General features: G+C 66.9%; 111 protein-coding genes, 1 tRNA gene and 1 pseudogene (1 of these 113 cut by a window edge). 53 read left to right on the top strand and 60 right to left on the bottom strand.

Annotated elements, in window-relative coordinates; all coding sequences use genetic code 11:
• The 5 genes in view from A5747_RS07870 to A5747_RS07850 are tightly spaced (at most 25 nt apart) and all read right to left on the bottom strand, a layout consistent with a single transcriptional unit that may run on beyond the window.
• Nucleotides 1-341: the start of an SDR family NAD(P)-dependent oxidoreductase gene (locus A5747_RS07870; protein WP_076123086.1), read on the bottom strand. Its footprint begins 424 nt before the window's first position; 341 of the gene's 765 nt are visible here — the first part of the coding sequence; its start codon is at nt 339-341; the stop codon falls past the left edge of the window.
• Nucleotides 338-2,701, bottom strand: a complete 2,364-nt coding sequence (locus A5747_RS07865; protein ID WP_076123085.1) for a CaiB/BaiF CoA-transferase family protein — start codon at nt 2,699-2,701, stop codon at nt 338-340. The genes A5747_RS07870 and A5747_RS07865 overlap by 4 nt, the downstream gene beginning before the upstream one ends.
• Before the next feature lie 19 nt (nt 2,702-2,720).
• Entirely contained in the window at nt 2,721-3,692 is a 972-nt protein-coding gene (locus A5747_RS07860; RefSeq protein ID WP_076117389.1) for an enoyl-CoA hydratase/isomerase family protein, read from the bottom strand.
• A 25-nt stretch (nt 3,693-3,717) separates the two neighbouring features.
• On the bottom strand, nt 3,718-4,923 hold the full coding sequence (locus A5747_RS07855; protein WP_076123084.1) for a cytochrome P450: 1,206 nt from the start codon (nt 4,921-4,923) through the stop codon (nt 3,718-3,720).
• Nucleotides 4,924-4,939: 16 nt separating this feature from the next.
• The gene (locus A5747_RS07850) at nt 4,940-5,626 is read right to left on the bottom strand and encodes a TetR/AcrR family transcriptional regulator (RefSeq protein ID WP_076123083.1); all 687 of its coding nucleotides are present in this window, start codon (nt 5,624-5,626) and stop codon (nt 4,940-4,942) included.
• 87 nt (nt 5,627-5,713) lie between these two features.
• Between A5747_RS07850 and A5747_RS07845 the strand changes: the two genes are divergently transcribed.
• Together A5747_RS07845 and A5747_RS07840 are read left to right on the top strand one after the other, a co-directional pair.
• The gene (locus A5747_RS07845) at nt 5,714-6,313 is read left to right on the top strand and encodes a preprotein translocase subunit SecD (protein WP_369805027.1); all 600 of its coding nucleotides are present in this window, start codon (nt 5,714-5,716) and stop codon (nt 6,311-6,313) included.
• Nucleotides 6,310-7,128 (top strand): sugar phosphate isomerase/epimerase, encoded by an 819-nt coding sequence (locus A5747_RS07840; RefSeq protein WP_076123082.1) that lies wholly within the window; start codon nt 6,310-6,312, stop codon nt 7,126-7,128. The genes A5747_RS07845 and A5747_RS07840 overlap by 4 nt, the downstream gene beginning before the upstream one ends.
• A gap of 5 nt (nt 7,129-7,133) precedes the next feature.
• Here the strand turns inward: A5747_RS07840 and A5747_RS07835 are convergent, their stop codons facing one another.
• The 3 genes from A5747_RS07835 to A5747_RS07825 all read right to left on the bottom strand — a co-directional run bounded on the left by A5747_RS07835 (nt 7,134) and on the right by A5747_RS07825 (nt 11,122).
• On the bottom strand, nt 7,134-8,129 hold the full coding sequence (locus A5747_RS07835) for a Gfo/Idh/MocA family protein (RefSeq protein ID WP_076123081.1): 996 nt from the start codon (nt 8,127-8,129) through the stop codon (nt 7,134-7,136).
• A gap of 122 nt (nt 8,130-8,251) precedes the next feature.
• The gene (locus A5747_RS07830; protein ID WP_076123080.1) at nt 8,252-9,475 is read right to left on the bottom strand and encodes an FAD-dependent oxidoreductase; all 1,224 of its coding nucleotides are present in this window, start codon (nt 9,473-9,475) and stop codon (nt 8,252-8,254) included.
• Between the two features lie 24 nt (nt 9,476-9,499).
• Nucleotides 9,500-11,122 (bottom strand): arylsulfatase, encoded by a 1,623-nt coding sequence (locus A5747_RS07825; RefSeq protein WP_076123079.1) that lies wholly within the window; start codon nt 11,120-11,122, stop codon nt 9,500-9,502.
• 73 nt (nt 11,123-11,195) lie between these two features.
• On the opposite strand from A5747_RS07825, the gene A5747_RS07820 reads away from it, so the two are divergent.
• Nucleotides 11,196-12,215 carry a nitronate monooxygenase family protein gene (locus tag A5747_RS07820; RefSeq protein WP_076123078.1) on the top strand — a complete coding sequence of 340 codons (1,020 nt, stop codon included), beginning with the start codon at nt 11,196-11,198 and terminating at the stop codon, nt 12,213-12,215.
• Between the two features lie 21 nt (nt 12,216-12,236).
• On the opposite strand, the gene A5747_RS07815 is transcribed toward A5747_RS07820, so the two are convergent.
• From A5747_RS07815 to A5747_RS07800, 4 genes are all read right to left on the bottom strand, one after another.
• Nucleotides 12,237-13,415, bottom strand: coding sequence for a serine/threonine-protein kinase (locus A5747_RS07815; RefSeq protein WP_076123077.1), 1,179 nt, complete (start codon nt 13,413-13,415; stop codon nt 12,237-12,239).
• Nucleotides 13,416-13,538: 123 nt separating this feature from the next.
• Nucleotides 13,539-14,807, bottom strand: a complete 1,269-nt coding sequence (locus A5747_RS07810; RefSeq protein ID WP_076123076.1) for an amidohydrolase family protein — start codon at nt 14,805-14,807, stop codon at nt 13,539-13,541.
• A gap of 109 nt (nt 14,808-14,916) precedes the next feature.
• Nucleotides 14,917-15,687: a class II aldolase/adducin family protein gene (locus tag A5747_RS07805; protein WP_076123075.1), complete on the bottom strand. Its 771-nt coding sequence runs from the start codon at nt 15,685-15,687 to the stop codon at nt 14,917-14,919.
• Nucleotides 15,674-17,284 carry a class I adenylate-forming enzyme family protein gene (locus A5747_RS07800; RefSeq protein WP_076123074.1) on the bottom strand — a complete coding sequence of 537 codons (1,611 nt, stop codon included), beginning with the start codon at nt 17,282-17,284 and terminating at the stop codon, nt 15,674-15,676. Before A5747_RS07800 ends, A5747_RS07805 begins: the two co-directional genes overlap by 14 nt.
• A 602-nt stretch (nt 17,285-17,886) precedes the next feature.
• Here A5747_RS07800 and A5747_RS25225 point away from each other — a divergent pair.
• The gene (locus tag A5747_RS25225; RefSeq protein ID WP_175611199.1) at nt 17,887-18,051 is read left to right on the top strand and encodes a hypothetical protein; all 165 of its coding nucleotides are present in this window, start codon (nt 17,887-17,889) and stop codon (nt 18,049-18,051) included.
• On the opposite strand, the gene A5747_RS07795 is transcribed toward A5747_RS25225, so the two are convergent.
• A complete protein-coding gene (locus A5747_RS07795; protein ID WP_083700224.1) occupies nt 18,048-20,711 on the bottom strand; it encodes an FHA domain-containing protein in 2,664 nt (887 codons plus the stop codon). The two genes, A5747_RS25225 and A5747_RS07795, sit on opposite strands and share 4 nt — an antisense overlap.
• A gap of 85 nt (nt 20,712-20,796) precedes the next feature.
• On the opposite strand from A5747_RS07795, the gene A5747_RS07790 reads away from it, so the two are divergent.
• Nucleotides 20,797-21,015, top strand: coding sequence for a hypothetical protein (locus A5747_RS07790; protein WP_076123073.1), 219 nt, complete (start codon nt 20,797-20,799; stop codon nt 21,013-21,015).
• A 39-nt stretch (nt 21,016-21,054) separates the two neighbouring features.
• Here A5747_RS07790 and A5747_RS07785 read toward each other — a convergent pair whose 3' ends face one another.
• On the bottom strand, nt 21,055-22,104 hold the full coding sequence (locus A5747_RS07785) for an alpha/beta hydrolase (protein ID WP_076123072.1): 1,050 nt from the start codon (nt 22,102-22,104) through the stop codon (nt 21,055-21,057).
• A gap of 159 nt (nt 22,105-22,263) precedes the next feature.
• Between A5747_RS07785 and A5747_RS07780 the strand changes: the two genes are divergently transcribed.
• Both A5747_RS07780 and A5747_RS07775 read left to right on the top strand, forming a co-directional pair.
• On the top strand, nt 22,264-23,109 hold the full coding sequence (locus A5747_RS07780; protein WP_233147980.1) for an SDR family NAD(P)-dependent oxidoreductase: 846 nt from the start codon (nt 22,264-22,266) through the stop codon (nt 23,107-23,109).
• Complete coding sequence (locus A5747_RS07775) at nt 23,082-23,306, top strand: hypothetical protein (RefSeq protein ID WP_076123071.1); 225 nt, start codon at nt 23,082-23,084, stop codon at nt 23,304-23,306. Before A5747_RS07780 ends, A5747_RS07775 begins: the two co-directional genes overlap by 28 nt.
• A gap of 177 nt (nt 23,307-23,483) precedes the next feature.
• On the opposite strand, the gene A5747_RS07770 is transcribed toward A5747_RS07775, so the two are convergent.
• Nucleotides 23,484-25,742 carry a molybdopterin-dependent oxidoreductase gene (locus A5747_RS07770; RefSeq protein ID WP_076123070.1) on the bottom strand — a complete coding sequence of 753 codons (2,259 nt, stop codon included), beginning with the start codon at nt 25,740-25,742 and terminating at the stop codon, nt 23,484-23,486.
• A gap of 148 nt (nt 25,743-25,890) precedes the next feature.
• Here A5747_RS07770 and A5747_RS25035 point away from each other — a divergent pair, with 148 nt between their 5' ends.
• The 3 genes from A5747_RS25035 to A5747_RS07760 all read left to right on the top strand — a co-directional run bounded on the left by A5747_RS25035 (nt 25,891) and on the right by A5747_RS07760 (nt 27,556).
• Nucleotides 25,891-26,064: a hypothetical protein gene (locus A5747_RS25035; RefSeq protein ID WP_158070259.1), complete on the top strand. Its 174-nt coding sequence runs from the start codon at nt 25,891-25,893 to the stop codon at nt 26,062-26,064.
• A gap of 39 nt (nt 26,065-26,103) precedes the next feature.
• Nucleotides 26,104-26,553 carry a nuclear transport factor 2 family protein gene (locus A5747_RS07765; RefSeq protein ID WP_076123069.1) on the top strand — a complete coding sequence of 150 codons (450 nt, stop codon included), beginning with the start codon at nt 26,104-26,106 and terminating at the stop codon, nt 26,551-26,553.
• Between the two features lie 124 nt (nt 26,554-26,677).
• A complete protein-coding gene (locus A5747_RS07760) occupies nt 26,678-27,556 on the top strand; it encodes an alpha/beta fold hydrolase (RefSeq protein ID WP_076123068.1) in 879 nt (292 codons plus the stop codon).
• Between the two features lie 15 nt (nt 27,557-27,571).
• Here the strand turns inward: A5747_RS07760 and A5747_RS07755 are convergent, their stop codons facing one another.
• The 3 genes from A5747_RS07755 to A5747_RS07745 are packed head-to-tail and all read right to left on the bottom strand — an operon-like array spanning nt 27,572 to nt 30,818.
• On the bottom strand, nt 27,572-28,405 hold the full coding sequence (locus A5747_RS07755; protein ID WP_076123067.1) for a mycofactocin-coupled SDR family oxidoreductase: 834 nt from the start codon (nt 28,403-28,405) through the stop codon (nt 27,572-27,574).
• Complete coding sequence (locus A5747_RS07750) at nt 28,402-29,205, bottom strand: mycofactocin-coupled SDR family oxidoreductase (protein WP_076123066.1); 804 nt, start codon at nt 29,203-29,205, stop codon at nt 28,402-28,404. Before A5747_RS07750 ends, A5747_RS07755 begins: the two co-directional genes overlap by 4 nt.
• Nucleotides 29,202-30,818 (bottom strand): NAD(P)/FAD-dependent oxidoreductase, encoded by a 1,617-nt coding sequence (locus A5747_RS07745; protein WP_076123065.1) that lies wholly within the window; start codon nt 30,816-30,818, stop codon nt 29,202-29,204. Before A5747_RS07745 ends, A5747_RS07750 begins: the two co-directional genes overlap by 4 nt.
• A gap of 130 nt (nt 30,819-30,948) precedes the next feature.
• Between A5747_RS07745 and A5747_RS07740 the strand changes: the two genes are divergently transcribed.
• From A5747_RS07740 to A5747_RS07705, 8 genes are all read left to right on the top strand, one after another.
• Nucleotides 30,949-31,227 (top strand): 2Fe-2S iron-sulfur cluster binding domain-containing protein, encoded by a 279-nt coding sequence (locus A5747_RS07740; protein ID WP_076123064.1) that lies wholly within the window; start codon nt 30,949-30,951, stop codon nt 31,225-31,227.
• 92 nt (nt 31,228-31,319) lie between these two features.
• Nucleotides 31,320-32,504 carry an acyl-CoA dehydrogenase family protein gene (locus tag A5747_RS07735; protein ID WP_076123063.1) on the top strand — a complete coding sequence of 395 codons (1,185 nt, stop codon included), beginning with the start codon at nt 31,320-31,322 and terminating at the stop codon, nt 32,502-32,504.
• Nucleotides 32,505-32,518: 14 nt separating this feature from the next.
• The gene (bphC, locus tag A5747_RS07730; protein ID WP_076123062.1) at nt 32,519-33,442 is read left to right on the top strand and encodes a biphenyl-2,3-diol 1,2-dioxygenase; all 924 of its coding nucleotides are present in this window, start codon (nt 32,519-32,521) and stop codon (nt 33,440-33,442) included.
• Nucleotides 33,439-34,905 (top strand): FAD-dependent oxidoreductase, encoded by a 1,467-nt coding sequence (locus tag A5747_RS07725; protein ID WP_076123061.1) that lies wholly within the window; start codon nt 33,439-33,441, stop codon nt 34,903-34,905. Before bphC ends, A5747_RS07725 begins: the two co-directional genes overlap by 4 nt.
• 135 nt (nt 34,906-35,040) lie before the next feature.
• Nucleotides 35,041-35,880 (top strand): IclR family transcriptional regulator, encoded by an 840-nt coding sequence (locus A5747_RS07720; protein WP_076123060.1) that lies wholly within the window; start codon nt 35,041-35,043, stop codon nt 35,878-35,880.
• Nucleotides 35,877-36,794 (top strand): alpha/beta hydrolase, encoded by a 918-nt coding sequence (locus tag A5747_RS07715; RefSeq protein WP_076123059.1) that lies wholly within the window; start codon nt 35,877-35,879, stop codon nt 36,792-36,794. Before A5747_RS07720 ends, A5747_RS07715 begins: the two co-directional genes overlap by 4 nt.
• 11 nt (nt 36,795-36,805) lie before the next feature.
• Nucleotides 36,806-37,153, top strand: coding sequence for a hypothetical protein (locus A5747_RS07710; protein WP_076123058.1), 348 nt, complete (start codon nt 36,806-36,808; stop codon nt 37,151-37,153).
• The gene (locus A5747_RS07705; protein WP_076123057.1) at nt 37,146-37,778 is read left to right on the top strand and encodes a Dabb family protein; all 633 of its coding nucleotides are present in this window, start codon (nt 37,146-37,148) and stop codon (nt 37,776-37,778) included. Before A5747_RS07710 ends, A5747_RS07705 begins: the two co-directional genes overlap by 8 nt.
• Here A5747_RS07705 and A5747_RS07700 read toward each other — a convergent pair.
• The 3 genes from A5747_RS07700 to A5747_RS07690 are packed head-to-tail and all read right to left on the bottom strand — an operon-like array spanning nt 37,768 to nt 41,042.
• Nucleotides 37,768-38,211, bottom strand: coding sequence for a nuclear transport factor 2 family protein (locus A5747_RS07700; protein ID WP_076123056.1), 444 nt, complete (start codon nt 38,209-38,211; stop codon nt 37,768-37,770). The two genes, A5747_RS07705 and A5747_RS07700, sit on opposite strands and share 11 nt — an antisense overlap.
• Before the next feature lie 18 nt (nt 38,212-38,229).
• Complete coding sequence (locus A5747_RS07695) at nt 38,230-39,117, bottom strand: SDR family NAD(P)-dependent oxidoreductase (protein ID WP_076123055.1); 888 nt, start codon at nt 39,115-39,117, stop codon at nt 38,230-38,232.
• Nucleotides 39,114-41,042: an NAD(P)/FAD-dependent oxidoreductase gene (locus A5747_RS07690; protein ID WP_076123054.1), complete on the bottom strand. Its 1,929-nt coding sequence runs from the start codon at nt 41,040-41,042 to the stop codon at nt 39,114-39,116. The genes A5747_RS07695 and A5747_RS07690 overlap by 4 nt, the downstream gene beginning before the upstream one ends.
• A 102-nt stretch (nt 41,043-41,144) precedes the next feature.
• On the opposite strand from A5747_RS07690, the gene A5747_RS07685 reads away from it, so the two are divergent.
• From A5747_RS07685 to A5747_RS07650, 8 genes are all read left to right on the top strand, one after another.
• On the top strand, nt 41,145-42,752 hold the full coding sequence (locus A5747_RS07685) for an acyl-CoA synthetase (RefSeq protein WP_076123053.1): 1,608 nt from the start codon (nt 41,145-41,147) through the stop codon (nt 42,750-42,752).
• A gap of 123 nt (nt 42,753-42,875) precedes the next feature.
• Nucleotides 42,876-43,355, top strand: coding sequence for a nuclear transport factor 2 family protein (locus tag A5747_RS07680; protein ID WP_076123052.1), 480 nt, complete (start codon nt 42,876-42,878; stop codon nt 43,353-43,355).
• Nucleotides 43,352-44,188 (top strand): SDR family oxidoreductase, encoded by an 837-nt coding sequence (locus tag A5747_RS07675; RefSeq protein WP_076123051.1) that lies wholly within the window; start codon nt 43,352-43,354, stop codon nt 44,186-44,188. The genes A5747_RS07680 and A5747_RS07675 overlap by 4 nt, the downstream gene beginning before the upstream one ends.
• A complete protein-coding gene (locus A5747_RS07670; protein WP_076123050.1) occupies nt 44,185-45,165 on the top strand; it encodes an alpha/beta hydrolase in 981 nt (326 codons plus the stop codon). Before A5747_RS07675 ends, A5747_RS07670 begins: the two co-directional genes overlap by 4 nt.
• 48 nt (nt 45,166-45,213) lie before the next feature.
• Nucleotides 45,214-46,290: a hypothetical protein gene (locus A5747_RS07665; RefSeq protein ID WP_076123049.1), complete on the top strand. Its 1,077-nt coding sequence runs from the start codon at nt 45,214-45,216 to the stop codon at nt 46,288-46,290.
• A gap of 18 nt (nt 46,291-46,308) precedes the next feature.
• Nucleotides 46,309-47,094 (top strand): SDR family NAD(P)-dependent oxidoreductase, encoded by a 786-nt coding sequence (locus tag A5747_RS07660; protein ID WP_076123048.1) that lies wholly within the window; start codon nt 46,309-46,311, stop codon nt 47,092-47,094.
• Between the two features lie 15 nt (nt 47,095-47,109).
• Nucleotides 47,110-47,682: a hypothetical protein gene (locus tag A5747_RS07655; RefSeq protein ID WP_076123047.1), complete on the top strand. Its 573-nt coding sequence runs from the start codon at nt 47,110-47,112 to the stop codon at nt 47,680-47,682.
• Entirely contained in the window at nt 47,679-48,287 is a 609-nt protein-coding gene (locus tag A5747_RS07650; protein ID WP_076123102.1) for a PaaI family thioesterase, read from the top strand. Before A5747_RS07655 ends, A5747_RS07650 begins: the two co-directional genes overlap by 4 nt.
• A 1-nt stretch (nt 48,288) precedes the next feature.
• Here A5747_RS07650 and A5747_RS25415 read toward each other — a convergent pair whose 3' ends face one another.
• Together A5747_RS25415 and A5747_RS07640 are read right to left on the bottom strand one after the other, a co-directional pair.
• On the bottom strand, nt 48,289-48,588 hold the full coding sequence (locus tag A5747_RS25415) for a ferredoxin (RefSeq protein WP_076123046.1): 300 nt from the start codon (nt 48,586-48,588) through the stop codon (nt 48,289-48,291).
• Nucleotides 48,588-49,724, bottom strand: a complete 1,137-nt coding sequence (locus A5747_RS07640; RefSeq protein WP_076123101.1) for a Rieske 2Fe-2S domain-containing protein — start codon at nt 49,722-49,724, stop codon at nt 48,588-48,590. The genes A5747_RS25415 and A5747_RS07640 overlap by 1 nt, the downstream gene beginning before the upstream one ends.
• 102 nt (nt 49,725-49,826) lie before the next feature.
• Between A5747_RS07640 and A5747_RS07635 the strand changes: the two genes are divergently transcribed.
• Complete coding sequence (locus A5747_RS07635) at nt 49,827-51,524, top strand: 3-ketosteroid-delta-1-dehydrogenase (RefSeq protein ID WP_076123045.1); 1,698 nt, start codon at nt 49,827-49,829, stop codon at nt 51,522-51,524.
• On the opposite strand, the gene A5747_RS07630 is transcribed toward A5747_RS07635, so the two are convergent.
• A complete protein-coding gene (locus A5747_RS07630) occupies nt 51,521-52,795 on the bottom strand; it encodes an amidohydrolase family protein (protein ID WP_076123044.1) in 1,275 nt (424 codons plus the stop codon). The genes A5747_RS07635 and A5747_RS07630 overlap by 4 nt on opposite strands.
• Nucleotides 52,796-52,889: 94 nt before the next feature.
• The gene (locus A5747_RS07625) at nt 52,890-53,579 is read right to left on the bottom strand and encodes a PadR family transcriptional regulator (RefSeq protein WP_076123043.1); all 690 of its coding nucleotides are present in this window, start codon (nt 53,577-53,579) and stop codon (nt 52,890-52,892) included.
• 111 nt (nt 53,580-53,690) lie between these two features.
• Between A5747_RS07625 and A5747_RS07620 the strand changes: the two genes are divergently transcribed.
• Both A5747_RS07620 and A5747_RS07615 read left to right on the top strand, forming a co-directional pair.
• Complete coding sequence (locus A5747_RS07620; protein WP_076123042.1) at nt 53,691-54,563, top strand: NYN domain-containing protein; 873 nt, start codon at nt 53,691-53,693, stop codon at nt 54,561-54,563.
• A complete protein-coding gene (locus tag A5747_RS07615) occupies nt 54,560-54,994 on the top strand; it encodes a hypothetical protein (RefSeq protein ID WP_142245484.1) in 435 nt (144 codons plus the stop codon). Before A5747_RS07620 ends, A5747_RS07615 begins: the two co-directional genes overlap by 4 nt.
• A gap of 1 nt (nt 54,995) precedes the next feature.
• On the opposite strand, the gene A5747_RS07610 is transcribed toward A5747_RS07615, so the two are convergent.
• A complete protein-coding gene (locus tag A5747_RS07610) occupies nt 54,996-55,841 on the bottom strand; it encodes a hypothetical protein (RefSeq protein WP_076123099.1) in 846 nt (281 codons plus the stop codon).
• Nucleotides 55,842-55,939: 98 nt separating this feature from the next.
• The gene (locus tag A5747_RS07605) at nt 55,940-56,752 is read right to left on the bottom strand and encodes a C39 family peptidase (protein ID WP_083700221.1); all 813 of its coding nucleotides are present in this window, start codon (nt 56,750-56,752) and stop codon (nt 55,940-55,942) included.
• Between the two features lie 98 nt (nt 56,753-56,850).
• Here A5747_RS07605 and A5747_RS07600 point away from each other — a divergent pair, with 98 nt between their 5' ends.
• The gene (locus tag A5747_RS07600) at nt 56,851-57,999 is read left to right on the top strand and encodes an FAD-dependent oxidoreductase (RefSeq protein WP_076123041.1); all 1,149 of its coding nucleotides are present in this window, start codon (nt 56,851-56,853) and stop codon (nt 57,997-57,999) included.
• Nucleotides 58,000-58,054: 55 nt separating this feature from the next.
• On the top strand, nt 58,055-58,495 hold the full coding sequence (locus tag A5747_RS07595) for a flavin reductase family protein (protein WP_369805030.1): 441 nt from the start codon (nt 58,055-58,057) through the stop codon (nt 58,493-58,495).
• Here the strand turns inward: A5747_RS07595 and A5747_RS07590 are convergent.
• Nucleotides 58,492-58,968, bottom strand: coding sequence for a polyketide cyclase (locus A5747_RS07590; protein WP_076123039.1), 477 nt, complete (start codon nt 58,966-58,968; stop codon nt 58,492-58,494). The genes A5747_RS07595 and A5747_RS07590 overlap by 4 nt on opposite strands.
• A 244-nt stretch (nt 58,969-59,212) precedes the next feature.
• Between A5747_RS07590 and A5747_RS07585 the strand changes: the two genes are divergently transcribed.
• The 6 genes from A5747_RS07585 to A5747_RS07560 all read left to right on the top strand — a co-directional run bounded on the left by A5747_RS07585 (nt 59,213) and on the right by A5747_RS07560 (nt 65,214).
• Nucleotides 59,213-60,526 carry a PPE domain-containing protein gene (locus A5747_RS07585; protein ID WP_076123038.1) on the top strand — a complete coding sequence of 438 codons (1,314 nt, stop codon included), beginning with the start codon at nt 59,213-59,215 and terminating at the stop codon, nt 60,524-60,526.
• A 192-nt stretch (nt 60,527-60,718) separates the two neighbouring features.
• The gene (locus tag A5747_RS07580) at nt 60,719-61,018 is read left to right on the top strand and encodes a hypothetical protein (RefSeq protein ID WP_369805029.1); all 300 of its coding nucleotides are present in this window, start codon (nt 60,719-60,721) and stop codon (nt 61,016-61,018) included.
• Nucleotides 61,019-61,114: 96 nt separating this feature from the next.
• Nucleotides 61,115-62,935 (top strand): serine/threonine protein kinase PknE, encoded by a 1,821-nt coding sequence (locus A5747_RS07575; RefSeq protein WP_076123037.1) that lies wholly within the window; start codon nt 61,115-61,117, stop codon nt 62,933-62,935.
• A 51-nt stretch (nt 62,936-62,986) separates the two neighbouring features.
• Nucleotides 62,987-63,661: a hypothetical protein gene (locus tag A5747_RS07570; protein WP_076123036.1), complete on the top strand. Its 675-nt coding sequence runs from the start codon at nt 62,987-62,989 to the stop codon at nt 63,659-63,661.
• Between the two features lie 39 nt (nt 63,662-63,700).
• The gene (locus tag A5747_RS07565) at nt 63,701-64,321 is read left to right on the top strand and encodes a TIGR03085 family metal-binding protein (RefSeq protein WP_076123035.1); all 621 of its coding nucleotides are present in this window, start codon (nt 63,701-63,703) and stop codon (nt 64,319-64,321) included.
• 5 nt (nt 64,322-64,326) lie between these two features.
• The gene (locus tag A5747_RS07560; RefSeq protein ID WP_076123034.1) at nt 64,327-65,214 is read left to right on the top strand and encodes a hypothetical protein; all 888 of its coding nucleotides are present in this window, start codon (nt 64,327-64,329) and stop codon (nt 65,212-65,214) included.
• Here the strand turns inward: A5747_RS07560 and A5747_RS07555 are convergent.
• Nucleotides 65,211-65,534 carry an STAS domain-containing protein gene (locus tag A5747_RS07555; protein WP_076123033.1) on the bottom strand — a complete coding sequence of 108 codons (324 nt, stop codon included), beginning with the start codon at nt 65,532-65,534 and terminating at the stop codon, nt 65,211-65,213. The genes A5747_RS07560 and A5747_RS07555 overlap by 4 nt on opposite strands.
• A 93-nt stretch (nt 65,535-65,627) precedes the next feature.
• Between A5747_RS07555 and A5747_RS07550 the strand changes: the two genes are divergently transcribed.
• The gene (locus A5747_RS07550; protein WP_076123032.1) at nt 65,628-66,647 is read left to right on the top strand and encodes a TIGR03617 family F420-dependent LLM class oxidoreductase; all 1,020 of its coding nucleotides are present in this window, start codon (nt 65,628-65,630) and stop codon (nt 66,645-66,647) included.
• A 215-nt stretch (nt 66,648-66,862) separates the two neighbouring features.
• Here A5747_RS07550 and A5747_RS07545 read toward each other — a convergent pair whose 3' ends face one another.
• A complete protein-coding gene (locus tag A5747_RS07545) occupies nt 66,863-67,342 on the bottom strand; it encodes a pyridoxamine 5'-phosphate oxidase family protein (protein ID WP_076123031.1) in 480 nt (159 codons plus the stop codon).
• Nucleotides 67,335-67,493 (bottom strand): hypothetical protein, encoded by a 159-nt coding sequence (locus A5747_RS25220; RefSeq protein ID WP_175611172.1) that lies wholly within the window; start codon nt 67,491-67,493, stop codon nt 67,335-67,337. The genes A5747_RS07545 and A5747_RS25220 overlap by 8 nt, the downstream gene beginning before the upstream one ends.
• A gap of 422 nt (nt 67,494-67,915) precedes the next feature.
• Here A5747_RS25220 and A5747_RS07540 point away from each other — a divergent pair, with 422 nt between their 5' ends.
• Nucleotides 67,916-68,728: a nickel-binding protein gene (locus tag A5747_RS07540; RefSeq protein WP_158070258.1), complete on the top strand. Its 813-nt coding sequence runs from the start codon at nt 67,916-67,918 to the stop codon at nt 68,726-68,728.
• A gap of 40 nt (nt 68,729-68,768) precedes the next feature.
• On the opposite strand, the gene A5747_RS07535 is transcribed toward A5747_RS07540, so the two are convergent.
• A tRNA-Pro gene (locus tag A5747_RS07535) sits at nt 68,769-68,842 on the bottom strand.
• A gap of 485 nt (nt 68,843-69,327) precedes the next feature.
• Here A5747_RS07535 and A5747_RS07530 point away from each other — a divergent pair.
• Nucleotides 69,328-69,969: a sensor domain-containing protein gene (locus tag A5747_RS07530; protein ID WP_158070257.1), complete on the top strand. Its 642-nt coding sequence runs from the start codon at nt 69,328-69,330 to the stop codon at nt 69,967-69,969.
• Between the two features lie 334 nt (nt 69,970-70,303).
• A complete protein-coding gene (locus A5747_RS07525; protein ID WP_076123028.1) occupies nt 70,304-70,933 on the top strand; it encodes a sensor domain-containing protein in 630 nt (209 codons plus the stop codon).
• Between the two features lie 142 nt (nt 70,934-71,075).
• Here the strand turns inward: A5747_RS07525 and der are convergent, their stop codons facing one another.
• The 6 genes from der to A5747_RS07495 are packed head-to-tail and all read right to left on the bottom strand — an operon-like array spanning nt 71,076 to nt 76,282.
• Nucleotides 71,076-72,467, bottom strand: a complete 1,392-nt coding sequence (gene der / locus A5747_RS07520; protein WP_076123027.1) for a ribosome biogenesis GTPase Der — start codon at nt 72,465-72,467, stop codon at nt 71,076-71,078.
• Nucleotides 72,464-73,150, bottom strand: coding sequence for a (d)CMP kinase (gene cmk, locus A5747_RS07515; protein ID WP_076123026.1), 687 nt, complete (start codon nt 73,148-73,150; stop codon nt 72,464-72,466). The genes der and cmk overlap by 4 nt, the downstream gene beginning before the upstream one ends.
• The gene (locus A5747_RS07510) at nt 73,147-73,899 is read right to left on the bottom strand and encodes a pseudouridine synthase (protein WP_076123025.1); all 753 of its coding nucleotides are present in this window, start codon (nt 73,897-73,899) and stop codon (nt 73,147-73,149) included. Before A5747_RS07510 ends, cmk begins: the two co-directional genes overlap by 4 nt.
• Nucleotides 73,899-74,594 carry an SMC-Scp complex subunit ScpB gene (gene scpB, locus A5747_RS07505; RefSeq protein ID WP_076123024.1) on the bottom strand — a complete coding sequence of 232 codons (696 nt, stop codon included), beginning with the start codon at nt 74,592-74,594 and terminating at the stop codon, nt 73,899-73,901. Before scpB ends, A5747_RS07510 begins: the two co-directional genes overlap by 1 nt.
• On the bottom strand, nt 74,595-75,422 hold the full coding sequence (locus A5747_RS07500; RefSeq protein ID WP_076123023.1) for a segregation/condensation protein A: 828 nt from the start codon (nt 75,420-75,422) through the stop codon (nt 74,595-74,597).
• A complete protein-coding gene (locus A5747_RS07495) occupies nt 75,419-76,282 on the bottom strand; it encodes a ParA family protein (RefSeq protein ID WP_076062162.1) in 864 nt (287 codons plus the stop codon). Before A5747_RS07495 ends, A5747_RS07500 begins: the two co-directional genes overlap by 4 nt.
• A gap of 201 nt (nt 76,283-76,483) precedes the next feature.
• Between A5747_RS07495 and A5747_RS07490 the strand changes: the two genes are divergently transcribed.
• A complete protein-coding gene (locus A5747_RS07490) occupies nt 76,484-77,236 on the top strand; it encodes an O-methyltransferase (protein ID WP_076123022.1) in 753 nt (250 codons plus the stop codon).
• Nucleotides 77,237-77,247: 11 nt separating this feature from the next.
• Here the strand turns inward: A5747_RS07490 and xerD are convergent, their stop codons facing one another.
• The 13 genes from xerD to tyrS form a co-directional block, all read right to left on the bottom strand.
• A complete protein-coding gene (gene xerD / locus A5747_RS07485; RefSeq protein WP_076123021.1) occupies nt 77,248-78,189 on the bottom strand; it encodes a site-specific tyrosine recombinase XerD in 942 nt (313 codons plus the stop codon).
• On the bottom strand, nt 78,186-78,809 hold the full coding sequence (locus tag A5747_RS07480; RefSeq protein WP_076123020.1) for an NUDIX hydrolase: 624 nt from the start codon (nt 78,807-78,809) through the stop codon (nt 78,186-78,188). Before A5747_RS07480 ends, xerD begins: the two co-directional genes overlap by 4 nt.
• Nucleotides 78,802-80,553, bottom strand: a complete 1,752-nt coding sequence (locus A5747_RS07475) for a CTP synthase (RefSeq protein WP_076123019.1) — start codon at nt 80,551-80,553, stop codon at nt 78,802-78,804. The genes A5747_RS07480 and A5747_RS07475 overlap by 8 nt, the downstream gene beginning before the upstream one ends.
• 143 nt (nt 80,554-80,696) lie before the next feature.
• A complete protein-coding gene (locus A5747_RS07470; RefSeq protein WP_076123018.1) occupies nt 80,697-81,641 on the bottom strand; it encodes a copper transporter in 945 nt (314 codons plus the stop codon).
• A gap of 12 nt (nt 81,642-81,653) precedes the next feature.
• Nucleotides 81,654-82,835, bottom strand: coding sequence for a putative cytokinetic ring protein SteA (steA, locus tag A5747_RS07465; RefSeq protein ID WP_076123017.1), 1,182 nt, complete (start codon nt 82,833-82,835; stop codon nt 81,654-81,656).
• A 125-nt stretch (nt 82,836-82,960) separates the two neighbouring features.
• Nucleotides 82,961-84,712: a DNA repair protein RecN gene (gene recN, locus A5747_RS07460; protein ID WP_076123016.1), complete on the bottom strand. Its 1,752-nt coding sequence runs from the start codon at nt 84,710-84,712 to the stop codon at nt 82,961-82,963.
• Between the two features lie 24 nt (nt 84,713-84,736).
• Nucleotides 84,737-85,660, bottom strand: coding sequence for an NAD kinase (locus tag A5747_RS07455; protein ID WP_076117267.1), 924 nt, complete (start codon nt 85,658-85,660; stop codon nt 84,737-84,739).
• Nucleotides 85,657-86,466, bottom strand: a complete 810-nt coding sequence (locus tag A5747_RS07450) for a TlyA family RNA methyltransferase (RefSeq protein ID WP_076123015.1) — start codon at nt 86,464-86,466, stop codon at nt 85,657-85,659. The genes A5747_RS07455 and A5747_RS07450 overlap by 4 nt, the downstream gene beginning before the upstream one ends.
• 8 nt (nt 86,467-86,474) lie before the next feature.
• A complete protein-coding gene (locus tag A5747_RS07445) occupies nt 86,475-86,660 on the bottom strand; it encodes a hypothetical protein (protein WP_076123014.1) in 186 nt (61 codons plus the stop codon).
• A 12-nt stretch (nt 86,661-86,672) separates the two neighbouring features.
• Nucleotides 86,673-87,671 (bottom strand): HAD-IIA family hydrolase, encoded by a 999-nt coding sequence (locus A5747_RS07440; protein WP_076123013.1) that lies wholly within the window; start codon nt 87,669-87,671, stop codon nt 86,673-86,675.
• A gap of 13 nt (nt 87,672-87,684) precedes the next feature.
• Nucleotides 87,685-88,482 (bottom strand): tetratricopeptide repeat protein, encoded by a 798-nt coding sequence (locus A5747_RS07435; protein WP_139333203.1) that lies wholly within the window; start codon nt 88,480-88,482, stop codon nt 87,685-87,687.
• A gap of 44 nt (nt 88,483-88,526) precedes the next feature.
• Nucleotides 88,527-88,841, bottom strand: a complete 315-nt coding sequence (locus A5747_RS07430) for a DUF732 domain-containing protein (protein ID WP_369805021.1) — start codon at nt 88,839-88,841, stop codon at nt 88,527-88,529.
• 134 nt (nt 88,842-88,975) lie between these two features.
• The gene (tyrS, locus tag A5747_RS07425; RefSeq protein WP_076123011.1) at nt 88,976-90,241 is read right to left on the bottom strand and encodes a tyrosine--tRNA ligase; all 1,266 of its coding nucleotides are present in this window, start codon (nt 90,239-90,241) and stop codon (nt 88,976-88,978) included.
• A 108-nt stretch (nt 90,242-90,349) separates the two neighbouring features.
• Here tyrS and A5747_RS07420 point away from each other — a divergent pair.
• Nucleotides 90,350-91,252 (top strand): annotated as a pseudogene (locus A5747_RS07420) (bile acid:sodium symporter family protein); the annotation flags it as partial.
• On the opposite strand, the gene A5747_RS07415 reads toward A5747_RS07420, so the two are convergent.
• A complete protein-coding gene (locus tag A5747_RS07415) occupies nt 91,249-91,872 on the bottom strand; it encodes a DNA-3-methyladenine glycosylase (protein ID WP_076123009.1) in 624 nt (207 codons plus the stop codon). The pseudogene A5747_RS07420 and the gene A5747_RS07415 overlap by 4 nt on opposite strands.
• Nucleotides 91,873-91,917: 45 nt before the next feature.
• On the opposite strand from A5747_RS07415, the gene A5747_RS07410 reads away from it, so the two are divergent.
• The 4 genes from A5747_RS07410 (at nt 91,918) to A5747_RS07395 (ending at nt 95,401) form a co-directional block, all read left to right on the top strand.
• On the top strand, nt 91,918-93,189 hold the full coding sequence (locus A5747_RS07410) for an ammonium transporter (RefSeq protein WP_076123008.1): 1,272 nt from the start codon (nt 91,918-91,920) through the stop codon (nt 93,187-93,189).
• A 70-nt stretch (nt 93,190-93,259) separates the two neighbouring features.
• Nucleotides 93,260-94,024 (top strand): ABC transporter ATP-binding protein, encoded by a 765-nt coding sequence (locus A5747_RS07405; RefSeq protein WP_076123007.1) that lies wholly within the window; start codon nt 93,260-93,262, stop codon nt 94,022-94,024.
• Complete coding sequence (locus tag A5747_RS07400; protein ID WP_198938146.1) at nt 93,958-94,776, top strand: ABC transporter permease; 819 nt, start codon at nt 93,958-93,960, stop codon at nt 94,774-94,776. Before A5747_RS07405 ends, A5747_RS07400 begins: the two co-directional genes overlap by 67 nt.
• Before the next feature lies 1 nt (nt 94,777).
• Nucleotides 94,778-95,401: a TetR family transcriptional regulator gene (locus A5747_RS07395; RefSeq protein ID WP_076123005.1), complete on the top strand. Its 624-nt coding sequence runs from the start codon at nt 94,778-94,780 to the stop codon at nt 95,399-95,401.
• Here A5747_RS07395 and A5747_RS07390 read toward each other — a convergent pair.
• From A5747_RS07390 to A5747_RS07380, 3 genes are all read right to left on the bottom strand, one after another.
• Nucleotides 95,367-95,594 (bottom strand): Trm112 family protein, encoded by a 228-nt coding sequence (locus A5747_RS07390; protein ID WP_076123004.1) that lies wholly within the window; start codon nt 95,592-95,594, stop codon nt 95,367-95,369. The genes A5747_RS07395 and A5747_RS07390 overlap by 35 nt on opposite strands.
• Before the next feature lies 1 nt (nt 95,595).
• Nucleotides 95,596-98,559 carry an acyl-CoA synthetase gene (locus A5747_RS07385; RefSeq protein WP_233147983.1) on the bottom strand — a complete coding sequence of 988 codons (2,964 nt, stop codon included), beginning with the start codon at nt 98,557-98,559 and terminating at the stop codon, nt 95,596-95,598.
• A gap of 117 nt (nt 98,560-98,676) precedes the next feature.
• Complete coding sequence (locus A5747_RS07380) at nt 98,677-100,146, bottom strand: HNH endonuclease signature motif containing protein (RefSeq protein ID WP_076123002.1); 1,470 nt, start codon at nt 100,144-100,146, stop codon at nt 98,677-98,679.
• A 122-nt stretch (nt 100,147-100,268) separates the two neighbouring features.
• On the opposite strand from A5747_RS07380, the gene A5747_RS07375 reads away from it, so the two are divergent.
• Nucleotides 100,269-100,562, top strand: coding sequence for a PepSY domain-containing protein (locus A5747_RS07375; RefSeq protein ID WP_076123001.1), 294 nt, complete (start codon nt 100,269-100,271; stop codon nt 100,560-100,562).
• A 5-nt stretch (nt 100,563-100,567) separates the two neighbouring features.
• Here the strand turns inward: A5747_RS07375 and A5747_RS07370 are convergent, their stop codons facing one another.
• On the bottom strand, nt 100,568-101,536 hold the full coding sequence (locus A5747_RS07370; RefSeq protein ID WP_076123000.1) for a DUF1259 domain-containing protein: 969 nt from the start codon (nt 101,534-101,536) through the stop codon (nt 100,568-100,570).
• 110 nt (nt 101,537-101,646) lie between these two features.
• Between A5747_RS07370 and A5747_RS07365 the strand changes: the two genes are divergently transcribed.
• The 3 genes from A5747_RS07365 (at nt 101,647) to A5747_RS07355 (ending at nt 104,300) form a co-directional block, all read left to right on the top strand.
• Nucleotides 101,647-102,390 carry a response regulator transcription factor gene (locus tag A5747_RS07365; protein ID WP_076123096.1) on the top strand — a complete coding sequence of 248 codons (744 nt, stop codon included), beginning with the start codon at nt 101,647-101,649 and terminating at the stop codon, nt 102,388-102,390.
• Entirely contained in the window at nt 102,390-103,739 is a 1,350-nt protein-coding gene (locus A5747_RS25665) for an ATP-binding protein (RefSeq protein ID WP_158070256.1), read from the top strand. Before A5747_RS07365 ends, A5747_RS25665 begins: the two co-directional genes overlap by 1 nt.
• Before the next feature lie 75 nt (nt 103,740-103,814).
• Nucleotides 103,815-104,300, top strand: coding sequence for a hypothetical protein (locus A5747_RS07355; RefSeq protein ID WP_139333389.1), 486 nt, complete (start codon nt 103,815-103,817; stop codon nt 104,298-104,300).
• Nucleotides 104,301-104,315: 15 nt separating this feature from the next.
• On the opposite strand, the gene A5747_RS07350 is transcribed toward A5747_RS07355, so the two are convergent.
• On the bottom strand, nt 104,316-104,678 hold the full coding sequence (locus A5747_RS07350) for a DUF732 domain-containing protein (RefSeq protein ID WP_076122997.1): 363 nt from the start codon (nt 104,676-104,678) through the stop codon (nt 104,316-104,318).
• Nucleotides 104,679-105,210: 532 nt separating this feature from the next.
• On the opposite strand from A5747_RS07350, the gene A5747_RS07340 reads away from it, so the two are divergent.
• Nucleotides 105,211-106,977, top strand: a complete 1,767-nt coding sequence (locus tag A5747_RS07340) for an ABC-F family ATP-binding cassette domain-containing protein (protein WP_076122995.1) — start codon at nt 105,211-105,213, stop codon at nt 106,975-106,977.
• A 14-nt stretch (nt 106,978-106,991) separates the two neighbouring features.
• Entirely contained in the window at nt 106,992-108,275 is a 1,284-nt protein-coding gene (locus A5747_RS07335) for a cytochrome P450 (protein ID WP_142245486.1), read from the top strand.
• On the opposite strand, the gene A5747_RS07330 is transcribed toward A5747_RS07335, so the two are convergent.
• The 3 genes from A5747_RS07330 to A5747_RS07320 all read right to left on the bottom strand — a co-directional run.
• Nucleotides 108,258-109,319, bottom strand: a complete 1,062-nt coding sequence (locus A5747_RS07330; RefSeq protein WP_076122993.1) for a type III polyketide synthase — start codon at nt 109,317-109,319, stop codon at nt 108,258-108,260. The two genes, A5747_RS07335 and A5747_RS07330, sit on opposite strands and share 18 nt — an antisense overlap.
• A 144-nt stretch (nt 109,320-109,463) precedes the next feature.
• Nucleotides 109,464-112,535: a type I polyketide synthase gene (locus A5747_RS07325; RefSeq protein ID WP_076122992.1), complete on the bottom strand. Its 3,072-nt coding sequence runs from the start codon at nt 112,533-112,535 to the stop codon at nt 109,464-109,466.
• On the bottom strand, nt 112,532-113,668 hold a 1,137-nt coding region (locus tag A5747_RS07320), incomplete at its 5' end, for a beta-ketoacyl reductase (protein WP_142245480.1). The genes A5747_RS07320 and A5747_RS07325, both read right to left, overlap by 4 nt.

Below are 113,668 nucleotides of genomic sequence, written 5' to 3'. Positions count from 1 at the left end.
ACGGCGACCATGTCGTCCCAGTCTCGCAATGGCGCCTCGGCCGCGGGCCCGGATTGCATCAGCCCGGCGTTGTTGACCAGGATGTCGAGGCGTCCCAATTCCGCGACGGTGCGCTGCACCGCGGAGGCGACCTGCTCGGCGTCGGTGACGTCGGCAGGCACGACAAGCGCTGCGCCACCGGCGGATTCGATCTGGGTTTTCAGCTCGGCCAGCCGGTCGGCCCGGCGGGCGAGGAGGGCCACCGCGGCACCCTGTGCCGCCAACGCTTTCGCCGTTGCCGCGCCGATACCGCTGCTGGCGCCAGTCACCAGCGCCGCGGTGCCCGCGAGTGCAGCCGTCATGCTTCGAGTATCTCGTGCAGCACGTAGTCGTTGTCCTCGCCCAGGTCCGGCGCGCCGCGCGCGATCCGCGCCGGGGCGCGCGCCAGCCGCCACGAGGGGCCCAGGACCGGGCGCTGGCCTTCGCGATGGTCGCTGACGAAGCGATACAGCCCGCGGTCCCACAAACGCTGATCGCCGATCACGTCGACGGCAGTGGCACTCTTGGTCGCCGCCACTCCAGCCGCGCGCAGGCGGTGGGCCAGCCGTTCGGCGTCGTGGTGCCGGGTGAGCACTGCGAGAGCGGCGTCGAGCGCGTCGGCGTGACCATGCCGGTCTGCCGCCGTGCGGTAGCGCGGATCAGCGGCCAGCCCCGCGGCATCGAGCACCTCGCACAGCCGCCGCCATTCGTCGTCGTCGGCCACCGCGACGGCGATCCACGAACCATTGGAGCAGGGATAGCAGCCGTGCGGGCACATGTCGGGGTGATTGTTGCCGTCGGGCCCGAGGCTCTTTCCGGTGAGGCTTTGTTCGAGGAGGCGATCCCCGATCATCGACGACAGGGTTTCCACGGCGGACACGTCGACGAATTGTCCGGCGCCGGTGAGATCGCGATGCAGCAACGCCACGACTGCGGCGTACGCGGCGGCCGCGCCGACGGTGGAATCCCCGTAGCGCATGCTTGTTCCGAGCGGCGGTCCGCCGGGGTAGCCGACCAGCGACGCGAGGCCGGCCAGCGCGGCGAAGCACGGCGCGTAGCCCGTTTGGTGGCCCAGCGGTCCGTCGTTGCCCCACATCTTGATCGACACCGAGATGATGTCCGGCTTGATCGCCGTGAGCTGCTCATGGCCCAGGCCCTGCCGCTCCATCGCGCCCGGGCGCAGGTTGTTGATGACGATGTCGCTGCGGGCGATCAGCTCGTGCAGCCGGGCCATGTCGTCCGGGGACTTGATGTCGAGGTCCACGCTGAGGATTTCGGGGTTGATGCTCAGAAAGTAGGGGGCGTGGTTGATGTCTGTGCCGCCGTAGGCCCGCATCTCCTCCGGGTGGGCGGCCGTTTCGACCTTGATCACTTCGGCGCCCAACAGGGCCAGCAGTTTGCCGGCGTACGGGCCGGCCCACACCTTGGTCAGCTCGACGACGCGCACGCCCTGCAGCGGACCGCCGCGCGGATTCCTGGGCGGCTTGAGTTGTGCCGGCTTGGGTTGTGCCGGCTTGAGTTGTGCCGGCTTGAGTTGTGCCGCCGCCGCCGGCGCCCGCGGCGAATCGAGGCGCTCCAAGACCGCGGCGGTGTGTTCGCCGAGAGTGGGTGCGGCGGTGGTGATTTCGGCGGGCGAGGCGCTGAGCGTGTACGGCACCGTGGGATATCCCGCCCGGCCCAGGACCGGATGCGTGACGTCCTGGAAGAAACCACGATGGCGGTACTGCGGCGCCCGGTGCAGATCCGCGGCGCCATTGACGGGGACCAACGGCACGCCGAGCCGCTGGGCCTGGTCGGCCGCGGTCTCCTTGGCAAGGCCCCGGGCCCATTCCGCGAAACCGCGCCGGAACGCGGCGACCTTTTCCGGAGTAACCGAGAATTCCAGCCAGTCGTCGTCGAACGCGTCGAGCCATTCGGGCTGACCCATCAGCGCCTTGATGCCCTGCCAGTGGGCGCGACTGGTCATGTACAGGTAGACGAAGCCGTCGGCGCACGGGAAGAACGCCGCCGGTCCCTGCTGGTCGTAATCCTCGCGGGTGCCCGCGGCCGCGACCTCGCCGGTGATGAATCGGCCCAGGATCGAGTCGGCCCGCGAGACCAGCACGGCATGCTCGGAAATGTCGATGGACTCACCCCGGCCGGTGTGCAGGCGCCCGAACAGCGATGCCGCGATGCACAACGCCGCCTCCAGTCCCGCTTCGTAGTCGGCGAGGAACCGGCCCGGTCCTTGCAGCGGAGGCCGACAGGTATCCGGATGGCTGGGCGTGTGGTATCCCCAGCCGCTGGCATGAAAGACATTGATGCTCTTGGCGTTGTCGAATTCGGCGGGCGCGCCTTGGCCGAAGGGCGTGATCGAGCAGAACACCACGCCCGGATGTCGTTCGGACCAGTCGGCCGCGCGTTCCTCGATGACCGCGTCGGCGGTGGCGATGAGCTTGTGTAAGCGCACGGTGTCGCCGACGTCAAGCTCGATGGATTGCTTATTGGTGTTGAGGTAGGCGAACAACGCACTGCCGTCAGGACCGTCGGCGACGACGGGCGCCATCGCCCGGGTGCGGCTGCCGCGTCCCGGCGTTTCGACCTTGATGATCTCGGCGCCGAAATCGGCCAGCAGCTTCCCGCAATACTCCCCCGCGACCGACTCCGCCAGTTCGATGACCCTGACACCGGTCAGCGCCGACATGCCCACCCTCGCAACGAGATCAGGGCTTCTTGCGCCCGGAGCGGCTCAGCCGCCATTCGGGCGGGAAGTTCATATCGTTGTCCTTCACCACATTGTTGAGCCCCTTGCCGAAGGTTCCCTCGGTGAGGTCGACCTCGTTGTCCCGGTCGTTCGCGATCAGCGGGAGCATGCCCTCGACCATGCCGGTGAGCAGGCTCCCGAAGTACTCGCCCTTGTGCTGCTTGTAGAGCTCCAGGAAGGTCTTCTGCACCGCGACGGTGTCCGTCGGACGGGAGCGCGAGCATGCCATCGCGTACTTCAGCGTCTCGTCTTCGAGTTTCTCGCGCGGGACCACGCTGTTGACGAAGCCGCACTCGTACATCTCCTTTGCGCTGAAAGGCCGCCCGGTGAACAGCATTTCGGAGAACTTCCGCAGACCCATCGTCTCGGCCCACCACCACAGCCGCGGACCCCACCCGACGTAGCGGAACGCCGGGTGGCCGAACAGGGCGTCGTCGGAGGAGATCACCAAATCGGCGTCGCCGGCCTGATAGAAATGCCATCCGTAGCAATAGCCCTTGGCCTCGATGATGCTGATCTTGCGCAGTTCCTGCAGCGGCCGGTTTCCCGCGGGGGCCTTGGCATAGAAATCGGTGACGGTGGACAGATAGCGGTACGAGCCGCCCGGCGGGTACTTGACGTCGTCGTCGTTGATCGCGAGCTCGTGCAGCAGCGGCATGCCGGGGTTCTCCAGCATGGGGCGCTGCTCGGGCAAATCGCCACCGCTACCGAAATCCTCACCCTCGCCGCGGATCACGACGACTTTGACGTCGTCGTCCACGTTGCACTTGTGGATCAGATCGGCATAGTTCTGCCGCATCCCCAGGGTGGTGGAGTTCTGCGCGTCGGGACGATCGAAGGTGATGTAGGCGATCCTGTTCTTCTTGTCCTTCTCGAATTTGATGTACTGCTCAGCTTCCTTCTTCAGCTTCACGTAGTCGTACTCAGGCATGGGTTCTCTCCACTTCTGTTATCGGTCATGTAGGCAGCAACGACGGCAGGGACTCCCAACCCCGCACCGTCGATGTCGGGCTGAGCTTGGCGTTGCTCATATCGATCTCCCACTCGGGGAAGCGCTTCAGGATTTCTTCGAGCGCGACGCGGCCTTCCAGACGCGCCAGCGCCGAACCGAGACAGAAGTGGGTGCCCACACTGAAGGTGAGGTGCGGCCGGGCCTCGCGATGGATGTCGAATTCACCTGCGTCCGGTCCGAACTGGCGCTCGTCGCGGCACGCCGCGCCGAGGAGCATCATCATCACGCTGCCCTCGGGCACCGTGCGGTCATACAGCGCGACGTCACGGGTCACATACCGTGCCATGTGCGGCGCCGGCGGCTCGAAGCGCAACAGCTCCTCGATGGCCTGCGGGATCAGCGCGGGGTTTTCGACGAGTTCGCGGCGCTGATCGGGATGTTCGGCGAGAACCTTCCCCGCCCAACCGATCAAGCGCGTCGTCGTTTCGTTTCCCGCCCCCGCGACCACGTTGAGGTACACGAGGATTTCCTCACGCGTCAGCCGCCGCGTGGTGCCGGTTTCGTCGACGAACTCGACGTTGAGCAGCTCGGTCATGATGTCGTCGGACGGATGCTCGGCGCGCCAGTCGATGTAAGCCTCGAACTGTTCGCCGACGGACAGGCCCTGCTCAGCGGCCTTCATGGGCTTGCCGGCTTCCGTGCGCAGCTGCGCGTTGCCCCGGTCGCGGATGTACTCCTGATCGTCCTCGGGGATGCCGAGCAGCATGCTGATGACCTTCATCGGCATGATCGCGCCGAGATCGGTGACGAAGTCGAACCGCCCCGAACCCACCAGCGGATCCAGCAACTGCGCGCAGAAATCCCGGATCAAAGGCTCCAGCGCGTTGATCTTGCGCGGGGTGAACATGCGCGACAGCAGCTTGCGGTGCACGTCGTGGATCGGGGGGTCTTCGAAAATGAGCATGCCCGAGGGGATTTCGAGGTTGGCCTTGATCAGCTCGAGGATCACGCCGCGGGCGGAGCTGTAGGTGCCGTGGTCGATGAGCGCCTTGTTGACATCGGCGTAGCGGCTCAACGCGTAGAAGTCGTATTCGGCGTTGTAATACAGCGGCGCCTCGTCGCGCAGGCGGGCAAACATCGGATACGGGTCAGCGATCAGATCGACGTCGTATGGGTCGAAACGAACCTGGCTGTCGGTGCTCGCCGTCACGAAATGCCTCCTACCATTAGCGTTTCCGTTGGCGCGGGCCGGCCGAACCGGTCAAGCGCCCCTTGTCCGGACTCTTCAGCACGCCCGTAGCGATCGCCGCCAAGATCCGGTCGAGTCGTTCCGGGCTGTCAATGATCCTGTCGCCGTGGGCGAATCGCAGTAGCAGCCCGTTGATGAACGTCAGCGTGATATTGCTCAAATCGTCGACGACCGCCGACTCCAATTCGGCGCCGTGCGGCATGAGCTGTACCAGAATTTCCCGGTGCAACTTGGTGAACCCATCGGTGGCCTGTTGCAGGATGGCGGCCATCGCCGGATCGCGCACGGCCTGCAATGTCAGCTCGTAGCGTGCCTTCGTTCGGGACAACTGCGGCTCGGCGCCGGCTTGGATCACCACCTGTGACAATCGCGACGGCGAGGGGTTGTCGCCCCGGCCATCGGCGGCGTCGGCGACGGACTGCAGGCTTGCGAGGTCCAGCTCGGCCAGTCGTTCCGCGACGGCACGCAGCAGCGCCGAACGGGTCCGGAAGTAGAAGGAAGTGGTGCCGTCGGGCACACGGGCCTTGCGGTCCACCTTCAAATGGCTCAGTCCCTTGGCCCCGTCGTCGGCCAGTAGTTGGATCGCCACATCGCAAAGCTCGCGGCGGCGCTCCACGGGATTGGGCTTTCGTCGTCTCGCCGCGGCCGGCGTGTATCTGGCCATGAGACGGCCGACATTACTCTATGTTCGTAGTGTCGGTAAAGAACCTGCCGCTACGATCGGCTTGATCCCGTGTGCGAAAGGAGTGCGGTGGGTCCGGCAAAGAAAGCCGCGAAGAAAGCGGCAAAGAAATCATTGACGACCGTCGTGCTGCTCGGCGCGGTGACGTGTGGGTGCCACGCGAATCAGCACCCGGCGTCGCCGACCGCCTCGACCACCAAGGCGCCGCCCGCAACGACCCAATCGGTGGCGGCACCCGTCAACATTCAGCCCTTGCCGGTTCGGAAGGTAGAGAAGTCGCAACCGGCCTCGCCCGACAAGTGCCCCGCCACGAATCCGAACGCCCCCGCCGCGCCCGACAAGGCTCTCACTGCCTGTGACCTCGCCCGGACGACTCTCTATACGTTGGGCCCCGAGGCGATGCGGCTCGGGCTGACTCAGGTGGACCCGCCCAAGTCGCTGACCGCTGGCTTCTACGAGGTGCTGCTGACGCTGGACCGACCGTCGGCGGCCGCCTGGGCGTCGTTCACCGCGGCGAATCTGCACGACCACGTTGCCTTCATCCGTGACGATCTCGTCCTCGAAGCCCCGTTGATCGAGTACCAGGTCGCCTCCGGGCAGATCGCGCTGACCACGCAGACCGTTCAGGCCGCGGATCAGTTGACGCAACTTGCGGGCCGCCCCGCGTGACCGAGCTCGCCGTCGGCTTCCTCAGCGTGTTCGCGCTTCCGCCGGTGGAGTTCGTCGGTGTCGCGGCGGACCTTGGCTGCCGGCACATCTCGACCGTCGTTCAGGGACAGCCGCTGGTGCCTCTCGGCTTTCGGCCATTCTCGCTGAAGGACCCCGCCGAGAGAAAGGCGCTGCGCGCGGCGATGAACGACAGGGGTGTGACGATCACGCTCGGCGACGGGTTTCTCGTGCTGCCCGGGGCCGATATGCGCGATTTCCGCTCGGATCTCGATGTCCTGGCCGAGCTCGGCGTTCCCCGGATCAACGTGGTCAGCCTCGATCCCGATCTCAGCCGCACGTTCGACCAATTCGCGGCGTTGACCGAACTCGGTGCGCAACGCGACATCGAAACCAACGTCGAACCGGTACCCGGGCTGACCGTCGGCGACCTGCCCACCGCGGTCGCCGCCCTGGAACACGTCGGGCGACATGATTTCCGGCTGTTGATCGACACCATGCATCTGGTGCGCTCGGGGTCCGGCGCCGCGGACCTTTCGGCCTTGGAACCCGAACACATCGGCTACGCCCAACTCAACGACACCACGCTGGCGCCGCGCCTGGACAACTACATGGAGGAAGCCATGTACGAGCGCATGGTTCCCGGTGAAGGCGAATTACCGCTGCGCGACATCCTGGCCGCACTGCCACCGGACGTCGTGATCGAACTCGAAGTACCCCAACGCTCGCTGGCGCTGGCGGGCGTCGGTCCTATCGACCGCCTGCGCCCGTGCGTGGCTGCGGCCCGCGTTTTGTTGGCCGAAATATCAACTGGGTGAACGGGTTACGATCGGGTCGGCTCGCGCAGCGGGAGGCCGGCGGCGCTATAGATGGCATCGATCACGCTCATGTTCTCGATCGCGTCCTCAGGTGTCGTCTTGATCGGCTCACCGCGCAGCACCGCCGCGGTGAAAGCGTCGAGCTGATACGCGTACGACGCGCGGCGCGGGAATCGCTCGGTGCGTTTGCCGGCCGGCGAACGAATGGAGAGCCGATGAAAATAAGCGGGCATCACCGGGTTGAGCACCCGTAGCTCGCCCCGGTCGCCAACGACCTTGGCGCTGATCTGCAGCAGGCGCGTCGACCACATCGAGCAGCGAATCTGGCCGGTGTGCCCATCGGCGAACCGCAACTCGGCGGTCATGGCCCGGTCGACGCGGGGATCGCGCAATTTCGCTTGTGCGGAAACGACTTCCGGGGTCGAACCGCCGAACGTACGCACCATGTGCACCGCGTAGCAGCCGGCGTCCATTGTCGCGCCGCCGGCGAGCGAATAGTTGTAGCGGATGTCGGAGAACTTCGGCAGCGGGAAACACAGCGCGGCCTCCACCCGCTGGAGCTTGCCCAGCTCCCCCGACGCGATGATCTGCTCGACCCGCAATGTCAGCGGGTGGTAGCGGTAGTGAAACGCCTCCATCGCCACCCGATCCGACTTCGCGGCCAGTTCGGCGATCTCGCGGGCCTCGGCGGCGTTGGCGGTGAACGGTTTTTCGCACAGCACGTGTTTGCCGGCCGCGAGCGCGGCGCGGGTCCACTTGCCGTGCAAGCCATTCGGCAGCGGGTTGTAGACGGCATCGATGCCCGGGTCGGCGATCAGCTTGTCGTAGTCGTCGTGCACCCGCGCGATGTGGTGCTTGGCGGCGAAGGCTTGGGCACGCGCCACGTCGCGCGCCGCGACGGCGGCCACGTCGACCTCGGCGTTGTCCTTGGCGGGGTTGGTGAGCGCCAACGGCGCGATGCGGGCCGCGCCGAGAATGCCGATCCGTAAGAGTTCAGACACGAACCGACGCTAGCAGCTGACGCGGCTCATTCCGCTGCGCCCGTCGAGTGTGCGTCCAGGGCTTCGAGTGTGCGTCCACGGCGCCCCACGCGCACACGCAAAATCCCTCAGTGCACACCCGGTCAGGCGGATCCGCGCCGCGCGAATGCGGGCGCGTGCTCGGGTCGAACCCCGACGCCGACGAAATATGCGGGCACCACCGACAGCCACGGCAGCCGCTGCACCAGGCCCAGCAGGGCGTCCGGTGGGGTGGGGTCCGCGCCGCGCAGCAGCGGGCCAAGCAGCCCCCTCTGCAACACCCGTTGCACCGCCTGGGTCACCACGGTGGGAACGACCCGGCGCCGCCGGACGGCGGCCAGGTCGCGATCCGTGACGCGGTGCCGCCGCAGCGGTTCGGCCAGGATCGTCGCCGCCGCGACGGCGTCTTGGACGGCCAGATTGATGCCGACCCCGCCCAGCGGAGACATCGCGTGCGCGGCGTCGCCGATGCACAGCAGCCCGTCGGTGTGCCAGCGGCGCAACCGATTCACGTGGACGTCGAGGTGCTTGATGTCGTCCATGGAGGTGAGCGCCGCTACCGACACGCCCGCATCGGGCAGTAGCGCGTCGACGTCGCGCCGGAAGGCCTCGATGCCGCGTGCGCGCAACTGCGCGTCGGCCCCCTTGGGCCCGAGGTAGGCGATCTGGTCGTAGCCTTTGCGCGGGATCACGACGAGGGCCTTGCCGGGGGCCAAGCGAGGCAAGAAGGTGAATTGCTCATCGCCGTCCCGCGGCAACCTGAACCACCACACGTCGAAGTTCACCGGGAATTCTTTGGTCTTGAGTCCGGCGTCACGCCGCGCGATCGACCACCGGCCGTCGCACGCCACCGTCAGCTCGGCCCGCAATTCACCCGGGCCCTCGGGCCCTTCGTAGCGCACGCCGGCGACCTTGCCGCCTTCCCACAGCAACCCGGTGACTTCGGTCTTCATCCGCAACGTGAAGGTCGGCTCGGCCTCGGCGGCCTCGGCCAGCAGGTTGAGGAGGTCCCACTGCGGCACCATGGCGATGAAGGGATGGGGTTGGCGCAGCCGCTCGAAGTCGACGTACGTCACCGAGCGGCCATTCGACTCGAACTTCGCCTTGCGGACCTCGCTGTAGTCCAGCTCCGAGAAGCGCTCCCACAAGCCCAGCTCGTCGAGCAGCCGCAGCGTGGTGGGATGCACGGTGTCGCCGCGGAAGTCGCGCAGGAAGTCGCCGTGCTTTTCCAGCAGGGTGACGTCCACACCCGCCCGAGCCAATAACAGCCCGAGGATCATCCCGGCCGGGCCGCCGCCGATAATCGCGCACGTAATTTCGTCGACCATCAGCGCTCAGCGTACGTGGTGATTTCAGCCGAGCAATTGGGTGTCGATTTCGAAAACCGAGACGGGATCGAGAATCACGCCGCTCTCCTTGACGTAGCGATCCCACAGCTCGAGCAGTTCGGCCAGCTTCTCGGGCCGGGCGGCGGCCAGGTCGTCGATTTCACCGGGATCGGCCGCGAGGTCGTAGAGCTGCCAGGTTCCCGGGCCGTACGGCGGTGGCAGCCACAGCGCCTTCCAGTCGCCCTGGCGAATGGCGCGGCGGCCGAACAACTCCCAACCGGTGCCGGTCTCGCCCTCGTGCACCGCATCGGTGTCACCCGAGAGATACGGCACCAGCGACCGGCCGCGCATGGGTGCTATTTCGCGGCCGCGGTAGCTGGTGCCCGGATGCGTGGCGCCGGCGAGTTCCAGGACGGTCGGGGCGATGTCCATCACCGTCGCGAATGCGGTGCCGATCTCGCGCTGCCGCTCGAAGCCGGGCCAGGTGACGAACCCGACCACCCGGATTCCGCCTTCGGTGGTGAACGCCTTGTGCAGCCGCGACGGCGCCGTGGCGGCCTGGGCCCAGCGCGGCCCGTACCAGACGTACGAGGTGGGCCGCCCGAGGTTGTCGAGGCTGTTGTCGTAGTACTTCTCGATCTGCGCGGCGATACGGGCGCCATGCAGCGGCATCGCCTCGACGATCGCGCCCTCGGCGCCGTTGTCGGACAAGAAGATCACGACCGTGTCGTCGAGTTCGCCGGTGCCGGCCAGGTAGTCGATCACCCGCCCGATATTCCAGTCCATCCGGTCGACCATCCCGGCGTAGACCTCCATGCTGCGGGCCGAGAGCGCGCGCTGCTCCGCGGTCATGTCGGCCCACTCCGGGGCGCCGTCGGCGACGACGGGGTGCGGGGTGACGTCGGGTGGGCACAGGCCGAGTCGCGTGAGCGCTGCCAAGCGAGCCTCGCGCAGCGCGTCCGGACCCGCGTCGTAGCGCCCGCGGTAGGTGGCGATGGATTCGTCGGGTGCTTGCAGGGGCCAGTGGGGCGCTTGGAAGGGCAGGTAGGCGAAGAACGGTCGGTCCCGATCGTCGGGGCGTTCCGCACGTTCGCGGAAGTAGCGCAGCAGGGTGTCGGTGTAGAAGTCCGATGAGTAGAAGTTCTCGTCGACCGTGACGAACTGGTCATCCTCGGTGTAAAGCCTTGGCACCGGCGCGAACCCCTCGGCCGCGGCACCGCCGTAATGGCTGGCGCCGGCCGGCAACAGCGCGAACGACCGCTCGAATCCGCGAGCCCACGGCGAGGTCTCGATCGTGTCGCCCAGGTGCCATTTGCCCGACATGAGCGTCAGGTATCCGGCGTCACGCAGCAGCTCCGGCAACGCGACGACGCGATCGTTCAGATAGCCCTCGTAGCCGGGCGCGCCCTGGAATTCGGGGATCGCGACCTCGAGCATCGTTCCGATGCCGGCGATGTGGTGATCGGTTCCGGTCAACAACATCGCGCGGGTTGGCGAGCAGGCCGGCGCCGAATGAAAATCGGTGAGCCGGATTCCGGCGTAGGCGAGCCGGTCCAGATTCGGCGTGTTGATCTCACCGCCGAAGGCACCGATATCGGAAAACCCCAAATCGTCTGCCACGATGACCAAGAAGTTGGGCCGCGTCACGGTCAAGCATCCTGTCAGGTCTGGCGGCCGAAGGGAACTTCTGCCACCCCGCCGTCGCAGATATGGTCATTGGATGCTGCAGCAGTTTGGGATGTCCATTCCGTTGGTCGCCGCCCCAATGTCGGGTGGCCCGACGACCCCGGCGATGGTGTCGGCGGCGACCCGCGCGGGTGGTCTGGGTTTCCTCGCGGCCGGCTACAAGCGGGTGGAGGCTGTCGAAGCCGAGATCAAGAGCGTTCGCACCGAGGGAATCCCGTTCGGTATCAACCTGTTTGCCCCCAATCCGCTACCGGTTGACCCCGACAGCTATCGGGTGTACGCCGCAACCATCCAGAGGGAGGCCGACCAGTTCGGCGTGACCGTGCCGTCCGAGCCGATCGAGGACGTCGACGCCTTCGACGAGAAGATCACGCTGTTGCTCGACGATCCGGTGCCGATGGTGTCGTTCACGTTCGGGATACCACCGCGCGGCGTGATCGCCGCGCTGCAACAGGCGAATAGCGTTGTCGTTCAAACGGTTACAACCGTCGAGGAGGCGACCCAAGCCCACGAGGCGGGCGTCGACATGCTTGCCGTGCAGGCGGCGGCCGCGGGCGGGCATTCGGCCACGCTTTCGCCGCGGACACCGTTGACGCCGGTCCCGATCGCCGACCTCGTCAAACAGATCACCGCGGCCGTGCCGTTGCCCGTGATCGCCACCGGTGGGCTCGCCACTCCGGCCGCGGTGGCCGACGTCATTCGCGCGGGCGCCGCGGCGGCAGCGGTCGGAACGGTCCTGCTTCGTGCCGCCGAAAGCGGCGCCTCGGCCACCCACCAGGCGGCCCTCACCGACCCCGCATACACCGAGACGGTGATCACTCGCGCCTTCACCGGCCGGCCGGCCCGCGGCCTGCGCAACGCGTTCATCGACGCGCACGAGGCGGAGGCGCCCCTGGGCTATCCGGCGATTCACTACCTCACCACCGCAATGCGCAAAGCCGCCGCGGCCGCAGGCAAACCCGACTACGTCCATCTGTGGGCGGGCACCGGGTACCGCCACGCGACCGCGGAGCCGACGGCCGACATTCTGCGACGATTGGCTTCCGAGCTCTGATCGGCGCCCCGCGCGCGGTCGCTAGTCTCCCCCGCCGCCGTGCCCCTTGCCGTGGCCTTTGCCGGGGCCGTGCCATGGCGGGGCCGGAGGCGGTGCCGTCGGCGTCGGCGGCGGCGCGGGATTGCTGACGGGAACGGGCACGGGCGTGCTGGTGGTCACGGGTTTGGTGGGCGCGTGCGAGGACGACGCATCGAGCGCGAACGCCAGCGGGATCAGGATCAGGACGGCCAAGACCGCCAGGGCACCCAGCACCTTCCTGCGGGTGACCGTCATCGGCGGGACTAGCGCAGGGAAAAACGTGTTCGTGACCAACCCGGGTGGCGGACCGTCCAGCACCTTGGTGGCTGGACGCCGCGGCGGGGCGACCCGCACGCCCGCCGCGGGCGCGATCGGACCGCCGTGCAGGGCGGCCCGCATCTCCTCGGCGCTGTCAAACCGCTGTCGCGGGTCACGGGCCATCGCGCGTTCGATCACCGCTATCAGGCCGGGATGGACGTCGGGCCGCAGCCCGGCAAGTGGGGGCGGCCGACCATGCAAGATGGCGCTGGCCAGCGCGGCCACGTTCTCTTGCGGGAACGGGCGATGCCCGGCGAGCGCTTCATAGCCGACGACACCGACCGCATAGAGGTCGTCGGCCACGCACGCGGGCGCACCGGCGAGACGCTCGGGGCTCAGATACGCGATGGTCCCGACGATGTGGCCGGTCAGCGTGTTGGTGGCCTCCGGGGTCTTGGCGATCCCGAAGTCCGCGACCTTCATGATCTCGCCGCCCGCTGCGAGCAGGATGTTTCCGGGTTTGATATCGCGGTGCAGGATCGCGGCGTTGTGCGCCGCCGTCAGCGCGGCGAGGACGTTGTCGAGCATGGCATGGGTCCGCGCCGGCGAGAGCGGACCGGCGGCAATCTCGTCGGCCAGGCTCTCTCCGGGCAACCGTTCCATCACGATGAACGGTGTGCCGTCGTGCTCGCCGATGTCGTGCACGGCGACGATGTTCGGGTGGTTGAGCGCCGCGGCCGCGCGCGCCTCGGCGTCGAACCGGTTCCGGATGCCTTTCTGGGCACTCAGCGCCGGGTGCAGGAGTTTGATGGCGACCGGCCGGTGCAATCGGGTGTCCCAGCCGTCGCGAACCTCGGCCATGCCACCAAGGCCCAGCCTGCTGTGCATCTCGTACCGGCCAGCGAGCAACACGAGAGTATTCATCTGCCCCGCCCACTCTGTGCGACTTCAGTGACGACGCGCGACCGGCCGCAAAATCGCCGAAGGGGGGTTACCCCGGCATCGGCGGCCCAAAACGCGAGCGAAGAGGCCACACCAGCGCGGCCGTCAGAATGCGTCGGGATTCTGCTGTACCTCGACCGGCACCGGGTGCTGGTACAGGCGCGACGCGTTCTCCCAGGTGAACTTGCGGATCGCATCGGCCGGTAGGTCACCGATTTCTTCGTGGATCGTTTGTTGAGTGTGCGGCCACGTCGAGTCGCAATGTGGATAGTCGGCTTCCAACATGATGTTGTCCACACCGATCCGGTCGCGTTGCACGAACGAGGACTTGTCCTCCACCGCGCAGAACCAGAAGTTGCGGGTGAAAACCTCTGCGGGCGACAGACTCTCGCCGAGCGCCTGCCAGGTGCCGTACATTGCGTGATAGCTGAGCATGTGATCGAGGCGGTCGAGTAAACCTGCCACCCAGCCGATTCCGCCCTCGGACAAGCAGATTTTGAGTTCCGGGAACCTGCTGGGCAGGCCGGAGTACAACCAGTCGACCGCCGCCGAGATCGCGTAGGCGAAGAACAGCACGCCCTGCACGTCCGGCGGCGCGTCGTCGGTGGTGGACGGCGACGAGCCCGACGAACCGATGTGGAGATTGACGACGGTGCCGGTCTCGGCGCATGCCGCGATCATTGGATCCCAATGACCCGAGTGGATGCTCGGCAATCCGAGCATCGCGGGGTTCTCGCTGAACGTCACCGCGTGAAATCCACGCTCGGCGTTCTCGCGAATCATCTGTGCGCCCAGCTCCGGGTCCAGCAGCCACGGCAGCTGGCAGGGAATGATCCGTTCGGGATAGGACCCCGCCCACACCTCGAGGTGCCAATCGTTCCAGGCGCGCACGGCGGCCAGCGCGAGGTCGCGATCCGTGGTCACCTGTTGCAGCCGCTGCCCGGCGAACCCCGGCAGGAACGACGGAAAGTTGAGCGATGCGTAGATGCCGTTGAGGTCCATGTCTTTGACGCGCTCATGGATATCCCATGCGCCCCTGCGCATCTCGTCGAATCTGACGGGCTCGAATCCGTATTCGGCCACCGGCCGCCCCACCACGGCGTTGAACCCGACATTGGGCAATTCGCGGCCGTCGTAGACCCACGTCTGCCCGCCTTCCGCGGTGTCCACCACTTTGGGCGCACGATCGGCGAACTTGCGGGGCAGGCGTCCGGCGAACGTATCCGGCGGTTCGACGATGTGATCGTCCACCGAGATCACCGTGTAGCGCCGGGGTGCGCGGGGCGGGTCCGGAAGAAACGTGACGGAGCGATCCTCACCGGTCCTGGCGGTGGTGAAGTTCAGATTGGCGGCCAACTCGTCGATCGATTTCATGGTCTGCGATCGCCTTTCACGTCGAGTGTGCGGTGATGGCTTCGAGTGTGCGGTGAGGGCGATGCCGCCCGGCGTGTCGCCGCCCTGGGTGCACACTGAACGCGGACGTTCACCTGAGCACATCGGGATCGGCCTTGATGGCCATGCGGACCGCCCCCGCCCAGTACACGTCGGCGGCCCGTTCGATCAGCGACCGTTGCATGCCCGCCATGTCCGGCCAGGTCATCTTCACCGGCGCGGCGCCGGTGAGCATGACGTCGTAGGCCAGCTTGCAGACCCGTTCGATCGATGCCGCGCGATAGACCGCTTGGGCCAGGTTGCTTCCGGTCGCGATGACGCCGTGGTTGGCCAGAATCGTCAGGTTGGCGCCGCCGATGCGGGCAGCGAGATCGGCCGCACGGGCGGGGGTGTCGATTTCGCCGTCGTACGTGTCGACCAGACACAGGTCATCCAGAAAGAGCGAACCGGTCTGGTGCACCAATTCGGGCAGCCTGCCGAGCGCGGCCAGCACGCAGACATAGTAGGGGTGGTTGTGGATGACGACCCGGGCGTCTTCGCGGACCCGGTGCAGTTCGGTGTGGATGTGGATCGCGGGCGTCACGTCCCAACGGCCCCGCACTACCCGCGCGTCGCCGTCGACCACGCAGATATCCGAGGCGGTGAGTTCGGCCCACCACAGTCCCCACGGGTTGACGAACATGTCGGTGTGCCCATCGGGCTGCCAGGTGATGTGTCCGGCCATGTTCTCGGCGAAGCCAATGCCGGCCAGGTGGCGAAACGCCACCGCGAGCGCCTGCTCGTCGGACAGTTCCGGGATCGGGGGCACCACGGAGGGCGCCCACACCTCCAGACCACCTCGCCGTGCCTCAGGAGCGTTCATGATCGGCCTCCATCCTTACTCGGATATCGCGGCGGAGCTCGCCTTTGGCGATCTTTCCTCCGGACGATCGGGGAAGTTCGTCGACGACGATGAGTCGTTCCGGCAGCAGTTCCTTGGAAACCCCCAGTGCCAGCAGGTGGTTGACGAGTTCGGGCAAGTCGATGGCCTGCGAATCTGCGAGTTCGGCGTAGAGGCAGACTTTTTCGCCGAACACCGCATCGGGCATGGCCACCGCGGCCGCGAGCGCGATCGCGGGGTGCGTCATCACCGCGTCCTCGACCTGTGCGGCGCTGATGTTCTTGCCGCCTCGCACGATGAAGTCGGATGTTCGGCCCGTGACACTCAGGTAACCGTCCGCGTCGATTTCGCAGATGTCGCCCATGCGCATCCAACCGTCGCTGGTGAACAGCTGGTCGTGGTCGATGCCGTCGAGGTAGCCCAGGCTCGTCGCCGGGCCGCGGCATGCGGGCTGCCCACGCCCCGTTCCGGTGACGTCGCGGTCGCCGTCGAAGAGCCGGACCGCCATCTCGGGCACGATCCTGCCCCCGGTGCGGAGCCGGCGCTGCGGCGAGTCGTCCAGCGTGGTTCCGCTGAGCAGTCCGGTCTCGTTCGAGCCGTAGAACTGCAGAATCTTTGCGCCCGTGAGTCGCTCGAAGTCGACGGCAGGCCGATACGGTAACGCCTCGCCGCCGGCGAAGACGACCCGCAAGGTGCTGAGGTCGTACTCCCGGCAGGCGGGGTCGGCCATTAGCATCGTCAATTGCGTACTGACACAGCACAATACGGTGACGCGGTGCTGGGCTATCGCCTCACATGCGGTCTTCGGTGCGAAGCGTTCCAGGATTACCGCGGTGGCACCGAGGTGGATCGGCGTGGTGTGGCTGGTCCATATTCCGAAGCCAAAGGGCGTGGGTATGACCGGCAAGAAGATGTCGTCTTGCGTCAGCAGCCCGTTCGCGACGGCCTTCTGGTGAAAGTAGAACCACCGATTCTGCGTGTGCACGACGCACTTGGGCAGCCCGGTGGTCCCGGACGTGGAGTTGATCAGGAAGACATCGTCGGCACCGAGCCCGGAATCGGTGCCCGGTGAGCTGGGCTCCACATCGATGTCCAGGCGCAGGCCGCCCGCGTCGTGACTCAAGGTCATCGACTCGATGGTCATACCCGCTGCGAGCTCGCGCCGCGGGTGGTCGCTGATCAGGACCTTTGGCCGCGCAGCGCGCAGTATCGCGGCGACCTCGCGGGTGCCGGCGCGCGCGCCGACGCCGACGACCACCGCGCCGCAGCGTTCGATTGCCACGAACAGCGCGTGAATCGCCGCGGAGTCGCCGTGCCAGACCGCGACTCGATCCCCCCGCGCGATGCCGGTCGCGGTCAGTTGTTCGGCCAGATTGGTTGCCGCATCGTCGAATTCACGCCACGTCAACGAGGTGCCGGCGTGGTCGACATAGGCGGGACGGTCCGGCGACCGTATTGCGTTGCGGCGTACCGCATCCGACAGCGTGGTGTCGGACCACCAGCCGGCCGCGCGGAAGCGGACCGGGTCCTCGTCGCTGAAAGCCGGCGAGCCCACGGTGTCCAGCCCGCCGGCGCTCATTCCCAAATGATAGGAAAAGCGCGCGTCGTTTTGGCAGCCACGTACTGGTGGGGAAGCGACTACGGAGTCTGAGCGCCAGAAGGAGTGTGTTGGTGGTCGTGCTGAGTGCCGGGACGCGGGTGCGGGGTGGGACAAGTTTGGAACCGAAGACACCCGCAGTTCCAGCCGATGATGCAGCCGCCGCCACCGACAGGTTGCACCGGCAGCGCGCCGCCACCAGCGGGGCTGTGCCCGGGCGACGGGGGTGCCGGCGCCACACCGGATGATGCGCTCGTTGCGACGGTCAGCGGCTTGTCGAAATCGCCAATACCCGCGACGGCCAAGGTAACAACGGCCACACCGCATATCGCGGCCACCGTCCCACCTTTACGGCTCAACACAGGTTCCAACTGTAGGTGCTGGCCACGGGATGCGCAGAAGTGAAACCGGAGGGAGGGAGGCAGCCTCACCCTTCTCGTCGACCGCTCGAGCGTGAGGAGCGGACGCTGGTCGCCGCCACGCCGCGCAAGTTGGGAGCCCCGACTGTAAAAACGCTGTCAAACTCCCGTTAAAACACTTCGCTGCCATCGCGGATCGGCGCGGGGCCTGCGAAAATTTCGGGCATGCCCACCATCGAGACGCGCCTCCGCGAGGAGTTGCGCAACTGCGCCGTCGAACTGCGGCGGCTGGCATACACGATGCCCCACGGCGTGGGCGAGCATGATCTGCTGCAACTGTCGGACCGGATGCACACAGCCGCCGACCACGTGGTCCGCAAGGGTGCCTAGCCTCCCTTGAGGCGAATCTTCCAGCGCACGAAGCACAGATAGCAAACGCTGATCACCACCAGCATGGCCATGTCGAACCACCAGGTGGCGGCATTGTGATGCCAGTGTGAATCCTTCGGCACCTGCGGCCCGGGCTCCAGGTGAATCAAGTTGACAGTGGAGGCCGACGTCGCGAAACCCCACCGCGCCGGTGTGGCCCAAGACATCTGGTCCAGCCCGATGCGCGCGGTCACCGGAATCATGCCGCCGGAGAACACCAGCTGCGACATGACCGCCACGACGAGCAGCGGCATGATCTGGTCATTGGACTTGGCGATGGCCGACAGCGCCAACCCGAGCATCGCCGAGGCGACCGTCGTCGCCGCGACATCAACGAACAGCTCCAGCCCGGGCTTGCCCAGCGCCGCGGCGCCCTGGGTCGGGCCACCCTTGCCCAGCAGCGTGATGGCGGTGACGATCGCCGACTGAACGATCGCGAACACGGTGTAGACACAGACCTTCGCCAGCAGGTAGGCGCTGGTGGACAGCCCGACCGCCTGCTCACGCAGGAAGATGGCGCGCTCGCCGATGAGATCCCGGATGGTCAGTGCCGTCCCCATGAAGACCGCACCGACGTTGAGCAGCACCAGGATCTGGCCGGGCTCGGTCGGCGCGTCACCCATGGGATTGGGAATGCCGAAGCCGACGTCGCCGGGCACCGACATCGACAGCGAGCCCATGATGAACGGCAACAGCGCAAGGAAAGCAAAGTAGCCGCGGTCGCTGACGATCAACCGAATCTGTCGCCGGGCGATCGTGGAGAACTGCCGGACGAGGCTGGTTTGCGGCGGATCGCCCAGCTCGGCGGGCTTCTCCGCGGGTGGCGGCGGCGGGGGCGGGCCCGTCTGCGCCAGGTACCGCGCTTTGGCCGCGTCGGGGTCGCCGGCGACCGAGCTGAAGATGTCGGCCCAGTTGGTGGTTCCCATCGCCGGGCCGATTTGGCTGGGCGGCCCGCAGAAGGCGGTCTTGCCGCCGGGGGCGAGCAGCAGAACCTGATCGCAGACGTCGAGGTACGTCAGCGAGTGGGTGACCACGAGGACCACCCGGCCCGCGTCGGCCAACTGCCGCAGCATCGTCATGACCTGCCGGTCCAGCGCGGGGTCCAGACCGGAGGTCGGCTCGTCCAGGATCAGCAGCGACGGCCCGGTCAGCAACTCCAGGGCCACCGACGCGCGCTTGCGCTGGCCGCCCGACAATTTGTCCACTCGCGTCTGCAGGTGCTGGCTCATCTCGAGTTCCTCGAGCACCCGGGCCACCACCTGGGCACGGTCCTCCTTGGTGGTGTCCGGCGGCAGCCGCAGTTCGGCCGCATACATCAGCGCCTGTTGCACGGTCAGCTGACCGTGCACGACGTCGTCCTGCGGCACCATGCCGATTCTGCTTCGCAGCGAGGCGTATTCGGCGTGAACGTTGTGGCCCTCGAAGGCCACCGTGCCGTTGGTCGGGCTGGTGTACCCGGCCACCAACCTCGCGAACGTCGACTTCCCGGCGCCCGATGGACCGATGACGGCCGTCAGCGTTCCGGGAAGCGCACCCAGCGAGATGTCGTCCAACAGCGACTTGTTGTTGTCGATCGTCCACGTCACCCGGCGCACGTCGAGGCCGCCGGTGCGCGTCGCGGTCGCGGCCTCGTCGCGGCGGGCCAGCGTGCCGCCCGCGAAGACAAGGTCGATGTTCCCGATCGTGACGACGTCGCCCTCGTTCAGCACCGCCACGTCGACCCGCGATCCGTTGACGAAAGTGCCATTGATGCTGCGGTTGTCATGAATCTCGGTGCCGCGCGGCGTCGGGATCAGGGTGGCGTGGTGACGTGATGCGAGGACCTCGGGAATGACGATGTCGTTGTCGTTGGCGCGGCCGATCTTGATCGCGCCGGGCATCGACTCCGCTTTACCCGGCCGCAGGATCTTCAACATCGAGGTCGCAAGGTTCGACGCATCAGCGCTGACGCGCATGGTCTCGGGTCCGGCCGCGGAGGCCGGGGTCGCTTTCGCCGGTGGTGCCCGGTAGATCTGCGGTGCCGAGTGCGACCCGCTGGGCGGAGCGGCCGGTTGTCCGCCGGTCGGGTAGCGCGGCTGCGGCCCGGACGGGGACGTCGACAGCGGACCCCGCGGCTGGACCGGTTGCGGTCCGGTGGGCGGACGCGTCGGCGGCGACCGCAACGGCCCCGACGGGGAGGGCTGCGGCTGGCCCGTCCAGGGGGACGTGACGGTTCCCTGTGGGCCCTGGACCGGCGCTGGGCCACTCGGTTCGCTCGACGGGCTGAGCAGTGGAATCGACGTCGTCAAGGGTGGGCGCCCGGCCGAGCCCAGGTGGCGACCGACCTCGAAGGCCAGCGCCGGACCGTCCGGATTTCCGATGTTGACCCGCAGGCCGTCCAGGATGTCGACGGTCGGCACCCGCCGGCTGTTGACATAGAGGCCGTTGAGGCTGCCATTGTCGATCGCGACCCATCGGCCCTGGTCGAATCGCACCAGCAGGTGCGTGCGCGATATCAGCGGGTGGGCAACGCGGACATCCGCCCGCAGGTCACGCCCGATCACGACATCGTTGCCTGCGGCGAAGGTGCGCTCGGCTCCGTCATACCGCACAGTCAGCACAGGCGGGGCTGGTCGGCTCATTACGCCAACTGTATCGGCTGGCGGCAAGCGCAGGGCAAGTCATCGCGACGTTTTCGATGGCGAAACCGCGGGTAACCCGCCGTCCATGCAGCACAGCGACAATGACTTCCCCGACGACGTGCCCGTCGCGGATGCCGTTGAGCAACAGCAGCCGACCTCCGGTTCGCCGGCCGACGAGGACGACGCCACATCCTGGCCGGACGACGGCGACGTGCCGCTCGAGGCGGCTCCCTCCGACTGGCAGGAACAACGTGAGACAGTCCTGATCGACCCGGAACTCGAAGAACGCGAGCAATACGAATAGGCCTGCGGTGCAAGAGCTTTCGCGGCGCTTGTTCGGCCGCTATCCGGCGGCGGCGGTGATCTCCGGCGTGCGCCAAGCGCTGCCGGGGCCGGTCGTGACATCCTTGACGAAGTCCCCGATGTAGCGGATGGCACGCCGCCCCTCGGGCAGGATGTCGGCCGCCAACGGAAAATCGTGAATCTGCCCGTCCCAAAGATGCAAATCGCAGCGGATTCCACTGGCTTCCAAGCGCTTCGCCATGAGCTCTGCGTCCGGGAGCAACAGCTCATCGGAGCTGGCGTGGATGGTCACTGGAGGCAGCGAGGATAGGTCGGCGTCGACCGGTGAGACCACGCGCGCATTGGAGCTTCCCTTGCCCACCGGCAGTTGCACCTCGCCGAGGTATCGGGCGAACATCGACAACGCACCGCGGGTGAACATCGAGCACTTTCGTGAGTTTCGATGCCTTAGCTTGCGGGCCGGATCCGGGTCGGTGAATGGCGAAATCGCCGCGATCCCAGCGGGTTTCGCAAGCTCGTTCCGGACGGCGGCCAGCGTGGTCATGAATGCGAGGTAACCGCCGGCGGAGTCGCCAGCCACGACAATTCGGTCATCGTCGTAGCCTTGCTGCCGCAACCAGCGCAGCCCGCTGAGGCCGTCTTCGATCGCGTCGCTGATTTGATGCGACGGCAGCTTTCGGTATCCGACCGTGAGCACACCGGCGTCGGCGGCCTTCGACAAGCGACACACCACGGAGCGGTGGGTGTTCAGGCCGCAGGTAAGGAACGCCCCGCCGTGCAGGTAGAGGATCGCGCGCGCCGGGGACGCCCCTCGCGCGCGAATCCATTCGGCCCCGCAGTGTTCGAGTTGTATGGGTTCGACAGTCGCGGACGAACGAAAATGTGGCAGCAAACCGGCCATGCTGTCGACGTATTCCAACGGCCAGCGCAGATGCGGCTGAATTGCCCAGGCACGCACCGCGTTTTTCACGATCAACCGACTGGCCAACGAAACGGCAACCGATTGTGCGCTGTGACCGTGGTGAATGCGCCGATTGCTCGTGTTGCGCGGCAACGAACGACGGCGAAGCTTCGGATCCCTTGTGGCCATTGGCAACAACTCCTACTTTGACAAGCGGGTACCCGGCCTCCAGCACGTGAAAACTCTGCGTAAAGCCTGTGGCAAAGTTGGGTTTCTCACTGTTTACGCGCGCGAAAGGCGGGTATTCCGGCTTTATCTATGCGCGCGGCCAGCACGATGGCCCAAGATATGGGCATGGACGCAATCGATGGTCGGCTGCTGTCGGACCGGGTCGCGGTGGTCACCGGAGGTGGTGGCGGAATCGGCGCGGCGACCGCGCGGCTGTTCGCCCAGCACGGCGCGCGCGTCGTCATCGCCGATAGCGACACCGAACTCGCGCAACGAACGGCTGACGACATCGCGAGCCGCGGGGGTTCTGCGCTGGCGGTGATCACCGACGTTTGCGACGCCAATCAGGTTGTGTCCTTGGCGCAATCGGTGCTGGGTCGCTATGGGCGGATCGACATCCTGGTGAACAACGTCGGTCATTGGCTGCGTCACCCGGGCAACTTCGTCGACACCGACCCGCAACTGTGGGATGAGCTCTACCGCATCAACCTGCACCATGTTTTCCTCGTCACCCACGCATTCCTGCCGGCGATGATCGGCCAGCGCGCGGGTGCGATCGTCAACGTCTCGTCGGTCGAAGGGTTGCGCGGTTATCCCGAGGATCCGGTCTATGCGGCGTTCAAAGCGGCAGTCATCCACTTCACGCGCAGCCTCGCGGTCCAGGTCGGCCGGGACGGAGTGCGGGTCAACGGCATCGGCCCCGACGTCACGGAATCGCTGCAGGTGCCCTACTCGCAGTGGCTATCCGCCGAAGAGCAGACGCAGTGGCCGCAATGGGTTCCCGTCGGCCGGATGGGCCTGCCCGAGGACCAGGCGCGCGTCATCCTGTTCCTGGCGTCGGACCTATCAGCGTTCGTCACCGGCCACACCATCCCGACCGACGGCGGCACCGGCGCGGCAGGCGGATGGTTCCGCTCGTCGCGCCGCGCCGACCGCGAATGGACGAATCGCCCGATCGCACCCTGAAGCAGCGGTTAACTTCCGGGGACCGAGAGCGTGGCTTGCTGCTCGACCTGCAGGCCCTGTTGCTCGTCTTGCTGGGCTTGCTGAAGGTCCAGTTGTTCTTGCTGTTCGGCCTGTTGCATCTGCTGCTGGGCCTGGAGCTGTTGTTGCAGTTGGGCTTCGTCGTCGTTCCCGTCGGCTACGACGCGGGTAAGCGCTGATCCCCCAACGGTTTTGGCGTCATATCGCGGAGTGTGGAATAGTGCCAGCATCGCAAACGTCGCGACACCGGCGAGAATCGTTTGCACCAAGACGCGTTGCTTGTTCGCCGCCATCACGCCACTTTGCGCGTTGGTGTTAGCAGGAACCTGGATCGCAGTTAGCTATCCGCTGTGAGATCACACGCTTTGCGTGGCTCGAAATCGGGCTTGTTCGTGGATCACGGTGACCGGAATACCGTTGAGGACACCGTTGCCGGACGGCTCGTCGACGAACGCCGGCGGGGACAGCACGTTGGTGTTGGCGCCGGGCGAGCTGTTGGCCACGGACATGCGGGTGCCCGGCTTGCCGTGGCCCCAGCCGTGCGGCATCGACACCACGCCGGGTTTGATCGCGTCGGTGATCTCGATGGGGACCCTGATCTCGCCGGCCTCCGATTTCACCGTGACGACGTCGTCGTCGGCCACACCGAAGCGTGCGGCGTCGTCGGGATGGATCAGCAGCGTGCACCGGTCCTTGCCTTTCATCAGCGCGGGCACGTTGTGCAGCCAGGTGTTGTTCGACCGCAGGTGTCGCCGGCTGACCAGTACCAGCGGCTCGGCGGGGCGTTCCAGGCGCGCGGCCAGCCGCGGCAGGTCGTCGAGCAGGTATTGCGGGGCGAGCCGGATTTTCTTGTCGGGCGTGGCCAGGATGTCGGGGAGCTGAGGCACCATCGGCCCGAAGTCGATCCCGTTCGGGTTGGCCTTGAGCATGTCCAACGTGAGCCCGCCCGGGTTCCGGCCGTACTGGTCCCCAAAGGGGCCGGTTCGCAGCGTGAGGTCGAGCATCCGTTCCGGGCCGCCTTTCAAACCGGCATCGTCGTAGAGCTTGCGGATCTCCGCGCCGTCGAGGCCGCGCGTGAACGCCAGGTAGTCGAAGAAGCCGTCGTCGATCGCCGCGACGTCGACGTCTTCGGCGGGTGTGCCGGTGCACAGGCCGGTCAGCCGGATCAGGATCTCCCATTCGTGCGGGCGATCGCCCGGGTCGAACACCGGGGCCGAGTAGTTCGCGATGCTGCGGATCGCAAACAGCAAGATGAGGTCGTCGTGGTGTGGTTGCTCGAGCGGCGAGAGCCCCGGCAGGATCACGTCGGCGTGCCGCGTTGTCTCGTTGAGCCACAAGTCAATCGAGATCATCGCGTCCAGCATCGGCAGCACCTCGTCGAGTTTGTCTCCCCCCGGCGTGGACAAGACCGGGTTGCCCGCGACCGTGATCAGCGCCTTGAGCTGCCCGTCGCCCGGCGTGGCGATCTCTTCGGCCATGCACGACACGGGCGCCTGGCCGAGAACTTCCTTCGCGCCGCGAACGCGCGTGTGCCACCGGCCGAATTCGGGGGCGCCGCCCTCCAGGCCGGGCAGCGGCTGTGAGGTGATCGACCAGGCCGCCGGCTTCGGGAACATCGCGCCGCCGGGCGTATCGAAATGGCCGATCAAGATGTTGACGACGTCGACCAGCCAGCTGGCCAGGCTGCCAAACTCCTGATTGCACAGGCCGATTCGGCCATACACCACCGACTTCTTGGTGCTTGCGAGCTCGCGGGCCAGCCCTCGGATCCGATCCGCGTCGATCCCGGTGACGGAGCTGACCCGCTCCGGCGGCCAGTCGGCAGCGACCCGGCGCATCGTGCCTACACCGTCGACGTGCGGTCCGGGGTCGATCAGGTCTTCGTCAAACAGCGTGTGCGCGACCGCAAGCAGCAGCGCCGCGTCGGTGCCCGGCACGATAGGAAGCCACTCGTCGGCGCGGGCGGCGGTCAGCGTGCGCACCGGATCGATCACGATCACCTTGCCGCGTTTGCGGATCGCTTCGATCAGGCCCATCACGTTGGGCGCGGCCAGCAGCGATCCCTGCGACGCGGCCGGGTTGGCGCCCATGATGACCATCAGGTCGGTGCGTTCGATGTCGGGCACCGGGAAGTTCCACCAGAGGCCGTACATAAGGTGCGAGGAGAGGTTCTTGGGCCACTGGTCGACGGTCCCCGGCGAATACGTGACGGGCATCCCCGACATGCCCAGGAGCACGCCCGAGTAGCGGGCCAGCGAGAAGGAATGTGCTAGCGGGTTGCCGGTGTAGGCGCTGACCGCGCCGATTCCGTACTTTTCGATGACCGGCGTCAGGAGCTCGGTGCAGCGGCGAAACGCGGCGTCCCAGCCGACCTCCTGCCAGCGGCCGTCGACCTTGATCAATGGGCGGCGGATGCGGTCCGGGTCGTCGTGCAGCGCGGCCAGTGACACGCCTTTGGGACAGATGTGTCCGTGGCTCCACACGTCATCGGGATTGCCGCGGATGCTGGTGACCTTCCCGTCCGTGGGGCCGCCCTCGACGTGAATCTCTAAGCCGCACATGGCTTCACACAGTGGACAGGTACGCAGATGCCTGCCGTTATCGCCGGTCGTCACCCACCCACTGTATTCCGCTACTCCCCGTAGCGGAAGTACCCAAAAAGCACGGCGCTGCTGATAAACCGCTGATGATCGGGTCTGAGACACATTTGAATCTGACAAGTCGGCTGTACAACCGTGAGACGCCGACCCTAGCGTCGGGTACATGACCGACCCGCAGGACCTTGAGTACCTCCGCTGCGAGGTACTCGACCGGATCGATGCGCATCCATTCGAGGACTGGTCCCCCGCCCTCTTGCGGGCCATGATCGCCGTCTTCGACCTCGACGGAGTCACACCCGCCGGCGTCCACGGCTTCCGGCCCTACGTCATCAGGTAACTCGGCACGCCTCCGCGGCGCATGACTAAAGTCCCGACGATGGAGATGTGGGAACTGGTCGCGCGCGAGCGGATCCGCGACACCCTCGCGCGGTACAACTGGTCGGGTGATGCCGGCCGGCTCGACGGACTTGCCGAAACATTCTGCGCGGACGGCATTCTCGAGATTCGGGGGTCCGAACCACTGTGCGGCCGATCCCAGATCGCGGCCTTCCTCGGCGGTGTCACCGGCAACTTCGCCGACAACGTCGACGGCAAGCCGGTCGTGCGGCACAACGTCGCCACGGTGGTGTTCACCGGCCTGACCCCGGACGAGGCCCACGTCGAGTCGTACTTCACCGTGGTCACCCATATCGGACTCGACCATTTCGGTCGTTATCGCGACGTCCTGGTGCCCGCCGGTGATACCTGGCTGATCAAGCATCGCAAGGTATCGACAGATTGGGCGGCCCCCGCCTCGGTCATGGCCCGACGGCCACCGAACGTGTAATCAGTGCGACCGGCGTCGGCGGGTCGTCGCAGCAGTTACACGTTGGGCACCGAAACGCCAAGGCGCTGACCGATCAGCGGAACCACCGCTCCCGCCCGGCGCGGCGACGTGGCAGGGTGACCTCGTGGCCAAGACTCCTGAGACGACCGTCGAGCACGACCTGCGCGAGATCAGCACGCCGAAGGGCGCATTGCGCTACTACGACTGCGGCCCCGAGTCCGGCCCGGTGTTGCTGTTCCTGCATGGCTCCGGGCCCGGCGTCACCGGGTGGCGCAACTTTCGCGGGGTACTGCCCACCTTCGCCGAGCGCTTCCGCTGCGTGATCCTGGAATTTCCCGGCTTCGGGGTCAGCGACGACTTCGGCGGCCACCCGATGGTGACGGCGTTCGGCACCGTGTCGCCTTTCCTGGACGCGCTGGGCGTCGACAGAGTGCACATCGTAGGCAACTCGATGGGCGGCGGTGTCGGCATCAATTTCGCCATCGCCAATCCCGATCGCGTCGGTCGGCTCGTCACGATCGGCGGCATCGGGACAAACATCTTCAGCCCCAGCCCCAGCGAGGGCATCCGGCTGTTGCAGGAATTCGTCGAAGACCCCACCCGGCAGCGGCTCGTCGACTGGCTGAAATCGATGGTGTACGACCAGTCGTTGGTCACCGATGAGCTGATCGAGGAACGCTGGTCGCTAGCCACCGATCCCGCGACGCTGGACGCCGCGCGCCGCATGTACGGCAAGGCGGCGTTCGCCGGGATGAACTCCGCCATGGCGGCGTCCGACCGGCCGATGCCGTGGGCCGTCATGCACAAGCTGACGGTGCCAACCCTGCTGACATGGGGCCGAGACGACAGGGTGAGCCCGCCCGACATGGCGCTGATCCCCATGCGCACCATTCCCAACGCGGAACTTCACATATTCCCCAACTCAGGGCACTGGGCGATGATCGAAGCCAAGGAAGCGTTCGAAAGTACGGTCCTGGCGTTCCTGTCGCGAGAGAACGGCTAACTGCCCGTCAATCCCTCATCGCTGGGTGGCGCCAGCATCGACGGGCAGGGTCACCGCGGTGATGTACCGCGCCTCATCGGAGGCCAGGAACAGCGCGGCGTTGGCGACGTCCATCGGATCTATCCACGGCACCGCGAGCATGTTCATGCCGCGAGCCGCCTCGGCGAACTCGGCACGCGTGGGCGGCCGGTCCAAGTCCGGGCGAAACGCGCTCCTAACGGCGTCGTTCTGGATCATCGGAGTGTCGACATTCGTCGGATGGACGCAGTTGACCCGAACATTGTGCGGCGCAAGCTCGATCGCAAGGCTGCGCATCAGACCGACCACACCGTGCTTGGCGGCGGTGTAGTGCGCGACACCGACTAAGCCACGCAATCCGGCGATCGAGTTCGTCAGGACCAGAGCCCCGGCGCCGCGCGCGATCAGGTGCGGCGCCCCGGCCCGGCACGTATGCCACACGCCGGTGAGGTTGACGTCCAGCATGGCGTGCCACGCGGTTTCGTTCAGATCGACCGCCATGCCGCGAGAGGTGATTCCCGCGGTTGCACACACCACGTCCAGTCCGCCGAACCGCTCGACGCCGTGATCGGTGGCGGCCTGCATGCCGGCGAGGTCCCGCACGTCGACGATCTCCGTGTGCACGCGGGCACCGGCTTCGGTGACCAGGGCGGCCGTGCTGTCGAGGTCGGCGGGCGTGCTGTGCGGGATCACCACCGTATCGACCGGTCCGCACACGTCGAGCGCCACGATATCGGCGCCCTCCTGCGCGAAGCGCACGGCTTGCGCGCGCCCGATCCCCCGCGCCGCGCCGGTGATCAGGGCGACCTTCCCGGCAAGCCGCCCTTTCACGTCGTCTTCTGCGTCAGGCCTGCGTCGACGACGAGCTGGGTACCCGTGATGTAGCGAGCCTCGTCGGAGGCCAAGAACACCACGGCGTTGGCCACGTCGACCGGTTCCAGCCACGGCACCGGCAGCAGGTTGCGCGCCTCGAGCACCTCGGCTGCATCGGCCGCCGTGGGGTTCTCCAGATCGGGCCGCAGGCGCTTGAACGTCGCCTGGTTGAGCAGCGTGGTTGTTGCGACCGCGCCGGGATGGACGGTGTTGACCCGGATGCTGCGCGGCCCGAGTTCGTTGGCCAGGGTGCGTGCCAGGCCCACCACCGCGTGCTTACTGGCGGTGTAGTGGACGGTGTTGGTCGTGCCGCGAATCCCGTTGGTGGAACTGATGATCACGATGGAGCCGCCGCCCTCCCCCATGTGCGGCACAGCCGCCTTGACGGTGTGCCATACGCCGGTGAGGTTGACGTCGAGTGTGCGCTGCCAGTCCCGGGGGTCCAGTTCCCACGAGGGCGCGCCGGGGAGGTGGATTCCGGCGTTGGCGACGATCACGTCAAGCCGACCCAGCTCGGCGACGCCGTGATCGATCGCGGCCGTCATCGCTTCGAGGTCGCTGACATCGGCCACGCCGGCCACGCAGCGCCGGCCCCTATTTTCGACTTCCCTTGCGGTATCGCTCAATTCGCCTGCGGCCGCCTGCCCGTCCAGCGCGATCACGTTGGCGCCCTCGTCGGCGAACCGCTCGCAATGCACGCGTCCGCTGCCGCGGGCGGCGCCGGTTACCAGCACGACTTTGTCAACCAGTCCTGTCATTGCGGCATCTTGATCAGGTCGAATCCGCGGTAGCCGGAGTCGGCGACGTCGGCGCAGATGTCGTTGTAGGTCGCGAAGCCCCCGACGAACAGCATGAAACCCCTTGGCTTTCCCGGTACGTTCGCGCCCATGTACCAGGAGTTCGCCTTGGTGAACAGCGTCGTCTCGGCGCGCCGGGAGCATTCGGCGACCCAGCCGTCCACGCTGTCCACGGTGGCTTCGATCGCGGCGTAGTCATGGTTATCCAGGTAGGTGATGGCCTCAGCAATCCAGTTCACCTGAGCTTCCGCGTGTAGCACCATGTTCGCCAGGACGGCGGGTGCTCCCGGGCCGGAGATCAAAAACAGATTGGGAAAGCCGTCCACGCCCAACCCCAGATAGGTGCGAGGTCCGTGCGCCCAGTCGTCACGTAGGGCCACACCGCCGCGTCCGACGATGTCGATCTTGCCCAGCGCCCCGGTCATAGCGTCGAAACCCGTTGCCAGAACGATCATGTCGACGTCGTACCGGGCCTCGGTGGTGTTGATCCCGGTCGCGTCGACGGATTCGATCGGAGTGGCGCGCACGCTGACCAGCGACACGTTGGTCCGATTGAAGGTCTGAAAGTAGTTGCTGTCGGTGCAGATTCGCTTGGTGCCGATCGGGTGGTCATTGGGAATCAGCATGTCGGCGACCGCGGGATCGTCGATGACGGCCCGGATCTTTTCCTCGTAGAACTTTCGGGCCTCGTCATTGGCCGCCAGATCGATCATCTGGTCGGGGAATGTCTTCGAGAACAGCACGCCACCCAGCTGCCATCGCTTTTCGAACGCCGCTCGACGCTCTTCTGGCGTGCACTCCATCGTCGGCTTCGGGGCGGTGATGTGCGGCGAGCCACCGCCGCTGCGCCACGACAGCCTGCGCCGCTTCGCGTAGCCGGCCTTGATGTCGTCGAGCTCTTTGGCCGACAACGGCTTGTTGCCCGCCGGGACACTGTAATTGGGGCTCCGCTGGAAGACATAGAGGTGGGATGCCTGCTCGGCGATAATTGGAATCGACTGAATTCCGGAGGATCCGGTGCCGATGACCGCGACCCGCTTGCCGGTGAAGTCGACGGGATCGTGGGGCCATTGGGCGGTGTGGTAGATCTGGCCGGCAAATTTGTCCAAGCCATCGAAGGTCGGCGTGAGCGCAGCCGACAACGGGCCGGTTGCCATGAGACAAAACCGCGCCGAGAGCGCCTGCCCGCCGTCGGTGGTGACTGTCCAGCGCAACGCGGCCTCATCCAGCACCGCCGACACGACGCGGGTGTTCAGGGCGATGTCGCGGCGCAGGTCCAGTTTGTCGGCGACCCAGTTCAGGTAGGCGAGGATCTCGGCCTGGGTGGCATACTTTTCGGTCCAGTTCCATTCCTGCTGCAGTTCGTCGGAGAACGAGTAGCAGTAGTCGACACTCTCGACGTCGCAGCGCGCGCCCGGATAGCGGTTGTAGTACCAGGTCCCGCCCACCTCGGGTGCGGCTTCGAGCACCCGCACCGACAGACCTTGGCTGCGCAGCTTGTGTAGGGCGTACAGACCGGCGAACCCCGCGCCGACCACTAGTACGTCGAGAGGCTGCTGGCCGGGATTGGTCACAGGCAGCCACGGTAGGGCCTTAGTCGTCGCGCGCGGTTCCCCTTCCCGGTCAACGGACGCTCCGGCCGAGTTTTCCCGACCACCGGGCGCGCGCACCCGCCCCCCGCCGCATATCGCAGACCATCGGCTCATGTCGGAAGTTGCTCATGTCGAAGTGGAGCTGGATGGTCAGCGACATCGTTTGCGTTGGCCCCGTAGTCAGACCCTGGTCGACCTGTTGCTCGATGCGGGCATCGACGCGCCCCACTCGTGCCGGGAGGGCCGCTGCGGTTCGTGTGTGGCCACCGTCGTCGCGGGCGAGACCGTCATGGCGGCGTGCGACCTCCTGGAAGCCGACGACCTGCGCGGCGGTCTGATTCTCGCGTGTCAGGCCAGGCCGGCCAGCGACCATCTCCACATCAAGTTTTGACCGCGATTGCGTCCGCTCACCGGGATTGCCTTCGGGTTCGGCGCGGACTGCGGTAGACCATTACTACGCCCCCACACGTTAGGACGAACGATATGAGCGAGCGGGTACTCGACCAGGTAGTTGCCATGGCCGATCAGTTGCGGGACCAGGCCGCCGAAGCCGAACGGATTGGCCGCCTCACCGACGACACCGTCAAGCTGATGAAAGGTGCCGGCCTGATCCGGCTGCTGCAGACCAAGCAATACCAGGGCTTCGAGGTCCACCCCCGCGAGTTCGCTGAGACGACGATGGCCACTGCGGCGCTGGATCCAGCCGCCGGCTGGATCGTCGGCGTGGTTGGTGTGCATCCCTACCAGTTGGCCTATGCCGATCCGAAAGTCTCCGCGGAAATCTGGGCAGAGGACGTCGACACGTGGATGGCCTCCCCGTACGCGCCGCAGGGTGTGGCCAAGCCCGTCGACGGCGGCTACATCTTCAACGGCCGCTGGCAGTTCAGCTCGGGCACCGACCACTGCGACTGGATCATCCTCGGGGCGATGCTCGGCGACGAGAAGGGCATCCCGCTGATGCCGCCGCAGATGCTCCACATGGTCCTGCCGCGCAAGGATTACGAGATCGTCGAGGACTCGTGGAATGTGGTGGGGCTGCGCGGAACCGGCTCCAAGGACGTCATCGTCAAGGACGCGTTCGTCCCGACCTACCGGACCATGGACGCGACGAAGGTGATGGACGGCACCGCCCAGCGCGAGGCGGGCATGACCGAGCCGCTGTACCTGATGCCGTGGTCGACGATGTTCCCGCTGGGCATTTCTGCGGCGACCATCGGCATCGCCGAGGGAGCGCTCGCCGCCCACCTGGACTACCAGCGGGAGCGTGTCGGAGCCACGGGAACGGCGATCAAGGACGACCCCTACGTCATGCACGCCATCGGCGAGGCGGCGGCCGACATCAACGCCGCGCGCCAGGAGCTGCTGGCCAACGCCGATCGCATCTACGACATGGTTGCCGCCGGCAAGGAGGTGTCGTTCGCGGACCGCGCGGCCGGTCGGCGCACGCAGGTTCGCGCGGTGTGGCGCGCGGTGTCGGCGGTCGACGAGATCTTCGCCCGCTCGGGCGGCAACGCGGCGCGGATGGACAAGCCGCTGCAGCGGTACTGGCGGGACGTGCATGTCGGCCACCTGCACGCTATCCACGTCCCCGGCACCACCTACCACGCGTCGGCGCTGAGCTCGCTGGGCATCGATCCACCGGAAGGTCCACTGCGAGCCTTGATTTAGGAGAACGCTTCACCATGAGCGACCTGAAAAGCCTTGGCTACATTACTATTTCGACCAATGATATCGATCGCTGGCGGCAATTCGCCTTCGGCGTCCTCGGATTCGCGGAAGGCTCCCCACCAAAAGGAGGAGGCCCCGACGCGTCCGCGCTGTATCTGCGCATGGACGAGCGGGCAGCCCGGCTGATCGTGCTGCCCGGTGACACCGACCGGGTGCTCACCGTCGGCTGGGAAGTGCGCGACCACCAGGCGCTGCAGCGGGTCAAGGCCACCCTCGATGGCGCCGGGGTTGCGTTCAAACAGCTGTCCACCGACGAGGCGGAGGCGCGTCGCGTGGAAGAGGTGCTCACGTTCGAGGACCCGGCCGGAACCACGCTCGAGGTGTTTCACGGGGCGGTGCTCGACCACAGCCCGGTCGTCACCCCGTTCGGCGCGAAATTCGTCACCGGCGATCAGGGGCTGGGGCATGTCGTCGTGCCGGCCATGGATCCCAACGGGCTGTTCGACTTCTACACCGACGTGCTGGGTTTCCGTTCCCGTGGCGCGTTCCGGGTGCCGCTGCCGAAAGAGTTCGGGCCGGTGCGGGTTCGCTTCCTGGGCATCAACGAACGACACCACAGCATGGCGATCGTCCCGGCCGCACATCAGCGCGACCCGCGGCTCGTGCACATCATGGTCGAAGTCGACACCCTCGACGCGGTGGGCCAGGCGCTGGATCGCGTGAACGCCGAGGGATTCCAGCTGTCGTCCACACTGGGACGCCACACCAACGACAAGATGATCTCCTTCTACGTCCGCGCGCCCGGCGACTGGGACATCGAATTCGGCACCGACGGCATGCGGGTCGACGAAACCTATTACACCGCAGAGGAAATCACCGCCGACAGCTACTGGGGTCACCAGTGGGTCGGCGAGATGCCCGCGGCGATGCGGTTATGACGCCCGACACCGACATCACACCCATTCCCGCCGCGTCGATCGCCTCGTGGGACGACGAGGCCGACGTCGTCATCGCCGGCTACGGGGTGGCCGGCGCCGCCGCGGCGGTCGAAGCGGCCCGCTCCGGCGCCGACGTCCTGGTGCTGGAGCGCACCGGCTCGTGGGGCGGCGCGGCGGCGATGGCGGGCGGGTTCATCTACCTCGGCGGTGGTACGGCGCTGCAAAAGGCTTGCGGCTTCGACGATTCCGTCGAGAACATGGCGGCGTTTCTCAACGTCGCGATGGGGCCCGGCGCCGACGGGGACCGGATCGCCGACTATTGCGCCGGCAGTGTCGCCCATTTCGACTGGCTGGTCGGCTGCGGCGTGCCGTTCAAGGCGGAGTTCTTCTCCGAGCCCGGCTGGGAACCGATGGGCGACCAGGGCCTGATGTATAGCGGCGGCGAAAACGCCTACCCGTTCAACACCATTGCCACCCCAGCCCCGCGCGGTCATGTCCCGCAGATGTCGAACAAGAAGCAGGGTGAGGCAAGCGCCGGCTACATGCTGATGAAGCCGCTCGTCGAAACCGCGACCGCGGCCGGCGCGCGCGCCCTTTACGACGTGCGGGTGCAGTCGCTGATCGTCGAATCCGACGGGCGGGTGGTCGGCCTGCGCGCCCGGCAATACGGCACCGAGATGGCGTTGCGGGCGCGCTCGGGCGTGGTCCTCGCGACGGGCAGCTTCGCCTACAACGACGCGATGGTGATGCGCTACGCCCCGCGGATCGCCGGCCGCCCGGCGGCGTCGATCGAGCAGCACGACGGCCAGGCGATCCGGATGGCGCAGGCCCTGGGCGCCGACCTGGCCCACATGGACGCCACCGAGGTCGCGATCTTCATCGATCCGCAACAGCTGGTGCGCGGAATCCTGGTCAACGGCCGGGGCCAGCGCTACGTCACCGAGGACACCTACCCGGGCCGGATCGGGCAGCTCACGCTGTATCAGCAGGACAACACCGCCTACCTGATCATCGACGGCGACGCTCAGGAGGAGGCGATGGCGTCGTGGTCACCGAAGTTCATGTTGCGGCCGGCGACGTGGGTGGCCGACAGCGTCGCCGACCTGGAACGCGACATGGGGCTGACGCCCGGTTCGCTGCAGGCGACCGTCGCCGCCTACAACGACGGGGCCGCCAGGGGCGAGGATCCGCTGCTGCACAAGAAGCCGGAATGGGTGAAGCCGATCGGCTGCCCGGTCGGCGCGATCGACCTGCGCGAGAGCACTGGCGGCTTCACCCTGGGCGGCCTGAGTACCACGTTGGACGCCGAGGTGCTGCACGTCAGCGGTGAGCCCATACCCGGCCTCTTCGCCGCGGGGCGTTCGACCGCGGGTCTCGCCGCGTGGGGTTACGCCAGCGGGATCTCGCTCGGCGACGGCAGCTTCTACGGCCGCCGGGCTGGCCGCTCGGCCGCCAAGGGCTGACCTGCGCTAATCCGCCGACTGACCCGGGTCCGTCGGCGCTTTTTCGTGTCTTGTGTGACAGCAGCCACAGCGGTATGGTGCATATATTCCTAATAGGAATATATCAGCCAGTTATAGCAACCCTTGAGGACACCGATGTCACGAACCGACGCCGTCGCGACCGCCCAACCAACACCCAGTGCCGTTATCGACCGCATCTCGTTGGTGCTTGATGCGTTCGATGGACCGGGACGGCTGACGCTGGCACAGATCGTCCGCCGTACCGGCCTGCCGCGCTCGTCGGCGCATCGGATGCTCGAGCGCTTGGTGCAACTGCGCTGGCTGCGCCGCAGCGGCCGCGACTACGAGCTCGGTATGCGTTTGGTGGAGCTCGGCTCGCTAGCCGTACACCAGGACCGTCTGGTGCGCGCGGCCAGTCCGCTGCTGGGCGAATTGCACCGCGCCACCGGGCTTGTCGTACACCTCGCGGTCCTGGACGGACCCGACGTCGTCTATCTCGACAAGGTCGGCGAACCGATGAACGCCGCGATCCCCACCCGAGTTGGGGGCCGTCAACCCGCGCACTGCACCGCCGTGGGCAAGGCGATCCTGGCCTACAGTGACGAGGACACCGCCGTGGATCTGCAGGCCCGCAAGACCAAGTACTCGATCGTTAACAGCTCGCAACTGGCGATCGAATTGGCCAAGGTGCGCGCCCACGGTGTCGCGTTCGAGCGCGAGGAGTCGCTGCTCGGATTCGGTTGTGTGGCAGCCCCGATCGGCAGCCCGGGTGAGGCCGTCGCCGCGGTGTCGGTGTGCGGTCCGATGAATCGCATGATGTTCGATCAGCGCCTGGCCGCCCCCGTGCGCATGACCGCGATGGCCGTCTGGCGCAACGTCGAGGACGGCCCGCAGCGGGTGGCGCCAACCCTGCAACCGCTGCGGCCACTGCGACTGGCGCGTTCCGCGCCGCGTCCTGCCCTGCAATACGCGTGAGCCTCGATCCACAGATCGCGCCGCTGATCGAGGCGCTGGACGCCGGCTTCCCGCCGGTCCACACCATGACCGGTGCGCAGGCAAGGGCAACGATCCGCTCCCGCTTCGTGCCACCTGCAGAACTCGAGCCCGTTGCCGAGGTGAGAGACGAATCCATTCCGGGGCCCGGCGGCGACATCGCGGTGCGGATCTACCGCCCCGATGGCGAGAGCCTGCCGATCCTGGTGTACGCCCACGGTGGCGGCTTTGTGTTCTGCGACCTGGACAGTCACGACGGCCTGTGCCGGACTATTGCTAATCGTGTTCCCGCCGTTGTGATTTCGGTCGCCTACCGCCTGGCCCCGGAGCATCGGTGGCCTGACGCTGCCGAGGACGTCTACGCGGTCGCCCGATGGGCGGCCGACAATGCGGACGCGGTTGCCGGCGATGCACAGCGCGTTGTGGTCGGCGGCGACAGCGCGGGAGGAAACCTGGCCGCCGTCACCGCGGTGATGGCGCGCGATCGCAGCGGTCCCCCGATCGCGGGCCAGTTGCTCATCTATCCGGTGATAGCAGCCGACTTTAACAACGAGTCTTATCGCTTGTTCGGCAACGGTTTCTACAATCCGAAGCCGGCTCTGCAATGGTATTGGGATCAGTACGTTCCGGCGCGTGCCGATCGGGAACACCCATACGCGTCGCCCCTTCGGGCGAACCTGGCCGGACTGCCGCCAGCAGTCATCGTCACCGCCGGTCACGATCCACTTCGTGACGAGGGCAACGCCTACGCCGACGCGCTCGAGGCTGCGGGTGTGATCACTGTGCGATGCCCCTTCGACGGCGGCATCCACGGGTTCATGACGATGCCGATGCTCGACATAGCTCACGAAGCGCGGCAGCAGGCGTGCTCGGGACTGGCTCAACTGCTTCGCTGAAAGGTCGCACCATGGCTGACGGTCGGATATTCGTCATCGACACAGTGGTGACCAAGCCCGGCTGCGCAAGGACATTCGTCGACGCCTACCTCGCCGAATACGCGCCCGGCGCCCGCTGCCGCGGGATGACATTGCGCGACGTCCTCGTCAGTCCTCCGATCTGGTCCAAAGATCTCTCAAATACCGTCACTATCAGCTGGACGCTGCCGAGCGTGCAGGCATGGTGGGAGATGACCTGGAAGGGTCGGCCGGACCCGGCACTGGGCGAATGGTGGTCTCGGATCAGCGAACTGGTCACCGCGCGGTCGCGGTCTTTCGCCGCTGCAGCCGACGACGTCGATGGCCTCTGCGATGTATAGCGTTACCAGGCTCATCGACATCGCGGAGGAAGAGCGGCTTCGGGTGCTGGCGGCCGTGCGTTCGGCGGCGGAAGCGACCTCCGCACTACACCGGCTCGTCGAGCCGACGCTGCCGGGGTCGCGCAACGGGGGCGACGTCCTAGTCCACTTGAGGTTCGAATCACGAAGTCAATGGCTCTCGGCCGCGGATGATTTCGCTGCGGTGCTGCACGATCCCGGGATTACGCGAGTCAATGGAGCGACCTACGCAGGTGTTCTGAACCACAACGGCGGCGGCCCGGGAACCGTCTATCGCACCCTGCTGTTGCGGGTAGCGCCAGATACGGCCGCCGTCACAGTTGAACGTTTCGAAGACGAGCTGTCCTGGATGCCCGACTACATACCGGCCGTCAGAGCGTGGCAGCTGAGCCGCGTCGATGATGCGATCGGGGCCTCATCATGGACGCACGTGTTCGAGCAGGAGTTCAGCGATCTCGACGGTCTGATGGGTCCCTACCTGATGCATCCGATCCACTGGGCTGTGGTGGACCGATGGTTCGATCCGGAATGTCCTGACGTGATCGTGCGCGACCGGGTGTGCCACAGCTTCTGTCGATGCATCGCGCCCTTGCCAACTAGCTGCTGAAGACACTGAGTGATCCGACGTGGGCGCGGTTGGCCTTGATCCGCTCTGTCAGGCACCACGTCCCGTCGGCACGCCGCTGCCACGTGTCTTCGTAGTCGCCGAGGGTATAGAACCGCGCCGACGCGTCAGCATCAGACTGAAGATGGACATCGCGAATGTAGGCGCGGCTGAATGCATTATCGCCATCAACATCGATAACAACATTGCCCAATAGGTGTTGGGTCGGACCACAATTGTCGAGGAAACCCCGTATCAGTTCAATGATTGCTGCATTGCCGTGCAGACGGCCGGTGCCGAAGTCGCCTTGAGCGTCATCGGCGAGAATCTCGGCCATCGCGATCCAGTCGCGGTCGTCCATGGCGCGGGCGAATAGGTTCAACGCGCGCTGTATGTCACGCTCATCGAACAGGCGTTGTAGCCGATCGGTATCCATGTTTCTTTATCTTTCAGGCTATAGCCCGGCGGGGAGGATATTCGGGTTAGCAGATGCCGGCGGTTCCAGCGGCGGCAGCTCCGACCTACCGTCGAGGCTGCGCACCGGCAGCCCATGTGACCACGGGTAGTGCAGGCTGAAGGCCACCAGGCCGGTGCGTTGCGCGGCCGGCAGATGGCACATCGCGAGCACCGTCTCGGCCAGATACTCGACCGGCTCGGTAAAGAAGGTCTCCGGGATCAACTGTGCAGCACCAGGTGTGCGGACGGCCGTCGACGGGCCGACGCAGTTCACGGCGATGTTGGCATCGAGCAACTCCGCAGCGACGCCCTGGGTGAAGCGATGCAGTGCGGCCTTGCAAGACGCGTAGATGACGTCACCGGCAGTTTTGTTGTACTCCCGGTACGGCCGCACTGGAGCCACACCGGTGACCGAGCCGATGTTGACGATCCACCCGCCACCTTGTCTACGCATATGTGGCACCGCAGCTTTGGTCAAAACGAACGGCGTCCGCAGATAGTGCTCGATGGTCCGGTCGAAGGTTTCCAGCGACATGTTCTCGATCACCGAGTAGTCGGCGAAACCGGCGTTGTTGACCAGGATGTCGATGCGGCCGCTGCGTTCCAGCACCGCGTCCACCAGGCCATCGCGCGCCGCGCCGTCCTCGAGGTCCGCGGTCAGTCCGAACGCTGATCCGCCAGCCTCTTCGATCAGGGCGACGGTCTCGTCGATCGTGCCCGGTAGCGCCGAGGTGGCCCCGGCCCGGATGGACTGCGACGGTTGGTAGGCACGGGCCGTGACCGCGACGGTCGCGCCTTCTGCGGCGAGACGCTGGGCGATTGCGCGTCCAATGCCGCGGCTGCTGCCGGTGACCAAAGCCGTCTTGCCGGTGAGCAATTGGCTCATCGCAATGTAAAATCCTCTTCGATCGGCGCGCGATGCTGATGCCAGACGTCGACCAGTCGATATGGCGTCGCCACCACCACCCGCCCCGATCCCGACCGGTAGTAGGTGTGCGCATTCGGCGTGTGGCACCACACGGTACCCATCATCGTCTCGTCGATTTCCGCGACGTAGTCCTCGTACGCCCGCCGAGTGACTTCGATAGTGTCGGCGCCGCGCAGCGCCATCAACTGCAGGCATTCGATGATGTAGTGCGCGAGCACCTCCATTGAGAAGTTCGCGCCGGCGCCGTGACCGGGGCTGTAGTTCGGTGCCGACATGGTGAACAGGTTGGGAAAGCCGGGTACGGTTCCGCCGCGGTAGGCACGAGGACTTTCGCCCCATTCGTCTGTCAGCTTCTTGCCGTCACGGCCGCGGATGTCGATTGTGGACAGGAAGTCCAGGTAGTAGCCGGTGGCATAGATGATCACGTCGAGGTCGATCTGCCGACCGTCCTGTGTGACAATGCCTTTCGCGTTGACCTCGGCCGGTTCGCTGGCCTCCACGTCAACATGGTCGCGCGTCAACGCCGCGTAATACCCGCCCGGATCGCGGATGATCCGCTTGCCGTACGGTGCGAAATCCGGCGTGACCTTTTTGGCCAACTCCGTGTCTTCGCCGAAGGTCTGCTCGATGTACGCCAGGCACATCTGCAGAAGCACGTCGTTGGCCGCAGAGATGGACAGGTGGTCCTTGGCCCACTCCGGGTCCTGCAGGATGACCGGGTAGTTGTTGTCGGCGGTTCCCCAATACGATTTGAGCCGGTTCCAATTCGCGTAGTACGGCAGGTGACGCCCGAGGTAGCGCCGATGCGCGGGGACCTCGTCGGTGGGACGTTTGCGTGGCGCCACCCAGTGCGGCTGACGCTGGAATATCGTCAGGTGGTCCACCTGGTCGACGCACGCGTCGACGATCTGCACCGCGGTGCACCCGGCGCCGATGATCGCCACCTTCTTGCCGGTGAGATCCACCGAGGAATCCCACCGGGCCGAGTGAATGCTGATGCCCGCGAACGTTTCTCGCCCCTTGACATCGGGCCAGCGGGGCCGGTTGAGGTAGCCGGCCGCGGTGATCACTACGCTTGCGTAGCTGATGTCACGGTGGCCGTCGGCATCGACCGAATGGATCTGCCATTGGTTTCGATCGGCGTCCCACCACAAGGCATCGACCTCGGTGCGGAACCGGGTCCGCTCGCGCAGCTTGTACTTGTCGGCGAGGGCCACCAGATAGCGTTGATACTCCGCGCCTTGCGGATAGTAGCTGCTCCAGTCGGGGTTGACTTCCCAAGAGAGCGAGTAGTACGCCGACGGGGTGTCGACGCCGATGCCCGGATAGGTTGTGGTCAGCCAAGTGCCGCCGACCTCCGCGTTGCGGTCGAAGATCTCGTAGGACACGCCCTCCGCGGCGGCGGCCAGCGCGACGCTGATCCCCGCGATGCCCGCTCCGATGATGGCGATTTTCACGGTATCGGGGATCGGCACCGTGCGCGGCAGCGTCGGCTGCGACCGCTGGAAGCCGCCCTGCTCGAGTAGCAGGTCGACCTGCTCGTCCTCGACTTCCGAACCCAGCGCGATCGGCAGCAGTCGAGCGAACAAATCCCGGTCGGCGGCGGCCACCGCATCGGCTCGCCGGGGCTGAGCCAGCGCGTCAATGACGGCGCGTACCAGCGCTTCGGCAGTTTCGGGGTCGGTGACACCGGCCCGTTCGGGTGGGTCAGGAATGTGCGAGATTTTGGGCGCGTAGGTCTCGATCACCGACGGGTCTCCGGTGAGCTGGGCCAACACCGCGACCAGGACGCCAGGGTCGGCCTGCCGCAGGTTGTCCCGCAGTTCGCCGGGGTCGGGAACGGCGGGGCCGGTGGGCGACGTCGATTCCGTGGCGGCGGTCATGCCATCGAGTATCGAGGCGGACGGTTGGGTCGCGCGGCCATCTGTCTACTCAGCGGGACAGGAGTAGACCCGCGACGGCATCCGACGCATACTCTCCGAAACATGGATCGGGTGCGCTTCGACGGACGGGTGCGCACCCTAGTCGCACAGGCGAGCGGTCATACGCTCGGCGATATTCCTCGCCGATCGGCCCGCCGCCAACCGGACAAGACTGCGATCATCGACGGGGATGTCGAACTGACCTTCGCCGAGTTCGATCATCGGATCGACAGAGCGGCGGCGGCATTGCGCGACAACGGCTTTGCACCTGGCGATCGCATCGCGTTGCTGGCGCGCAACTGCTGGCAGTACGCCGTTCTGGCTTTCGCGACCGCGCGCGCAGCGGTCGTCCTGGTGCCGATCAACTTCATGCTCACCGCCGAGGAGATCGCCTATATCCTCGGCCACAGCCGGGTCAGGGGGTTCGTTGTCGAGGCGGAGCTGATGCCGACCGCTGAGAAAGCGATGCGACTGGGCGGCTCAGTCACGACGAGGGTTGCGCTGCTGCCGGCCGGGCACACGGCTGCAGCGGGCTGGGAAGACTTCGCAGATTGGTTGACGAGTACCGCCGCGGCCCCCAACCCGCGCATCGACGACGACCAGCTCCTACGGCTGATGTACACCAGCGGCACCGAGTCGCGCCCGAAGGCGGCGATGCACTCCAGCCGCAGCCTGATGTGGCAATACGTGAGCACCATCGTCGCCGGGTCGATGTCCGGTGACGACATCGAGATCCACTCGCTGCCGCTTTACCACTGCGCACAGCTGGACAACTTCCTGGCCACAGATATCTATCTCGGCGCTACCAGCATCATCCTGCCCCGTCCGGACCCCGAACTTGTCCTGCGCACCATCGCACGCTATGGCGTGACGAATTACTTTGCGCCACCGACGGTATGGATCAGCCTGCTGCGCTGCCAGATCTTCGACGAGGTGGATCTGTCCAGCCTGCGTAAGGGGTACTACGGCGCCTCGGCGATGCCCGTCGAGGTCCTCAACGAGATCCGGACCCGGCTACCAAATCTGAGGTTATGGAACTTCTACGGTCAGACCGAGATGGCGCCGCTCGCGTCGGCGCTCGGGCCAGATGAGCAGGACGCCCACGCGGGTGCGGCCGGCCGCCCCGTGGTCAATGTGGAGACGACGATTCTCGACGACAACGACATCCCGGTGGCCACCGGTGTCGTCGGCGAGATCGCCCACCGCAGCCCGCATTTGATGCTGGGCTACCTAGACGATGCCGAACGGACTGCCGAGGCCTTCCGCGCCGGCTGGTTCCATTCCGGCGACTTGGGCTACTTCGACGAGCACGGCCTGCTGCACGTCGTCGACCGCAAGAAGGACATGATCAAATCGGGTGGCGAGAACGTGGCCAGCCGCGAAGTTGAGGAAGTCTTGTACCGACACAGCGGGGTCCAGGAAGTCGCGGTATTCGGCTTGGCGCATCCGGTCTGGGTGGAAGCCGTGGCGGCGGCGGTGGTGCCCCGCGACGGAGTCGCCGTGACAGAAACCGATCTGCTCGTGCACTGCCGGGAGCATCTGGCCGGATTCAAGACGCCAAAACGCATTTTCTTCGTCGATTCACTGCCGAAGAATCCCAGCGGCAAACTGCTTAAACGCGAACTGCGCGAAGGCTTCAGCCTTGACGAGCGGTTGTCGAATCTGCGATGAGCCGGCCGATCCCTCCACCTTCACACCGGAATGACGAAGATCCTTTTCATGGCGCCGGTACGGTGTTCCACTGACCGGGCATCCGCGGTGTCATCAGGGCCGCACCAGGGTTGACTCGCCGACATGAGCAAAGACGTCACGCTGCCGGAACTGCAGGAGTTCATCGGCAGCTTCTGGTACCACTACGACGAAGCGCACTACGACGAACTGGCCGCGAGCTACGCCGAAGACGTGCACTACCTGACCCGCAGCGATTCCGGAGCCAGCCCGTTCGAAGACTTGATGTCACCCGAACTGCACGGCCGTGACGCGGTGATGGAGTGGCTGTCGGAACATCGCAAGCAGAGCCCATACCCGCTCCGCCACCACGCCACCAATGTGCACCGCACCGGAACCGACGGTGACGTTACCCGCGCGCGGTTCTACATCCTCGTCAACCAAATCGCCAACTTCGTACCGTTCACGGTGTCCAGCGGCGTCGTCAACGTCGGCGTCCGGCGCGAAGAGACCGGGCTGGTGTTCACCGAGATGGACGTCGTGCTCGACGCCACCGACTCCGTCCTACTGTCGGAGCTCGCCGCCGACAGCGCCACAGGTTCGTGAGCGCACGCGCAACATTCTCCGGCGGTGTCGCCGTCATCACGGGGGCCGGCGCCGGGGTCGGCGCGGGAATGGCGCGATACGCCAGCCGCCTGGGCATGGCCGTCGTCCTTGCCGACGTCGATGCCGTTGCCATCGCCGCGCTGCGCGACGAACTTTGCGAAGCGGACGGCACGGCGGTAGACATCGTGTGCGACGTGACCGACCCGGACGCCGTCCAGAAACTCGCCGACCGGGTCTACCGCGACGTCGGCCCGGTGCGGCTGCTGGTGAACAACGCAGGCATCGAGCAGTTCGGCTACCTATGGGACACCCCAATAGCCAACTGGCGGCGCGTCGTCGACATCAACATCAGCGGCGTCTTCCACGGTATCCGCGCATTTCTGCCGAAGATGATGGCCACCGACGAGGAAGCCTGGGTGTGGAACCTGTCGTCGGTCGGTGCAGTACGCGCAATCCCGTTGCAGGCGCCCTACATCATGAGCAAACACGCGGTGCTCGCGTTGACCGAGTGCCTGCATCTGGATGTTCAATTGGCCGGGCACGGCCACCACATCCACGTCCAGGCCGTGCTGCCCGGCGCGGTGGTCTCCAACATCTTCGAGGCGGCCGGCGGAGTCGGCCCTGACGCCAGCGATGCCGGTGCCGCCGAGGCGCAACGCTCCGCCATGCTGGACATCAAGGCCGCGGCAATGGATCCGCTTGCGGCCGCTGAGACGTTGTTCGAGCAGGCCGCCGAGGGAAGGTTCTATCTACTCACCCAGCAAACCGTCGCATTGGCCATGGCAGACCGCGCGAATGTGCTTGCTGCACAACGACCTCCGGTGCTGAGGTGACGCCGGCACTCGATCCCGACGCCGCCGCGCGAGTGGCGTCCTTCGGAGCGGTCCCACCGATGCGCCAGCGCGGATTGGCCGCGGTGCGAGCCGCGGTCGAATCCGCGCCACTGCCCGATGAAATGCCCGCGATGGCCACCATCGGCGATATGACGATACCCGGCCCCGCCGGATCGATTTCTGTCCGGATCTACCGTCCCACAGACGATTCCGTTCTGCCCGTGCTGGTCTACTTTCATGGCGGTGGGCTCGTCATGGGCTCCAACCACTCGTTCGAACCGCTTGCCCGCGAGTTGGCGTCGGCGTCGGGCGCCACCGTCGTGGCCGTGGACTACCGGTTGGCGCCCGAGTCGCCGCCCCCCGCGCAGTTCGACGACGCCTACGCCGCGACCGAGTGGGTATCACGGAACGCACGCGGCCTCGGTGTCGACTCCGACCGAGTTGCGGTCGTCGGCGACAGCGCAGGCGGGTCCCTGGCGGCCGCGGTTGCGTTGGCCGCACGCGACCGGAACGGGCCGGAGATCTGTGCGCAGGTGCTGCTGTATCCGGGCTTGGATCGCGACATGACCGCTCCCTCGATCATTGCGCTGCCTGATGCACCGCTGCTCGCACGCGACGACATCGACTACATGCATGCCCTCGCCGACGGCAACACCGGTCCGCCCCGCGACCCGTACCTGGTCCCGGCCTACGCGTCCGATCTGTCCCACCTGCCGCCGGCGGTCGTAGTGACTGCGGGCTGCGATCCGATCCAGGACTGGGGTGAACGGTACGCGGCCCGGCTCCGAGAAGCCGGCGTACAGACCACCACCACCCGTTATCCCGGCATGTATCACGGCTTTCTTATGCGCTCTGACGCAACGGCGCGGGGCCGGCTGGCCGTCGCCGAGATCGGCGCGCTGCTGCGAGCGAAGTTCGCGCACCCGATCCGATTCGACGTCCCGATCACCGGACAGGGCGCCGCCGCGGGGCACTGACGCCGCGCACAATCACGCCAACGCAGAATTGGCAGAAGGAGACAGCTGATGCTCAGCGACGAGCGACGGATGGAGCTTTCCGACGTGTTGCGGCCAGCGGCACCCCCTCGCGAGATCGACAACGTCTACACCGAAGACCAACGCGAACGCCTGCTCGATGTCGTGCGTACGGAGGGCCCGTGGAAGTTGATCATTGCGCAACACTTCGCGTCCCCCGAGGAACTGATCGCCACGATGAGCGGCGCCTTCCCCGAAGGCTTCGAGCCGTCGCTGGACCTGTTCATCACGCCCACCTTCCGCGGCTACCTCGCCAACTATGGCGCGGTGCTCTACCCCCAACTGCACGATTGTTTCTACAACGCGCGGTTCCTGGAGATGGCCAAGAGCTATTGGAACGCGCAATACGCCAAGCCGCAGCTGATGCTGTTCAACATCAACGGCCCATGTGCCAATCGTGATCCGGGGCATCTGGATTCACCGAGCTTCCGCGGCGTGCGATACGAGAACGCGCCGACATGGCTCACCAGCGTCATGGGCAAATCGGGCCTCTTCCAGGATTACCTGATCAAAATGGCGCAGGTAATTACCTGGTTTTCGTTGGATGCCGGCAGCGGCTTCACCTATTGGCCAAACGGTCCGCTGCAGCCCCCGCAGCGAGTCCTGCCGCCAATCAACAACCGCGGCGTGGTCGTGCAGAACGAGATGATGGTGCACCGCGGCGAGGCGAACGGGCCACTAGACCAACAGGTTCCGGCTGGTTTGGCCTTCGACACGGTTTTCACCGGCGATCCTGACGACCGCGACCACTGGCTGCTGAAGAACGGCGACGACGTGATCGCGCGCCACCACACCGACGAACTGCGGTTCCTGGTGCACTGGTCGGCCGAGGTGTTCTCGGATTTCGACGAGCTCAAGAAGAACATGGAAGGCTCCGACGACCTGACCCCCGAGCGGGCCATCGACACCATGGTCAAGGACGTCAATGCTCAGGGCATAAAACTTGCCATGCCGGACGACCCACTGCACGACCCTGAGTTCATCCGCACCCTCAACGCGGCCTATGACTTCGGCGGTCCGTCGCACTATCCGCACGAGGCGCCGATCAGCGCCTTCCAGCCGGCCTGAAATGACGAAAGGCACTGCATGCTAGATCGATTCGACGACCGCAGAATTATCATCACCGGCGCGGGCTCGGGCATCGGGCAGGCCACCACGCTGCGACTGCTCGACGAGGGCGGCACCGTAGTGGGATATGACGTTTCGCCTGACGGCCTGGCCCTAACCACCGCGGCGGCAGAAACCGCCGGCACGGCTAAACGGTTGAGCACCGAGATAGTCGATGTGTCAGTCGAAGACGCGGTCGTCGGCGCGGTGAGCCGTGCCGTCGACGATCTGGGCGGCCTCGACGTGTTGGTCAACGCCGCTGCCATTCAGCGCTGTGCCAACACGCATGAGCACACGCTGGACGATTGGAACCGCACGTTGGCGGTGAACTTGACCGGCACTTTCCTGATGATCCGCCAGGCGTTGCCGGCTCTGCTGGAATCCGGCCGCGGTGTGGTCGTCAACTTCACCTCCACCGCAGCGTCTTTCGCGCATCCCTACATGGCCGCGTATGCCGCCAGCAAGGGTGGAGTGTTGTCGTTGACGCATTCTTTAGCCCTCGAATACTCCAAACAGGGGCTGCGCGCCGTCAACATCCAACCGGGCGGCGTCGCCACTGCGCTGGCGCTGAGCACCCTCGACAAGATGCCCGCCGACTACGACATCGGGTTGTGGGCCAAGCAGACACCGTTGCTGCACGGGAGAGCCGACGCCATCCTCGGCGACCCGAGCTCCGTCGCGTCGGTGATCGCCATGGTGGCTTCCGACGACGGTGCGTTCATCACGGGCACCGAGATCCGGATCGACGGCGGCGCGCACGCCTGAGGACCAAGTAAGGAACTGATGGTCACGAGTATTCACATCAGCCGGACCGGCGGGATCGCAACCGAGCGAGCGACCCGCGCTGATGACGAGTATTTGCGATATCGACTTGACGTGTTTGCCGCGGGCGCCGCGGACGTCGTGCAGTCTGCCGGGGGTTGGCTGTTTGACCGGGCCAGGGCGGGTTGGTCGGTGTCGGTATTGCTAGCGCGCGGCTGCGATACCCGGCCGCTACGGATCCTCGGGCTGCAGGCTTTGGACCTCAACTCGAAATCGGCGTTGGAGTTGGTCTCGACAGCCAGCCGCATCCCGGGGCACAGTTTGGCCGTCAGCGCTGAGGTCCTCACCGGGGATGTTCGCATCCGCGAAACAGTGTTCAAATTCCTGGACCACCAGCTGACCGAAGTGGCGCTGTGGGGTGAGGGGTGGCCGATCGGGGTCAATCGCACGATGGCCACCGTCCAGCATGTGCTAAGCCCGGCGGCGCGGGTGTTCAAGGGCTACGCGCTTGCAGCTGCCGGCAGCCCTTGCGACTCAGTCGATCCGATCGAGACGCTGCTGTGCGACGGCGATGAACGGTGGCGCACATGACTGACATCCTCCACGAACGACTGACGGCGTCGGTGCGACGGCTCATTGACGTCACCATTCGCAGCGAGGCCGACGAAGACACCGTGGCGCAGGCCTTGGCTCTGGTCGACCAAACCGTCGAGCTGCTGAGCACGCGACTCATGCCTGGATCGTTCGGTGTGCGCACCAACCCCGACGGTGAAAACGTGGTTTGGGGCAATGTGGCCGTCGGGCTGCGTAACCCGATCGCTCCGCCGCTAGTCGTCCAGCACGACGAGGCGGGCGGCGTTCATGCCGACGTGCACCTTGGCGCCGGCTACGAGGGGCCGCCGGGCCACGTGCACGGCGGGATGTGCGCTCTCATCCTGGACCATGTCCTGGGCGCGACGGCACACCAACCGGGTAAACCCGCCTACACGGGCACCCTCACGGTGCGCTATCTGCGCCCCACCCGGCTAGGTGCGTTGCGAGCCGAGGCGCGAATGGAGCGGATCGATGGCACCAAAACATATGCGGTCGGGCAACTCCGTAACGTCGACGGCGTCTCGGTGGAAGCCGAGGGTGTATTCATCACGCCACGGGAACACAAGGGTGTGGACGGGTCGCAATCCCCTCCAGCGCCGTAAATTACAGTGGCACCCTTGCTATTTCATCCACGATAGCTAGGTCGCCGTGTCGCACCGCCTCGGTTATCGACTCACTTAGCGCTAAGCACGCCAGGAACACACCAGGGCCGTGCGCAGCTACCTTCTGAGCTTCGGCACGCTCGGCGCAACGCGCCGTCGCGTCGGCGTTCCACTGCACACTGGTCTGGTTCCAGCTGCTCTTGCGAGCCAACACGCGCGCGCCGCAACTGCGGCACACGACTGGCATCATCGGCATTTCGTCGAGGCGATTGTCCTGCTGGACAGACGGATCAAGCCTCATCAGACCGAACCGGCTCCCTGCGCCGCCATGTTGGCCTCGATCTCTTTCATCCACGCCTCGCAGGGTCGGGTGGTGTCCAGCTCAAACTCGAAGCGGTCCACCATATCTGGTTGCACATCGGCGACGTCGACGTAGAACTGCTGATACCAACGCCGCAGCTGGTAAACCGGGCCGTCCTCCTCGACCAGCAGCGGGTTGTCGATGCGCGCCTTGTGCCGCCAGATCTCAACATCCTGCTCGAAGCCCAGCTTCACGAAGTCGCCGAGATTGATCGCCGCCTCCGCGGCCTGATCCCCGGGCAACGTGTCCGTTTTCTGCACGATGATGCCGTATTGCAGCACAAAAGAATTCGAGTCAATCGGATAATGACAATTGATCAGGATCGTCTTCGCATCACCGTCCTCATAGTGATAGGTCAGATCGTCGATCATGAAGGACGGGCCGTAGTAGGACGCCACCGACGTGGTACCCAGCATCTGCGACCCTTCGGTACTCCCCAGGTCGGGGCGACTTCCGCCGTTCATGTACTGCGTCGCCACATGGCCCTCGAAGATGTTCTTGAAATGCGTGGGCAACGAGCCGTGGATGTAGAAGAAGTGCGCCATATCCACGACGTTGTCGATGATTTCGCGACAGTTGCTATGCACGACTGTGGTGTACCAGTGCCAGTCGGTCCAGTCGTCGCTGGTGGCGCCCTCGATGCGCGGGATGGCGACTTCCGGCGGCGGCGGTTTGCGCTCGGGGTCGTTCCAGACGAACAACATGCCGTCCTGCTCAAGCGTGGTCCACGCTTGTGTGCGGGCCAATTTTGGTGCGCGCCTGCTGTAGGGCACCCGCTTGCAGCGGCCGTCGCCGCCCCAACGCCAGTCGTGGAACGGACACGCGATCTCGTTGCCCTTGACCTCGCCCTGCGAGAGATCACCGCCCATGTGCCGGCAGTAACCATCGAGCACACTGATGTTGCCGTCGCCGCCCCGGAAGACGACAAGCTTGTGCCCGAACGCGTCGATCGCGTGCGGCTTGCCGTCACCGAAATCTCTGATCAGGCCCAGGCAGTGCCAGCCGCGGGCGAAGCGGGTCGGTGCGGCCTGCGCTTCAATAAGCCGAACGGGGTCGGCCTCAGTCTGCGACGTCATCGCCATGATCTAACTCCCCCGGCCCGACCTGTGGCAGCCGCTTGTTCCACTCATCAGGACGGGTCTTCCTGCGTCGCGCCGCCCCGGCCTACCGTTCTCACCGTGACTGCGCACAGCACGACCATCCCTGCCGGACTTCCGGTGGCCGACACGACCGTCGACCTCTTGGTTGTCGGCTCAGGCACGGGCATGGCCGCAGCGCTGGCGGCCCATGAACTCGGGCTGTCCGTGCTGATCGTGGAAAAGTCCTGCTACGTGGGTGGCTCGACGGCGCGGTCCGGTGGTGCTCTCTGGCTCCCCGCCTGCCCGGTGCTGCGAGAGGCCGGCGCCGACGACACCACGGAGCGCGCCAGTGCTTACCTGGATTCGGTGGTCGCAGGATCGGCGTCCCGACAGCGTTCGTCCGAGTTCTTAGCGCACGTGTCCGCGACGGTCGAAATGCTGCGTCGGACGACCCCACTACGACTGTTTTGGGCTCGGGACTACTCCGACTACCACCCCGAGGAGCCCGGCGGCAGCGCGGCGGGCCGCACCTGCGAATGCCGCCCCTTCGATACCTCGATTCTCGGCGAGTACCGTGCCCGGCTACAGCCCGGCGTGATGGAATCGAGCGTCCCGATACCCACCACAGGCGCCGACTACCGCTGGATGAACCTGGTTGCACGCGTACCGCACAAGGGCATTCCGACGTTCGGCAAGCGAGTGACGCAAGGCGTCGGCGGGCGGCTGCTCGGCCGGCGTTACGCCGCCGGCGGCCAGGGCCTGATGGCCGGGCTGTTCGCGGGTGTGCTGCGCGCCGGTATCGCCGTGTGGACCGACACCGCGCTGCTGCGTCTCACCGGCGACGGCGACCGCGTGACCGGCGCTGTCGTGGACCATGACGGACGCGAGGTGACCGTCACCGCCCGCCGTGGCGTGGTGCTGGCTACCGGTGGTTTCGACCACGCCATGGATATGCGGTGGAAATTCCAGTCGGAGTCGTTGGGCGCCAACGTAAGCCTGGGCGCGAACACCAATACCGGCGATGGCATCCGGGCGGGACAGGAATTGGGCGCCGACCTCGATCTGATGGATCAGGCATGGTGGTTCCCCGCCGTCGCGCCGCTGCCCGGTAAGGCACCCGCGGTGATGCTGGCCGAGCGATCACTTCCGGGCTGTCTGATCGTGGACCAAAACGGCCACCGGTTCGCCAACGAGTCGGCGGACTACATGTCCTTCGGCCAGCGGTTGCTCGAGTTGGAACGGGCCGGAAGCCCGGTCGACACGATGTGGATCATCTTCGATCAGCAATACCGCAACAGTTATGTCTTTGGTGCCGTGCTCTTTCCGAGGATGCGGATTCCACAGGCGTGGTACGACGCGGGCATCGCGGTGCGCGCCGACAACTTCAGCGCTTTGGGCGAGCACATGGGTGTTTCGGTATCGGAATTCTTCCAGACGATGACTCGCTTCAACCAAAACGCCGCTGCCGGTACGGATCCCGACTTCGGTCGGGGCCGCAGCGCCTACGACCGCTACTACGGCGACCCGACGATCAAGCCGAACCCCAACCTGCGTCCGTTGATCAAAGGCCCGTTCTACGCGGTGAAGATGGTGCTGTCCGATCTGGGTACCTGCGGCGGACTGAGGGCAGACGAGCGCGCGCGGGTGCTGCGCGAGGACGGCGGCGTCATCGCCGGGCTGTATGCAATCGGCAATACCGCAGCCAATGCGTTCGGCACGACCTATCCAGGCGCGGGCGCGACCATCGCGCAGGGGCTGGTGTACGGCTACATCGCGGCCCGCGACGCAGCGGGCTAAATGCGCTCCGGGGCCCGACGCCGCAGGGCCAGCCCGCCCTCGAACGGCCGGTAGCCGAACGCGGCGGGCGCCCGATAGCCGGTGTCCTCGAGCCGCGTATGCACCTCGGCGACCGTCGGACCGATCTTGGCGGCGACCGGTGCCAGCGCATCGAGGTCGAACCGGTACAAACGGCCCGCGTTGCCGCCCAGGATCTTTCGGCAGTCGTCCTCGGACCTGTCATGCAACGCCCAGCGGATGGCCAGCTTGGACTGGGGCGCGAAGCCCTCCTCGTGGGGATAGTCGCTGCCCCACATGATGTGGTCAGCCCCCATGAAGTCGATCATCGCCGCGTCAAACGGTGCCAGCTCGCTGGCCAGGTAGCAGTTGCGCTTGGCGTATTCGCTCGGGGTCATGGTCAGTGCGTCGACCGACGACCCGCCGAACATCCCGTAGGTGCGGTTGTGAGCCTCGGATTTCATGGTGGGCACCATGGCGTCGAGCATCGCCAGTTGCGGAGGAACCCACAACGTGCCCTGCTCCGTCGGTACGAACCGCAGCGTCGGGTAGCGCTCAAACACCCCGGCCAGGATCAGGTGGCCGAGCGTCCGTTGGGCCCACAGCGCCATCTCGGTGATCAGGACCGCGTTAGACGCCGGCTGGTCCATCGGCATCTCGGGGCTACCGGCCCCCGCATGCTGCACCACAGTCAGGTCCAGTTCCGTGCAGAGTGCCCAGATCGGCTCGTAGCGGGTATGGAAGAGCGGGGCCACCTGAGGGTCGCCGGGCGATACTGGCGGGATAAGCACGCCGCCGAAACAGTCCTGCTCCGCGCCCCAGCGGATCTCCTCCAAAGCCAGATCGACATCGTTGGGGAAGACCTGAATCAACCCGCGGCGGCGGTCCGGGGCCAGCGAACAGAAGTCGATCTGCCAGCGATTGTGGGCCTGCACTCCGGCCCACCGCTTCTCGAGCTCGTCACGGGTCCGGGGCAGGCTGATGGTGATGTTGGGAGTGGTCGGAAAGAACGGCGGGACCGTGTTCGGCAACAACACCTCGGCGGCCACCCCGTCGGCGTCCATCTCGGCGATCCGGAGATCGTGATCCCAGTTTCGGTCTGCAGTGGCGATGATCAGGTCGTCGAACGGGCTGACGTATTCCTTGGCCCAGGCATCAAACTCGTCGTGCAGGCGGGCGGGCAGATACTGCCTGTAGTCATGGAGATCCGCCCCGGCGTGGGTGTCCGTCGAGATGACGACGTAGCGATCGATCGTGTCCCAGCTTGCAGCCATCGGTCCTCCGTTGTTGCAAATGTACTCGCTAGGTTCCGGGCCGGCCGAACCGCTAGCGACGGCTCATCTCAGTGAGCGGGACACTTCGAATCGGCTAGTCCGCCGCGCGCTTGGCCTCGACCTGCTTCTCGACCTCACGCCAGTAGCCAGGCGTAGGGCGGGGTCTCCCGAAACCCCCCTTGGCGGCCTTCGCGATGACGGCGTCGGCCTCGTCGATGTCCTTCATCAGTTCCAGTGCGAACTCACGCTCTGCCGCATAGTATTTCGCCGCCCAACGCAAGGCGATCACCGAATACGCCCAGGCGGGTTCGGCCTCGGCCCCCTCGGCATCCTCGATCGCTTTGCGATGCCGGGATTCGGCGTACGCCACGTGCTCCTGCAACAACTCCTTGAGTCGAGCTGGGTTACTGAGATGCCCGAACGTCACCCGCAGCAGCACGCTGTGCTTGAGCACCGGCGGGTCCACGGGTGCGTCGTTGGTCCACTCGGTGACGGCTTCCATGCCGGCCGGGGTGATCTTGTAGAGCCGGCGGCTGCGGGTACCCTCGTCGCGTTCGACGCGGGATGTCACCAGTCCCAGGCCCTCGAGCTTCTTCAGCTCTGTGTAGATCTGGCTGTACGACGGGCTCCAGTAATAGAGGTCGACGCTCCAATCGATCCACTTTTTGAGGTCGTAGCCAGAAACTTCCTCCTCGTAGGACATCATGCCCAGGAGCGCCCAACTGGTAGCGGCGAGTGCCGCCTTCGTCGGGTTCTCGCTGGCAGCGTCCGTCTCGGAGTCCACGCCGCCAGGTTAACAACACAGAACGGAACTTTGCGTGACACTGACCGCTGGCCGGGACACCAGCGATGATGACGGCTTCACCCAAGGTGATCGGTATGGTTCGCTGGCACCATGACCGAATCCGGCCCCACGCGCGTCGCGGTCTATCTCGACTTCGACAACATCGTCATCTCGCGGTACGACCAGGTGCACGGGCGCAACTCATTCCAGCGCGACAAAGCCAAGGGGCTGGACAAGGAGCGTCTCGAGTTGGCGGCCGTCGACATCGGCGCGGTGATCGACTTCGCCTCGTCGTTCGGCACTCTCGTGCTCACCCGCGCTTACGCGGACTGGTCCGCCGACGTCAATGCCGCCTACCACGGCCAGCTCGTGGGCCGCGCGGTCGATCTGGTGCAACTGTTCCCGGCTGCCGCCTACGGCAAGAACGGCGCCGACATCCGCCTGGCCGTCGACGCGGTCGAAGACATGTTCCGGCTTCCCGACCTGACCCACGTGGTGATCGTCGGTGGCGACTCGGACTACATCGCGCTCGCCCAGCGCTGCAAACGCTTGGGCCGCTACGTCGTCGGCATCGGTGTGGCGGGCGCCAGCAGCCGTTCGCTGGCCGCCGCGTGCGACGAGTTCGTCACCTACGACGCGCTTCCCGGAATCCCGACCGTCGCCGCGCCGGCCCCGAAGAACGGCAGGCGCGGCCGAAAGACCAACGCGTCCGAGCCCGACGACGAACCGGCGCCCGCCGACCCGCAAGCCGCCGCCACCGGACTGCTCGAGCGCGCGCTGCGCATCGGCCAGGAGAAGGACGACGCCGACTGGCTCCATAACTCGGCGGTCAAGGCCCAGATGAAACGGATGGACCCGTCGTTCAGCGAGAAGTCCTTGGGGTTTAAGTCATTCAGCGACTTCCTGCGCTCGCGCAGCGATCTCGTCGACCTCGACGAGAGCAGCACGACGCGCATGGTGCGGCTGCACACCGACACCGCATGAGGCACCTCACGCCTGACGGGCTGAGGCTCGCGGTAGCCGGGATCGTCGCGGCCGGCGGCTGTGCGGGAATGCCCAGTGCCGCCGCCGACGACCCGATCTGTTTGGCCAACGTGTGCGCCTTCTATTCCCCGTCGCACAACATCAGCTGCGAGATCGACTACCAACGCGGCGCTGGCATGCCCGACGAAGCCTATTGCCAGACCATGTCGCCGCACAGGTCCGTGCACATGGATCCCGCCGGCGCGTTCACGGTCTGCACGGGTGAAACCTGTTTGGGCAACCCAGGATTGGGCCAGGCAACGCTCCCCTACGGCGAAACCGCCAGCTTCGGCGCGTTCAGCTGCCGGTCGGAGGTAAGCGGGATCACCTGCAGGGTCGCCTCGGGCCGCGGCTTCACGATCTCCAGCTCGGGAATCACGCCCGCGGGCTGACTCACCTGATGTGCAGTCCGCGCTTGCGGACCCACAGGACGGCCAACACGGTTCCCGCCGCCCAGACGGCCAGGGCGATGCCGAGATGCACGAAGCTTTTCGTGTCGCGGCCGAACACCGGCCCGATCGCCGCAGGCACCTGTGTCCACAACACTTTGTGTTCGACTCCGCCCATCGGGTCGGCGACGTAGTACAACGCATAGGGCAGGGCCAGGGCGAGAATCCAGGCGCCGGTACGCCGCCAGTCACGGCGATCCTGCCACCGCTGCAGCAGCGGCTCGGCACCCACCGGGAACAACACGGAGATCAGGTTGCCGACGCCGAGCCAGGTCACTATCGGAACGGCGACGTTGGGGATCGTCTGGGCCAAGTGCCCCGGCGTTTGCTTCCACAACGTCAATGCCATCGCCATCGCCAAAGTCGGCAGTCCCACGATCACAATCAGGGCCAGGTTCTTGATCAACAGCACCCGCCAAAATGACACCCCGTCCGACAAGCCCTTTGCGACGCGGTGGTGGTCAGCGCCGAGCAGGTTGGTCGTGGTGACGTCGGCCAGCACGAACGAGGCGAAGTAGGTGCTGATCAGGACCACCCAGTCGAAGTGATGGTGATGGTAAAACCCGGCGTGATGGTAGTGGGAGTGGGTCTGGTGATGGGCGGGCGCGGTCAGGTGCTGCACCACCAACCACGCCACGGCGAGCACCAGGTTGGCCAGCACCCCCGACAGCCAGATGCGCGGCGGGGTGAACGCCCAGCGAACCTCGGACCGCAACGCCGACCACGGACCCTTGCCGAAGTCTTCGGCGGCCCGTTCGGCGGCCACGCGATGAGCGGGCGATGCACTCATCGAGGCGCGCAGCGCGCCGCGCACGGGTTGGCGTTTGGGCCTACTCAACTCGGACATCCGCTCCACCGTAGCGTCCGGGCACCGGCGCCGCGGCGCGCTCAGGCGGGCGGCGCGGTGGCGACGATCGTGTCCTGCCCGGTCTGCCACGCACTCGTGAAGGTGGCGACGGGGATTTGCTCGTCGGCGTGGTCGACGCCGGGGTCGCTGAGGTGAACGATCTGCTTGTTGGTGTCGATACCAGTGATTTCGACGTAGTGATCGGCCTTGGTGCGCTGGTCGGTGCTGTTACCCGTTTGGTCGCCGATGATCGTTGAATTGACCCAGGCGATGACCTTGCGGCCACCACCGAGATACTGCTGCAGCTGCTCCATACTGGTCTGGTCGCCATAGGTCATCGCCGATTTGATGCCGAAGTGGTCGAGCAGCACGACCAAATCCTCAACGGAGACACCGCCATTGGCGCCCTCATGGCTCGGATCGTTTGAGGCCGCATAGATCATCGTTCCCGGGTTGACGCTCGATGGGGTGCTCTGCGCCAGCGTGATCATCTCTTGCTCGCTCGGCTGGTTACCGGTGCGCTCGCCGACGATGTAAGACACGGCCATCAGCCCGCAGTTGTCTTCCTTTGACTGCGCACGCCAAAACTTCACCGCCGCACCCGGGTCGCCGTAGACGCCGGGACCGGCGGTTGGCTGCGGGGTTGACGGCGAGTTGCTGGGCGCTCCCTCGGCAGCCGGGGACGCCGCGTTGCTGGTTGCAAGGGACGGTGCGGCGCTGGTGGACGACGACGTCGACGACGTGCCCGATCCGCACGCTGCCAGAGCCGGGGCGGTGGCGATGACAAGGCAAACAACCACCGCGGCAGCACGTGTCGCGATGAGGGTCCGGGCATCCGTTTTGCTGATGGGCATAGTGAACCACCGTTTGACCCGCCGCGCACTTGCTAGAACGTGTTACAGTTTGCCGACTTCGCGTAAGGAGGCTCCCATGGATGCCTACGTGATATGGCGTGAACGGTAAACGCGTCGTCGTAGCGGGATTGGGAGACGTTGGTCTGCTGACCGCGATCCGCCTGGCCGGCCACGCCGACGTCGTCGGAATCTCGGCCAAACCAGCGTTGGTGAGCGGCCAGGAACTCGGCGTACGCCTCGCCCGTCCGCACGACTGGGCCCGCGACTACTGGATTCCCTTCGACAGATTCCGCCGGCTGGACGGGGTCCGGACCGTTCACGCGACGCTGACCGGCGTGGACCTGGCCGCCCGAACGGTCCATGGGCGGCGCGACGACGGCGCCACCATGACGGAGGCGTACGACGCGCTGGTCATCTCGACCGGGGTCACCAACGGCTTCTGGCGGCAGCCGACACTGCAGTCGGCCGCTGAGATCGGCGCCGGCCTGCGCGCCGCACACGATCGGCTGGCGGCGGCCAACTCGGTGATCATCGTGGGCGGCGGCGCGGCCGCGGTCAGCAGCGCCGCCAACATGGCAACCACGTGGCCCGCCAAGCGGATTGACCTCTATTTCCCTGGAGAGCGCGCGTTGGTCGCGTACCACCCGGGGATTTGGCAGCGCATCCGAGGCAGGCTGACCGACCTCGGCGTGGGGGTGCATCCCGGGCACCGCGCCGTGATCCCGGACGGCTTCGAGGGCGACGAGATCACCGGAGAACCGGTCAGCTGGAGCACCGGACAACCCCCGGCTCGCGCCGACGCGGTGCTGTGGGCGATAGGCCGGGTGCAACCCAATACCGATTGGCTGCCGGCGGACCTGCTGGACGAACACGGCTTCGTGCGAGTGACGCCCGACCTGCGCGTGCCCGGTCATCGCGGCGTCTTCGCGGTCGGCGACGTCGCCGCCACCGATCCGCTGCGCAGCTCCGCCCGCAATCGCGGGGATGCCCTAGTGGCCCACAACATCCGCGCCGAGTTCGCCGGTCGAAAGCTGCGCACCTTCCGCACGCCGGGGCGGCGTTGGGGATCACTGTTCGGCATCCAGCCCAACGGGTTAGAGGTTTTCTTCCCCACCGGCAATGCATTCCGCTTCCCGTCATGGTCGGTCGATCGGGTGGTGATGCCGTGGATCGTTCGCTGGGGCATGTACCGCGGGGTGCGCGAAAACAACCATGCGATTCCACTGCGGTCCGAACGGGAACACTGAGCGAGTGGTTGGGACGCAAGCATTCGAGAAATTGGTTGCGCTGCTGAACTATCCGATGTTCGTCGTCACCACGCAGGCCGGTGGCGTCGCTGCCGGATGCCTGGTGGGCTTCGCCAGTCAGGCCAGCATCCATCCGCCCCGATTTCTGGTCGGCCTGTCAACGCAGAACCACACGTTCCGCGTGGCCGCCGAGGCCACCCACCTGGCGGTGCACCTGTTCGACCGCGAGCACCTCGACGTCGTCGAACTGTTCGGCAGCCAAACGGGTGACAAGGTCGACAAGTTCGACCGCTGTTCCTGGCATCACGGTCCCGCTCAGATGCCCATCCTCGACGATGCGGCCGCCTGGTTCGTCGGCGAGATCCTCGATCGTTTTTCCCTGGGCGACCACGTCGGGCACCTGCTGCAACCGGTAGACGGCAGCCCGCCGCACGAACTCGAGCGTTGGGTGTCGTTCGGCGACGTTCAGCACCTGCCGCCGGGCCACGAGGCCTAATAACCGCGGCGCACGGTGCGATCCAGAATGCCCAGCGTCGCCCGTAACGCGCCCTCGGACAACACCGGGAAGATTCCTGCGTCGCGCCACTTCTGATCGATGTTCGACCAGTCGTAAAACGCGGTGACCACCGTGCCCGTCCCGTCGTCGGCCGGCTGGAGGCGGTAGCCGTAGACGTGGCCGATGGGTGGCTTGATCTGGCCCAGCACGGTCCACGCGATTAGCTGATCCCGCTCGAACTCGGTGATGCTGACGGTGACGTCGTATTTGCCGAACTGCGGAAAGTCGTTCAGCGCTTCGCGGTCCATGTGGACGACGAAGGTGTCGCCGACCGCCCCTACCGGGTCGCCTTCGGCGTCCTGGAGCATCCCCGATGAGTCGATCGCGACATGCCCCTGCGGGTCACACAGCAGCGCGAAGATGTCGGGCGCCGGGGCCGGGATGAGGCGTTGGGTCTCGATGCGTTCGGCCATGATTCCTCGCAACCCCCGAAGATGAGATCCAATTACTTTACGGCCATTCGCCGGGGGATCTCGAAAAGATTTTTGCGCCAGGCCGATGCCTTGCGGCCGCGGCGATTTGCGATCGGGCCTGCCGCATTGGGTATACCGTTGGCGCTGGAAAAGTCGCATTAACTGGCGATTAACGTAGCAAGAACGGGGCAGGACACGGCGGCGCAGGGCCGCTTCGGCGCGACCTGCGGGAGGGTGTGTAGCGATGGACTTCGCGGCATTGCCACCGGAAATCAATTCCGGGCGGATGTATGCCGGTGCTGGGTCTGGCCCCATGCTGGCCGCCGCCGCCGCTTGGGACACGCTGGCCGCCGAACTGCGTTCCGCGGCCGGCGCGTATCAATCGGTGATGGCCGGATTGATCGCCGGCCCGTGGCTGGGCCCCTCCGCCGCCTCGATGGCGGCCGCCGCCGCCACCAGCGCGGCCTGGATTGACGCGACCGCCGCGCAGGCCGAGCAGACCTCCGTCCAGGCCAAGATGGCGGCCGCCGCCTACGAGACCGCGTTTGCGGACACGGTGCCCCCGCCGGCCATCGCGACCAACCGCAGTTTGCTCGCAATGCTGGTGGCCACGAACCTCTTCGGGCAGAACACCCCTGCCATCGCGACCACCGAGGCCGAGTACGCCGAAATGTGGGCCCAGGATGCCGCGGCGATGTACGCCTACGCGTTTTCGTCGGCGTCCGCGACCACGCTGTCGCCGTTCACCCAACCGCCGCAGACCACTCGACCGACTGGGCTGGCCGACCAGGCCGCCGCCGTCGGCCAGAGCACCGGCACCGCAGCCGGGAACGTGCAGAGCACCGTCTCTTCGCTGGCCGCGGTGCCCAACGCGCTGACGGGCCTCGCCGCCCCGGCCGCGGCCGACCCCCCGCTGTCGCTGTTTGACGTGATCAGCCTGCTGGGCAGCCTGAGCTCAATCTTTGTCGACCCGGAAATCGGCGCGGCGGGGCTTGCCGTCGGCACGGTGGCCTTGCCCTTCGATACTGTGAGTGCCCTGACCGGTACCCACACCGACGAGATCGTCAGTGGCTGGGCCGGCATCCAGGCCTGGCCGGGCAACGCACCCGTGCCGCCGACGCCGTTCCCCGTGATCACCAACCTCGGCGGAGGGACGACGGCGGCGTCGGCGTCCCTGGGTGGGGCGAACAAGATCGGCGCACTGTCGGTGCCCGCCGGATGGACCGCCGAGGCCGCCCCGGCGGTGCGGCCCGCCGCGCTCGGGTTGCCGACGACCAGCGCCGGCGCCGCGCCCGACGCCGCGCTGACCATTGGCACCGGAAGCCCGCTGGGCGACATGGCCGTCGGGGCGACGGCCAGCCGAGCCCTCAGTGGCGCCCTCGGCACGGGGCGCCGGGAACGCGCCAAAACAGCTGCCAGTGGCACGGAGTCGCTCGAACGAGGCGGCGTCGTGAAGGGAATCGCCGCCGAGCTGCGGGAGCTGGCCGAGCTCCGCGACTCGGGAGTGCTGACCGAAGAAGAATTCCTCGAGCTGAAGCGACGCCTCCTCGGCCGCTGACCGGCCGGACGCGCTCGACAGGCGACGAACCGCGGACCTTCCTATGATGAGGGGGTCCGGGGTGAAGCTTTCATCGAATCGCATGCGCGACATCACCTTCAGTCCACGTCGCCGAAATTCTCCCGGGAGCTCTACAGGAGGACCATCGGCGTGAGCAGTGCTAACGACGAGCAGGATTTCCGCAATCTGGCGGTGAATCGACTGCGGCCCAGCGAACTTCACTGGGCGCTCAATCATGACTCGGTGCACGGGATTGCGTATGCGTTCCGGCACCCCGTCGCCGTGGCTGAAGCCACTGACGATCCGAACGACGACAGAAAGACCTACCTCGTCCGGGTCCGCCGCGATGACCTGGCGAACGCGCTGGGAAAGATCAACGACTGGATCACCCAAAATCCGGGCCCCGCCGGCATGCACGCCTACGGATTTGTCCGGGCCCTGTCCCGGGAAGGCCTCAGCGAACGCAGAACCGGCGGCGAAGAACACCGCTAATCCGGCACGCTGGCATTCTCCTCATTCACCGTGCCCCGCGGTTGCCCAAACCATTAGCCTTATGCCTGGCACGCCACCGCGGGTGAGGAGTCGGCGATGAGTGACACGACCGCGGATTCGCGGGAGGGTTCGGAGTTCGGGCCGTATCGGCTGCGCCGGCTGGTCGGTCGCGGCGGCATGGGCGACGTCTACGAGGCCGAGGACACGGTGCGGGAGCGGATCGTGGCGCTGAAGCTGATGTCACCGACCCTGTCCAGCGATCCGGTGTTTCGCTCACGGATGCAGCGCGAGGCCCGGACCGCGGGCCGGCTGCAGGAGCCCCACGTCGTGCCGATCCACGATTTCGGCGAGATCGATGGGCAGCTCTACGTGGACATGCGGCTGATCGACGGCATGGACGTGGCGACCATGTTGAGTCGGTACGGGCCGCTGTCCCCGCCGCGGGCGGTGGCGATCGTGCGCCAAATCGGCTCGGCGCTCGACGCCGCGCATGCCGCCGGAGTGCTGCATCGCGACGTGAAGCCGGAGAACATTCTGGTGAGCGCCGATGACTTCGCCTACCTCGTCGATTTCGGGATCGCCAGCGCCACCTCCGACGAGAAGCTGACGCAGTTCGGCACCACGGTGGGCACCTTCAAATACATGGCGCCGGAGCGCTTCACCGATTCCGACGTGACCTACCGGGCCGACATCTATGCGTTGACGTGTGTGCTGTATGAGTGCCTGACCGGATCGCCGCCGTATCGGGGCGACCAGATCAGCGTGATGGGTGCCCACCTGAATCAGGCCATCCCGCGGCCCAGTGCGGCGCGGCCGAGCATTCCGGTCGCCTTCGACAGCGTGATCGCCTGCGGCATGGCCAAAGAGCCCGCGGACCGCTATGCCACCTGCGGTGATCTGTCGGCGGCCGCGTACGCGGCGCTGGCCACACCCGATCAGGATCGCGCCACCGACATCCTGCAGCGAAGCCAACTGGCCGGGCGGCCCGCCGCGTTCGCCGGCCAACCCCCCGGCGGTGTCGCTCCGTCGCCGCCCGCTGTCGCAACCCACGCACCGCCGACGCCACCGACACCGGGCGCGGGCTGGGCTTCGCCCACGGGCTCACCGGTCGGTCCCGGCGGACCGGTGCCACAGCCGACGGGATGGGGCGGCGCTCCCGCCTGGGCGCCAGGCGATTTGGGCGCGGGTGCCCCGCCGTGGGGCCAGCCGCCGCAGCGCAGCTATAAGCCCTGGCTCTGGGTCGGCGTCGCCGCCGTCGTCGCGGTGGCGGTCGTCGGCGTCGTCCTCGTTGTCGCCCTTCCGTGGCGGAAGGCGTCCCCGCCCGCGCCGACGCCCCCGCCGCAGCCGGCCGACGCCGTCGAGTTGCGAGTGCTCGACGACGGCGTGTTTGTCGGCAGCTCGGCGGCATCGACGACGATCGACATCTTCAACGAGCCCATCTGTCCGCCATGCGGCAGCTTCATCCGGTCGAATGCGGGCGATATCGACAGCGCGGTGAACAACAAGAAGCTCGCGGTGCGCTATCACCTGCTCAACTTCCTCGACGACAGGTCGCACAGCAAGGACTACTCGACCCGGGCGGTGGCGGCGACGTATTGCGTTGCCGCGCAAAATGATCCGAAGCTCTACAGCGCCTTCTACACCGGGCTTTTCGCGAGCAACTTTCAGCCCGCCGAGAACGCCGCGCAGGATCGCACCGACGGCGAACTGGCCCAGCTGGCCAAAACCGTCGGCGTCGACCCGAGCGTGATCAACTGCATCAAGTCGGGCGAGGACATCGCCACCGCCAAAGCGAAGGCCGGGGCCGGGGACACGACGCTGGCCGGGTTCAACGCCACGGGCACCCCGTTCGTGTGGGACGGCACCAAGGCGATCAACTATCAGGACGCGACCTGGCTCACCAAGCTCATCGGGTAATCCCGCGAGTCGCTGCGGCGTTTTGGCCTGTTCTCCGTCGATGATCCCTGCATGGCGCGCACCACGAGGGCCACGCTCGCGACGGCCGCGTGCCTCGTCGTTGCTCTGGTGTGTGGGGCGGTCTCCGTGTCGTGGGTCGCATCGGCCGGCGCGGCGCGCGCCGAAACCGGCATGTCCGTCCCCGACGCCGACTACGAGCTGGGGACGTACGGCGACCCCGGTGCGGCCGCGCCCTATTGGCACAAGCAACACTCCTCGGACTGCGCGGAGATGGCGGTGGCCGACGCGGTCGGCCAGATCACCGCCCGCGAACCGACCGAGCAGCGGATCACGGCGGTGGCCGAAACCGCCCCCAGCACAGCGGGTCCCGGGCCGATCTGGAGGCCCTCCGGCAACACCGACATCCGAGACTTGCCGGCGTTGTTCTGGCACTACTGGATCAGGGCCGAGAACATCCAGACCACTATCAACGCGCTGGAGCAGGATTTGGCCGATAGGCGCAAGGTCGTCGTGATCCTCAACGCCGAAACCATATGGAACCGACCGGGCAGGCGCGACTGGGCCAACCATTTTGTGGTGGTAACCGGCATCGACACCAAGGCCGGTGTGGTGCACCTCAACGACAGCGGGATCGACACCGGCCGCGACGAGCGGGTACCGATCGCGACGTTCGAGCGCGCCTGGGCCCCCAACCACAATTCGGCCGTCGTCACAAAGGACCGCTGAGGCGCTTCCGCCGATCAGGCCAGCCTCTAGGCTGACAGGGTGTCGGTTGCTCAGCGCGAACGTGCCGCCCTCGTCGAAACCATGCGCAGCGTCGGGCCCGAGGCGCCCACCCTGTGCGAAGGCTGGACCACCCGGGACCTCGCGGCCCACCTGGTGATTCGCGAATACCGCCTCGACGCCGCGCCCGGCATTGTCATCCCGCTCTTCGCCGCCCGCACCGACAAGGTGCAAAAGGACGTGGTCCAACGCAGCGGCTGGGATGAGCTGCTGGACAAGGTCGCATCCGGCCCGCCCGTCTACTCGCCGCTCAAACTGCTCGATCCGGTCGCCAACGTCGCGGAGATGTTCATCCACCACGAGGATGTGCGGCGCGCGCAGCCGGGCTGGGAGCCGCGGCCGCTCGACCCAGCGCTGGCCTCCAAACTGCGTCGCACCCTGCCGCTGATGGCACGCCTGACGCTGGCGAAGGTCCCCGGCCGCGTCGCATTGCGCACCCCGGAGGGCAAGACGGTGCTGACCGCCGGGCGGGGCCCGGCCGTCACGGTCACCGGCGCGCCAGAGGAGCTGTTGCTGTTCGCCGTCGGGCGCCAGGCCCGAGTCGACTTCGCGGGCGATGCGCCCGCGGTCCAAGCGGTTCGCGACGCGCCCAAGGGGTTGTAGCCGCCATGCCCAGAGAACCGCGGCTTGCCCGACGCTTTTACGACCGATTCGAGCCCGTGCACGCGGTGACGTACTTCGCGCCCGAGGCGCGGGCGGCGCTGGATGGCCTGGGTTACCGCGGCTTCTGGATGGGCTACTTCGCCGCCCGGTCCGCGCCGCTGGGAATCGTACCGACGGAGGTGGTGACCGCGACCTTCTACAACTTCGCGCCGGAGCGCGTCGCCAAGGCCCTGCCGGCGGCATGGGAGATCGCGGGTCCGGAAGCCGCGCTGCACGCCCGGCAGGAATCCGCGGTTGCGGCGCTGAGCCGCTACGGCATCACCGCCGACGAAAACGTCCGCACCGCAGCCGAATTGGCGGCAAAGGCGGCCCGGCAGGCCCCTTTCGACGGGCGGCCGCTGTTCGCCGCGAACCTGGCGCTGCCGTGGCCCGACGATCCGCTGGCCGCGCTATGGCACGCGACGACGCTGTTGCGCGAGCAGCGCGGCGACGGCCATGTGGCCGTACTGGCCGCGGCGGGCATCTCCGGTCGGGAATCCAACGTGTTGCACGCCGCGGCGGGCAAAGTCCCCCGTGAGTACATCGCCCGCACCCGCGACTACGACGAGGACGCGTGGCGCCAGCAGGAGCAGCGGCTCGCCGAGCGGGGCCTGCTCGACGGCGACGGCTCACTGACCGCGGCGGGCCGGCAGCTGAAGGACCACATCGAATCGAGCACCGACGCGCTCGCGCTGTCGGCGCTGGATGCCCTGAGCGACGACGAGGTGGAGACCCTGTTTCGGGCGCTCACCCCGATCGCCCGGGCGGCGATAGCGGGCGGCGACGTCCCCGCCGTCACTCCGATGAATCTGCAGCGCGACGAATTGCACGACGGCAGCGCAAATTTGGCCTAGGGCGAGGGTGCGGGCGCGGCTTCGACGGTCGCAACCTTGTTGAGACCGCTGATGGTCAGGACACGAAGCAGCAAGGGATGCACGATGACGTGCAGGCCGTCGACCTTGTCGGCTTGATCGAATAGCGCGTTGATGGCCCTGCTGTCGAGGTACTTGATTGTGCTGAGATCGACGGTGATTGGGTTGCGAGTCCCCGCGCTGGCGGCGTCGAGCGCATGGATGAACTGACTGATGTTGCTGAGATCGATCTCGCCCGTCGCAATCAGCCGCGGCGTCCCATCGGGGCCACGCTCGATGTTCAGGGTGAGCGGGGGGGCCATCAGGTGATCCTCGCATGCACGTCAACCAGCGTGTCGCGGTGGAGTGAATAGTGCGCGGGCACACCCGCGATCGCAAGGAGGTACCTTTCGACGATGCAGGTCGATGTGATGGCCGTTCCGCAGCCGTTGGGGCAGATCGCCGACATTGCCCGACGCACGCAGGCCTCGGGGTTCTCCGGTCTTCTGTTCACCGAAACGGGGCGTACCGCGTATCTCAACGCCGCGGTTGCCTCTCAGGCCGCGCCCGGTCTCGAACTTTCGACCGGCGTTGCGGTGGCCTTTCCGCGCAGCCCGTTCGTGACGGCGGCGACCGCGTGGGAACTCCAGGAGGCGACCAACGGCAAGTTCCGGCTGGGTCTCGGCACGCAGGTCCGCAGGCACGTGGTGCGCCGCTACGGGATGCCCTTCGATCGCCCCGGCCCGCGCCTGCGCGACTACGTCCTCGCCGTCAAAGCGTGCTTCACCGCCTTCCGGTCGGCGACACTGGACCACCACGGGGACTTCTACGAGCTGGACTTCATCACTCCGCAGTGGAGCCCGGGACCCATCGACGCGCCCGATCCCAAAGTCGACATCGCCGCGGTGAACCCGTGGATGCTGCGCATGGCGGGCGAGGTGGCCGACGGTGTGCACATCCATCCGCTCGGCGAGCCCGGATATCTCGCGCGCCATGCGACGCCGAACATCGCTGCGGGGGCGGCCAATTCGGGGCGCACACCGTCGGACATCGCGGTCATCGTGCCGGTTATCACGATCGTCGGCGACACCGAAGAGGCACGCCACACCGAACGTGAACTCGTGCGGGCCAGCCTCAGCTTCTACGCAAGCACACCCAACTACGCGTTCATCATGGACGAGGCCGGATTCGAGGGAACGACCGCGCGGATCCGCGAGAAGCAGAAGGCCGGCGACTTCAAGGGCATGGCGGCACAGATCAGCGACGACCACATTGCCACCTTCGCCACCGAGTCGACGTGGGACGGCCTGGCCGACGCGCTGATCGACAAGTACGCAGGAATCGCCACCCGCATCGTCCTGTACAACGCCCTCGCCGATCCCGAGCGCTTCGAGCGATACGGCGAGGTCGCGCGGCGCATATCGACCCGGTTCTGACTGCTTCGATCCCCTGCCTGTGATCTTCGCCAATTGCGGGACGGCGTAGCCGGTGCGCTATTACCCTGGCGACAGTCAGGAGGGGAAAATGGACGGATTGTTTAGCTATGGCGTCGGGGTGGGTCCTGCGGTTGTGTTGCTGGCCCTCGTGGCAACGGCACTTTTCCACAACGTTCAGAAGAAGCAGCGCCCCCGCCATTACGACGAGCAAGACGCTAACCGTCGTTGACGAGGTCCGCGAGAAAACCGGGTAACCGACCAGCGCCAAAGTCATAGAACCGCGCCCACAGCGGCTCGATCGAGATGCGCACCATCTGCTTGTATGTCGATCGCACGTTGTTTTCGAACTCGGCAAGATCGGATTCGTTCATTGACGTCCTCGCCGCCGCGAGGTATTCGTCGGTGACGCCGTCGACGGTTTCGAGTGTGGCGAGGCCCCGCACCAAGAGCGCCTTCGCCTCTTCTGGAGTCGAGCCGGTGTCGATCGTCAGCGCGACTTGCGGGCGGGATGAAAGCGCGCGGACTTTCGGGGAGGTCGGTGCCGTGGAGACGACAATGCGTTCGCCCGTCCAGTAGAACCCGACGGGGATGACTCGCGGGAAGCCGTCGTGTCCGTTGTAGGCGAGCCGGGCCATGGAACCGGCAAGCAGCTGCTGGGCGCCGGCGTGGCCGAGTTCCCGAGCCAACTCACTCATGGTCTTCCTCCCAACCCCACTCGTCATCGTCGAGGACATCCACGGTGAGATCGTTGTCCGCGGCGCCCTTCGTGCCATAGGCAAAGGTAAGCAGGGTGCGGTCGTCGTCGAGAGATTCGACCTCCCTGACGGTGGCGTGCCCGATCTTCATGCGGATCCTGTCTCCAGGCTTCAATTCGTCAACACGCTTAAGGGGCACGCCTCACCCGATCCCACATGCGATCGGCGCCCGGTTCCGTCGCCCGCGGACGGCCTGCTGCCGGGTCGCGCGGCATCGTCGACTCCGTATCACCAAACCACCACTTCAGCATTATCACCGGTGTAGCGCCATCTTTGGGGCTGGTGAGCAATGAAAACCCCACGTGTGTCGGGCTGACGGGAGTCGACCTGCTATCACTTGACCCCCGCTCGGGCATCGCCCGAGTTTGGTTGTCTTGCAATGGCTTTTGTAATCGTTCGCTCAGCGCAAAGGATCTCCGGCTGGGCGGTGACGCCCCAGCGAGGACCGCAGTTGGCCCCGCGGAGGGGGGTTGGCGGGGCGAAGGCGTCGTAAGATTGTTTATGCCGTATTACATGGACATTCACGACCTTCCAGGCGGCATCACGCGGGCAGATTTGGCCAAGGCCCACGCCCAGGACCTTGCCGTCCAGGAAAAGTACGGCGTCAGCTATCACAAGTATTGGGTTAACGAAAAAGCCGGGAAGGTGTTTTGCCTTTGTCACGGACCCAGCGCCGAAGCCGCCGAAGCGGTCCATCGCGAAGCCCACGGCCTGGTAGCGGAAAAAATCATTCAAGTCGAACCGGGCGTCGCCGATCTGTTCATGGGCGGCAGCGAACTGGATGCGAGCGGCGCGGTCATGCTGCAAGGTGCACGAGACCCCGCGATTAGGACAATCCTGTTTACCGACATTGTCGGGTCCACTTCGCTGACTCGGAAGATGGGCGACGAAGCCGCTATGCAGGTGCTCGACGCGCACGATTCCATCGTCCGCCGGGAGCTCGCCGAGATGGGCGGCAATGAAATCAAGCATTTGGGCGACGGCATCATGGCCTCATTCACGTCCGCCGCCGCTGCGGTCAAATGCGCGACTCGGATTCAACAGGAGATTAGGAAACACGGCGAAGAAAACGAGGCGAACGCGTTCCGATTGCGGGTCGGCATTGCGGCTGGAGAACCGGTCGAACATCATGACGACCTTTTTGGTTGCACAGTCCAGCTCGCCGCTCGGCTGTGCGCCCACGCGCGGCCCGAAGAAATCCTGGTTTCAAATGTCGTCGCCGAACTCTGCGAAGGAAAAAAGCTCTCGTTCCAAAATCTCGGCGAAGTCAGCCTCAAAGGCTTCGAGCAGCCCGTCCTGACACACGCGGTGGCTTGGCCAAATTAGGAAAGCCGCAGCGACGGTCGGCATGATGTTGAGTAGCTCGTCGGGCTGACAGGATTTGAACCTGCGACCACTTGACCCCCAGTCAAGTGCGCTACCAAACTGCGCCACAGCCCGGATGCCGCCCGAATGGCCGGCAGCAGGTCGAAAGCCTACCGCAGACACCCCGGAACACAGCGAAGCGGCCTCCGACCAACCCGGCGAACCTGCAGGCGGACAAACCGCAAACTCCAATCCCCGTTGCCATCTAGAATCCTGCTCACGATCGCAGGCGGGCTGCTGTGCTCGCTCAGAAACTTCGGGGGACGACCGCAATGATGGCGAACGGCCCGGCGCGTGGCAGTAGTGAACCGCCGGCGAATCAGGGCAATGCCCCGCCCCCGCCGGGCGGCTACCGCGTCGGCCCACCCGGCGCTCCGTATGCGCCGGGACAGCCGATTGCATGGAGCGGCTACCAGCCGGCCGCGGCCGGCGCGCCGCCTCCGTGGCCTCCAAGCCCGCGGCCAGCCCCACCCTCTGGCGCCAAACGATGGTTGATCCTCACGACGGCCATTCTGACGGTCACCTCGGCCGTGTTGGGCGTTATCCTCATGAGCCGTGTGATGACCTCGGGTCCATCGGCGGCGGCGTCATCACACCGTGAGCCGCCCGGGCTGTCGGTGCCCACGACACCGGGGTTGGTCCACCCGGAAGATCTGAAGAATCTTCTGTTGAGCCCTGCCGAGGCCGGCGACATCCTGCACGTGCAGGGAATGACGCTCTACCAGAGCAACAACGGCCTATTCATGGATACCGCCGACCCGCCCGAATGTGCCGGCATCTGGGCTCCGGGCATGGCGCAGGTCTATCGCGACACCCGCTTCATCGACGCGCAGTCGGCCGAACTCCACGGACAGGGTGACGTGTACGTGAAGTTGACCCTGCAGTCGCTGGTCGCCTTCCCGACTGCCAAAGACGCCGGCGCCGTCTTCGAGGACCTGACGAGGAAATGGGATCACTGCGCTCGAACCGAGGTCTTGGTGAACCGCCACGAGGGCGGAACCATCGCCGTCGGCGACCCTCGGGTCGTCGACAACACGCTGCTGGTCTCCTGGGACAAGACCGGCGGGACCGGATGGGGTTGCCAGCGCGCCTTGATGCCGCGCAGCAACATTGTGATCGACATGAGGGTGTGCGACTACGGCGGCAGCGGTCAAGCCCCCGAACTCGTCAACAAAGTCGCCTCCCGGATCCCCACCTCGTGAACAGCCGCGACGGCCGCGCGCGGCCCGCCATGACCAGCACCGCTTCGATGCGCCCAGGAGGTAAGGCATGAGCGTTCCGGGCGACCGGGACAGCGGCCCGGGAGGCAGGCAAGAGGGCACTTCCGGTGCCCCGGCCTACAGCGGTCCCCCACCCTCGCCACCGGCAAGCCCGGGATATGCGCCACCGTTCGGTTACCAGAGCGCCCCCGGACACCTGCCTCGGCCCGGCCCTGGCTCCTGGCCGAACCAGGCGGCGACCCCAGGCCGTTTAGGTGAGTCGATCGCCAAGTGGTGGTGGCTGACGAGCGCCGCCGCGGCCCTGACGGTCGGACTGTTGGTCGCCGTCATCGTGTACCGGCCGGCCCACTCGGGCGGCGGGCCCCTGGCCGCCTCCGCACTCCCGGATGTTCTGCTGACTGCGGAGGAAGCCGCCCATGCTATGGGCGCCGAATCGATGTCCGGCGAAGCGGTTCAAGACAAAATGGCCGACACACCCATCGTCGACGAGGACTGCGTCGGTGTGTTGAAAGCGGCAGAGCAGAAGGCGTATGGGCAGACCGGTTGGACTGCAGTTCGGACGCAGGAACTTGGCGATGCTCCCGCCAAGGGATGGCGGGTGATTCAAGCGGTCGTGTCCTTCCCGGACGCGCCGTCTGCGAACAACTTTGTTGGCAATGCCGCGACGGACTGGCAGAGGTGCGCCGATCGCGACCTGAACACCCGAAACGTCAATATGGATGATCCCCGCAACGTGTTCTGGAAGACGGGGTCGGTGTCGCGGACCGGCGGCATCCTCGCGATGGACTTGGTTCAAGAGGCTCAGGGCTGGAACTGCCAGCGCGCCCTCAGCGCCCGGAACAACGTCGTCATGGACCTTGATCTCTGCGGACGAAACGTGTCGGGATCGGCGGTGCCACAGTTCGTGAACGCTGTCGACAAGAAAATCGACGCCCGAAGCTCATAGGCGTCGTAACGTCAGAGGGTTGAAATGGACACCCGGGGCGGCCCGATGATCAGCTCAGGGCGTTCCGGCGTCGTGTTGATGCCCAACCTGCCCAGCCGGCATCGCTTTTGATCGAGACTTTCGGCCCGATTGGTCCTAGAGCTCAGCGGCGCTTGCCGCCCCGCTTTTCGCGCACCCGCACGTTGATGCGGACCGGGCTGCCCTCGAACCCGAACGTCTCACGCAGCCGCCGTTCCAGGAACCGTCGATACCCGGCCTCGAGAAAACCCGTGGTGAACAGCACGAACGTCGGCGGGCGCGCGGTGGCCTGGGTGGCGAACAGGATGCGGGGCTGCTTGCCGCCGCGGACCGGGGGCGGCGTGGCCGCCACCACCTCCTTGATCCACGTGTTCAGCGGGCCGGTGGCGATCCTGGTGTCCCACGACGCCAGCGCGGCTTCCATCGCGGGCACCAACTTTTGCACCGCCCGGCCCGTCTTGGCGGAGATGTTGACCCGCTGCGCCCAGCGCAGCTGCACCAGCTCGCGATCGATCTCGCGCTCCAGCAACTCGCGCCGATCCTCGTCGACCAGATCCCATTTATTGAACGCCAGGACCAAAGCCCGCCCGGCTTCGATGACCATGGACAGCACCCGCAGATCCTGTTCGGTCAGCGGGCCCGACGCATCGACCAACACGATCACTACCTCGGCGGCATCGATCGCCGAGTGGGTGCGCACCGAGGCGTAAAACTCATGCCCGCGGGCCTGGCCGACCTTGCGCCGCAAGCCCGCGGTGTCGACGAACCGCCACACCTTGCCGCCCAACTCGATCAGCGAGTCCACCGGATCCACCGTCGTCCCGGCGACCTCATGCACCACCGAACGCTGGTCGCCCGCAAGCTTGTTCAGCAACGAGCTCTTACCCACGTTGGGCTTGCCGACCAGCGCCACCCGCCGGGGACCGCCCGCCGCAGGTGCCGCTCCGGATACCTCGGGCAGCGCGGCGAGCACCTCGTCGAGCAGATCGGCGACGCCACGACCGTGCATCGCGCTGATCGCGTGCGGCTCCCCCAGCCCGAGCGACCACAACGCCGCCGCGTCGGCCTCGGCCTTCTCGCTGTCAACTTTGTTGGCGGCCAGGAACACCGGCTTACCGGAGCGCAGCAGGATGCGGGCGGCGGCCTCGTCGGCCGCGGTGGCGCCGACGAGCGAGTCGACCACCAAGATCACCGCGTCGGCGGTACGCATGGCCACCGACGCCTGCTCGGCCACCAGCTGCTGCAGGCCCTTGGCGTCGGGCTCCCACCCGCCGGTGTCCTGCACGACGAACCGGCGTCCGGTCCACAGCGCGTCGTAGGACACCCGGTCCCGCGTGACGCCGGGGACGTCCTGCACCACCGCTTCGCGCCGGCCCAGGATCCGGTTCACCAGGGTCGACTTCCCGACGTTGGGGCGGCCCACCACCGCGACGACCGGCGCGGGGCCGCCTTCCTCGACGCCGGATTCGACGAACTCCCAATCGCTTTCGTCGGTCCAGGTGCCGTCCTGGGTCACCGCACTGCCCCGCTTCGCTGCTTGACCAACTCCAGCAGATGCGCGATCACCTGCGCCTCGGTCATGTCGCTGGTGTCGACGATCAGCGCATCCGGGGCGGCGCGCAGCGGCGACACCGCCCGGGTGGAATCCAGGTGATCGCGGCGCCGGACGTCCGCCAAAACACCCTCGTAGTCGTCGGCCAGGCCCGCCGCGACGTTCTGGTCGTTGCGGCGCCGGGCGCGGGTTTCGGCCGAGGCGGTCAGGAAGATCTTCACCGGCGCGTCGGGCAACACCACCGTCCCGATGTCTCGGCCCTCGACGACGACGTTGCCCGGACCGCCGGCCATGGCCCGCTGCAGCTCGACGAGCCGGGTGCGCACCGCGGGAACCGACGACACCGCCGAAACCGCTCCGGTTACCTCGTCACCGCGGATTTCGGTCGAAACATCTTCTCCGTCAAGGTAACACGTGATGCTTTCGGGGTCGTAGCTCACCGACAACTGCACCTGAGAGGCGATCTCTCCGACGGCGTCGGCATCCGTCGGCTCGACCCCGGCGCGCAGCACCGCCAGCGTCACGATTCGATACATCGCGCCGGTATCCAGATAGCGCGCACCCAACGCGCGGGCCAATCTCCTTGACACCGAGGATTTTCCGGTTCCTGCGGGCCCGTCGATCGCGACGACGACGTCCGCGCTCACAGGCCCACCGCTTTGTACAGTTGCCCGATCTCGTCGAGCCGCAAAGCGCGGATGCTGCCCGGGCGCTGCTTGCCCAGCGACACCGCGCCGATATCGGTGCGCACCAACGATTCCACCGGGAAGCCCGCGGCCCCCAACAGCCGGCGCACAATGCGGTTCCGGCCTTCGTGTAACGTCAACCGCACCAACGACTTTCCCGGGATGGCGTCCACCACGCCGAAATCGTCGACGCGTGCGACGCCGTCCTCCAATTCGATGCCGGCGCGCAGCCTCTTGCCGAGCCCGCGCGGGACCGAACCCGTCACCGTCGCCAGGTACGTCTTGGGCACCTCGTGGGACGGATGCATCAACCGGTGCGCCAGCTCGCCGTCGTTGGTGAGCAGGATCAGCCCCTCGGTGTCGGCGTCCAACCGCCCGACGTGAAAGAGATTCTTGGTGCCGCGCACCTTGCGCTCGACCAGGTCGCCGATGCAGGGCCGGCCGCGATCGTCGGACATCGTCGAGTGCATGCCGCGCGGCTTGTTCAGCGCCAGGTACACCATCGAGTCGTCGAGGACCACCCGGGCACCGTCGACGCGAATCACCGAAACGTCAGGGTCGACCCGGGTGCCCAACTCGGTCACCACCTGCCCGTCCACCTCGACCCGCCCGTCGATGATCAACTTCTCCGCGGCCCGCCGCGACGCGACCCCGGCCTGGGACAACACTTTTTGTAGACGCGTTCCCCGGGGCTCCTCCGGCTGGACCATCAATCCCGATCCACGTCGAATGACAGTGACTGCTCGGGTGCCTGTCCGCCCGCGAGCTTGATGAAACGTGGCTCGCTGTCCAGTGATTCGCTGAGGTCCTCGATGGTGTCCACATCCGGCAGCAGCGGCGCGATATCGGGAAGGTCGGCCAGCGACGTCAGCCCGAGGCGTTCCAGGAAGAGCTCGGTGGTGGCGAACGTCGTCGCGCCGGTGTCGTCGTCGACGCCCGCCTCGGTGATCAGGCCGCGCGCCAGCAGGGTGCGCATGACGGCGTCGACATTCACGCCGCGCACCGCGCTCACCCGCGCCCGCGTGACGGGCTGGCGATACGCCACCACGGCCAGCGTCTCCAGCGCGGCCCGGGTGAGTTTGGAGCGGGCGCCGTCCAGCAGCAGCTTCTCCACGTAGGGCGCGTAGCGCGCCCGGGTGTACATCCGCCAGCCCTCGCTGGTTTTCCGCAAGTCGATGCCGCTCTCGCGCTCGGTCAATTCGTCGGCCATCTGCTGCAGCTTCGCGGCGATGCGGTAGACGGGCTGCTGGGTGGCGGCGGCCAGCGCCTCGACGGTGACAGGGGTGTCGACGACCAGCAGCAGCGCCTCCAGCACGGAGCCGAGTTCCTCGGCGTCCATCGGCGCCGCCTCGGCTATCTCGGGGATGCCGTAGCCGAGGTCGATCTCGGGCAGCTCTTCAGTCACCTATTCGTCCCGCACTTCCACCAGGGCTTCGCCGGCCGGACGTTCGCCGGTCCATGAAATCTGGAGCACGCCAAGCGGCTCTGACTGGTCGAATGCTACCGCCCGGGACCGATACAGTTCGAGGAGCGCCAGGAAGCGCCCCACCACCTCCATCGGCGCCTGACAGTCGGCGACCAGCTCGGAAAACGTCGCCCAGTGACCAGTGCCCCGCGCCTCGAGCATGCTCAGCAGTTTTTGCGCCTGCTCGGGCACCGAGATTTGCAGCTCGTGCAGGTGCTCGGTGGCCACCGTCGGCACCGGCCGCGGGGTGAACGCGACGGCGGCGATCTCGGCGAACCGCTCGGCATCGACGCCGAGCATCACCTCGGGCAGCAGTTCGGTGAACCGGTCCTCCAGCGACACCGCCCGCGGATAGCTGCGCAGCGCGGTGGCCTCCAGCTCGGCGAACATCTCCGCAACGTGCTTGAACGCGCGGTACTGCAGCAGCCGGGCGAACAGCAGGTCGCGGACTTCCAGCAGCGCCAGGTCCTCTTCGTCGTCGATCTGTCCGGCCGGCAGCAGCCGGGCCGCCTTGAGATCGAGGAGCGTCGCGGCAACCACCAGGAAGGCCGTCGTCTCCTCCAGCTCCAGCTGCGAACCGATCGCCCGGGTGTAGGCGATGAAGTCATCGGTGACCTGATGCAGCGCCACCTCGGTCACGTCGAGCCGGTGGGCGAAGATCAGCTGCAGCAGCAGATCGAACGGCCCCTCGAAGTTGGTCAGGCGGACTTGGAAACCAGCCGCGTAGCCGTTCTGCGGTGGCGCCTCACCATTTGCGGTGTCGTTCACGCGCCAAATCGGTCGATGAACTCGCGGGCCAGGGCGCGGTAGGCCTGGGCGCCCGTCGACTTCGGCGCCCAGGTGGTGATGGGTTCGCCCGCCACGCTCGTTTCCGGGAACCGCACGGTGCGGGTGATCACCGTGTCGAACACCAGGTCGCCGAATCGCTCGACGACGCGGGCCATCACCTCGCGCGCGTTGACGGTACGCGGGTCGTAGCGGGTGAGCAGGATGCCGCTGATTTCCAGCTTGGGGTTGAGTCGGTCGCGCACCTTGTCGACGGTATCGGTTAGCAAGGCCAGCCCGCGCAGCGAGAAGAACTCGCACTCGGTGGGGATCACCACGCCATCCGAACAGGCCAGGCCGTTGACGGTGAGCAGCCCCAGCGACGGCTGGCAGTCGATCAGCACATAGTCGTAGCGGTCCAGCACCGGATGCAGCGCCCGGCCCAGAGTCTGCTCGCGGCCCACCTCGTTGACGAGCTGGATCTCGGCCGCCGACAGGTCGATATTGCTGGGCACCAGGTCCATGTGCTTGATCCGGGTGGACAGCAGCACGTCGTCGATCGACACCCGCGGCTCCACCAGCACGTTGTGAATGGTCTTTTCCAGCTCGTAGTGCGGGACGCCGAGCCCCGCCGACAGCGCGCCCTGCGGATCCATGTCGACCAGCAGCACCCGCCTGCCGTACTCGGCGAGCGCGGCGCCCAGGTTGATCGTCGACGTGGTTTTCCCGACACCGCCCTTCTGGTTGCACATCGCGACGACCTTGGCCGGGCCGTGCGAGGTGCGCGGCTGCGGCTCCGGGATCGACCGCGGCGGACGCCCGGTCAGGCCGATAGCGATATCGCTGTCGGACGGATCGGTCATCGCCGGTCGAGTGTTCGGGAGGTGAACATCGCAGCAGAGTCTAATGGGTTGGCGCGCAGAAACCGGGCGACCCGCGGGCGATATAACCAGCGAATATGGCCGAATATCCCTGGTAATGGGCACAATAGCGCGCAGCGTTAACACTAGTCACACCAGCAACATTGGCCGGCCATCGGGCGGGCGCCACTATCGTGGATCCCCATGGATCTCAAGCGACGCATACCGCTGCTGCGATGGTCGGTCTGGCGAATGGCCGCCGGGACGCGCAACATCACCACCACGGGCCAGATCGGTGACGGCCGCGAGGCCGCCGCGGTGGAGTACGTCCTGAAGAACGCACGGGCCGGCGACATCGACGACGTGCTGGCGACCATCGACAAGTTCGCCTACGAGAAGTCGATGCTGATCAACGTCGGCGACGAGAAGGGGCTGCTGCTGGACGCCGCCGTGCGTCGCGCCAATGCCGCGCTCGCGCTGGAGCTGGGCACCTACTGCGGCTACGGGGCGCTGCGGATCGCCAGGGCCGCACCCAGCGCCCGGGTGTACTCCGTCGAACTCGCCGAGGCCAACGCCATCAACGCCCGCCAGATCTGGGAACACGCCGGCGTCGCCGACCGGGTCACCTGTGTCGTCGGCACCATCGGCGACGGCCGGCGCACCCTCGACAGGCTGGCCAACGAATATGGATTCGCTTCTGGCGCACTCGATTTCGTCTTCCTCGACCACGACAAGAACGCCTACCTGAACGACCTGAAGAGCATCCTGGACCGGGGCTGGCTGCATCCGGGCTCGATCGTGGTCGCCGACAACGTCAGAGTGCCGGGCGCACCGAAATACCGCGAGTACATGCGCCAGCGGCAGGGCACGCAGTGGAACACCGTCGAGCACAAGGCGCACCTCGAATACCAGTCCATGGTCTCCGACCTGGTGCTGGAATCGGAGCTCCTGGCCTAAATCCGCGCGGGTTATTGCGCGCGCGGGTGCGCGCCGGCCCACACCTCGCGCAGCGCGTGCACGGTGACCAGCGTGTAGATCTGTGTCGTCGTCACCGAGGCGTGGCCGAGCAGCTCCTGCACCACGCGAACGTCGGCGCCGCCCTCGAGCAGATGGGTGGCGAAGGAATGCCGCAGCATGTGCGGCGACACACCCGAGGTGATCCCGGCGCGCTCGGCCGCGTCCTGCAGCACCTGCCATGCGCTCTGCCGCGACAGCCGGCCGCCGCGCACGTTGAGGAAAATGGCCGCCGTCCCCCGGCCGCGGCGAGCCAGCTCAGGGCGCCCCCGCACCAGGTAGGCGTCCAGCGCCTGCACGGCGGGACGCCCGACCGGCACCAACCGCTGCTTGCCGCCCTTGCCGCGCAACAACACCGACCTGGCCTGGGTGTCGATGTCGTCGACGTCGAGGCCGACGGCTTCGGAGATCCGTGATCCGGTGGAGTACAACAGCTCCAGCAGCGCGCGGTTGCGCAGCGTCAGCGGACCGTCGGCCGGGCTCTCGCCGCCGGCGGCCTCGAGCAGCGCCAGCACCTGATCGATGGTCAGGCTTTTCGGCAGCCGGCGGCCCGGCGTCGGCGGCCGGACCGCCCGCGCCACGTCGAGCTCGGCCAGCCCTTCGGCGGCGGCGAAGCGATGCAAACCGCGCACCGCGATCAGCGCCCGCGCGGCCGACACCGCGGACAGCGCCGCCGTCCCGGAATCGGGGTCGCCGCGCCGCAGCGCCACCAGGAACTCGCTGACGTCGTCCTCGCCGACTTTTGCCAGATCGTGAATTCCTCGGTCCGACAGGTGTTTTGAGTACCGGCGCAGGTCGCGTCGATAGGAGCTGAGCGTGTTGGGCGCCACGCCCCGCTCGATCGTCAGGTGATCGAGGTAGCCCTGCATTTGACTCTCCAGCGCCGGCGCCGTCATCCCCGGGCCTTTCGCGCGGCGAACGCGCTCGGCTTGTCGATCCAGGGACTGTCCAGCGGACGCGGGTCCGCGAAGCCGTTGGTCACCGCCTGGGCGGCCAAAATCCCCGCCACGGCAATGGCATTGACGATCTCACCGCTGAGCACCTTGCGGGCGGCCTCAGCGAGCGGATACCACTGCAACGTCATGTCGGCTTCTTCGTCGTGCGCCTCGGGCCGGTCCACCTCGCTCAGCCCGGTGGCCAGATAGACCCGCACCGACTCGTCGCTGAATCCGGGCGTCGAATCGAGATCCACGAGCACCCGCCAGGTGTCGGCCCGCAGGCCGGCCTCCTCCTGCAGCTCCCTCGCGGCGGTCAAATGCGCCGCCTCGCCGTCGATGTCGAGGAGCCCGGCGGGCAGCTCCCACAGCCGCCTGCCGAACGCATGCCGGTACTGATACACCAGGGGGACGTTGCCGTCGTCGTCCATCGCCAAAACGGCGACCGCGCCGAAGTGCTCGACGACGTCGCGGGTGACCACCTTGCCGCCGGGCATGCGCACCTGGTCGCGGCGCAGCGCGAAAATCTTTCCGGTGTGCAGCGTTTCGGATGACGCCGTTTCGAAAACGTGCTCAGCCACGGGTCGCCGGCTCGGGTAACGGCCGCCGTGTGCTGTCTAGTTGCTGATCGCCGTTGGACGTATGCTCGGGGATTTCCACCGGCAGCTGCTCGCCCTTCTGGTAGTCGATGGCCGCCCCGACGAATGCGACGAACAACGGGTGTGGCCGGGTGGGCCGGCTCTTCAGTTCGGGGTGGGCCTGGGTGCCGACGACGAACGGGTGGATGTCGCGTGGGTATTCGACGAACTCCACCAGGTGCCCGTCTGGTGAGGTGCCTGAGAAACGCAAACCGCTTTCGGCGATCCGGTCGCGGTAGGCGTTGTTGACCTCGTAGCGGTGCCGGTGTCGCTCGGATACCTCTGTCGTCCCATACGCTTGGGCCACAATGGAATCCGGCTCCAGCACCGCGGGATACGCGCCCAGCCGCATCGTGCCGCCGAGGTCGGCCTCGCCGGCCACGATCTGTTCCTGGTCGGCCATCGTGGAGATGACGGGATCCGGTGTGCCCGCCTCGAATTCGGCCGAGTTGGCCTCGGTGAGACCGACGGAGCGGGCGGCTTCGATCACGATGCACTGCAGGCCGAGGCACAGCCCCAGCACCGGCAAACCGCGCGAGCGGGCGTGTTGGATGGCGCCGATCTTGCCCTCGATGCCTCGGATGCCGAACCCGCCAGGAATCAGCACACCGTGCACGTCCCCCAACGCCGCCGCGGCACCCGCGGCGCTCTCACACCCGTCGGAAGCCACCCAAACCATCTCGACCTTTGCGTGGTGCTTGAACCCGCCCGCGCGCAGCGCCTCGGTGACCGACAGGTAGGCGTCGGACAGCTCGACATACTTTCCTACCAACGCAATTCGCACCGTCTCGTGTGGCTCGTGCACCCTGCGCAGCAGGTCGTCCCATTCGGTCCAGTCGACGTCGCGGAACGGCAGGTTGAGCCGGCGCACCACGAAGGCGTCGAGTTCCTCACGGTGCAACACCTTCGGGATGTCGTAGATCGACGGCGCGTCCGGGGTGGAGATGACGCCGTCGATGTCGACGTCACACATCAACGCGATCTTGTTCTTCAGGGCTTCGGGGACGTCGCGGTCGCAGCGCAGGATCAGCGCGTCCGGGGTGATACCGATGCTGCGCAGCGCGGCCACCGAGTGCTGGGTCGGCTTGGTCTTGAGTTCACCCGACGGCGCGAGATACGGCACCAGCGACACATGCAGGAAGAAGACGTTCTCCCGCCCCAGGTCGTGCCGGACCTGGCGGGCCGCCTCCAGGAAGGGCTGCGACTCGATATCGCCCACGGTGCCACCGATTTCGGTGATCACGACGTCCGGGCGGTTGCCGTCGGCGTCCGGTTCGGCCATCGCCATGATCCGCCGCTTGATCTCGTCGGTGATGTGCGGGATGACCTGCACGGTGTCACCGAGATATTCACCGCGCCGTTCCTTGGCGATGACGGTCGAATACACTTGCCCGGTAGTAACATTCGCTGAGCCGGACAGGTCGCGGTCCAGGAAGCGCTCGTAATGGCCGACGTCGAGGTCGGTCTCGGCCCCGTCCTCGGTCACGAAGACCTCGCCGTGCTGGAACGGGTTCATCGTGCCCGGGTCGACATTGAGGTACGGGTCGAGCTTTTGCATCGTCACGTGCAACCCGCGCGCGGTGAGCAGCTGGCCCAGGCTGCTCGCGGTGAGCCCCTTGCCGAGTGACGAAGCGACGCCACCGCTGACGAAGAGGTGCTTGGTGGCGGTTTGCGGGTGCTTTCGCACTGGCGACCTCCGTGAAGACGGGCAGGGCTTCGACTTTTCTAGTCTTAACCAGCTGGGCCTGCCGACCCACGGAAATCCACCCTAACATCCACCGTGCCGCGCCGCGGGGAACACGCCCGGCGTGCGGAGCGGCTGCTGAGTGACTACTGGGGCACGGTGATCGACGTCGCCCCGTGACCGGTGCCGTACTGCCCGACGTGGCCGCCGTTGATCAGGTCATGCAGGCCCAGGATCGCGGTGATGCGCCCGGGCGCGGTATCGACGTCATCGACGGTGCTGATCGCCGAAACCATGGCGGCATCGGCTCGGGCCACCGCGACCGCGGCGCCGCCCGTCGCGGACCCGTCCCGCCCGGCCAGCAGCGTGCCGGCGCCGTGTGGCGCCAGCGCGGTGGCGAACCGGGCGACGCTGACGCCCTGATTGCCGGCGTCCTGCGGCAGCCCGCCGCCGGTCACGACGAGGGCGGCAGTCCCGGCGCCCAGGTGATCGCTGGGCTGATACGTGATGAAGCCGGTGTCGCGCAGCGACGCCAGCACGGTGTCCCGCTGCGCGTCGTCCACCGGTGGGATGGCCGGATTGGTGTTGACCAACAACGCGATGCCCAACAGGTCGCCAGCCTGCGAGCCCTGGTCGACGAGCTTGGTGCTCAGCTGCTGGCCGGCGGGCAGGACCGACGAGTTGACCACCGTGCGGAGCTTCTCCGCGGAGTTGGCGTCGACGAATTCCTGGGTCAGCGACACCGTGCCGGCGACCGTACCGCCGGCCTGGCCGACGATCTTCGACACCGCGGCGACGTCGTCATCTCGCGCGTCGGGGGTGCGGAAGACGACCACCGACTTGCCGCCGAGCGCGTCGTGCACTATCCGGCCGCCCAGCTGGGTGTCGAAATTGTTTGCGGCACTGAGCTTCTCGTTCAGCACATTCTTTTGGTCGTTGAGCCCGCCGATCTGTGTGAACAGGTCGCGCTTCTCGTCACGCAGGCTGGACAGCAGAGTGTCGGACAGAAATCCCGAACCCAGCACGACTCCCACGGCCAACGCCAGGAAGACCGCGGCCAGCGAGAATGCATGTTGGCGTAACGAGATCATGTGCGCACCGTTCTAGGCCACCCACCTCTGCACGGTGAGAGTGAAGTGGTTCCAGTAGTCGGTGATCCAATGCAGCACCACGCCGTCGGTGCGCGAGACCCACAGGGCGACGATGACGGCGATCAGCATCGTCAGCGCCAAGAGCGCGATGGCGCCCGCCGAGATGTGGCTGCGGTACAGCGTGGAAACCGCCTTGGCGTCCACCACCTTCTCCCCCACCCGAAGTCGGGTCAGGAACGTCGACGGGTTGCTTTGCGTGCGGGTGCGATCGAAGAACGTCTCGATGTTGGCGGTGTGGCCGGCCGTCACGAGCAGCGACGCGCCATGATGATCGGCGAGCAGCAGCGCCAGATCGACAGCCGAGCCCGCGGCCGGAAACGTCATCGCCCCGACACCGAGATCCTGAATCCGTTCCAGGCCGGGCGCATGCCCGTCGGCGTCGGCGGGCAACACCACATGGGCGCCGCACTTTAGCGCGTCGGTGCTGATCTGCTCGGGGTCGCCGACGATGATCTGCGGCCGATATCCCGCCTTGCGCAACACATCTGCGCCGCTACCGACGCCGATGAGCACCGGCTGGTACTCCTTGATGAACGGTTTGAGAGATCGCAGGTCATCCTCGGCGCTCGGCTCGTCGGCGACGATCACCACGTGCCGGCGACGCAGGTCCACGTCGATATCGGGGATGCCGATGCCGTCGATCAACAGCGGACTCTCGCTCTTGATGAACTCAATTGTGTTGCCTGCGAACGCCTCCAGGTGGGCGGCCAGCCCGCTCTTGGCCTCCCGCATCAGGTCGGCGATGTCATGGTCGGTGCGCTCGGTGCCGCGGATCAGCCTGCGGTCGCCGGCGTAAACGCCGCCTTCGTACAGCCGAATCTTGGCCCCGTCCTTGACCTTCTTGAAGATGTCGGGTCCGGTCTCGTCGATCAGCGTCACCCCGTTGTTGACCAGCACCTCGGGGCCCATGTTGGGATAGCGGCCCGAGACGGACGGGGATGCGTTGACGACGGCCGCGATGTCGGCCTCAACGAGGGCGTCCGCGGTGATGCGGTCCAGATCCAGGACGTCGAGCACCACGATGTCGCCGGGACAGACCCTGCGCAGCAGTCGGTCGATATTGCGGTCAACCCGCGCGGTGCCGGTAAGGCCCGGTCGGGAGGCATTACGAGTTAGCAGGCCTGACATCTTCATGGGGGCGATTCTGTCGGTGAAGCGCGGCCGAGGCGAGGAGGCGCGCCGTAACATCAGCCTCAGAAGTTATCTAGAGTCACATCTGTAACAGGTCGATCCCGATCCGGTCTCGCGGTGGGGGTCAATCAGATCTCGTCGTTCTGGGCGGCGTCCAGTAGTTCGCGGGCGTGGGCGCGGCCGCTGTCGGATTCGCCTAGCCCGGCCAGCATCCGCGCCAGCTCGGCCACCCGATCGTCGCCGGTCACGCGTTGCACCACACTCGTCCCCCGCGGCCCGGCGGCATGCACCACCAGGTGCACATCGCCGTAGGCCGCGACCTGCGGCAGGTGCGTCACCACGATGACCTGATGGGTGCGCGCCAGCCGCGCGAGCCGTCGTCCGATCTGAACCGCCGCGCGGCCCCCGACGCCGGCGTCGACCTCGTCGAAGACCATGGTTGTCCCCGCCGCCGACGCTGCCAGCACGGCCTCAAGCGCCAGCATCACCCGGGACAGCTCGCCGCCGGACGCGCTCTTCGCCAACGGCAGCACGGTCATGCCGCGGTGCGCCGCGAACCCGAATTCGACCTCATCGACCCCATCGCCGCCGGCGCGGGCCAGCTCGCCGGAAGGCAGCGCCAGGGTGGCGGGATCGTCAGCGCCGGACGCGACATCGGTGGTCACGCCGATGGTGAATTCGGCGTCGCCCATCGCCAGCCCGGCCAGTTCGGCCGTCACCGCTTTGGCCAGCCGCTTAGCGGCCTTGCGGCGAAGATTGCTGAGATCGACTGCGGCGTCGCATAGTTCGCGCGCCAGCTCATCAACGCGGCGTTCCAGCGCGGCGATGCCCTCCTCGGAGACGTCGATTTGCGCCAAGCGCTCCCGGGATTCCTGTGCCCATCGCAGCACCCCGTCGATGTCGGCCGCGTACTTGCGGGTCAGGGTGCGCAGCTGGGCCTGACGGGCCAGCTTGGACTCCAGGGCGCTGGCGTCCACCGGCAGCTGCTCCAGATAGTCGCCCAGTTCCTGCCCCGCGTCCGTGACGACGGTGAGCGCTTGACCGATCTGCTCGGCCAGCGCCCGCAGCGTGGCATCGTCGGCGGATTCGAGCGCGGTTCGCGCGCGCCCGAGGTTGTCGACGGCGCTAGAGCCGAACGCATCCGCGTCGTCCGCGGACAACGCCGCGCGGGCCGCGGCAGCGGCCTCCCGCAGGGTGTCCAGCTCGGATAGCCGCCGGATGTCGGCGACCAGTTCCTCGTCCTCGGCGGGTTGCGGGTCGACGCTGTCGATCTCGTTGAGCGCGAATTTCAGCCGGTCGGCCTCTTGCGCGAGTTCGCGGGCATGGTCGCGGCGTTCGATCAGGTCGCGTCGCGCCGACAGCCACGCCTCGCGCAGCTTGCGATAGCGCTCCAGCGCGGGGCCCGCGGCCGCGAAGCGATCCAGCGCGCCGCGCTGCTCGTCGGGCCGCATCAGGCGCAGCTGGTCGTTCTGCCCATGCAGGGTGAGCAACTCGGCGGTGAAGTCGCCAAGCGACTTCGCGGGCACGCTGCGACCGCCGAGATACGCCCGCGACGGTCCGTCGCGGCTGACCGAGCGCAGCGCGATCACGCTGCCATCCTCGTCGCGCTCGGCGCCCAAGGATTCCAGCACGCCGTCCAGCTGCGCGGCCGTCTCGTCGTCGAAATCGGTTGTCGTGAAACGGCCTTCGACAACAGCGCGGTCCGCCCCGGATCGCACCCGGGTGGCGTCGGCGCGGGCTCCGCCGAGCAGGTGCAGCCCGGTCACCACCATCGTCTTGCCGGTACCCGTCTCGCCGGTCAACACGGTCAGACCGCGGCCGAACTCCCCGACCGCGACGCTGATGGCACCCAGCGACTCGATGCGGATTTCGGTCAGCATTCGATCAGCACCGTTGCAGCGCCGTTACTTCCCGCGCCAGCCGGTCACCGGCAACCGGAACTTGCGCACCAGGCGGTCCGTAAACGGCGCGCTGTCCAGGCGTGCCCATTTCACCGGTGTGGCGCAACGGGTTACCTCGAGCCGCCCGCCGGCCGGTATCAGCATTTCGCGCCGTCCGTCGCAGAACACGAGGGCGTCGTTGCCGCTTGCCTCGATCTCGATCGCGACGGTGGCGTCCGGGCTGGTGACCATCGGCCGGCCGAACAGTGCGTGAGCGTTGTTGGGCACCACCAGGATCGCCTCGAGGTCGGGCCACAGCACGGGACCGCCGGCGGAGAACGCGTAGGCGGTGGATCCGGTCGGCGTCGAGATCAACACCCCGTCGCAGCCGAACGTCGACACGGGCCGTCCCTCGATTTCGACGACGACGCCCAACACGCCCAGCCGCGGGCCCTTTTCGAGGCTGGCCTCGTTGAGCGCCCAGCCCTGGTCAATGATGCGGCCACCCTGGCGCACGACGATGTCGAGCGTCAGGCGCTCCTCCACCCGGTAGGTCCGCGCGATGACGTGGTCGAGCACCGTGTCGATGGCCTCGGCCTCCGCCTCGGCCAGGAATCCGATGCGGCCCAAGTTGACGCCCAGCACCGGAATTCCGACGTTGCGGGCCAATTCGGCCGCACGGAGGAAGGTGCCGTCGCCGCCGAGCACCAGCACCAGTTCGCAGCCCTCGGCGGCGTGCGGGTCGGCGTCGACCACTTCGATTTCGACACCCATGGCCCGCATATCGTCGGGCGCCAGGTGCAACGATCCCCGGTCGACGGCCTCGGCGGACAGGACGCGAAGCGCAATGCCGTTGTCGCCCAGCACTTTCTGCACGCGCCGCGCGGTCTCGGTCGCTTCGTCACGCCCGGTGTGGACGATCAGCAGGACGGTACGTTCAGTCGTCATTGCGGGCCCTCCGCCACGGCGCGCCGCACCGCGTCCACCAACTCATCAGCAGACAGCCCCCGATCGGTCTCGGCGCGCAACCACAAGAAGTATTCGACATTGCCCGCCGGTCCCGGTAGCGGACTGGCCATGACGTCGACGGTATGCCAGCCCAGTTCCCCGGCGCGCCTCGCGACGCCGAGCACCGAGTCGGCGCGCAGCCCGGGATCGCGGACCACCCCGCCGGGGCCCACCTGACCCTTCCCCACTTCAAACTGTGGCTTCACCATGGGAACGATATCCGCGCTGGGGCAAGCGCATCCAGCCAGCGCGGGCAACACGGTGGCCAACGAGATAAACGACAGGTCAGCCACTACCAGGTCGACCTGGCCCCCGATCGCCTCCGGGGATAGCTCGCGGGCGTTGGTCCGCTCGACGACGACCACCCGCGGATCGGAGCGCAGCGACCAGGCCAGCTGGCCGTAGCCGACGTCCGCGGCCACCACCTGGGTGGCCCCGCGGTCCAGCAGGACTTCGGTGAACCCGCCCGTCGATGCGCCGGCGTCCAGGCAGCGGCGGCCCGCGACGGGAATGTCGAAGGCGTCCAGCGCGCCGATGAGCTTATGCGCGCCTCGCGACACCCAGCTGCGCTCGCCCTCGTCGGCGACGGTCAGCGCCGCGGTGATCGCGACGGCGGTGCCGGGCTTGACCGCCGGCAGGCCGTCGATGCTGACCTTGCCGGCGCCGATCAGCTCCGCGGCCTGCTGACGAGACCGGGCCAGGCCGCGCCGTACCAGCTCGGCGTCAACGCGGGCGCGTCGAGGCATGGGGCACGTCAGCCCTTCTCCGCGGACTCCAGCGCCTGCAGCAGCACGTCGTGCGCCTCGGAAAGACGGCGGGCAATCTCTTCGAGCTCGGCCAGCGACGGCCCGTTTTGCATGGCCTGTTGGTCTTTCGGATCGGGGAGTTGGGCCAGCAGGGTGTCGATTTCCGCGCGAATCTGTTCAGGATCGATAGTCATCGCGTACCTACGCTAGACCAGAGACCAGCGCCGCAGCGCGTCGCGCGCCCGGTCGTCGGCGGCCTCGATGCGCAGGGCATCGGACTGCGGTGCACTCCACACCGCGCTGGCGACGGCGCGCACGACCGACAGCCCGTCCCCGTCGTCGTCCCCGTTGGCTCCGACCGTCACCGCCTGCTCGCCGACGTCGACGCGCCAGCCGGCTTGCGGCGCGACCGCGAGCCGGCTCGCTTCGTCGTGCAATGCGCGCAGGTCGTGGCCGATGTAGGTGGGGCGCCTCGCGGGTTCGGCGCGGACGGCGTCGCGCGCGGTATTGACGCCGGTGAGCACCATCAGGCTGGGCAGCTTGGCGGCGTTGGCGCCCTCGATGTCGGTGTCCAACCGGTCGCCGATCACCAGCGCGGCCCGGAAATCGCCGCGCGCCACCGCATCCGTCATCAGCGTCGGCGCGGGCTTCCCCGCCACGCGGGGTTCGGCGCCGGTGGCCGTCCGCAGCGCGGCCACGAACGACCCGTTCCCGGGCAGCAGGCCCCGCTCGGTGGGCAGCGTGGGGTCGACGTTGGCCGCCACCCACAGCGCGCCGGCCCGGATGGCCAGCGCCGCCTCGGCGAGATCCGGCCAGGCGATGGTCTTCGAAAGGCCCTGCACAACGGCGACGGGATGGTCGTCGTACTTGCGAACGGGCCGCAAGCCCGCCGCGGCGACCTCGTCGGCCAGGGCGTCGGTGCCGACGATCAGCACCGGCGATTCCGGGGGTAGCTCACCTGCGAGCAGGTGGGCGGCGCTTTGGGCGCTGGTGACGATGTCCTCGCCGGTGACGTCGAAGCCGAGCTCGCGCAGGTGCGCCGCGACCTCGTCGGGGCTGCGCGAGGCGTTGTTGGTGACATACAGCTTGCGGCTGCGCACTTCGTCGAGCGACTGCACCGCGCCATCGGTGGGTTGGGCGCCGCGGAACACCGTCCCGTCCAGGTCTATGAGCAGGCAATCATATTCCTGCGCAAGGGTTTTCACGTCAACCAAACTCTCAGCCGAGCTCGCTGACCCGGTCTTCGGCGTCGGTGACGCCGTCGATGTCGGCGGCCGCGGAGCGCAAGAACCACCGGAGCGCCTCGTCGTCACGGCCCAGCGCCAGCAGCGTGTCGGCGTACGCGTAGAACAACCGCGCAGCCGTCGAACCGGTGCGGGTCGGGTCCAGCTGCGGCGTGGACAAGACGGTCAGGGCCTGCTCCAGCTGCCCGAGATCCGAGCGGGCGCCGGCCGCGACGATGCGCAGCTCGTCGGCGTCGTCGCCGCTGAGCTCGGCCGCCTCCGGCCCGCGGGCCAGTTCGAGCGCCCGCTCCGGGCGGCCGAGGCCGCGTTCGCAATCGGCGATAAGCGCGAGCAGCGAGGACTTGCTGCCCATCCTGCGGGCGGCGCGCAATTCGGCGAGCGCCTGGCCCCAATCGCCGCAGTGGTAGGCGGCGATCCCGACCGCTTCGCGGATCGCCGCGATCCGGCTGGACCGCGACCGCGCCGCACGCGCGTGACGGAGGGCGGCTTCCGGGTCTTCGTCGAGCAGTTCGCCGGCGGCGACCAGATGGCGTGCCACGGCGTCGGCGGTGGCACGGTCCAAGGTGCTCAGTTCGCGGCGGATTTCGGGTGCGAGTTGCCTGGCGTCCACGCCGGGCGGTATCGGGGGCCCGTCTTGAGCCGCGCCATCCTGCGACGGCCGCTCCGCCGCAGCGCTCTGCGGTTGGGCCGGGCGCGCGCGCCCCGGTCCTGACCACCGCGACGCCGAGCGCGGCCGTCGCTGCCCGTCTCGGCCATGCCTGTCGTCGACCACGCTGCAAAGGATACGGGCACGCCGAATGCCGTCGGCCGGGCGAACTAGGCCTGCAGCCGCCCGTTCAGCAGCGGCGCCAAGACCGCCGGACAGTACGTCGCGATGGCGACGATCGTGAATACGCCGGCCGACTTCTCGGACATCCCTCTCCTGACGGCCATTTCGCGGACGACCGCGTCGAAAGACTCACCCGGCTGGAACAGCATCGGACAGACCGCCTGGCCCGCCGCCGTCGTGCTGATCGGCTGGCTGTAGGTGACGCCGGCATTGTTCAGCGCGGAGAGAAACGCGTTGCCGAGCATGTCGGCCCGGATCGGCGCCGCCGACACGGTCGTCGTGGCGAGCAGACCCGCCGCCAATGCGATAAACCGAAGAGCCGCCGCCTGCCGAGTCCCCCGCGCGCAAATCACTGTGACAACAGTGGCCAGCGGAAGTCACGTTTAAAACACGGCGCGATAAAGCTTTGCGCACTAACGCGTTTCGCGACGCGGTTCTAGACCTTTTCTATGCCGGCGACATTGCGCTTGCCGCGGCGCAGCACCAGCCAACGGCCGTGCAGGAAGTCCGAGTTCTGCGGCACCCATTCGTCGCTGTCGATGCGAATGTTGTTGACCGACACGCCACCCTCGCTGATCGTGCGCCGGGCCGCACCCTTGCTGGCCGACAGCCCGCTGGCCACCAGCAGATCGACGATCCCGTCCGGGCCGCCCGGCTTGAGCTCCGCGACCGAGGTCTCGCGCAACGCCGAGGCCAGCGTCGCCTCGTCGAGCCGGTCCAGTTCGCCCTGGCCGAACAGCGCCCGGCTGGCGTGTTCGACGGCCGCGGTAGCGGCCTCGCCGTGCACCAGAACGGTGAGTTCGGTCGCGAGCCGACGCTGCGCGGCGCGTTGTTGCGGGCGTTCGGCCGTGGCGCGTTCGAGCTCGGCCAGCTCGTCGGCCGACAGAAAGGTGAACCAGCGCAGGTAGCGGATCACGTCGGCGTCGGCGGTGTTGATGAAGTACTGGTACCAGGCGTAGGGACTGGTCATCTGCGGGTCGAGCCAGAGGCTGCCGCCGCCCGTGGATTTGCCGAACTTGGTGCCGTCGGCGGCGGTCACCAGCGGAACCGTGAGCGCATGCACTGTGGCGCCGAGCTTTTGGCGGACCAAGCGAACCCCGGCGATGATGTTGCCCCACTGGTCCGAGCCACCGATCTGCAGTGTGCAGCCATGCCGCCGGTGCAGTTCGACGTAGTCGTTGGCCTGCAGCAGCATGTAGCTGAACTCCGTGTAGGAGATTCCGTCGCCCTCCAGGCGCCGCCGGATGGTGTCGCGGTCCAGCATCACGTTCACCGAAAAATGCTTGCCGACGTCGCGCAGGAACTCCGTCACCGACATCTCGCGCGTCCACTCGAGATTGTTCTCGACGATCGCGCCGGTGGGTGAGCTGTCGAAGTCGACGAATCGTTCCAGCTGTCCGCGGATCTTCTCGGTCCAATCCGCGACGGTGCCCGTTTCGTTCAGGGTGCGCTCGCCGACGTCCCGCGGATCGCCGATCATGCCGGTGGCGCCGCCCGCGAGCACGATGGGCCGGTGGCCGGCGCGCTGGAAGCGCCGCAACGCCAGCAACGGCACCAGGTGTCCGGCATGCAGGCTCGGCGCGGTCGGATCGAAGCCGGCGTACACCGTCAGCGGCGGGTCCTCGGCCGCCAGCGCGTCGAGATCGGTGGACTGCGCGATCAGCCCGCGCCAGCCCAGCTCGTCGAGGATTCCGGAAGACATCGCGCACGACTTTAGTCGCTCGCACGGCCACGATTCGCTACCGCGCGGCTATCTAAGGCAAGCTAACTAGGTGGCGCATCGTCGCGCTATGGCTTTCCCCGTCAGCGCACGACAACCCGGAGCGTGATGAACAACCAGTACTGGCCGTTGGTCGTCGCGATCATCATGCTCGCGCTCGGGCTGACACTCACGGTCGACGACTTCAAGCGGGCCGCAACGCTGCGCAAACCACTCGTCGTGGCGCTCGCCTGCCAAGCGCTGCTGCTGCCGACCGTGTGCCTGGTCATCGCCGAGGTCTTTCACCTCGAGCCCCATCTCGCGGTCGGGCTCATGCTGATGGCGGCCACACCCGGCGGGACGATGGCGAACCTGCTCAGCCATCTTTTCAACGGTGACCTGGCGCTTAACCTCACGCTGACCGCAATCAACGCCGCGCTGTCGGTCGTTGCCCTGCCCGCGATTCTGGCGGTGTCGATGTCCTGGTTCCTCGGCGAAGGGCGGTTTCTCCCCCTGCAGCTGGACAAGCTCCTTTCGGTGATCGGCCTCGTGCTCGTTCCCATCGCGATCGGGGTGGCAACCCGCCACCACTTCCCCGAGCTGGCCCGCCGGCTGCAGAAACCGGTCCGCATAGCCGCCATTGCGCTCCTGGTGCTCGCCGTGCTCGCGGCCTTCGCAGGGGGCCGAACGACGCTATGGCACAACTTCGGCGTGCTGATCGGAGCCGTCGTCGCGTTCTGCACCGTGAGCCTCTCGATCGGCTATCTGGCGCCGCGCCTGATGCGGCTGGCCCCGCGGCAGGCCGTCGCTGTCAGCCTGGAGGTCGGAATGCACAATGCCGTGGTGGCGATGGGCATTGCGTTGAGTCCGCAGTTGCTGAACAGCGCCGAAATGGCAACGCCGGCCGCGATATACAGTGCCGTCGCGCCGCTCTTGGCCGTGACGTTCATTTTCCTCGCGCGCCGCGTGGACCCCGCGTTCCGCGCCGTTTCACCGGCACCCGCCCCCGCCTAATCACTGGCGCCCGGAGCCGGCGCGCGGGGGCTGCGGCGGTAGGCGGAGACTTCCGGCCGGCCCGCCAGCCACAGTCGCCACGGCCGGTCGGCGGCCTGGCTGATCCCCACGCGCGGGCCCGATACCGCGCCGTGCGCCTCGCTGAGCGCCAGCCGCACCGGGCTCTTCGGGTCGAAGACGTCGACCCCGTTGTCGGCCATGGTGATTCCCAGAGCTGAGCACAGATTCCCCGGACCGCGCGCCAGCGCGATGTGGCGAACCGCCTCGCCGCGCCGGGCCCGGGCCGCGTCGAGCCCGTCCTCGATGGCGGCGGCGCGGAGCAACACGGCGGCGGCCACGCCGTCGGGGCCGCACGAGACGTTGGCGCAGACGTGGATCCCGTGGCTGCGGTAGGTGTACAGCCGCCCCGGGGGCCCGAACATCACCGCGTTGCGGCCATTGCGGCCCCGATACGAGTGGGCCGCGGCGTCCGGCCACGGACCGTCGGGAACCCCGCCGTAGGCCTCCACCTCGACGACGACGGCCCGCACTCCGCGGCAGGTGATGGTCGCACCGAGCAACCGATGCGCGGCCTCGACGGGGTCGACTGAGAGCTGGCCCGCGCCGCGACCGGATCGCACCCACCGAACCTACCGGCACCCCGAACATGGCAGTATCCGGTCATCATGCATGCGATCGACCCCGCCGCCACCGCGTGGCTACTGGCCAGCACCGCACTCGTCCTGCTCATGACCCCCGGCCTTGCCATTTTCTACGGCGGCATGGTCCGCACCACCGGGGTGCTCAACATGATGATGATGAGCTTCATCTCCATCCCGCTGGTCACGGTGGCGTGGCTGCTGGTCGGCTACACCATCGCGTTCTCCCAGGACGGCGCCGGCGGATTCGTCGGCAACCTCAGGCACATCGGGATGCTCGGCATCACCCCCGACAGCCTCCATGGCACGGTGCCCGAACTGCTCTATGCGACATTCCAATTGACGTTTGCGATCATCACCGCCGCCCTGGTGAGCGGCGCGATCGCCGATCGCGCGAAGTTCGCGGCCTGGGTGGTGTTCGTCCCGACATGGGCGATCGTCGTGTATTCGGTTGTCGCACACTGGGTATGGGGCCCCGGCGGCTGGCTGGCCAAGCTGGGCGTGCTCGACTACGCGGGCGGGCTCGTCGTCGAGATCGTCTCCGGCTGCTCCGCCCTGGCCCTGGCGCTGGTGCTCGGACCCCGCATCGGCTTCAAGAAGGAGGCCATGCGGCCGCACAATCTGCCGCTGCTCTTCGTCGGTGTGGGGCTGCTGTGGTTCGGCTGGTTCGGGTTCAACGCCGGTTCGGCCATGGCCGCCAACGGAACTGCCGCGGCCATCTTCCTCAACACCCTCGTCGCCGGCTGCCTGGGCATGCTTGGCTGGCTATCGGTCGAACAACTCCGTGACGGCAGGCCGACGACCTTCGGCGCGGCGTCCGGTGTGGTCGCCGGCCTGGTCGCCATCACCCCGTCGTGCGGAACCGTCAACACGCTCGGCGCCGCGGTCGTCGGCGTCGCCGCGGGCATCGTGTGCTCGTTCGCCGTCGGCGCGAAATTCCGTTTCAACTACGACGATTCGCTCGACGTGGTGGGTGTGCACTTCGTCGGCGGCGTCGTCGGTGTGTCGTTGATGGGGCTGCTTGCCACCGCGGTCATGACGTCGGGCCCGCAGGGGCTGTTCTACGGCGGCGGCTTCGCCCAGCTCGGCAAGCAGACGCTGGCGATCGTCGTGGTGGCCCTCTATGCGTTCATCGTGACGTTCGTCCTGGCGAAGTTGATCGATCGGGTGATGGGTTTCCGGGTCAGCGCCGAAGAGGAGACCGCCGGAGTCGACGTCACTCAGCACGCCGAAACCGCATACGCCGAAGGCGTGCACGGACATCTGCCGCAGCGCCGCCCGGCCGCCGGCGAGCGATAAATCCCCCGCCGGCCACGCCCGGCGTCCGCCACCCCTTGACAATCCCGTCGCACCGGCGGATATTCATCACATGATGATTTCATCGCATGATGAATTGAGGCAGGGCGGTGCGGAACCGGCCGTCGACATCAACCACCTGCGGGTGATTCGCGGGAAACGCCCAGCTCTGCACGATTTCTCGGTGCGAATTGCCCGCGGCAGCATCACCGGCTTGCTCGGCCCCTCCGGCTGCGGCAAGACGACGCTGATGCGCTGCATCGTCGGCACACAGATCGTGACGTCGGGGACGGTGACGGTGCTGGGCCACCCCGCCGGATCCGCGCCGCTGCGCCGTCGAGTCGGGTACATGCCGCAGGACGCGACCCTCTACAACGACCTGCGGATCGTCGACAACGTCCGCTACCTGGCATCGCTGTATGGCTTCGACAGCAGCGCCGCCGATACCGCAATCGACCGCGTCGGACTGACCGATCACCGAACCGCCTTCTGCGGCAACCTCTCCGGCGGCCAGCGCACCAGGGCATCGCTGGCGTGCGCGCTGGTCTGCCAGCCCGATCTGCTCGTGCTCGACGAGCCCACCGTGGGCCTGGACCCCGTGCTGCGAGTGGATCTTTGGGAACAGTTCACCGACCTGGCCCGCGGCGGCACCACGCTGCTGGTTTCCAGTCACGTGATGGACGAGGCCGACCACTGCGGCGATCTGTTGCTGATGCGCGAGGGGTATCTGGTCGCGCACACCACCCCGACCCAACTACGAGAGGACACCGGATGCACGTCACTGGAGGACGGGTTTCTGTCCATCATCAGGCACAGCACCACACGCCAAGCCGGCTAGGACTCAAGGGCTACACGGCGACGACGACGCGGATCTTGCGCCAACTGGTCGCCGATCGTCGCAGCGTCGCGTTGATCCTGCTGGTTCCGGTCCTGGTCATCACGCTGATGTACTTCATGTTCGAAAACGCACCGCACCGCCCGGGCACGCCGACACCGTTCAACAACGCATGCCTGATCCTGCTCGGCCTTTTCCCGCTTTTCGTGATGTTCATCATCACGTCGATCACGATGCAGCGCGAGCGGGCCTCGGGGACGCTGGAGCGCATCCTGACCACTCCCCTGCGCCGGCTGGACCTGCTGATCGCCTACGGCACCGCGTTCTCGATAGCCGCTGCGGCGCAAGCGATTCTGGCGTGCGGCGTGTCGTTTTGGTTCCTCGGCTTCGACACCGCGGGCAGCCCGCTGTGGGTGTTCGTGATCGCGATCGTCAACGCGGTGCTGGGTGTCGGCCTCGGTCTGCTGTGTAGCGCGTTCGCCCGCACCGAGTTTCAGGCGGTGCAGTTCATACCGCTGGTGATGGTGCCGCAGCTGCTGCTGGCCGGCATCATCGTCCCGCGGGCGTTGATGGCTCACTGGTTGCAGTGGATCAGCAACGTGCTGCCGGCCAGCTACGCGCTGGAGGCGCTGCAGCAGGTGGGCGCCCATTCGGATTTGACGTACATCGCGGTACGCGACATCGTCGTCGTCATGTGTTTCGCGCTCGCCGCGCTGTGCCTGGCCGCGGCCACCCTACGACGGCGGACGCCCTAGCGTGGCGACCGCCCAAACCGGACGCCGACGGCCCGGCCGACCCGCCGGGGTTACCGACACGCGGGAGCGGATCCTATCCAGCGCCCGAGAGTTGTTCGCTCGCAATGGCATTGACCGGACGTCGATTCGGGCCGTGGCCGCGGGGGCTGGCGTCGACTCCGCCCTGGTGCATCACTACTTCGGCACCAAAGAGCAGCTGTTTGCCGCCGCGATCAAACTTCCGGTCGATCCCATGACGGTGCTGGTGCCGATGCGGGAAACGCCGGTGGAGGAACTCGGGCTACGGCTGCCGTCGATCCTCTTACCGATTTGGGATTCGGAAATGGGCGCGGGGTTGATCGCGACGGTGCGATCGTTGCTTGCCGGCGCCGACGTGAGTCTGGCGCGCTCATTCCTGCAAGAGGTGGTCGTCAGGGAGGTGGGTTCGCGCGTCGACACTCCACCCGGGACGGGCAAGATCCGCGCCCAGTTCGTCGCCTCGCAGTTGATGGGCGTGGTCATGGCGCGCTACATCGTGCGGATCGAACCGTTCGCGTCGCTACCGGCCGAACAGATCGCGCACATCATCGCGCCGAACCTGCAGCGTTACCTCACCGGGGATCTGCCGGACCCGCTTGCGCCGTGAACCGTGCGTGCTCGTCGTCGTCGACGTCACGGGCCTCGTCGACCAGCAGCACCGGAATGCCGTCCTCGATGCGGTAGGCGCGCCGCAGCCGCGGGTTGTAGAGCAACTCGGCCCCGTCGTCCGCCGAGACCAGCAGCAGCGGGCCGCGGTCGGCGGGGCACACCAGAATGTTGAGCAGCGAATCGTCGACCACGTCAGTGCTCGCCGCCCAGTTCCAACCGCACACCTGGGGTCAGCCGGCGAAACTCGTTGCTGCCCACGTCGAAATACCAGACGTGACGGCCCGCCTTGGGGATTCCGGCGGCCCGCAGGGCGCTGACGGTGGGGCGGTAGGTCGCGCTCAACGTCATCTCCGGCACCACGCACACGAAGTCGGGTCCCAGCCCGATCGGCATGTTGGCGACCGCCTCGGTGAGGTCCGCCGCGGTGATGGTGGCCCCCGGCAACAACGTCACCGCCGAGACCGCCGCCTCGTGATCACCGACCGGCACGTTGTAGGTGACCGCGAGGTCGACGCCGTTGATGCAGCCCAGCGCGTCGGTGACCGGCTCGCCGTAGACCAACCCGCGCGCGGTGCGGATCACCGCGCCGCGCCTGCCCATCAGCCAGTAGTCACCGTCCTCGTCGCGGCGGAACAGGTACTCGGTCGATATCCAGGTGTCGGCGGGAGCGAACACACCGCGTTTGACCGACGCGGTCGGGTCGATCGGGCCGTTGGACTGGGCGAGCAGCACGCCGACCTCGTTGGTGTCGGCGACCTGGACGAAGCCGCGCTCGTTCTCCAGGATCAGGTCGTGTTCGGCGTCGTAGGCGCCGAGCTCGACGCGTCCGGCGCCGGGCAGCGGGCGGCCCTCGCTGCCGACCTTGATGCCGGACACGTTGGCCAGCACCGCCTGCCCATCGGTGGTGGCGAAGAATTCGACGACGTGGGCGGGCGCGAACGCCTCGACGACCCGGTCCCACAACCCGGTCGGCATGCCCGATCCAATGAACAGCCGCACCGGATGGTTCCCGTGCAGCACGAACGCGGGATCGTCGACGACCTCGCGCAGCATGGCCCAGGTGTAGGCCACCACCGTGACCCCGTACTGCCGTACCTCCTTGACGAACCGGTCCGGCCGCAGCCCACGCGACAGAGCGATGCGGGTACCGCCCACGACCGCGCCGCCCAGGCTGACCAGCAAAGCCGACTCGTGGTGCAGCGGCGTCAGGCAATACACGGTGTCTCGGCGGTCCAGGTTGGCGGCCGACGCCGTTCCGAAGGCCGACACCGCCCACCGGTAGTTGGTGATCTGCTTGGCCACCAGCTCGCCACCCGCGGCGCTGAACGCGATGAACGCCAGATCGCGGGCCAATCCCGGGTTCGGTCGATACCACGCCGGCAGCTCGACCGCGTCCGGGTCGATCTGCTCCATGTCGATGACTTGGCCTTGCTCCAAGGCGTCCTCCGGCAGGTGCAGGTCGCGCGTCTCGCCGCCGCCCAGCACCAGCACCTGGCCCGGCATCTCGCGGGCGGCTTCCAGGTTGGTGGGGTCGGTCAGGATCTCGCTCACTCCCCCGAGCCGCACCGACGCGGCCAGGTCGGCATCGGGCCGCATCACCACAGCGACCGCCCCCAGCCGGGACAGCGCGGCGATCGCCACCAGCGCGCTGGGCCGGGTCTCCATCAGCACGCCGACACGGTCGCCCTGCCGAACGCCGACTTCGATCAGGCCGCGAACGACGTTGTTGATGCGCCGGTTGACGGCCTCGTAGGTGTGCACACGCCCGTCGAACAACAGGAATTCCCCCCGCGGGGCGTCGTGCGCCTGCTCGTCGATGATGCGGCCCAACGAGATTCGGGTGTGATCGTTGATCTGTCCCAGCCGGGCCAACCGGGGCAGGGTGCGCGCGGTCTCCACGGCCAGGGTGCGCATCGATTTGTTGGCCGCGATCACCGCGCCGGCCGCGCCGCGCACCAATCCCAGCGCCGCCTCGGAGACTTCGCCGATGCCGTGCGCGAGCCGCGAGCTGAACGCCACACCGCTGTCGGTGGATTCGGTCGGCTGATCGGCCATCAGATCGATGCCGGCGGGCTTGTCGCCACCGGTGGACAGCCACTGCACCCATTCGGCCACCGTCGGCCAGCTCTCCCTCGCCGCCTTGGATCCGACGACGAGGCCGAAATGCCCTGTCCGGATGGTGCATTCGTAGACCTCGGCGTTGGGCGCCGCGCGCCGGATCCCGCGCACCGACGCCGGCTGTCCGATGTCGTCGACCTCCCCGACGAAGGCCAGCACCGGGCAGGTGATGTCGGTGAGCGTGACCATCTGCCCGTTGATCGCGAAACCGCCCGTCATCATGCGGTTGTGGGCGATGAACTGCTTCAGCAGCTCCGAGATCGCCGGGCCCGACCACGCGATCCAGCCCTCGCGTTCCAGGAACCTGCGCTGTTGCTCGCGTGGCAGCAGGGCCTCCCGGTCGTGCAGCTGACGCACGAAGTCGACCCGGGCCTTCGCCGTCTTGAGCGGGTCCATCATCTGAAAACCGGTGCGCGCCATCCAACTTGGGATGTCCAGCCTGCTGAAGACGTGATCCGCCATGAAGTTGGCGGCGGGTGCGGCGAAGTTCGCCGGGATGCCCATGGGCAGGGCGGCCAGGGTGTCCACCGGGGATCCGAATGCCACGATGCTGGCGATGTTCTTCGAACGCCGGTACGCCGCGGCCTGGTAGCAGAACATGCCGCCCTGCGAGTACCCGACCAGATGGACGTCGCTGCCCGTCGCGTCCTTAACGGTGTCGATGGCCTGGCCGAGCGCGACGATGTGGTCGGCCAGGTTGCGGCGCATGCCGCCCTCGACCTTGTCGGGTGACCCGAAGTCGATGACCCAGGGATCGAGTCCCGCGGCGTGCAGAATGCCCACCGCGCCGTCCTCGCGGGTGACGTCCCACATGTCGGCCGACATCATCATCGGATGCACCATCAGCACGGGCGGGCCTACCGGCGCGTGCCCAGGCCTGCTGTCGGGTGGGAAGTAACGCCGAAGCTTGTACATCGGCACGCTCTCGACGATCTGGGACGGCGACGGGACAGTCCCCGTTTCCAGGCCCCCCAGCCGCAGTACTTCCAGACCGTTTTGCGCCGTGGCGACCAGGCGCTCGACCGGCCGTGTGACCATCGAAAAATTGAGATCCACCCGGCGCTCCCTGAACTGTTGACAGCGTGGCCATCATGGCACATCAGCAGCACGTGCGGTTCTGGTCAGGGTGTTTGCCCGGGCGCGAAGCCACTGCGGTTAGAAAGGTGGCGGGTCGGGATCGGTTGCGACGTAGTCGATCTCTTGCGCACCGACGGACACCGCCCGACGAGGTTGACGGTTTCGATAATTACGCTCGCGCTCAGCGTTGACGCGATGGGCTCTGTTCTGGGCCCGCGTCGTCGCGCGCAGCGGCATCATCGCCGTGCGGTCGCCGCGCCGATCCAGGTCTGCGCGATCCGGTGGGGGGACCGCCCCGGTAGGCGCGCACAGGGCGGGAAACAGCAGCGCACTGCCCGGGGTGGTGGCGTACGTGTGCCCGTCCGGCATGGTCCAGATCACCGTGCCGTCGCGCAGCTGTTGATCGCGCCACCCCCAGAAGGTTTTCAGTAGATGATGAAACCTGCACAGGCACTTGATGTTTGACGCATGCGTGGCACCGCCGTCGGCGAACGGGATCGTATGGTCCAGGTCGCATTCGGTGGCCGGGCGATCACAGCCCGGCGCCCGGCAGGTCAGATCCCGCGCCCGCACATAGGCCGCAAGCCTGGCCGACGGGGTGTAGTGGGGCTCGGCGCCGCCCGGCGGCAGCAACGGTTGCAGCCGGGCGGTCTTGGCCAGCTCGGCCACCAGCTCGGCGGAGATCAGCCCGTCGGCACCCAACAGCGATCCGGGGTTGGTTCCCCGCCCCTCGACGGTCGCCTGCTCGGCCACCACATGGATGACCACCGGCCCCGCCGCGGCTCGCCCACCGGCAACACAGTCGGAGCTGCCGCATTGGCAGCCCAGGCGATCGAGCCCCGCGGCCAGGGCGCCCAGGGCATCGGCCCGCCGCTGATCCTTGGACCGCGGATCGGCCGCACATACCGTTGCCGCCAGGGCATCGAGGCGCTTGTCCAGCGCTTCGGCGTCGCTGGCGAACAGGCTGCCGTGCAATTCGCTCATCCCGCCCTCGGATTCCCAGATCGACACCTCGCGACCCCGCATCCGATCGCGGTGGCGGCGCACCGCATCCCGGTCAGCCGCGGCCACGACCCGATCGACCGCCCCGGCGAGCTTGCCCTGCGTCATCGACGGCCACCGCGGCGCGCGCACGGCCAGCTCGCCGTCTACGCGCGCCAACACGTCGGGGTCGGTGATCAGATCGGTCCGGTACACCATCGTCTGGAACAAGCGATAGTCGATGTCGCCGGCCCGAAACACATCGGCCACCAGCGGGAGCCGCTCGCGCATCGCCAACGCGTAGCGCAAGTAGCTGCCGGCCATGGCCAGGCTGATCCGAAACGCCGCGGCCACCTCGGCACCCACCGCCGCCCAGGTATCCACGGCCCAGTCCTGGTGTTCGCCGCGTTCGGCCCGGCGCAGCTCGAAGAGCTCCCCGATCGCATCCAACTGCTCGGCAACCGCCCGCGCCTCGGTCCGCCACGCCGCGCACATCCGATCTATCAGGGCGCGCGACTCGCCGGTGTCGGAAGGCTCCCAGTAGTCGTGGAGCCGTGTATCGAACATGTGTTCGAGTCTAGGTGGCCCCACCGACAAATTTCGCCAATGCCTCCGAGCCGATCGCTTTCATCCTGGCTTCATGTGTCGTCAGTAGCGTCGCCTTCGCTACGACCGGAAGGGGTGGATCGATGAGGTTCCGAACGAAAATCGGCATCGGTGTCGCCGGCGCCGCCGTCCTGACGGGCATCGGCATCGGCATCGCCGTCGCAGACGACCAGGAGATCACCGGCCCAGCCGCGGATCAGGCTCGCACCGCGGCGCTACAAGCTGTGCCGGGCAAAGCCGGCAAGGTCGAGAAGGAAACCAACGAGGGCGCCGCCTACTACGGGGTACTCGTCACGAAACCCGACGGCACACAGATCGAAGTGCACCTCGACCAGGGCTTCCACTTCGTGGGCACCGAGGCGCCCGATAACGACTGACCGTCTTAGGGCGACTGCAAGTTGGTGGCGTCGAGCGCCGGCCGCAACGCCCGCGCCAGGGTGACTGCGTCGTCGACGGCCCAGTAGTGCATGTAGAACATGCGGGGCTCCTCGGTCAGCCCGTGGTTATGCAACTCGACGATCTGGATATTGCCGGCACGCAATGCCTGGATGACCTTCTGCACCTCCGGGGCGATCAGGATGAAGTCGCCGTTGATCGCTGCGCGCCCGCCGCCGACGGGCTGAAAATTGATCACGGTCGTCAGATTCAGCGAGGCTGGAGGCAGCACGTGCCCGTCCTCGACGATGGTGTCCTTGCGAGGAATGCTGTACTTCAACAGCCCGCCATCTTGGGTTCCCTTGCGGCCCAAGGCCTGTTGCACCGCGCCGACGTCGATGTCGACCGGGGGTTGTTGTGCCGGCGGCGGGGTCGGAGCACCGATCGCTGTGACGTCCAACGCCGCCTTCAGACCTTGGGCCAGTTGGGTGGCATCACCCATCCCGTGGACGTGCGTCCACCACACCGGCGGGCTTTGCTGCAGCAGATGCTTGTGTAGCCCGGTCTGGGCGATGCCATGCGCCTGCAACGCATCGGTGACCTTGGGCAACTCGTCCTCGGTGATCACGAGGTCGCCCATCAGCAGCGTCTCGTTGTTGTCGTAGCGGGCGAATGCCGCGTATCCGCCCAACGATAGGCCCGGTTTGATGTCCACGCCGTAGGACGTGATGTGAAGATCGTTGCGCGGCAAGTTGATGCGATACGCAGTGTTGTTGTCGCCGAGCTTGCCGTTACGTCCCAGCGCATCGGCCACTGGCTTCCAATCGGCATCGGTCGTGGTCACCGCCGAACGGGGAGTGCCGGCTTGGCCGTTGCCGCCGCCCCCACCCCCCTTGGAGCCCGAACAACCCGCCAGCACCACCGCCGCCGCGGCGGCACTCGCGATGATCCTCGCAGCATGCTTGGTGCCCGCCATGCCCACGGTCTATCGCTTCTTCATGAAGTCACGATGAAGGTCGCCCACGCATCCTCATCGTGACTTCATCAACGCCGACTACACCTGTTTCACCCCGCATAAAGGTGATGATGGATCCGGGCTCGACGCCGAACCCGGGAAGGATGGTGACGACGGTGCGTGTGCTAGTCGTCGAAGACGAGCCCAAGATGGCCGACTTGCTGCGCCGCGGCCTGGCGGAAGACGGCTACGCGGTCGACATCGTCGCCGACGGCTCCACGGGCTACGAGGCCGCCATGGTTTACGACTACGACGCGGTGGTGCTCGACGTGATGCTGCCGGGGATGTCCGGCTTCGATATCTGCCGCAAATGGCGGGACCGGCAGAACTGGGTACCGGTGCTCATGCTCACCGCCCGCGGGGCTGTCACCGATCGCGTCGCGGGACTTGACGGCGGCGCCGACGACTACCTCACCAAACCATTTCACCTCGACGAGCTCTTCGCCCGGCTCCGATCGCTTATCCGCCGCGGGCCGACTCCACGACCCAGCGTTTTGACCGTCGGACCGTTACGGGCCGATCCCGCAAGTCGCCGATGCTGGCGCGGCGACGTCGAAATCGCCCTGACCACCAAGGAATTCGGGCTGTTCGAACTACTCATGCGTCGACCCGGCACAGTGCTCACCCGAGAACTGCTGGTGGAACACTGTTGGGACTTCGCGTATGAATCACGTTCGAATGTGGTCGACGTCCACATCCGCGCACTGCGAGACAAGATCGACCGGCCGTTCGGGGTGTGCTCTATCGAAACCGTGCGCGGCATCGGCTACCGGATGTGTACCGACGGCGGTGCGCCCGACGAAACGGGCAAATGATGCGGCGCTGGCCGATCCGGATCCGGCTCGCCGCCGCCTTCACCGCGGTGATGGCGCTGGTCTTGTTGGCCGTTGGAGCTCTCACTGTCGCTCACACCAAAGAATCGCTCGACGCGGCCATCACGGAGTCCCTGTCCTATCGGCTGGCCAACCTGCGGTCGTTGGCGGCCGCGTCCGATCCAATGCTGGCCGGCGGTGATCCCGACACCGCCCAGCAGATCATCGCCCCCGATGGTCAGGTGTTGGCCGCAACCCCCAATCTCGTCGGTCAAACTGCCCTGTCACGTGCCGAACTGGTCACTGCCCGACGCGGCCAACTCATCGTGGATCACCCGCGGCTTGGCAACTTGGAGGGCCCGGTGCGGGTGGCGGCAGGCCCGGTTCCCGGCGGACGTGTGGTGGTGGCCGCGCAGAGCCTGGCAGATCGCGACGCCGCCGTGGCGGACCTGCGCAATGAACTGGCCACCGGTTTCCCAATTGTTTTATTGGCCGCGGCCCTTGGCGCGTATCTGTTGGCCGCGGCCGCCCTTCGACCGGTCGAGCGTATGCGCGCCCGCGCCGCCGGGCTCAGCGCAGCCGACACAAACGCGCGCCTACCCGTCCCGCCGGCCCATGACGAAATCCGCCATCTGGGAACAACCTTCAACGAACTCCTGCAGCGGCTACAAGAAGCGCTGGAGCGGGAACGACAGTTCGTCAGCGATGCGGGCCACGAACTTCGCACGCCCCTTAGCCTGCTGACCACCGAACTCGAACTCGCGCTGCGGCGCCCACGAAGCAACCCCGAACTGGTCGCCGCAATCCGTTCGGCGCTGAACGAGACCGCCCGGCTGTCCCGCCTCGCGCGCGATCTGCTCACCGTCGCAGACACCGGCAGCTCGCCCGAGCCACCGACCATCGATTTACGGACCCATCTGCAGGTGATCGGCGAGCGCTATCGACGTAGCCGCGGCGGCGAACTTGACATCGATTGCTCCGCAGGCCAATACGTTCGCGTCGAGCCGAATGACCTGGATCGGATCATTAGCAACCTTATCGACAACGCCACCCAACACGGTGCCCCGCCGATCACCATCCACGTCCAGAGGTCCGCCCCCGACGGGGTCGAGATCCGCGTCGGCGACCACGGCGCCGGATTTCCACCCGACTTCCTCCCACACGCCTTCGACCGGTTCACCCGCGCCGACACCGCGCGTACCACAGGCGGCACCGGCCTCGGACTGGCCATCGTCGACACCCTCACGCGACGCAACCACGGCACTCTCACCGCCCGCAATCGTCCCGCTGGTGGCGCCGAAATCACCATCCGTCTTGCCGCCGCGTCCACCACCAACCCGCACGGCGGCTGATCCGTCGCGATTGTGCGCCTGTGCCCCCGTAAGCAAGACTGGCCTAAAGGTTTTGCCGCCAAGGAGGTGGTCTCTGTGACGATGACCGACTCAGCCAGTGCCACTAACGACGAAGCAGTCCGCCTATGGGTCGAGTCTTACCAGGGCGAAGTATTGGGCGAGGCGTACTTTGCCGGGATGGCGGAGCGCAACACCGACCCGACGCTGCGCGAGAAGATCGACCTCTTGAGGTGCCTCGAGCGCTCCACCAAGGAGCTGCTGGAGCCCGTGATCGCGCGCTTGGGCATCCCCGCGGAGCCAGACAAGGCCATCGTCGAGGCGGCGGGCAACGTCACCGACGTCGAATACCTGCCCATGCTGAAAAGCTTTGTGGGCGCCGCCGCCGAGTACCTCGGTCGCTACGCGCGACTCCGCTCATTGGTCGAGCCTTCGGACGCCTCGATCGTCGACCAACTCATCGCCCACGAGCTCGCCTTCGAGTTGTTCGCTCGCCGCGAGCTTGCCGGCGAGACTGACACGTCTACCGAGCCCATCCGCGCGCTGAGCCACGTGACCTGCTGACAACCCGGCCCGTTGTCAGCGGTGCCACGGGCACAGGTCGTTGATCGCGATCCCGACGATCTGGTTCGCCCCGTCCGGACCCAGCCCCGGATTGTCCCGCAGGAAATAGCTCGCCGTCTCCTGCGGAGTGAGACCTCGGTCCATCAGCCCACACATATCCAGGGCCTGGTCCAGTCCCACGGTTCTGCCCCCGGCGTCCCGATAACCGGCCGCGGCGACGTCTGCCTCGAAAGCACGCATAGCGCAGTCCGGAGCCGGTCCGGGCCCGACGATGCATCCCGGTGGCGGATCGGCGTTCGCGTAAGGGATCACGGCAAAAGCCGCGACGGCCACGAAGATCGCGCCGGCAGACCGGATGATGCCACCATTCGTTGCCATATCCACGGCGAAAACAGTAGACGTAATCCGGTGAAATCGCCTGGCAATTCCAAAAAGTCACCCGTGGGCTACCGGCCGTTGATCACGGTGTTCCCGAACACATGAAGGGAAACCCGCACCATGGCTTCTGCGTCGCTTCCGGCGGCGGCGGGTCCGTGCCCTCCCAAACTCCCGGGGTGACATTTCCATGGCCCCAAACGACGCCGTACCACGTGTGGCATTGCGTCTTGTCCCAGTTGACATTTGGCGGGCAGCCCCGACCGGTCTGTGGGTGAAGGCCGCCCTTTTCATCGTCGGGGCAGCATTTGTACGGCCCGGATGCGCCGGGCGGCACCGGCCCGTCTCCCGGAATGAACGGCTGAGCGTGTGCGATACCTAGGCCGAGCCCCGTTCCGGTGAGCGCAACAACTCCCGACATGAGCGCCCCGGCAACGACTTTCTTTGCGGTCCCGTATGACATTGCCTCAGCTAACAGGAAGTGGACCGCTACCGATCCCAAATATCCGGACTTCGCTCGACTAACGTCGGCCCGGTGGCGCACCTACTCGGGGCCGAGGCCGTACACCTCGAATATCCGACTCAGGTGGTGTTCGATTCGGTCACGCTGGGTGTCAACGACGGCGCGCGCATCGGCATCGTCGGCCGAAACGGGGACGGCAAGTCCAGCCTGCTGGGCCTGCTGACCGGTCAGCTGCGGCCGGATTCCGGTCGGGTCACCCGGCGCGGCGGGTTACGCGTCAGCGCGTTGAGCCAGGCGGACACCCTCGACGCGGAGCGCACTGTGGGCTGGTCGCTGGTCGGCGAGCGGGCCGATCACCAGTGGGCCGGTGACCCGCGGGTCCGCGACGTGGTCGGCGGGCTGGTCTCCGATATCGCCTGGGACGCGGAGATCGCTACGCTGAGCGGCGGCCAGCGGCGGCGGGTGCAGCTGGCCAGGCTGCTGATCGGCGAATGGGACGTGATCGCCCTCGACGAGCCCACCAACCACCTCGACATCGAGGGCATCACCTGGCTGGCCGGCCACCTGAAACAGCGGTGGGCGCGCAACAGCGGCGGCCTGCTGCTGGTGACGCACGATCGCTGGTTTCTCGACGAGGTCGCCACCACTACGTGGGAGGTGCACGACGGGATCGTCGAACCGTTCGAAGGCGGGTACGCGGCGTACGTCCTGCAGCGCGTCGAGCGCGACCGGCTGGCCGCCGCGGCCGAAGCCAAACGGCAGAACCTGATGCGCAAGGAGCTGGCCTGGCTACGGCGGGGGGCGCCGGCGCGGACGTCGAAGCCGAAGTTCCGGATCGAGGCCGCCAACCAGCTGATCGCCGACGTGCCGCCGCTGCGCAACAGGGTCGAGCTGGCCAAGCTGGCGACCGCGCGGCTCGGGAAGGACGTCGTCGATCTGCTCGACGTGTCGGTGTCGTTTGGCGGCGTGCCGGTGCTGCGCGACGTCGAATGGCGGATCGCCCCGGGTGAACGCACGGGCATCGTCGGCGCCAATGGCGCCGGCAAGTCGACCCTGCTGGGACTGATCGCCGGCACGATTAAGCCCGGCGCCGGGCGCGTCAAGCGCGGCAAGAGCGTCCAGCTCGCCGTCCTCGACCAGCGCGGTGAGGAGCTTGCCGCGCTCGCCGGCGACCGGATCGCCGACGTGTTGGGCCGGCTGCGCGGCGACTATCAGGTCGACGGCCGCGACGTCACCCCGGCCCAACTGCTGGAGCGACTCGGATTCGGCCGGGGTCAGCTGTCCGCGCGAGTCGGCGACCTGTCCGGTGGCCAGCGACGCCGGCTGCAGCTCATGCTCACCCTGTTGTCCGAGCCGAACGTGTTGCTTCTCGACGAGCCGACCAACGACGTGGACACCGACATGCTGACCGCCACCGAGGATCTGCTCGACTCGTGGGCGGGCACGTTGATCGTCGTCTCGCACGACCGATATCTGCTCGAGCGCGTGACCGACCAGCAGTACGCGATCCTCGACGGCCGGTTACGGCACCTGCCCGGCGGCATCGACGAATATCTGCGGCTGGCGGCGCGGCCGATCCCGGACAAGCCGCGGCCGGCGAAACCGTCGCACGAGATGTCCGGCGCGCAGCGTCGCGCGACCGAGAAGGAATTGGCCGCGGCCAACCGCCAGTTGGCTCGCCTCGCCGACCGAATCGCGGCCAAACACACCGAACTCGCCGAGCATGACCAGTCCGATCATGTCGCGCTGAGCCGACTGACCGAAGAGTTGCGCCTCCTCGAAAATGAGGTGGCGGCAACGGAAGCGCGCTGGCTCGAGCTATCGGAGGTGCTGGAATGAGCAATTACCGGCCGGTGCCTTACCTGCCCGGCGAGGCGTTGCTCGCGCTGTACCGGCGCCGCGGCGCGGTGATCAACTCCGGCATCGGCCGGCACGGCTACACCTATCTCCTGGGGCCCGAGGCGAACAAGTTCGTCTTCGCCAACGCCGACGCGTTCAGCTGGCGCGAAACTTTCGAGAACCTGGCGCTCGTCGACGGGCCCACGGCGTTGATCGTCAGCGACGGGGACGACCACCGGCGCCGCCGCAGTGTGGTGGCGCCGGGCCTGCGACACCGGCAGATTCAGGATTACGTGCAGACCATGGTGTCCACTATCGACACCGTCATCGACGGCTGGCGGCCCGGCCAACGGCTGGACATCTACCGGCACTGTCGCTCGGCGGTCCGGCGTAGCACCGCAGAGAGCCTGTTCGGCCCGCGGATCGCGATGCACTCCGACTTTCTCGGGGAGCAACTTCAACCCCTGCTGGACCTGACCCACCAGCTGCCGCAGGTGGTGGCGCTGCAACGCCGGCTCAACTCGCTGGGATGGCGGCGGGCGACGGCCGCGCGCTCGCGCTTGCACGACTTCGTCGACACCCAAATCGCCTGCGCCCGCGCCGTTCCCAGGCCCGACGACCACATGCTGACCATGTTGATCAACGGCCGCGGCGACGAGGGTTACGCCTTGAGCAACAACGAAATTCGCGACGAGATCATCTCGCTCATCACCGCCGGCTACGAAACCACCAGCGGCGCGCTCGCCTGGGCGATCTACACGCTGCTCGCCCTGCCCGGTGCGTGGGACAGCGCCGCCGAGGAAGTGGCTCGCGTGCTTGGTGACCGGCCGCCGGCCGCCGCCGATTTGAATGCGCTCACCTATCTCAACGGCGTTGTGCACGAGACGCTCCGGCTGTACTCACCCGGGGTGATCTCCGCCCGGCGGGTGATGCGCCACCTCCGGTTCGACGGACACCGCATCCGCGCCGGACGGTTACTGATCTTCAGCGCGTACGTCACGCACCGGCTTCCCGAGATCTGGCCGGACCCAACCGAATTCCGGCCGGCTCGTTGGGATCCCGGCTCGCCCGACTACCGCAAGCCCGCGCCGCACGAGTTCATCCCGTTCAGTGGCGGCTTGCACCGCTGCATCGGGGCGGCGATGGCGACCACCGAGATGATGGTCATGCTGGCCAGGGTGGTCGCCAGGACCCGGCTGCGCCTACCGGCTCAGCGGATTCGCGCGGCCAACCTTGCCGCGCTGGCACCAAAGCCGGGCCTGACCGTCGACGTCATCGACTCAGTGCCAGCGCAATAGCACCATTTCCGAGGAGAACCCGGGGCCCATCGCCAGCAACAGCACGTGGCTGCCGCTCGGCGGCGGCTTGGCGATCGTGTCGCGCAGGATGTGCAGCACCGAGGCCGACGACAGGTTGCCGATTTCGCCGAGCGAACGCCACGTCAGCTCGAGCGCCTCAGGCGCAAGCTCCACGCTCTTGGCGATCGCGTCGATCACCTTCGGTCCACCGGGGTGGGCCACCCAGCCACCGATGTCGTCCTTGGTCAGGCCGCGCGAGGCGAGGAAGGTGTTGACGTCGTCGGCCAGGTAGCGCTCGATAAGGCTCGGCAGCTCGGGTGACAGCATGAGCTGCAGGCCGGCGGAATCGACGTTCCAGCCCATGATCTGCAGCGAATCCGGATACAGGCGACTGTGCGAATCGAGGATGTCGGGGCCACCCGCCGTCATTTGCTCGGCGCGACGATCGCCGACGGCGACCACCGCCGCCGCGCCGTCGCCGAACATCGCGGTGGCGACCAGACCCGACACGGTCGGCTTGACCGCCGGGAAGCTCAGCGAGCAGAGCTCGACCGACACCAGGACCGCGACTCCGTCGGGCGCACCACGCAGGTAGTCGTGCAGCCGACCGAGCCCCGCCGCCCCCGCCGCGCAACCCAGACCGAACATCGGCACCCGCCGCACGTCGGGTCGCAGGCCGAGGCGTCCGACGATGCGGGCATCCAGCGACGGCACCAGCACCCCGGTCACGGTCGTGGTGGCGATCATGTCGATGTCTTGCGGTCGCAGGCCCGCCTCGTCGAGGGCGCCCAGCAGCGCCTCGCAACCCAGGTCCACCGCGTTCTCGATAAAGACCTCGTTCGCCTCGCCGAAGTCGGTCAGCGACGGGTATTTCTCCAGGGGCAGCACCAGGTGGCGGCTGTTCACTCTCGCACCCGCGTGCAGGCGCCGGACAATGCCCTCGTGTTCTTTCAGTACGGGCAGCTCGACTAATTGGTCGGTAATTTCGCTTTGGCTGTACCGATGCGGCGGCAAGGCACCGAACACACCTGCGATGACGCTCATGCCCTACCCTCTGCTCAAATGCGATTTCCGCGGTTCCCAAAGTTTAGCCGTCGCGTGTCGTGCGGCAAAGCCACTGCTATTCAACATCTGTCGAATAGGTATCGGATAGCCGTCGCGTAATCGATTCTGCCAGCGCGGCTTTCGTCAAGCAATGCTATCGTCGTCGTCTTGATGGAGCGCCATCGCGATCAACGCATCGGGGCTTAAAGAGTCGATGACGTCGTCACTAACGGTGGAATCTTGAACAACTTTTTCCGATTCGCCGGCGAGCAGTAAAAGCTTGTCGAGCAATCCGGTTCGGCGCAGCTCCTGGAGTGGAATCTTTCGCAGCGTCGACCAAATCTTCTCGTCGTCCGATTCATGATCGCCGTGCAGAAGTTGTTGAAGGTAAACGGCCAATGCCGCAGGGGTCGGATAGTCGAAGATCAGCGTGCGCGACAATGCCAACCCGGTTTCGCTCGTGAGACGGTTGCGTAGTTCGACCCCGGTCATCGACTCGAAACCGAGGTCTTCGAAGGCGCGCTCGGCCTCGATGTCGTGGCCGCCGGGGTGCCCCAACACCGCGGCGGCGTGCGAGCACACCAACTCCTGCAGCCGGCGGTGCTGCTCGGCGGGGGATAGCGCTCGCAGCTGCTCGGCCAGGCCCGCCCAGCGGCTCGCGATCGGCGGGCCCGCGGCCGCGTCCAGCCAATATCGGTGGCGGGCGAATCCGTATGTCGGCAACTCCACTCGGCGGGCCGGTGTGCCGGCCAGCGCCGCGGGCCAATCCACCTGCACGCCCGCGGTGAACACGCGCCCGGCGGCGGTGAGCAGCGAATCGATTTCGGGACGGTCGTCGACCAACGTGACCACCGCCCTGCCCCGCTCGTTCGTCAACGATTGCTCGACCGCGGCCGTCAGGGCCGCCCCGGGACCCGCCTCCACGAACACGTCGGCCCCGAGCGACTCGGCTGTCCTGACGCTGTCGATGAAACGGACTGGTTGCCGCACATGCTCGACCCAGTACCGCGGCGTTCCGTAGCCGTGGCCGGCCAACTGCCCAGTCACGTTGGATACCAATCCCATTCGCGGCTGACGCACCGACACGTCCGCCACCACCCGGCCGAATTCGTCGAGGATGGGGTCCATCAACGGCGAATGAAACGCGTGCGAGACCGCCAGCCGATGCACGCGGCGGCCCTGTTGGGCGAACCGATCCGCGATGGCGGCCACCGCGCCCTGCTCGCCCGAAATCACCACTGCTGTAGGGCCGTTGACCGCCGCGATACTCACGCCGTCGCGCAGCAGCGCGGCCGCCTCGTCTTCCCCGGCGGCCACCGCGACCATGGCACCATCGGCCGGCAACCCCGCCATCAACCGGCCCCGGGCCGCCACCACCTTCGCGGCATCCTCGAGCGACAACACGCCCGCCACGTACGCCGCGGTGATCTCGCCCACCGAATGACCCATCACCACGTCCGGTACGACACCCCACGATTCCCACAACGCCGCCAACGCGACCTCGAGGGCGAACAACGCCGGCTGGGCGAACTCGGTGCTTTCCAGGAGCGCCGCGTCATCGCCCCACATCACGCGCTTGAGCGGCAGCCGCAGCTGCCCGTCCAACGCCCGCACGGATTCGTCAAAAGCCTTCGCGAACACCGGGAAACGTTCATACAACGCGGCGCCCATCCCCAACCGTTGCGAGCCTTGGCCCGGAAACACCAGCGCCGTCTTGCCCGGCCCTTCGGCCCGCCCCACCACGACGTGGCCGTCCGACCGCCCGGCGGCCAACCCCGTCAACGCCGCGACGAACTGCCCGCGGTCGCCGCCGACGAGGACCGCGCGGTGCTCGAAGACCGACCGGGTCGTCGCCAACGACCACGCCACGTCGGCCACGCTTACGCGTTCATCCGTTCGCACATGTTCGGCCAGCCGCCCGGCCTGATTCGCCAGCGCTTCAGCCGACCGAGCCGACAGCACCCACGCCACCTCTGTGTTCGGGCGCTCGGCCACAAGGCTTTCCGGCGCGGAGGGAGGCTCCTCGACGATCACGTGGGCGTTCGTTCCGCCCATTCCGAACGACGACACCCCGGCCCGCTTCGGGCCGTCCCGCAGCGGCCACGGTGTCGGCTCGGTATGGACGTGCAGGCCGAGGATTTTCGGGTCGATTCCGGGCGGCGGGCTGGTGTAGTTGAGACTTGCCGGGATCATTGCGTTTTCGAGGGCCAGCACGGCCTTGAGGAGGCCGGCTATCCCCGCGGCGCTTCCGGTGTGGCCGATGTTGGTCTTGACCGATCCCACGCCGACCGGACGATCCCGGCGCTCGGCGAATATCTCACCCAACGCCCTCGCCTCGACCGGGTCACCGATTTCCGTTCCGGTGCCATGGGCCTCGATGTAGTCGATGTCGTCATGTCCGAGGCCCGCGCTGCGCAGCGCGCGCCGGATGACCTCGGCTTGTGCGGAAACCGAAGGCACGGTCTGGCCGGCCGAACTGTGTCCGGAATTGCCCACGGCACTTCCCCGGATGATCGCGTGGATGCGGTGTCCGTCCGCCAACGCCGCGGGCAGCGGCTTCAACAGCACCAGGGCACCGCCTTCGCTGCGCACGTAGCCGTCCGCGCGTTCGTCGAACGCGTAGGTGTGGCCCGTCGGCGACAGCGCACCGAATTCCGTTTCCAGCAGCGCCGTTTCGTCGGCGAGATTGAGGTGGATCCCGCCGGCGATCGCAAGCGGCGATTCGCCGGTGCGCAGGCTTTCGCATGCCAGGTGCACCGCGACCAGCGAAGACGATTGACCGGAGTCGACGGTCATGCTGGAGCCCTGCAACCCGAAGGCGTAGGAGATCCTGTTGGCGATCATCCCCCTGCTGACCCCCGCGAACGAATGGTGATCGAGATTGTCGAGGTCGTTCGGTGCGTCGTGAAGCGTCAGGACGGCATAATCGTCGGTCATCGCCCCGACGTAAATCGAAACCCGCTCGCCGCGCAGCGTTTCCGGCACCACGAAGGCGTCCTCGAATAGTTCCCACGCCAATTCGAGCGCCAATCGCTGCCGGGGATCCATCGCGCGGGCCTCGCGTGGCGACAGGTTGAAGAAGTCCGCGTCGAACTCGGCGACGTCGCACGGCAACTGCGTGGCTTCCCGGCCGTCGCGAACGAGGCGCCAGAAATCGCGTGGCCCGGCGGCGGAGGGAAACCTGCATGCCAGGCCGATGATCGCCACGTCCGTCATCGGGGGCCGACGTCCTCGTCGAGGATGGCGAAGAGCTCGCTGTCGGTGGCGGTCGCGATGTCATCGCCGTCGTCGATGTGAGTTTGGCTGGGGGCCGGGGCCGCCAGACCGGTGAGGATGGTTTGGATGCGGGCGGAGAACTGGGCTTTTTCGTCCGGGCTCCAGTCGGGTTGGTCGACCAGCGTTTGGAGCTCGCGGGCGATGTCGTTGAAACGAGCCAACCGGTCGGGTGGACCCCCGGTGATTGTCGCAAAGCTGAGCTGCTCGTCGACATGTTCGGCCAACGCCGCCGGGGTGGGGTGGTCGAAGATCAGGGCGGGCGAAAGGGTCAGTCCGGTAGCGGTTTTGAGCCGGTTGCGCAGCTCGACGGCGGTCAACGAGTCGAATCCGAGGTCTTGGAACGGCAGCTGGGCGTCGATGTCCGCGCTGGGGCGGCCCAAAACGGTTGCGGCGTTGGTGGACACCAATTCCACCAACTGGAGGTGACGCTGTTCGGCGCTGAGCCCCTGCAGCCGGGCGGCCAGCCCCGATGTCGACACGGCATTGTCGGTATCGATGACGAGCCGGCGCCCCGGACGGGCGACCAGCTCACGAAGCAGCGGCGGCACTGCGCCGCTTGCGCCCAGCCCGGCCGCATCGATGCGGGCGGCGACCAGCACGGGGCGCTCGGCCAGCATTGCATCGTCGAAGAGTTGCAGGGCGTGCTCGGTGGACAGCGGCGCGAGCCCGGCTCGGGTCATGCGGGCCTTGTCGCGCTCGCCCAGGTGTCGGGTCATCTCGCTGGCCTGTTCCCACAGCCCCCACGCCACCGACAACCCCGCCAAGCCCTGCGCACGCCGGTAGGCGGCCAGACCATCGAGGAAACTGTTGGCCGCCGCGTAATTGCCCTGCCCCGAGGCGCCCACGATGCCGGCCATCGACGAGAACATCACAAACGCCGAAACATCCAGTTCCGCGGTGAGCTCGTGCAGGTTCCAGGCCCCATCCACCTTCGCCCGCAACACCGCATCCACCCGATCCGGCGTCAACGAATCAATCAGCCCGTCATCAAGCAGCCCCGCGGCGTGAAACACCCCCTTGAGCGGATATTGCGCCGGCAGCCCCGCGATCAACGCCGCCACCGCATCGCGATC

The sequence above is a fragment of the Mycobacterium sp. IS-836 genome, assembly GCF_001954275.1.
Taxonomy (GTDB): domain Bacteria; phylum Actinomycetota; class Actinomycetes; order Mycobacteriales; family Mycobacteriaceae; genus Mycobacterium.
This window is presented reverse-complemented; position numbering and strand designations above follow the sequence as displayed.

What these genes read in the sequence shown, in the direction of transcription:
- A5747_RS07865 (WP_076123085.1), bottom strand. Translation starts at nt 2,701, where the DNA reads ATGTCGGCGCTGACCGGTGTCAGGGTCATCGAACTGGCGGAGTCGGTC.
- A5747_RS07860 (WP_076117389.1), bottom strand. Translation starts at nt 3,692, where the DNA reads ATGCCTGAGTACGACTACGTGAAGCTGAAGAAGGAAGCTGAGCAGTAC.
- A5747_RS07850 (WP_076123083.1), bottom strand. Translation starts at nt 5,626, where the DNA reads ATGGCCAGATACACGCCGGCCGCGGCGAGACGACGAAAGCCCAATCCC.
- A5747_RS07830 (WP_076123080.1), bottom strand. Translation starts at nt 9,475, where the DNA reads ATGGTCGACGAAATTACGTGCGCGATTATCGGCGGCGGCCCGGCCGGG.
- A5747_RS07820 (WP_076123078.1), top strand. Translation starts at nt 11,196, where the DNA reads ATGCTGCAGCAGTTTGGGATGTCCATTCCGTTGGTCGCCGCCCCAATG.
- A5747_RS07815 (WP_076123077.1), bottom strand. Translation starts at nt 13,415, where the DNA reads ATGAATACTCTCGTGTTGCTCGCTGGCCGGTACGAGATGCACAGCAGG.
- A5747_RS07810 (WP_076123076.1), bottom strand. Translation starts at nt 14,807, where the DNA reads ATGAAATCGATCGACGAGTTGGCCGCCAATCTGAACTTCACCACCGCC.
- A5747_RS07805 (WP_076123075.1), bottom strand. Translation starts at nt 15,687, where the DNA reads ATGAACGCTCCTGAGGCACGGCGAGGTGGTCTGGAGGTGTGGGCGCCC.
- A5747_RS07800 (WP_076123074.1), bottom strand. Translation starts at nt 17,284, where the DNA reads ATGAGCGCCGGCGGGCTGGACACCGTGGGCTCGCCGGCTTTCAGCGAC.
- A5747_RS25225 (WP_175611199.1), top strand. Translation starts at nt 17,887, where the DNA reads ATGCCCACCATCGAGACGCGCCTCCGCGAGGAGTTGCGCAACTGCGCC.
- A5747_RS07795 (WP_083700224.1), bottom strand. Translation starts at nt 20,711, where the DNA reads ATGAGCCGACCAGCCCCGCCTGTGCTGACTGTGCGGTATGACGGAGCC.
- A5747_RS07790 (WP_076123073.1), top strand. Translation starts at nt 20,797, where the DNA reads ATGCAGCACAGCGACAATGACTTCCCCGACGACGTGCCCGTCGCGGAT.
- A5747_RS07785 (WP_076123072.1), bottom strand. Translation starts at nt 22,104, where the DNA reads ATGGCCACAAGGGATCCGAAGCTTCGCCGTCGTTCGTTGCCGCGCAAC.
- A5747_RS07780 (WP_233147980.1), top strand. Translation starts at nt 22,264, where the DNA reads ATGGGCATGGACGCAATCGATGGTCGGCTGCTGTCGGACCGGGTCGCG.
- A5747_RS07775 (WP_076123071.1), top strand. Translation starts at nt 23,082, where the DNA reads ATGGACGAATCGCCCGATCGCACCCTGAAGCAGCGGTTAACTTCCGGG.
- A5747_RS25035 (WP_158070259.1), top strand. Translation starts at nt 25,891, where the DNA reads ATGACCGACCCGCAGGACCTTGAGTACCTCCGCTGCGAGGTACTCGAC.
- A5747_RS07765 (WP_076123069.1), top strand. Translation starts at nt 26,104, where the DNA reads ATGGAGATGTGGGAACTGGTCGCGCGCGAGCGGATCCGCGACACCCTC.
- A5747_RS07750 (WP_076123066.1), bottom strand. Translation starts at nt 29,205, where the DNA reads ATGACAGGACTGGTTGACAAAGTCGTGCTGGTAACCGGCGCCGCCCGC.
- A5747_RS07740 (WP_076123064.1), top strand. Translation starts at nt 30,949, where the DNA reads ATGTCGGAAGTTGCTCATGTCGAAGTGGAGCTGGATGGTCAGCGACAT.
- A5747_RS07735 (WP_076123063.1), top strand. Translation starts at nt 31,320, where the DNA reads ATGAGCGAGCGGGTACTCGACCAGGTAGTTGCCATGGCCGATCAGTTG.
- bphC (WP_076123062.1), top strand. Translation starts at nt 32,519, where the DNA reads ATGAGCGACCTGAAAAGCCTTGGCTACATTACTATTTCGACCAATGAT.
- A5747_RS07725 (WP_076123061.1), top strand. Translation starts at nt 33,439, where the DNA reads ATGACGCCCGACACCGACATCACACCCATTCCCGCCGCGTCGATCGCC.
- A5747_RS07720 (WP_076123060.1), top strand. Translation starts at nt 35,041, where the DNA reads ATGTCACGAACCGACGCCGTCGCGACCGCCCAACCAACACCCAGTGCC.
- A5747_RS07710 (WP_076123058.1), top strand. Translation starts at nt 36,806, where the DNA reads ATGGCTGACGGTCGGATATTCGTCATCGACACAGTGGTGACCAAGCCC.
- A5747_RS07705 (WP_076123057.1), top strand. Translation starts at nt 37,146, where the DNA reads ATGTATAGCGTTACCAGGCTCATCGACATCGCGGAGGAAGAGCGGCTT.
- A5747_RS07700 (WP_076123056.1), bottom strand. Translation starts at nt 38,211, where the DNA reads ATGGATACCGATCGGCTACAACGCCTGTTCGATGAGCGTGACATACAG.
- A5747_RS07695 (WP_076123055.1), bottom strand. Translation starts at nt 39,117, where the DNA reads ATGAGCCAATTGCTCACCGGCAAGACGGCTTTGGTCACCGGCAGCAGC.
- A5747_RS07690 (WP_076123054.1), bottom strand. Translation starts at nt 41,042, where the DNA reads ATGACCGCCGCCACGGAATCGACGTCGCCCACCGGCCCCGCCGTTCCC.
- A5747_RS07685 (WP_076123053.1), top strand. Translation starts at nt 41,145, where the DNA reads ATGGATCGGGTGCGCTTCGACGGACGGGTGCGCACCCTAGTCGCACAG.
- A5747_RS07680 (WP_076123052.1), top strand. Translation starts at nt 42,876, where the DNA reads ATGAGCAAAGACGTCACGCTGCCGGAACTGCAGGAGTTCATCGGCAGC.
- A5747_RS07665 (WP_076123049.1), top strand. Translation starts at nt 45,214, where the DNA reads ATGCTCAGCGACGAGCGACGGATGGAGCTTTCCGACGTGTTGCGGCCA.
- A5747_RS07660 (WP_076123048.1), top strand. Translation starts at nt 46,309, where the DNA reads ATGCTAGATCGATTCGACGACCGCAGAATTATCATCACCGGCGCGGGC.
- A5747_RS07650 (WP_076123102.1), top strand. Translation starts at nt 47,679, where the DNA reads ATGACTGACATCCTCCACGAACGACTGACGGCGTCGGTGCGACGGCTC.
- A5747_RS25415 (WP_076123046.1), bottom strand. Translation starts at nt 48,588, where the DNA reads ATGAGGCTTGATCCGTCTGTCCAGCAGGACAATCGCCTCGACGAAATG.
- A5747_RS07640 (WP_076123101.1), bottom strand. Translation starts at nt 49,724, where the DNA reads ATGACGTCGCAGACTGAGGCCGACCCCGTTCGGCTTATTGAAGCGCAG.
- A5747_RS07630 (WP_076123044.1), bottom strand. Translation starts at nt 52,795, where the DNA reads ATGGCTGCAAGCTGGGACACGATCGATCGCTACGTCGTCATCTCGACG.
- A5747_RS07620 (WP_076123042.1), top strand. Translation starts at nt 53,691, where the DNA reads ATGACCGAATCCGGCCCCACGCGCGTCGCGGTCTATCTCGACTTCGAC.
- A5747_RS07615 (WP_142245484.1), top strand. Translation starts at nt 54,560, where the DNA reads ATGAGGCACCTCACGCCTGACGGGCTGAGGCTCGCGGTAGCCGGGATC.
- A5747_RS07610 (WP_076123099.1), bottom strand. Translation starts at nt 55,841, where the DNA reads ATGAGTGCATCGCCCGCTCATCGCGTGGCCGCCGAACGGGCCGCCGAA.
- A5747_RS07605 (WP_083700221.1), bottom strand. Translation starts at nt 56,752, where the DNA reads ATGCCCATCAGCAAAACGGATGCCCGGACCCTCATCGCGACACGTGCT.
- A5747_RS07595 (WP_369805030.1), top strand. Translation starts at nt 58,055, where the DNA reads ATGTTCGTCGTCACCACGCAGGCCGGTGGCGTCGCTGCCGGATGCCTG.
- A5747_RS07590 (WP_076123039.1), bottom strand. Translation starts at nt 58,968, where the DNA reads ATGGCCGAACGCATCGAGACCCAACGCCTCATCCCGGCCCCGGCGCCC.
- A5747_RS07585 (WP_076123038.1), top strand. Translation starts at nt 59,213, where the DNA reads ATGGACTTCGCGGCATTGCCACCGGAAATCAATTCCGGGCGGATGTAT.
- A5747_RS07575 (WP_076123037.1), top strand. Translation starts at nt 61,115, where the DNA reads ATGAGTGACACGACCGCGGATTCGCGGGAGGGTTCGGAGTTCGGGCCG.
- A5747_RS07570 (WP_076123036.1), top strand. Translation starts at nt 62,987, where the DNA reads ATGGCGCGCACCACGAGGGCCACGCTCGCGACGGCCGCGTGCCTCGTC.
- A5747_RS07560 (WP_076123034.1), top strand. Translation starts at nt 64,327, where the DNA reads ATGCCCAGAGAACCGCGGCTTGCCCGACGCTTTTACGACCGATTCGAG.
- A5747_RS07555 (WP_076123033.1), bottom strand. Translation starts at nt 65,534, where the DNA reads ATGGCCCCCCCGCTCACCCTGAACATCGAGCGTGGCCCCGATGGGACG.
- A5747_RS07550 (WP_076123032.1), top strand. Translation starts at nt 65,628, where the DNA reads ATGCAGGTCGATGTGATGGCCGTTCCGCAGCCGTTGGGGCAGATCGCC.
- A5747_RS07545 (WP_076123031.1), bottom strand. Translation starts at nt 67,342, where the DNA reads ATGAGTGAGTTGGCTCGGGAACTCGGCCACGCCGGCGCCCAGCAGCTG.
- A5747_RS25220 (WP_175611172.1), bottom strand. Translation starts at nt 67,493, where the DNA reads ATGAAGATCGGGCACGCCACCGTCAGGGAGGTCGAATCTCTCGACGAC.
- A5747_RS07540 (WP_158070258.1), top strand. Translation starts at nt 67,916, where the DNA reads ATGGACATTCACGACCTTCCAGGCGGCATCACGCGGGCAGATTTGGCC.
- A5747_RS07530 (WP_158070257.1), top strand. Translation starts at nt 69,328, where the DNA reads ATGACCTCGGGTCCATCGGCGGCGGCGTCATCACACCGTGAGCCGCCC.
- A5747_RS07510 (WP_076123025.1), bottom strand. Translation starts at nt 73,899, where the DNA reads ATGGTCCAGCCGGAGGAGCCCCGGGGAACGCGTCTACAAAAAGTGTTG.
- A5747_RS07495 (WP_076062162.1), bottom strand. Translation starts at nt 76,282, where the DNA reads ATGACCGATCCGTCCGACAGCGATATCGCTATCGGCCTGACCGGGCGT.
- A5747_RS07490 (WP_076123022.1), top strand. Translation starts at nt 76,484, where the DNA reads ATGGATCTCAAGCGACGCATACCGCTGCTGCGATGGTCGGTCTGGCGA.
- xerD (WP_076123021.1), bottom strand. Translation starts at nt 78,189, where the DNA reads ATGACGGCGCCGGCGCTGGAGAGTCAAATGCAGGGCTACCTCGATCAC.
- A5747_RS07470 (WP_076123018.1), bottom strand. Translation starts at nt 81,641, where the DNA reads ATGATCTCGTTACGCCAACATGCATTCTCGCTGGCCGCGGTCTTCCTG.
- steA (WP_076123017.1), bottom strand. Translation starts at nt 82,835, where the DNA reads ATGAAGATGTCAGGCCTGCTAACTCGTAATGCCTCCCGACCGGGCCTT.
- recN (WP_076123016.1), bottom strand. Translation starts at nt 84,712, where the DNA reads ATGCTGACCGAAATCCGCATCGAGTCGCTGGGTGCCATCAGCGTCGCG.
- A5747_RS07455 (WP_076117267.1), bottom strand. Translation starts at nt 85,660, where the DNA reads ATGACGACTGAACGTACCGTCCTGCTGATCGTCCACACCGGGCGTGAC.
- A5747_RS07450 (WP_076123015.1), bottom strand. Translation starts at nt 86,466, where the DNA reads ATGCCTCGACGCGCCCGCGTTGACGCCGAGCTGGTACGGCGCGGCCTG.
- A5747_RS07445 (WP_076123014.1), bottom strand. Translation starts at nt 86,660, where the DNA reads ATGACTATCGATCCTGAACAGATTCGCGCGGAAATCGACACCCTGCTG.
- tyrS (WP_076123011.1), bottom strand. Translation starts at nt 90,241, where the DNA reads ATGTCTTCCGGAATCCTCGACGAGCTGGGCTGGCGCGGGCTGATCGCG.
- A5747_RS07410 (WP_076123008.1), top strand. Translation starts at nt 91,918, where the DNA reads ATGCATGCGATCGACCCCGCCGCCACCGCGTGGCTACTGGCCAGCACC.
- A5747_RS07405 (WP_076123007.1), top strand. Translation starts at nt 93,260, where the DNA reads ATGATGATTTCATCGCATGATGAATTGAGGCAGGGCGGTGCGGAACCG.
- A5747_RS07400 (WP_198938146.1), top strand. Translation starts at nt 93,958, where the DNA reads ATGCACGTCACTGGAGGACGGGTTTCTGTCCATCATCAGGCACAGCAC.
- A5747_RS07385 (WP_233147983.1), bottom strand. Translation starts at nt 98,559, where the DNA reads ATGGTCACACGGCCGGTCGAGCGCCTGGTCGCCACGGCGCAAAACGGT.
- A5747_RS07380 (WP_076123002.1), bottom strand. Translation starts at nt 100,146, where the DNA reads ATGTTCGATACACGGCTCCACGACTACTGGGAGCCTTCCGACACCGGC.
- A5747_RS07375 (WP_076123001.1), top strand. Translation starts at nt 100,269, where the DNA reads ATGAGGTTCCGAACGAAAATCGGCATCGGTGTCGCCGGCGCCGCCGTC.
- A5747_RS07370 (WP_076123000.1), bottom strand. Translation starts at nt 101,536, where the DNA reads ATGGCGGGCACCAAGCATGCTGCGAGGATCATCGCGAGTGCCGCCGCG.
- A5747_RS07365 (WP_076123096.1), top strand. Translation starts at nt 101,647, where the DNA reads ATGGATCCGGGCTCGACGCCGAACCCGGGAAGGATGGTGACGACGGTG.
- A5747_RS25665 (WP_158070256.1), top strand. Translation starts at nt 102,390, where the DNA reads ATGCGGCGCTGGCCGATCCGGATCCGGCTCGCCGCCGCCTTCACCGCG.
- A5747_RS07350 (WP_076122997.1), bottom strand. Translation starts at nt 104,678, where the DNA reads ATGGCAACGAATGGTGGCATCATCCGGTCTGCCGGCGCGATCTTCGTG.
- A5747_RS07330 (WP_076122993.1), bottom strand. Translation starts at nt 109,319, where the DNA reads ATGAGCGTCATCGCAGGTGTGTTCGGTGCCTTGCCGCCGCATCGGTAC.
- A5747_RS07325 (WP_076122992.1), bottom strand. Translation starts at nt 112,535, where the DNA reads ATGACGGACGTGGCGATCATCGGCCTGGCATGCAGGTTTCCCTCCGCC.